At 71.7% G+C, this 111,468-nt stretch carries 101 protein-coding genes, 2 tRNA genes, 2 pseudogenes and 1 riboswitch (1 of these 106 only partly in view); of the genes and pseudogenes, 45 read left to right on the forward strand and 60 right to left on the reverse strand.

Annotated elements, in window-relative coordinates:
• Positions 1-72 precede the first annotated feature (72 nt).
• The 4 genes from trmD to ACXYMW_RS02980 all read left to right on the forward strand — a co-directional run bounded on the left by trmD (position 73) and on the right by ACXYMW_RS02980 (position 3,232).
• Positions 73-894, forward strand: coding sequence for a tRNA (guanosine(37)-N1)-methyltransferase TrmD (gene trmD, locus ACXYMW_RS02965; protein WP_459033804.1), 822 nt, complete (start codon positions 73-75; stop codon positions 892-894).
• Positions 895-1,181: 287 nt separating this feature from the next.
• Positions 1,182-1,583 (forward strand): 50S ribosomal protein L19, encoded by a 402-nt coding sequence (gene rplS, locus ACXYMW_RS02970; RefSeq protein ID WP_459033805.1) that lies wholly within the window; start codon positions 1,182-1,184, stop codon positions 1,581-1,583.
• Positions 1,580-1,801 carry a 50S ribosomal protein L31 gene (rpmE, locus tag ACXYMW_RS02975; RefSeq protein ID WP_459033806.1) on the forward strand — a complete coding sequence of 74 codons (222 nt, stop codon included), beginning with the start codon at positions 1,580-1,582 and terminating at the stop codon, positions 1,799-1,801. The genes rplS and rpmE overlap by 4 nt, the downstream gene beginning before the upstream one ends.
• Positions 1,802-2,422: 621 nt before the next feature.
• Entirely contained in the window at positions 2,423-3,232 is an 810-nt protein-coding gene (locus tag ACXYMW_RS02980) for a division plane positioning ATPase MipZ (protein ID WP_459033807.1), read from the forward strand.
• Positions 3,233-3,235: 3 nt separating this feature from the next.
• On the opposite strand, the gene ACXYMW_RS02985 is transcribed toward ACXYMW_RS02980, so the two are convergent.
• The 3 genes from ACXYMW_RS02985 to ACXYMW_RS02995 all read right to left on the reverse strand — a co-directional run bounded on the left by ACXYMW_RS02985 (position 3,236) and on the right by ACXYMW_RS02995 (position 5,726).
• Positions 3,236-4,333 carry a CaiB/BaiF CoA transferase family protein gene (locus ACXYMW_RS02985; protein ID WP_459033808.1) on the reverse strand — a complete coding sequence of 366 codons (1,098 nt, stop codon included), beginning with the start codon at positions 4,331-4,333 and terminating at the stop codon, positions 3,236-3,238.
• Entirely contained in the window at positions 4,330-5,139 is an 810-nt protein-coding gene (locus tag ACXYMW_RS02990; RefSeq protein WP_459033809.1) for a DsbA family protein, read from the reverse strand. Before ACXYMW_RS02990 ends, ACXYMW_RS02985 begins: the two co-directional genes overlap by 4 nt.
• 71 nt (positions 5,140-5,210) lie before the next feature.
• On the reverse strand, positions 5,211-5,726 hold the full coding sequence (locus tag ACXYMW_RS02995) for a DUF721 domain-containing protein (RefSeq protein ID WP_459033810.1): 516 nt from the start codon (positions 5,724-5,726) through the stop codon (positions 5,211-5,213).
• A gap of 151 nt (positions 5,727-5,877) precedes the next feature.
• Here ACXYMW_RS02995 and mutY point away from each other — a divergent pair, with 151 nt between their 5' ends.
• Both mutY and ACXYMW_RS03005 read left to right on the forward strand, forming a co-directional pair.
• Complete coding sequence (gene mutY / locus ACXYMW_RS03000; RefSeq protein ID WP_459033811.1) at positions 5,878-6,951, forward strand: A/G-specific adenine glycosylase; 1,074 nt, start codon at positions 5,878-5,880, stop codon at positions 6,949-6,951.
• A 134-nt stretch (positions 6,952-7,085) separates the two neighbouring features.
• Positions 7,086-8,192, forward strand: a complete 1,107-nt coding sequence (locus ACXYMW_RS03005) for an alkane 1-monooxygenase (protein ID WP_459033963.1) — start codon at positions 7,086-7,088, stop codon at positions 8,190-8,192.
• 24 nt (positions 8,193-8,216) lie between these two features.
• On the opposite strand, the gene ACXYMW_RS03010 is transcribed toward ACXYMW_RS03005, so the two are convergent.
• Genes ACXYMW_RS03010 through ACXYMW_RS03025 form a run of 4 tightly spaced genes read right to left on the reverse strand, consistent with a single transcriptional unit; the run spans position 8,217 to position 10,635 of the window.
• Positions 8,217-8,864, reverse strand: coding sequence for an RluA family pseudouridine synthase (locus tag ACXYMW_RS03010; protein ID WP_459033812.1), 648 nt, complete (start codon positions 8,862-8,864; stop codon positions 8,217-8,219).
• Positions 8,865-8,919: 55 nt separating this feature from the next.
• On the reverse strand, positions 8,920-9,543 hold the full coding sequence (locus ACXYMW_RS03015) for a LysE family translocator (RefSeq protein WP_459033813.1): 624 nt from the start codon (positions 9,541-9,543) through the stop codon (positions 8,920-8,922).
• A gap of 16 nt (positions 9,544-9,559) precedes the next feature.
• Positions 9,560-10,180 (reverse strand): LysE family translocator, encoded by a 621-nt coding sequence (locus tag ACXYMW_RS03020; RefSeq protein WP_459033814.1) that lies wholly within the window; start codon positions 10,178-10,180, stop codon positions 9,560-9,562.
• The gene (locus tag ACXYMW_RS03025) at positions 10,177-10,635 is read right to left on the reverse strand and encodes a GAF domain-containing protein (RefSeq protein ID WP_459033815.1); all 459 of its coding nucleotides are present in this window, start codon (positions 10,633-10,635) and stop codon (positions 10,177-10,179) included. Before ACXYMW_RS03025 ends, ACXYMW_RS03020 begins: the two co-directional genes overlap by 4 nt.
• A 142-nt stretch (positions 10,636-10,777) precedes the next feature.
• Here ACXYMW_RS03025 and ACXYMW_RS03030 point away from each other — a divergent pair, with 142 nt between their 5' ends.
• Positions 10,778-12,208 (forward strand): FAD-binding oxidoreductase, encoded by a 1,431-nt coding sequence (locus ACXYMW_RS03030; RefSeq protein WP_459033816.1) that lies wholly within the window; start codon positions 10,778-10,780, stop codon positions 12,206-12,208.
• Here ACXYMW_RS03030 and ACXYMW_RS03035 read toward each other — a convergent pair.
• The gene (locus ACXYMW_RS03035; RefSeq protein ID WP_459033817.1) at positions 12,192-13,058 is read right to left on the reverse strand and encodes a lytic transglycosylase domain-containing protein; all 867 of its coding nucleotides are present in this window, start codon (positions 13,056-13,058) and stop codon (positions 12,192-12,194) included. The two genes, ACXYMW_RS03030 and ACXYMW_RS03035, sit on opposite strands and share 17 nt — an antisense overlap.
• A 347-nt stretch (positions 13,059-13,405) precedes the next feature.
• Between ACXYMW_RS03035 and ACXYMW_RS03040 the strand changes: the two genes are divergently transcribed.
• The 12 genes from ACXYMW_RS03040 to ACXYMW_RS03095 all read left to right on the forward strand — a co-directional run bounded on the left by ACXYMW_RS03040 (position 13,406) and on the right by ACXYMW_RS03095 (position 23,942).
• A complete protein-coding gene (locus tag ACXYMW_RS03040) occupies positions 13,406-13,633 on the forward strand; it encodes a Flp family type IVb pilin (protein WP_459033818.1) in 228 nt (75 codons plus the stop codon).
• 170 nt (positions 13,634-13,803) lie between these two features.
• The gene (locus ACXYMW_RS03045; RefSeq protein WP_459033819.1) at positions 13,804-13,968 is read left to right on the forward strand and encodes a hypothetical protein; all 165 of its coding nucleotides are present in this window, start codon (positions 13,804-13,806) and stop codon (positions 13,966-13,968) included.
• A 49-nt stretch (positions 13,969-14,017) separates the two neighbouring features.
• Positions 14,018-14,875 carry a Flp pilus assembly protein CpaB gene (gene cpaB, locus ACXYMW_RS03050; RefSeq protein ID WP_459033820.1) on the forward strand — a complete coding sequence of 286 codons (858 nt, stop codon included), beginning with the start codon at positions 14,018-14,020 and terminating at the stop codon, positions 14,873-14,875.
• Positions 14,876-15,044: 169 nt separating this feature from the next.
• Positions 15,045-16,451 carry a type II and III secretion system protein family protein gene (locus ACXYMW_RS03055; protein WP_459033821.1) on the forward strand — a complete coding sequence of 469 codons (1,407 nt, stop codon included), beginning with the start codon at positions 15,045-15,047 and terminating at the stop codon, positions 16,449-16,451.
• A complete protein-coding gene (locus tag ACXYMW_RS03060; protein WP_459033822.1) occupies positions 16,451-17,140 on the forward strand; it encodes an OmpA family protein in 690 nt (229 codons plus the stop codon). The genes ACXYMW_RS03055 and ACXYMW_RS03060 overlap by 1 nt, the downstream gene beginning before the upstream one ends.
• 181 nt (positions 17,141-17,321) lie before the next feature.
• Positions 17,322-18,548 (forward strand): AAA family ATPase, encoded by a 1,227-nt coding sequence (locus ACXYMW_RS03065; protein ID WP_459033823.1) that lies wholly within the window; start codon positions 17,322-17,324, stop codon positions 18,546-18,548.
• Positions 18,549-18,559: 11 nt separating this feature from the next.
• Positions 18,560-20,002 carry a CpaF family protein gene (locus ACXYMW_RS03070; protein ID WP_459033824.1) on the forward strand — a complete coding sequence of 481 codons (1,443 nt, stop codon included), beginning with the start codon at positions 18,560-18,562 and terminating at the stop codon, positions 20,000-20,002.
• A gap of 3 nt (positions 20,003-20,005) precedes the next feature.
• Positions 20,006-20,968 (forward strand): type II secretion system F family protein, encoded by a 963-nt coding sequence (locus tag ACXYMW_RS03075; protein WP_459033825.1) that lies wholly within the window; start codon positions 20,006-20,008, stop codon positions 20,966-20,968.
• 9 nt (positions 20,969-20,977) lie between these two features.
• A complete protein-coding gene (locus ACXYMW_RS03080) occupies positions 20,978-21,952 on the forward strand; it encodes a type II secretion system F family protein (protein ID WP_459033826.1) in 975 nt (324 codons plus the stop codon).
• Between the two features lie 10 nt (positions 21,953-21,962).
• Complete coding sequence (locus ACXYMW_RS03085) at positions 21,963-22,517, forward strand: tetratricopeptide repeat protein (protein WP_459033827.1); 555 nt, start codon at positions 21,963-21,965, stop codon at positions 22,515-22,517.
• Positions 22,518-22,579: 62 nt separating this feature from the next.
• Complete coding sequence (locus ACXYMW_RS03090) at positions 22,580-23,434, forward strand: tetratricopeptide repeat protein (RefSeq protein ID WP_459033828.1); 855 nt, start codon at positions 22,580-22,582, stop codon at positions 23,432-23,434.
• Between the two features lie 13 nt (positions 23,435-23,447).
• Positions 23,448-23,942: a prepilin peptidase gene (locus ACXYMW_RS03095; RefSeq protein WP_459033829.1), complete on the forward strand. Its 495-nt coding sequence runs from the start codon at positions 23,448-23,450 to the stop codon at positions 23,940-23,942.
• A gap of 85 nt (positions 23,943-24,027) precedes the next feature.
• Here the strand turns inward: ACXYMW_RS03095 and hisG are convergent, their stop codons facing one another.
• Genes hisG through hisS form a run of 3 tightly spaced genes read right to left on the reverse strand, consistent with a single transcriptional unit; the run spans position 24,028 to position 27,304 of the window.
• Entirely contained in the window at positions 24,028-24,720 is a 693-nt protein-coding gene (gene hisG / locus ACXYMW_RS03100) for an ATP phosphoribosyltransferase (protein WP_459033830.1), read from the reverse strand.
• Entirely contained in the window at positions 24,717-25,826 is a 1,110-nt protein-coding gene (locus ACXYMW_RS03105; RefSeq protein ID WP_459033831.1) for an ATP phosphoribosyltransferase regulatory subunit, read from the reverse strand. The genes hisG and ACXYMW_RS03105 overlap by 4 nt, the downstream gene beginning before the upstream one ends.
• Positions 25,823-27,304 (reverse strand): histidine--tRNA ligase, encoded by a 1,482-nt coding sequence (hisS, locus tag ACXYMW_RS03110; RefSeq protein ID WP_459033832.1) that lies wholly within the window; start codon positions 27,302-27,304, stop codon positions 25,823-25,825. The genes ACXYMW_RS03105 and hisS overlap by 4 nt, the downstream gene beginning before the upstream one ends.
• A gap of 93 nt (positions 27,305-27,397) precedes the next feature.
• Here hisS and ACXYMW_RS03115 point away from each other — a divergent pair, with 93 nt between their 5' ends.
• A complete protein-coding gene (locus ACXYMW_RS03115; RefSeq protein ID WP_459033833.1) occupies positions 27,398-27,610 on the forward strand; it encodes a SlyX family protein in 213 nt (70 codons plus the stop codon).
• A gap of 81 nt (positions 27,611-27,691) precedes the next feature.
• Here the strand turns inward: ACXYMW_RS03115 and ACXYMW_RS03120 are convergent, their stop codons facing one another.
• The 3 genes from ACXYMW_RS03120 to ACXYMW_RS03130 all read right to left on the reverse strand — a co-directional run bounded on the left by ACXYMW_RS03120 (position 27,692) and on the right by ACXYMW_RS03130 (position 30,807).
• Complete coding sequence (locus tag ACXYMW_RS03120) at positions 27,692-29,266, reverse strand: gamma-glutamyltransferase family protein (protein ID WP_459033834.1); 1,575 nt, start codon at positions 29,264-29,266, stop codon at positions 27,692-27,694.
• Between the two features lie 637 nt (positions 29,267-29,903).
• Entirely contained in the window at positions 29,904-30,479 is a 576-nt protein-coding gene (locus ACXYMW_RS03125; protein WP_459033835.1) for an ATP-binding protein, read from the reverse strand.
• Positions 30,469-30,807, reverse strand: a complete 339-nt coding sequence (locus ACXYMW_RS03130) for an STAS domain-containing protein (protein ID WP_459033836.1) — start codon at positions 30,805-30,807, stop codon at positions 30,469-30,471. Before ACXYMW_RS03130 ends, ACXYMW_RS03125 begins: the two co-directional genes overlap by 11 nt.
• Positions 30,808-30,900: 93 nt before the next feature.
• Here ACXYMW_RS03130 and ACXYMW_RS03135 point away from each other — a divergent pair, with 93 nt between their 5' ends.
• The 4 genes from ACXYMW_RS03135 (at position 30,901) to ACXYMW_RS03150 (ending at position 36,700) form a co-directional block, all read left to right on the forward strand.
• The gene (locus ACXYMW_RS03135; RefSeq protein WP_459033837.1) at positions 30,901-32,073 is read left to right on the forward strand and encodes a thiolase family protein; all 1,173 of its coding nucleotides are present in this window, start codon (positions 30,901-30,903) and stop codon (positions 32,071-32,073) included.
• A gap of 239 nt (positions 32,074-32,312) precedes the next feature.
• Positions 32,313-35,762: a pyruvate carboxylase gene (locus tag ACXYMW_RS03140; RefSeq protein WP_459033838.1), complete on the forward strand. Its 3,450-nt coding sequence runs from the start codon at positions 32,313-32,315 to the stop codon at positions 35,760-35,762.
• Positions 35,763-36,518: 756 nt separating this feature from the next.
• Positions 36,519-36,593 (forward strand) — tRNA-Gly (locus tag ACXYMW_RS03145).
• A 32-nt stretch (positions 36,594-36,625) separates the two neighbouring features.
• Positions 36,626-36,700: transfer RNA gene (locus tag ACXYMW_RS03150), tRNA-Gly, on the forward strand.
• A 324-nt stretch (positions 36,701-37,024) separates the two neighbouring features.
• Here the strand turns inward: ACXYMW_RS03150 and rpsD are convergent.
• Positions 37,025-37,645 carry a 30S ribosomal protein S4 gene (gene rpsD / locus ACXYMW_RS03155; protein WP_459033839.1) on the reverse strand — a complete coding sequence of 207 codons (621 nt, stop codon included), beginning with the start codon at positions 37,643-37,645 and terminating at the stop codon, positions 37,025-37,027.
• Positions 37,646-37,895: 250 nt separating this feature from the next.
• Here rpsD and ACXYMW_RS03160 point away from each other — a divergent pair, with 250 nt between their 5' ends.
• The 7 genes from ACXYMW_RS03160 to ACXYMW_RS03190 all read left to right on the forward strand — a co-directional run bounded on the left by ACXYMW_RS03160 (position 37,896) and on the right by ACXYMW_RS03190 (position 44,694).
• Entirely contained in the window at positions 37,896-38,711 is an 816-nt protein-coding gene (locus ACXYMW_RS03160; RefSeq protein ID WP_459033840.1) for an EAL domain-containing protein, read from the forward strand.
• Positions 38,712-38,859: 148 nt separating this feature from the next.
• Entirely contained in the window at positions 38,860-40,035 is a 1,176-nt protein-coding gene (locus tag ACXYMW_RS03165) for an acetyl-CoA C-acetyltransferase (protein ID WP_459033964.1), read from the forward strand.
• Between the two features lie 74 nt (positions 40,036-40,109).
• Positions 40,110-40,949 carry a patatin-like phospholipase family protein gene (locus tag ACXYMW_RS03170; protein WP_459033841.1) on the forward strand — a complete coding sequence of 280 codons (840 nt, stop codon included), beginning with the start codon at positions 40,110-40,112 and terminating at the stop codon, positions 40,947-40,949.
• Between the two features lie 81 nt (positions 40,950-41,030).
• The gene (gene phbB, locus ACXYMW_RS03175; protein WP_459033842.1) at positions 41,031-41,753 is read left to right on the forward strand and encodes an acetoacetyl-CoA reductase; all 723 of its coding nucleotides are present in this window, start codon (positions 41,031-41,033) and stop codon (positions 41,751-41,753) included.
• Positions 41,754-41,945: 192 nt separating this feature from the next.
• Positions 41,946-42,878 (forward strand): VOC family protein, encoded by a 933-nt coding sequence (locus ACXYMW_RS03180; protein WP_459033843.1) that lies wholly within the window; start codon positions 41,946-41,948, stop codon positions 42,876-42,878.
• A 104-nt stretch (positions 42,879-42,982) separates the two neighbouring features.
• On the forward strand, positions 42,983-43,849 hold the full coding sequence (yghU, locus tag ACXYMW_RS03185) for a glutathione-dependent disulfide-bond oxidoreductase (protein ID WP_459033844.1): 867 nt from the start codon (positions 42,983-42,985) through the stop codon (positions 43,847-43,849).
• The gene (locus ACXYMW_RS03190) at positions 43,846-44,694 is read left to right on the forward strand and encodes a class I SAM-dependent methyltransferase (protein WP_459033845.1); all 849 of its coding nucleotides are present in this window, start codon (positions 43,846-43,848) and stop codon (positions 44,692-44,694) included. Before yghU ends, ACXYMW_RS03190 begins: the two co-directional genes overlap by 4 nt.
• A 51-nt stretch (positions 44,695-44,745) precedes the next feature.
• On the opposite strand, the gene choX is transcribed toward ACXYMW_RS03190, so the two are convergent.
• The 10 genes and pseudogenes from choX to ACXYMW_RS03240 all read right to left on the reverse strand — a co-directional run bounded on the left by choX (position 44,746) and on the right by ACXYMW_RS03240 (position 53,041).
• Positions 44,746-45,672, reverse strand: a complete 927-nt coding sequence (gene choX, locus ACXYMW_RS03195; protein WP_459033846.1) for a choline ABC transporter substrate-binding protein — start codon at positions 45,670-45,672, stop codon at positions 44,746-44,748.
• Between the two features lie 148 nt (positions 45,673-45,820).
• A complete protein-coding gene (locus ACXYMW_RS03200) occupies positions 45,821-47,737 on the reverse strand; it encodes a phage tail protein (protein ID WP_459033847.1) in 1,917 nt (638 codons plus the stop codon).
• Positions 47,718-48,107, reverse strand: a pseudogene (locus ACXYMW_RS03205) (phage distal tail protein, Rcc01695 family); the annotation flags it as partial. The gene ACXYMW_RS03200 and the pseudogene ACXYMW_RS03205, both read right to left, overlap by 20 nt.
• A 14-nt stretch (positions 48,108-48,121) precedes the next feature.
• Positions 48,122-48,784 (reverse strand): phage tail tape measure protein, encoded by a 663-nt coding sequence (locus ACXYMW_RS03210; protein WP_459033848.1) that lies wholly within the window; start codon positions 48,782-48,784, stop codon positions 48,122-48,124.
• Positions 48,781-48,981 (reverse strand): rcc01693 family protein, encoded by a 201-nt coding sequence (locus ACXYMW_RS03215; RefSeq protein ID WP_459033849.1) that lies wholly within the window; start codon positions 48,979-48,981, stop codon positions 48,781-48,783. The genes ACXYMW_RS03210 and ACXYMW_RS03215 overlap by 4 nt, the downstream gene beginning before the upstream one ends.
• Before the next feature lie 4 nt (positions 48,982-48,985).
• A complete protein-coding gene (locus tag ACXYMW_RS03220; RefSeq protein ID WP_459033965.1) occupies positions 48,986-49,243 on the reverse strand; it encodes a GTA-gp10 family protein in 258 nt (85 codons plus the stop codon).
• A 47-nt stretch (positions 49,244-49,290) separates the two neighbouring features.
• Positions 49,291-49,914, reverse strand: a pseudogene (locus ACXYMW_RS03225) (terminase large subunit domain-containing protein); the annotation flags it as partial.
• A complete protein-coding gene (locus ACXYMW_RS03230; protein ID WP_459033850.1) occupies positions 49,832-50,158 on the reverse strand; it encodes a hypothetical protein in 327 nt (108 codons plus the stop codon). The gene ACXYMW_RS03230 and the pseudogene ACXYMW_RS03225, both read right to left, overlap by 83 nt.
• A gap of 178 nt (positions 50,159-50,336) precedes the next feature.
• Positions 50,337-52,058, reverse strand: coding sequence for an SLC13 family permease (locus ACXYMW_RS03235; RefSeq protein WP_459033966.1), 1,722 nt, complete (start codon positions 52,056-52,058; stop codon positions 50,337-50,339).
• Positions 52,059-52,228: 170 nt separating this feature from the next.
• Positions 52,229-53,041, reverse strand: coding sequence for a TIGR00282 family metallophosphoesterase (locus tag ACXYMW_RS03240; protein ID WP_459033851.1), 813 nt, complete (start codon positions 53,039-53,041; stop codon positions 52,229-52,231).
• A gap of 129 nt (positions 53,042-53,170) precedes the next feature.
• On the opposite strand from ACXYMW_RS03240, the gene cobT reads away from it, so the two are divergent.
• From cobT to ACXYMW_RS03255, 3 genes are all read left to right on the forward strand, one after another.
• Complete coding sequence (cobT, locus tag ACXYMW_RS03245; protein ID WP_459033852.1) at positions 53,171-55,048, forward strand: cobaltochelatase subunit CobT; 1,878 nt, start codon at positions 53,171-53,173, stop codon at positions 55,046-55,048.
• Between the two features lie 122 nt (positions 55,049-55,170).
• The gene (locus ACXYMW_RS03250; protein WP_459033853.1) at positions 55,171-56,973 is read left to right on the forward strand and encodes an aminopeptidase P family protein; all 1,803 of its coding nucleotides are present in this window, start codon (positions 55,171-55,173) and stop codon (positions 56,971-56,973) included.
• Between the two features lie 56 nt (positions 56,974-57,029).
• Complete coding sequence (locus tag ACXYMW_RS03255; protein WP_459033854.1) at positions 57,030-57,374, forward strand: DUF427 domain-containing protein; 345 nt, start codon at positions 57,030-57,032, stop codon at positions 57,372-57,374.
• A 10-nt stretch (positions 57,375-57,384) separates the two neighbouring features.
• On the opposite strand, the gene ACXYMW_RS03260 is transcribed toward ACXYMW_RS03255, so the two are convergent.
• From ACXYMW_RS03260 to ACXYMW_RS03340, 17 genes are all read right to left on the reverse strand, one after another.
• Positions 57,385-59,067 (reverse strand): chloride channel protein, encoded by a 1,683-nt coding sequence (locus ACXYMW_RS03260; protein ID WP_459033855.1) that lies wholly within the window; start codon positions 59,065-59,067, stop codon positions 57,385-57,387.
• A gap of 148 nt (positions 59,068-59,215) precedes the next feature.
• Positions 59,216-60,862: a DNA repair protein RecN gene (gene recN / locus ACXYMW_RS03265; protein ID WP_459033856.1), complete on the reverse strand. Its 1,647-nt coding sequence runs from the start codon at positions 60,860-60,862 to the stop codon at positions 59,216-59,218.
• Positions 60,863-60,901: 39 nt separating this feature from the next.
• A complete protein-coding gene (locus ACXYMW_RS03270) occupies positions 60,902-61,756 on the reverse strand; it encodes an outer membrane protein assembly factor BamD (protein WP_459033857.1) in 855 nt (284 codons plus the stop codon).
• Positions 61,757-61,889: 133 nt separating this feature from the next.
• The gene (gene lpxC, locus ACXYMW_RS03275) at positions 61,890-62,810 is read right to left on the reverse strand and encodes a UDP-3-O-acyl-N-acetylglucosamine deacetylase (protein ID WP_459033858.1); all 921 of its coding nucleotides are present in this window, start codon (positions 62,808-62,810) and stop codon (positions 61,890-61,892) included.
• 214 nt (positions 62,811-63,024) lie between these two features.
• Complete coding sequence (gene ftsZ / locus ACXYMW_RS03280) at positions 63,025-64,680, reverse strand: cell division protein FtsZ (RefSeq protein ID WP_459033859.1); 1,656 nt, start codon at positions 64,678-64,680, stop codon at positions 63,025-63,027.
• Positions 64,681-64,855: 175 nt separating this feature from the next.
• Positions 64,856-66,190 (reverse strand): cell division protein FtsA, encoded by a 1,335-nt coding sequence (gene ftsA / locus ACXYMW_RS03285; protein ID WP_459033860.1) that lies wholly within the window; start codon positions 66,188-66,190, stop codon positions 64,856-64,858.
• Positions 66,191-67,060 carry a cell division protein FtsQ/DivIB gene (locus ACXYMW_RS03290; protein WP_459033861.1) on the reverse strand — a complete coding sequence of 290 codons (870 nt, stop codon included), beginning with the start codon at positions 67,058-67,060 and terminating at the stop codon, positions 66,191-66,193. It lies immediately after the preceding gene.
• Positions 67,048-67,968 (reverse strand): D-alanine--D-alanine ligase, encoded by a 921-nt coding sequence (locus tag ACXYMW_RS03295; protein WP_459033862.1) that lies wholly within the window; start codon positions 67,966-67,968, stop codon positions 67,048-67,050. Before ACXYMW_RS03295 ends, ACXYMW_RS03290 begins: the two co-directional genes overlap by 13 nt.
• Before the next feature lie 99 nt (positions 67,969-68,067).
• Positions 68,068-68,994 carry a UDP-N-acetylmuramate dehydrogenase gene (gene murB / locus ACXYMW_RS03300; protein ID WP_459033967.1) on the reverse strand — a complete coding sequence of 309 codons (927 nt, stop codon included), beginning with the start codon at positions 68,992-68,994 and terminating at the stop codon, positions 68,068-68,070.
• Between the two features lies 1 nt (position 68,995).
• On the reverse strand, positions 68,996-69,280 hold the full coding sequence (locus ACXYMW_RS03305) for a hypothetical protein (RefSeq protein WP_459033863.1): 285 nt from the start codon (positions 69,278-69,280) through the stop codon (positions 68,996-68,998).
• A 50-nt stretch (positions 69,281-69,330) separates the two neighbouring features.
• Positions 69,331-70,734, reverse strand: coding sequence for a UDP-N-acetylmuramate--L-alanine ligase (murC, locus tag ACXYMW_RS03310; protein ID WP_459033864.1), 1,404 nt, complete (start codon positions 70,732-70,734; stop codon positions 69,331-69,333).
• Complete coding sequence (locus ACXYMW_RS03315; RefSeq protein WP_459033865.1) at positions 70,731-71,855, reverse strand: UDP-N-acetylglucosamine--N-acetylmuramyl-(pentapeptide) pyrophosphoryl-undecaprenol N-acetylglucosamine transferase; 1,125 nt, start codon at positions 71,853-71,855, stop codon at positions 70,731-70,733. Before ACXYMW_RS03315 ends, murC begins: the two co-directional genes overlap by 4 nt.
• 54 nt (positions 71,856-71,909) lie before the next feature.
• Complete coding sequence (gene ftsW / locus ACXYMW_RS03320) at positions 71,910-73,076, reverse strand: putative lipid II flippase FtsW (protein WP_459033866.1); 1,167 nt, start codon at positions 73,074-73,076, stop codon at positions 71,910-71,912.
• Between the two features lie 150 nt (positions 73,077-73,226).
• Positions 73,227-73,754, reverse strand: coding sequence for a redoxin domain-containing protein (locus ACXYMW_RS03325; protein WP_459033867.1), 528 nt, complete (start codon positions 73,752-73,754; stop codon positions 73,227-73,229).
• A 70-nt stretch (positions 73,755-73,824) separates the two neighbouring features.
• Positions 73,825-74,814 (reverse strand): alpha/beta hydrolase, encoded by a 990-nt coding sequence (locus tag ACXYMW_RS03330; protein ID WP_459033868.1) that lies wholly within the window; start codon positions 74,812-74,814, stop codon positions 73,825-73,827.
• Positions 74,815-74,822: 8 nt separating this feature from the next.
• Positions 74,823-75,569 carry an alpha/beta fold hydrolase gene (locus tag ACXYMW_RS03335; protein WP_459033869.1) on the reverse strand — a complete coding sequence of 249 codons (747 nt, stop codon included), beginning with the start codon at positions 75,567-75,569 and terminating at the stop codon, positions 74,823-74,825.
• Positions 75,570-75,649: 80 nt separating this feature from the next.
• The gene (locus tag ACXYMW_RS03340) at positions 75,650-76,909 is read right to left on the reverse strand and encodes an MFS transporter (RefSeq protein WP_459033870.1); all 1,260 of its coding nucleotides are present in this window, start codon (positions 76,907-76,909) and stop codon (positions 75,650-75,652) included.
• Positions 76,910-77,047: 138 nt separating this feature from the next.
• On the opposite strand from ACXYMW_RS03340, the gene thrS reads away from it, so the two are divergent.
• Positions 77,048-78,994 carry a threonine--tRNA ligase gene (gene thrS / locus ACXYMW_RS03345; RefSeq protein WP_459033871.1) on the forward strand — a complete coding sequence of 649 codons (1,947 nt, stop codon included), beginning with the start codon at positions 77,048-77,050 and terminating at the stop codon, positions 78,992-78,994.
• A 57-nt stretch (positions 78,995-79,051) separates the two neighbouring features.
• Here thrS and ACXYMW_RS03350 read toward each other — a convergent pair whose 3' ends face one another.
• Complete coding sequence (locus ACXYMW_RS03350; protein ID WP_459033872.1) at positions 79,052-79,366, reverse strand: arsenate reductase family protein; 315 nt, start codon at positions 79,364-79,366, stop codon at positions 79,052-79,054.
• Positions 79,367-79,598: 232 nt separating this feature from the next.
• Between ACXYMW_RS03350 and ACXYMW_RS03355 the strand changes: the two genes are divergently transcribed.
• Positions 79,599-79,805, forward strand: a complete 207-nt coding sequence (locus tag ACXYMW_RS03355) for a cold-shock protein (RefSeq protein ID WP_459033873.1) — start codon at positions 79,599-79,601, stop codon at positions 79,803-79,805.
• Positions 79,806-79,820: 15 nt separating this feature from the next.
• On the opposite strand, the gene ACXYMW_RS03360 is transcribed toward ACXYMW_RS03355, so the two are convergent.
• Positions 79,821-80,726 (reverse strand): LysR family transcriptional regulator, encoded by a 906-nt coding sequence (locus ACXYMW_RS03360; RefSeq protein WP_459033874.1) that lies wholly within the window; start codon positions 80,724-80,726, stop codon positions 79,821-79,823.
• A 95-nt stretch (positions 80,727-80,821) separates the two neighbouring features.
• Between ACXYMW_RS03360 and metF the strand changes: the two genes are divergently transcribed.
• Both metF and ACXYMW_RS03370 read left to right on the forward strand, forming a co-directional pair.
• A complete protein-coding gene (gene metF / locus ACXYMW_RS03365; RefSeq protein ID WP_459033875.1) occupies positions 80,822-81,688 on the forward strand; it encodes a methylenetetrahydrofolate reductase [NAD(P)H] in 867 nt (288 codons plus the stop codon).
• Positions 81,689-81,806: 118 nt separating this feature from the next.
• A complete protein-coding gene (locus ACXYMW_RS03370; protein ID WP_459033876.1) occupies positions 81,807-82,799 on the forward strand; it encodes a type I glyceraldehyde-3-phosphate dehydrogenase in 993 nt (330 codons plus the stop codon).
• On the opposite strand, the gene ACXYMW_RS03375 is transcribed toward ACXYMW_RS03370, so the two are convergent.
• The 14 genes from ACXYMW_RS03375 to ACXYMW_RS03440 form a co-directional block, all read right to left on the reverse strand.
• Entirely contained in the window at positions 82,796-84,079 is a 1,284-nt protein-coding gene (locus ACXYMW_RS03375) for a GNAT family N-acetyltransferase (protein ID WP_459033877.1), read from the reverse strand. The genes ACXYMW_RS03370 and ACXYMW_RS03375 overlap by 4 nt on opposite strands.
• A gap of 119 nt (positions 84,080-84,198) precedes the next feature.
• Positions 84,199-84,630, reverse strand: a complete 432-nt coding sequence (locus ACXYMW_RS03380) for a universal stress protein (protein WP_459033878.1) — start codon at positions 84,628-84,630, stop codon at positions 84,199-84,201.
• 3 nt (positions 84,631-84,633) lie between these two features.
• On the reverse strand, positions 84,634-87,423 hold the full coding sequence (locus tag ACXYMW_RS03385) for a TRAP transporter permease (protein WP_459033879.1): 2,790 nt from the start codon (positions 87,421-87,423) through the stop codon (positions 84,634-84,636).
• Between the two features lie 113 nt (positions 87,424-87,536).
• Complete coding sequence (locus tag ACXYMW_RS03390) at positions 87,537-88,499, reverse strand: TAXI family TRAP transporter solute-binding subunit (protein WP_459033880.1); 963 nt, start codon at positions 88,497-88,499, stop codon at positions 87,537-87,539.
• Between the two features lie 280 nt (positions 88,500-88,779).
• Positions 88,780-89,394, reverse strand: coding sequence for an ABC-type transport auxiliary lipoprotein family protein (locus tag ACXYMW_RS03395; RefSeq protein ID WP_459033881.1), 615 nt, complete (start codon positions 89,392-89,394; stop codon positions 88,780-88,782).
• Positions 89,395-89,402: 8 nt separating this feature from the next.
• On the reverse strand, positions 89,403-91,382 hold the full coding sequence (locus ACXYMW_RS03400) for an MlaD family protein (protein WP_459033882.1): 1,980 nt from the start codon (positions 91,380-91,382) through the stop codon (positions 89,403-89,405).
• A gap of 3 nt (positions 91,383-91,385) precedes the next feature.
• A complete protein-coding gene (locus ACXYMW_RS03405; RefSeq protein WP_459033883.1) occupies positions 91,386-92,162 on the reverse strand; it encodes an ABC transporter ATP-binding protein in 777 nt (258 codons plus the stop codon).
• Entirely contained in the window at positions 92,162-93,304 is a 1,143-nt protein-coding gene (locus ACXYMW_RS03410) for an MlaE family ABC transporter permease (protein WP_459033884.1), read from the reverse strand. Before ACXYMW_RS03410 ends, ACXYMW_RS03405 begins: the two co-directional genes overlap by 1 nt.
• A gap of 92 nt (positions 93,305-93,396) precedes the next feature.
• Entirely contained in the window at positions 93,397-94,845 is a 1,449-nt protein-coding gene (locus ACXYMW_RS03415; protein ID WP_459033885.1) for a TrkH family potassium uptake protein, read from the reverse strand.
• 142 nt (positions 94,846-94,987) lie between these two features.
• Positions 94,988-96,100: a GTP cyclohydrolase FolE2 gene (folE2, locus tag ACXYMW_RS03420; RefSeq protein ID WP_459033886.1), complete on the reverse strand. Its 1,113-nt coding sequence runs from the start codon at positions 96,098-96,100 to the stop codon at positions 94,988-94,990.
• Between the two features lie 98 nt (positions 96,101-96,198).
• A complete protein-coding gene (gene metZ / locus ACXYMW_RS03425; protein ID WP_459033887.1) occupies positions 96,199-97,377 on the reverse strand; it encodes an O-succinylhomoserine sulfhydrylase in 1,179 nt (392 codons plus the stop codon).
• 82 nt (positions 97,378-97,459) lie between these two features.
• A riboswitch (SAM riboswitch) is annotated at positions 97,460-97,537 on the reverse strand.
• A gap of 250 nt (positions 97,538-97,787) precedes the next feature.
• Complete coding sequence (locus tag ACXYMW_RS03430; protein WP_459033888.1) at positions 97,788-100,169, reverse strand: ATP-dependent helicase; 2,382 nt, start codon at positions 100,167-100,169, stop codon at positions 97,788-97,790.
• Between the two features lie 105 nt (positions 100,170-100,274).
• A complete protein-coding gene (locus tag ACXYMW_RS03435; RefSeq protein ID WP_459033889.1) occupies positions 100,275-101,330 on the reverse strand; it encodes a LacI family DNA-binding transcriptional regulator in 1,056 nt (351 codons plus the stop codon).
• Positions 101,331-101,487: 157 nt separating this feature from the next.
• A complete protein-coding gene (locus tag ACXYMW_RS03440) occupies positions 101,488-102,675 on the reverse strand; it encodes an amidohydrolase family protein (protein WP_459033890.1) in 1,188 nt (395 codons plus the stop codon).
• A 301-nt stretch (positions 102,676-102,976) separates the two neighbouring features.
• Between ACXYMW_RS03440 and ACXYMW_RS03445 the strand changes: the two genes are divergently transcribed.
• From ACXYMW_RS03445 to ACXYMW_RS03470, 6 genes are read left to right on the forward strand one after another with little or no spacing between them, the layout of a single operon-like run.
• Entirely contained in the window at positions 102,977-103,810 is an 834-nt protein-coding gene (locus ACXYMW_RS03445; protein ID WP_459033891.1) for an FAD binding domain-containing protein, read from the forward strand.
• Entirely contained in the window at positions 103,810-106,557 is a 2,748-nt protein-coding gene (locus ACXYMW_RS03450) for a molybdopterin-dependent oxidoreductase (RefSeq protein WP_459033892.1), read from the forward strand. Before ACXYMW_RS03445 ends, ACXYMW_RS03450 begins: the two co-directional genes overlap by 1 nt.
• Entirely contained in the window at positions 106,550-108,010 is a 1,461-nt protein-coding gene (locus ACXYMW_RS03455; RefSeq protein WP_459033893.1) for a 6-hydroxynicotinate reductase, read from the forward strand. Before ACXYMW_RS03450 ends, ACXYMW_RS03455 begins: the two co-directional genes overlap by 8 nt.
• Positions 108,007-108,870: a UPF0280 family protein gene (locus ACXYMW_RS03460; protein WP_459033894.1), complete on the forward strand. Its 864-nt coding sequence runs from the start codon at positions 108,007-108,009 to the stop codon at positions 108,868-108,870. The genes ACXYMW_RS03455 and ACXYMW_RS03460 overlap by 4 nt, the downstream gene beginning before the upstream one ends.
• Positions 108,863-109,447: an amino acid synthesis family protein gene (locus tag ACXYMW_RS03465; protein WP_459033895.1), complete on the forward strand. Its 585-nt coding sequence runs from the start codon at positions 108,863-108,865 to the stop codon at positions 109,445-109,447. Before ACXYMW_RS03460 ends, ACXYMW_RS03465 begins: the two co-directional genes overlap by 8 nt.
• Positions 109,444-110,028: an amino acid synthesis family protein gene (locus ACXYMW_RS03470; protein ID WP_459033896.1), complete on the forward strand. Its 585-nt coding sequence runs from the start codon at positions 109,444-109,446 to the stop codon at positions 110,026-110,028. The genes ACXYMW_RS03465 and ACXYMW_RS03470 overlap by 4 nt, the downstream gene beginning before the upstream one ends.
• Before the next feature lie 31 nt (positions 110,029-110,059).
• On the opposite strand, the gene ACXYMW_RS03475 is transcribed toward ACXYMW_RS03470, so the two are convergent.
• Positions 110,060-110,593: a pseudouridine synthase gene (locus ACXYMW_RS03475; RefSeq protein WP_459033968.1), complete on the reverse strand. Its 534-nt coding sequence runs from the start codon at positions 110,591-110,593 to the stop codon at positions 110,060-110,062.
• Between the two features lie 116 nt (positions 110,594-110,709).
• Positions 110,710-111,174, reverse strand: coding sequence for a nucleoside deaminase (locus tag ACXYMW_RS03480; protein WP_459033897.1), 465 nt, complete (start codon positions 111,172-111,174; stop codon positions 110,710-110,712).
• A 90-nt stretch (positions 111,175-111,264) separates the two neighbouring features.
• Between ACXYMW_RS03480 and ACXYMW_RS03485 the strand changes: the two genes are divergently transcribed.
• A protein-coding gene (locus tag ACXYMW_RS03485; RefSeq protein ID WP_459033898.1) for a pseudouridine synthase crosses the window boundary here: on the forward strand, positions 111,265-111,468 show its 5' portion. The gene runs 615 nt beyond the window's last position; 204 of the gene's 819 nt are visible here — the first part of the coding sequence; the start codon lies at positions 111,265-111,267; the stop codon falls past the right edge of the window.

A 111,468-nucleotide genomic window follows, 5' to 3' on the forward strand; every position in this document is an offset into this window, starting at 1 on the left:
GCGGCGGTCCGGGGCTTTGCCATCCGCCGCGGCGCGCGCTAGGAGGCCCGTCGAACCCTCGCCGGAGGCCGCATGTCCGATCCCACCGATCCCCCGCCGCGCTCGCATGGCCGCAAGAGCATCGCCGCGACCCTGAAGCCGCGCGACCTGATGGCGCCGGGCGCCGATCTGCACGGCGTGTGGAAGGCGCAGGCGGTGACGCTGCTGCCCGATGCCTTTCCCGGCATCCTCGGCCAGTCGTTGACCGGCAAGGCGCTCTCCGAAGGCCGCTGGCAGCTCGATGTCGAGGATCTGCGCCCGCATGGCGAGGGCCGGCACCGCAACGTCGACGACACGCCGGCCGGCGGCGGCGCCGGCATGGTGCTGCGCGCCGATGTCATGGCCCGGGCGCTCGACGCTGCGCGGCCGCGCATCGCTCCGGCCGCGCCGATCCTCTATCTGTCGCCGCGCGGCCGCCGCTTCGACCAGGCGATGGCCCGCGGCCTCGCCCGCGGCCCCGGCGTGACGCTGGTCTGCGGCCGCTTCGAGGGGCTCGACCAGCGGGTGATCGACGAATACGGCATGGCCGAGGTCTCGCTCGGCGATTTCGTCCTGAGCGGCGGCGACATCGCCGCGCAGGCGCTGATCGACGCCTGCGTGCGGCTTTTGCCCGGGGTGCTGGGCAATGCCGCCTCGGTCGAGGAGGAGAGCTTCTCCGACGGGCTGCTCGAGCACCCGCACTATACCCGCCCCGCGAACTGGCGCGGCCGCGAGATCCCCGCGGTGCTGATGTCGGGCCATCACGGCGAGATCGCCGCCTGGCGCCGCGCCCAGTCCGAGGCGCTGACCCGCGCCCGCCGCCCCGATCTCTGGCACGCCCGGGAGGCCGGTTCGGCGCGCCACGACGAGGGCTGAATCCGCCGCCCGCCCCTTGTCAAACCCCGCTCCGGACGCTAAAGCCCCCGGCAACCTGACGGGCGCGGCCCGGCCAGGCCGGTCTGCATGGCGCCTCCGGGCGGCCGGATGCGGGGAGCTTCGCCCCGCGTTCCCGGCGCCCCGGTCGAGGCGCGGTCCGGACCGAAGGAAAGGCGATGCGATCTCTGGCGGGCGCCCGGCGGGCGGACCCGGACGAAGACCGAGAGCTCTCGCGGCGCAAGACATCTCTGCGGAACAACCGCGGGCAATTCTGAGGAGAAGGTCAGATGGATCTGATCGCACAGCTGGAGGCGGAACAGATCGCCTCCCTCGGGAAGGACATTCCCGATTTCAAGGCCGGCGACACCATTCGCGTCGGCTACAAGGTGACCGAAGGCACCCGGACCCGTGTGCAGGCCTATGAGGGCGTCTGCATCAGCCGCAAGAACGGCCACGGCATCGCGGGCTCGTTCACCGTTCGCAAGATTTCCTTCGGCGAGGGCGTCGAGCGCGTCTTCCCGCTCTACTCCACCAACATCGAATCGATCGAGGTGGTGCGCCGCGGCCGCGTCCGTCGCGCCAAGCTCTACTACCTCCGTTCGCGCCGCGGCAAATCGGCCCGGATCGCCGAGGACACCACCTACAAGGCACCCAAGGCCAAGGCCGCGAAAGAGGGAGCGTCGGCATGAAAAAGGGCATTCACCCCGATTACCACGTCGTCACCGTGAAGATGACCGACGGCACCGAGTTCCAGACCCGCACGGTCTGGGGCAAGGAAGGCGACACGCTGACCCTCGACGTCGATCCCACCGTGCACCCCGCCTGGACCGGCGGCTCGTCGCGCCTGATGGATACCGGCGGCCGGGTCTCGCGCTTCAAAAAGAAATACGAGGGCCTGGGCTTCTGAAGCCCCGCCCCCGCCATTGCCGCGCCGCCCCGTCCCGGGGCGGCGTTTTTCGTTGCGCAGCACGCCCTCGGCGATACCCCCTGCCCGGCGCGGGGCCACCGGCCTAGGCGCGCACGCCGCTCCGGCGCCGCCTGTCCTCGGCGCGTCCGGATCCCCGGCCCGCGCCTGGCCCGGCCTGACACGCGCTGACGCCGGGGACGCGCGCGCCAGCCATGGCGCGCTCCCGCGAAACCGTCCGGAAGGTGAGCCGACCAGCGCGGCGCGGGAAAGGTCCCGCCGCCCCGACCGCGGCCCGCCCTGGCGGCGGGTGTGAGGGGCGCCGCGGCCGCCACAGCCCCGGCCGAAGCATCGCGGGGACAACTGCCGCCGACCGCTGCTAACGCCCCGGCCCCGGACGCCGCGCGGCCAGCGCGGCCAAACGCCGATTGCCCGGAGGGGACGGAGAACCCCGGTCCGGCCGGCCCTGCGCCCCTGCCGGCACTGCGGTCCCGGAGGCCGGGCCGACGGCCAGCGCGGCGCGTCCGGGCCACAGCCGCCCGCCCCGGGGCGGTGCGGGGCTTCCCTCGCGGCCTGCGAAGGCCTAACCCTCGGCAGCGGGGCGAAGCGCAAGGAGGACGCGCCGTGGCGCATGTCATCGTGGTCGGCAACGAGAAGGGCGGCGCGGGCAAGTCCACCGTCTCCATGCATGTCGCCACCGCCCTCGCCCGCTCCGGCCACCGGGTCGGCGTGATCGACCTCGACCTGCGCCAACGCACCACCGGGCGCTACATCGAGAACCGCATGGCCCACATGGCCGAGGCCGGGCTCGACCTCGCCAGCCCGCGCTACCTGCCGCTTCCCGAGATCGACCCCGGCGCGCTCGCCCCGGGCGAGACCGCGAGCGACCGGCGCCTGGCCCGCGCGGTGGAAATCCTCACCGCCGAGAACGATTTCCTGCTGATCGACTGCCCGGGCTCGCATACCCGGCTGGCGCAGGCCGCGCATGCCATGGCCGACACGCTGATCACCCCGCTCAACGACAGTTTCGTGGATTTCGACCTCTTGGCCCGCATCGCGCCCGACGGCGAGCGCATCCAGGGCCCCTCGGTCTATTCCGAGATGGTCTGGGCGGCGCGGCAGATGCGCGCCCGCAACGGCGCCAAGCCGATCGACTGGATCGTGCTGCGCAACCGGCTGGGCAGCCAGGCCATGGTCAACAAGGCCAAGATGGAGCGCGCGCTCGACCGGCTGGCGCGGCGCATCGGCTTCCGCGTCGGGCCGGGCTTCTCGGAGCGCGTGGTGTTCCGCGAGCTGTTCCCGCGCGGCCTGACGCTGCTCGACCTCGGCGATGTCGGCGTGCGCCAGCTCAACATGTCCAACATCGCCGCCCGGCAGGAGCTGCGCGACCTGGTGCGCGCGCTCGACCTGCCGGGCGTCGAGGTCGGGTTCTGAGCCTCAGCCCTCGCCGAGCCGCGGCGAGGCGCGACGGGTCACCAGCTCGGCATCGGAGAAGCGGAACGGCGCCCGCAGCCCCGGCACGCCGTCCGGCGCGATGCGCAGGCCGCGCGCGGCGATCTGCGGGTCGGCCATCACCTCGGACATGTCGTTGATCGGCCCCGCCGGCACGCCCTCGGCCTCGCAGGCGGCGAGCAGCGCCGCCTTGTCGAAGCGCCGCGTGGCGGCGTTGAGCGCCGCGGTCAGCTCGGCCCGGCGCGCGATGCGGTCGGCATTGCTGGCGTAATCCGGCGCCTCGGCCAGCCCCGGCAGGCCCAGGAGGCCGCAAAGCCGGCGGTACTGCGCATCGTTGCCGGTGGCGATGATGATGTAGCCGTCGGAGCAGTCGAAGACCTGGTAGGGCATCAGGTTCGGGTGGTAATTGCCGGTGCGCGTGGGCGGCGTGCCGGTGGCGAGGTAGTTCATCGCCTGGTTCGCGGTCACCGCCACGCCGACATCGAACAGCGCCATGTCGACATGCTGGCCACGCCCGGTGCGGTCGCGCTGGTGGATGGCGGCGAGAATCCCCGAGACCGCGTAGAGCCCGGTGAAGATGTCGGTGATCGCCACCCCGGCGCGCTGCGGCTGGCCGTCGGGATCGCCGGTGATCGACATCAGCCCCGACATGCCCTGGATGATGTAGTCGTAGCCGGCGCGGTGGGCGTAAGGGCCGTCCTGGCCGAAACCGGTGATCGAGCAATAGACCAGCCGCGGATTGACCTCGGCCAGGCTGGCATAGTCGAGCCCGTATTTCGCCAGCCCGCCGACCTTGAAGTTCTCGATCAGGATGTCGGCCTCGCGCACCAGCTCGATCACCCGGGCGCGGTCCTCGGGCTTGCGCAGATCGGCGGTGATCGAGCGCTTGCCGCGGTTGCAGGAGTGGAAATAGGCGGCGCTGCGGTCGCCCTCGCGGTCGATGAAGGGCGGCCCCCAGCGGCGCGTGTCGTCGCCCTCCGGCGCCTCGACCTTGATCACCTCGGCGCCGAGATCGGCCAGGATCCGCGCAAGCTCGACGACGCGCAGCCCCTCGAGGGGCCCGTTCGGAGCCGCGACGCTCATTCCGCCTCGGCCAGCTTCTCGTCGAGGATCGCAGCGAAGTCGTCATAGGCCATGTTGGAATACTTCTCGCCGGCGATCAGGAAGGACGGGGTGGAGGTGATCTCGTCGGCCTCGGCGTTCTCCTGGTACCACTCGACCAGCGCGCGCAGCTTGTCGCCGTCGGTCAGGCAGGTCTCGAGCTCGGTGCCGTCGATGCCGGCCATGCGGCCGATCTTGCGCAGCTCGTCGGCGATCGCGGCGTCGGAACCGGCGCGCACCCATTCCTCCTGGGTGTCGTAGATCAGGTCGGTGATGCCGAAGAACTTCTCCTCCCCGCCGCAGCGCGCGATCAGCGAGGCCCACATGCCGTACTTGTCGAAATAGACCTCGCGGTAGACGAAGCGCACCTTGCCGGTATCGACGTAGTTCTTCTTCACTTCGTCGAAGACGTTCTCGTGGAAGGACCGGCAATGCGGGCAGGTATAGGAGGCGTATTCGATGACCTCGACCGGCGCGTCCTCGGCGCCGAGCACCATCTCGACGATGCCGCCCTCGGCGGGGGCGTCCGCGGCGGTCTCCGCGCTCCCCTCGGCCCCGTCGGTCGCCTCGGCCTCCGCTTCCTCCTCGGCGGCATCATCGGCGGTTTCAGTCTCCGCCGCCGCGCCGGTCTCGGCCTGCGCGTCGGCCGCGCCGGTCTCGGCCTCGCTCTCCGGCTCGGCCTCGGCGGCACCGGTCTGCTGGGCCGCGGCGAGGCCCGGCCAGGCGGCGAGCCAGCCGCCGGTGGCGAGGCCGGCGGCGAGAATGGTCGAGGTGATCAGGCGTGTCATGGGCAATCCTTTCCTGCGGGCCGTGGCGGCCAAAGTTTGCTGTCTGGTCCCTGGGGGATCGGGTCGGTCGGTCAGTCGCGGCCTTTCTGCTTCGAAAGCACGTTGACCGCCAGCCGTTCGAGGGCGTCGCGCAGGCCGCTGTCGCCGACGCCCTCGGCGCGGGCCCGGGCATGCTGCACGGTTTTGGGGTCGGGCGGTGGCGCGGCGCGCCGGGTCTCCGGCCGGGTGAAATCCGCCCGGCCCTCGGCGAAGCCGCGCGCCGCGGTCTGGGTGATGCGGATGCGGGCGATGGCGTTGTAGCCGTAGACCGCGTTCACCGCCTCGCGCAGCCGCTCCTTCTGCATTTCCAGCATCGGGGCGTTGGCGCCGGTGGTCAGCAGGGTCAGCGTCGCCCCCATGCCGCCGCGGCCGTAGCCGACCTCGACGGGGCGGCTGATCGCGGCGATCTGCGGCCCGGCGATTTCGGCCCAGTGGGTGAGCAGGCGGGACTGCGCGAAGCCGCGGCTTTCCGACGCCGCCCGGATCCGCGCCTGCACCAGGCTGCCGGTCTGGGCGAACCCGTAGGTGGTGGTGCTGCGCCGCGCCATCGTCCTGGCGTCCTCCTGCCCTGTCGCGCCGGCCTGCTGCCGGTCTTCGGTCGCGCGCCGGCTTGCATTGCCGCGCGCCAGCCTATTCTAGTGGCCCCCGCGCCGGGGGCGCCAGCCCCGCCGACGCTGCGCGCTGCTCAAAGGATCGTCAATGCCCCGTGACCCGGAACTGTCCCGGATTCTGCTCGACTGGTACGACCGCCATGCCCGCACCCTGCCCTGGCGGGTGGCGCCTTCGGCGCGTGCCGCCGGGTGCCGCCCCGATCCCTACCGCATCTGGCTGTCGGAGATCATGCTGCAGCAGACCACCGTGGCGGCGGTGAAAAGTTACTACGAGGCCTTCACCGCGCGCTGGCCGACGGTCGCCGACCTCGCCGCCGCCGAGGATGCCGAGGTGATGGCCGCCTGGGCCGGGCTCGGCTACTACGCCCGCGCCCGCAACCTGCTGAAATGCGCCCGCGCCGTGGTGGCCGAGCATGGCGGCGTGTTCCCGGCCGATCACGCGGCGCTCTTGGCGCTGCCGGGGATCGGCCCCTACACCGCCGCCGCGGTGGCGGCGATCGCCTTCGACATCCCCGCCGTGGTGGTCGACGGCAATGTCGAGCGGGTGATGGCGCGGCTGCACGACGAGCACATGCCGCTGCCCGCCGCCAAGCCGGTCCTGACCGCCCATGCCGCGGCGCTGACGCCCGAGCGGCGGCCCGGCGATCACGCCCAGGCGGTGATGGATCTGGGCGCCACGATCTGCACCCCGAAGAACCCGGCCTGCGGGCTCTGCCCGTGGCGGCCGGCCTGCCGGGCCTGGGCCCAGGGCACCATGGCCGAGCTGCCGCGCAAGACACCCAAGGCCCGCAAGCCCACCCGCCACGGCATCGCCTGGCTGGCGCGCCGCGTCGACGGCGCCTGGCTGCTCGAGGAGCGCCCGGCGCGCGGCCTGCTTGGCGGCATGCTGGGCTGGCCCACCAGCGACTGGGTCGACCTCGCCCAGCCGCTGCCCGAGCCGGCGCCGCCGATCCGCGCCAAATGGTACAGCCTCGCCGGCGAGGCGCGCCACACCTTCACCCATTTCCACCTGCGGCTGGAGCTGCGCACCGCCCTGGTGCCGATGGACCGCATGCCGGCGCAGGGCGCCTTCGTGCCGCCCGAGGCGTTCCGCCCGGGCGACCTGCCGACCCTGATGCGCAAGGCCTTCGACCTCGCGCGACCCGACGTCAGCCGCGTCTGAAGGCTTGGCGGAACCCGCGTCCGGGGCATAAGAATGGGACTCGTCGCCCGCCGGAGGAACCGCCCGTGACGCTCGACAGCGATCTGCCCGAATCGCGGGCGCGGCCCGCCGCCGTCAGGACGCCCGGCGCCGGGCTGCGCGGCGCGCTGCCGTTCTGGCTGTCGCTGCTGCTGGTCCCCGCGGTCTGGACCGGGGCGCTGCTCGGCGGGCTCTGGGTGCTCCTGCCGCCGCTCCTGACCTGGCACCTGTTCAGCGCCCTCGACGCCGCGCTCGGCCTCGACGAGGCCAATCTCGACCCCGGCACCGCCGAGACGCAGCTGCGCTGGCACCGCGCGGTGACGCTGATCTGGGCGCCGGTGCAGCTACTGACGCTGGCGGGCCTCCTGGCCTACGTGCCGGCGGCCGCGCATCTCGGCGGCTGGGAGCGCGCCGGGGTGTTCCTCGGCATGGGCGTGATGAGCGGCACCATCGGCATCACCTATGCCCACGAGCTGATGCACCAGCGCAACCGCTGGGAACGCCGGCTCGGCGACCTGCTGCTGGCCATGGTGCTCTACTCGCATTTCCGCTCCGAGCACCTGCTGGTCCATCACCGCTATGTCGGCACGCCGCGCGACCCGGTGACGGCGCGCTACAACGAGGGCTTCCACCGCTTCTATCCGCGGGTGCTGCGGCAATGCCTGGCCTCGGCCTTCCGCGCCGAGCGCGACCTGCTGGCGCGCCGCGACCTGCCCTGGACCCATCACCGCAACCCGTTCTGGATCTACTGGGCCCTGCAGGGCGCGCTGCTGGCCCTGGCCTGGGGGCTGGGCGGCGGCGCCGGCGTGGCGCTGTTCCTGCTGCAGGCCGGCATCGCGATCTGGCAGCTCGAACTGGTCAATTACGTCGAGCATTACGGCCTGACCCGCAAGCATCTCGGCCACGGCAAGTACGAACCGGTGCGGCCGCGGCATTCCTGGAACGCCGCGCACCGCGCCTCGAACTGGCTGCTGATCAACCTGCAGCGCCATTCCGACCACCATTACAAGCCCGACCGGCGCTTCCCGCTGCTGCAGACCTACAGCGCCGACGAGGCGCCGCAACTGCCCTACGGCTATCCGGTGATGACCCTGGCGGCGATGGTGCCGCCGCTCTGGCGGCGGATCATGAACCCGCGGGTGCGGGCCTGGCGGCGGCAGTTCTACCCCGAGATCGAGGACTGGACCGAGTACAACCGCGGCCGCCTGCCGCTGCCGCGCTGAGGCGCGGCGCGGGCTCGCCCGGGATCAGAAGGGCGGCTTGGCCCGGAACCGCACCCCGGCGCCGCCATCGGGGTGGCGCAGGCGCAGCTCCTCGGCATGCAGCATCATCCGGTCGACCTCGCCCAGCGTCTCCGGCGCGTAGAGCGGGTCGCCGAGGATCGGATGGCCAATCTCCAGCAGATGCACCCGCAGCTGGTGGCTGCGGCCGGTTTCCGGGAACAGCCGCAGCCGGCTTTCGCGGTCGCCGGCGCGGGCCAGCCGCCAGCGCGTCAGCGCCGGGCGCCCGGCCTCGCGGTCGACCTTTTGGCGCGGCCGGTTCGGCCAGTCGACGATGAGCGGCGCGTCGATCTCGCCGGATTTCTCCAGCACCCGGCCGCGCACCCGGGCGACGTAGCTCTTCTTGGTCTGGCGCTTCTCGAATTGCAGTCCGAGATGGCGCTGCGCGTGCGGCGTCAGCGCGAAGACCATGACGCCCGACGTGTCGCGGTCGAGCCGGTGCACCAGCAGCACCTGCGGGAACGCCTCGGTCAGCCGCGAGATCAGGCAATCGGCGAGTTCCGGCCCCTTGCCGGGCACCGAGAGGAGGCCTGCGGGCTTGTCGACCACGAGGATCTCGTGATCGGCATGCAGAACCTGGATGTCGCCCTTGGGCGGATCGTAGCGCGCGTCCATGCACGGGCTCTGCCAGCGCCGGGCCGGGCGCGCAAGCCCCCGGGGACCCCGCGCCCTAGCCCGCCGCCACCCGCAGCGCCAGCGCCGCGTAGACCCCGGCGGCGATCCGGCCGAGCCAGGTGCCGTGGCGGCGCAGCCGGGCCTGGGCGAGCCCCGCCAGCCCGCCATAGAGTGCGGTGACGCCGAAGGCGGTGGCCGAGAACAGCAGCCCCAGCACCAGGATCTGGCTCCAGACCGCGCCGCGGGCGGGGTCGGCGAATTGCGGCAGGAAGGCCAGCACGAAGAGCGCCACCTTGGGGTTCAGCACGTTGGTCATAAGCCCGCGCATCACCGCCCGGCGCGGATCGACCACGCCGCCCTGCCCGCCGGCAAAGGGCGGCGCGCGCCACGCCGACACCGCCAGCCAGAGCAGGTAGGCCGCGCCGGCCCAGCGCAGCGCGTCGAGCCCCCAGGGCACCGCCGCGAGCGCCGCCGCCGCGCCCAGCGCGGTCAGCACCGCATGGACCAGGCAGCCGAGGCTGATCCCGGCCGCCGCGGCGATGCCGGCCCGGCGCCCGCCCTGGATGCCCGAGGCCAGCGCGAACATCACGTCCGCCCCGGGCGCGAGGTTGAGCGCCAGTCCGGCCAGCAGCGAGGTCGCCAGCGCCTCGGCCGCCGGCATCGCGATCTCGAATGTCATCCGCGGGCCTCCCGTCTCAGCTCAGGCCGGGCAGCGCCGTGGCGCCCAGCGCCAGACCGTAGAGCACGAAACAGGCGGCAAGGCCACGCCGCACCAGGCGGTTGCCGATGGCGCCCAGCGCCCGCCCGCCGAGCCAGGCGCCGAGCGCGGTATAGCCGGCATAGCTCGCCGCGGTCAGGGTCAGCGCGGTCGGGACGATGACCACCATCTGGCGCAGGATCGGCACGCCCGGCTCGACGAATTGCGAGAATGCCGCGAGGTAGCCGGCGACGCTCTTCGGGTTGATCGCGGCGATCAGGAAGGCGCGCATCCAGATCGCCCCCGGCGGCGCCTCGGACAGCGCCAGCGGCCGCGACGCCAGCCGCCAGCCGCGGATGCCGAGCCACAGCAGCACCCCGGCCCCGGCCAGCTTGGCCAGCAGGAAGCCGGTCGGCGAGGCGGCGATCAGCGCGGTGATCCCGGCCGCCGAGAGCAGCAGGAAGAGCAGCGCCTGGGCGAGGATCGCCGAGACCCCGACCAGCGCCCGCAAAAAGCCCAAGCCCATGCCGTTCTGGATGCAGTTCACCGCGTTGGGCCCGGGCGAGGTCACGAAGACCACCCAGAACGTGGCGAAGACCGCCCAGCCTTCGAGGCTCATGCCGGGCGGCCGAAGGCGAGGTCGAGAAGCCGCGCCAGGCCCCGGGCATCGGCGGCGTCGAAGGCCCCGGGGCGGTCACTGTCGATGTCGAGCACCCCGAGCAGCCGGCCGGTGGCGTCGCGCACCGGCAGCACGATCTCCGACCGCGTCGAGGAGGAACAGGCGATGTGGCCCGGGAAGGCGTCGACATCGTCCACGATCTGCACCTCGCCGGTGCGCGCGGCGGCGCCGCAGACGCCGCGCTCGAAGGGGATGACGAGGCAGCCATGGCCGCCCTGGTAGGGCCCGATCTTCAGCAGGCCGGGGGCCACCACGCGGTAGAAGCCGGTCCAGTCGAAGCGGTCGTCGGCATGGTGGATCTCGCAGGCCAGCGTCGCCATCAGCGCCACCGCGTCGGTCTCGCCCTCGGTCAGCGCCGCGATGGTGCGGGCCAGGTCGTCGTAATCTGCGCGCATGCCGTTCCTCCTGCCAGAACCCCGCGCCTAGCGCCGCGCCGCGCCGCTGGCAACCGCAAGGCGGGGCTTGTAGGCCGGCGATGCGCCCCTTGGCCCCGGCTGCCCCGCCGCGCTAGCCTCCGGGCGACTTCAGGAGACCGCGATGCCGCTCGCCCCCGCCGATTCCGCCTTTCTCGACCGCCTCGCCGCGGCACTGCCCGACGACACGATCCGCACGGCCGAGCCGCGCCACCTCGAGGAGCCGCGCGGGCGCTGGCGCGGCGCCCCGGGCCCGGTGGCCCTGCCGCGCAGCGCCGAGGAGGCCGCGACCATCGTGCGCCTCGCCGCCGAGGCCGGGGTCGGCCTTGTCCCCTATGGCGGCGGCACCGGCCTGGTCGGCGGCCAGGTGATGCCGGAGGGCGGGGCGCTGCCGCTCCTCGTGTCGCTGGAGCGGATGACGGCGATCCGCGCCGTCCACCCCGAGGAAAACGCCCTGGTGGCCGAGGCCGGGGCAATCCTCGTCGACGTCCAGGCGGCGGCGGCGGAGGCCGGGCGGCTCTTCCCGCTGTCGCTGGCCTCGGAGGGCTCGGCCCGGCTGGGCGGGCTTCTGGCCACCAATGCCGGCGGTCTTAACGTGCTGCGCTACGGAAATGCCCGCGACCTCGTGCTCGGGCTCGAGGCGGTGCTGCCCAACGGCGAGATCTGGCACGGGCTGAAGCGCCTGCGGAAGGACAATACCGGCTACGACCTGCGCCACCTGCTGATCGGCGCCGAGGGCACGCTGGGGCTGATCACCGCCGCCAGCCTGCGGCTCTTCGCGCGTCCGACGGCGACCGGCACGGCGCTGCTCGTGGTGCGTGACCCGCGGGCCGCGCTGGAGCTGCTGGCGCGGGCCCGCGACCAACTGGGAGAGACGGTCTCGGCCTTCGAGCTGATCCACCGCACCGGCTACGACTTCCTGGCCGAGGCGCTGCCCGAGCTGCGCCAGCCCTTCGCCGAGGCGCCGGAATGGAGCGTGCTGGTCGAGGTCGGCCTGCCGCGCGGGCTCGACCCCGACGCCGCGCTCGAGGCTCTGTTCGCCGAGGGCCACGAGGCCGGGCTGGTCAGCGACGGGCTGGTGGCGCAATCGGCGGCCCAGGCGGCGGAGTTCTGGCAGATCCGCGAACGCATTCCCGAGGCCAACCGGATGATCGGCGCGGTGTCCTCGCACGACATCTCGCTGCCGCTCTCGGCGGTGCCGGACTTCATCCCCGAGGGCCGCGCGAGGCTCGCCCGGCTCGGGCCCCTCAGGGTCAACTGCTTCGGCCATCTGGGCGACGGCAACCTGCATTACAACGTCTTCCCGCCGGCCGGCGGGGCGCGCGAGGACTGGACCGCGCAGCGCGACGAGATCAAGCGCGTCATCCACGACCTCGTGGCCGAGATGGACGGCTCGGTCTCTGCCGAGCACGGCGTCGGCCGACTCAAGGTCGGCGATCTCGAACGCTACCAGGACCCGGCCAAGCTCGCCGCGATGCGCCGCATCAAGGCGGCGCTCGACCCCGCCGGGATCATGAACCCGGGCGCCGTGCTGCGGCTCACGGAGACACCGTGAAGACGCAGCCGTCGGAGAGGAACATCGGCGGCGTGCGGCAGAGCCCGCGGGCGGTCTCGAAGGCGGCGAGGACCTTCGGCACGTAATCGCGGGTCTCGGCATAGGGCGGCACGCCGCCATGCGGCGCGATCGCGTTCTCGCCGGCATTGTAGCCCGCCAGGACCAGCATCGGGTCGCCGTCGAACTTCTCCATCAGGAAGTCGAGAAAGGCGATGCCGCCCTTGATGTTGTCCTCGGGATCGAAGGAATCCGACACCCCGAACCGCGCCGCGGTGGCCGGCATGAGCTGCATCAGCCCCTGCGCGCCGGCGCCGCTCACGGCGGCTTCCCGCCCCCCCGATTCGACCGCCATCACCGCCAGCGCCAGCGCCGGCGAGACCCGGGTGCCGACGCTGTGGGCGAGAATGTGGCGGCCGTGCCGCGCCGCCATGTCCTGCAGCCGCTGCAGGCGCGGCGCCGCCACGCCCTGCCCGGCCGGCGCCGCGCGCAGGCTGGCCAGGGCGGGTTCCAGCCGGCCCGCCCCGGCGCCGTCGAGCCCGCTGCCGACGCTGTCCCAGAACCAGGCATGGCGGCCGATCCCGCCCGGGCGCCGCGGCGCCGCCGCCTGGGCGGCCGCGGTGCGCAGCGGGGCCGCGGCGGGCTTCTCGGGCGGGGGCAGCACCGCGGGATTGGCCCGCGGCGCGATCTGCACGGTGATGCGGCGGGTGGTGCCGGGGGCCGGCGGCTTGACCCGGCGGGCGCCGAAATCGCCCGGCGCCGCGCTCTCGGCCGCGGCCGGCGGCCCGAATCCGGGCGCCGGCACGAGGCTGAGCGCGGCGAGAATCGCCGCCACGGTCCAGTTGCGCGTCATCTGAGGGTCGAGCCTGCTCTGCCGTTTTCGCCAGAGTGCCACGGCGAGCGGCCGCGCACGAAGCCCCTGTCGCGCGGCAGGGCGGCGAGGCTGGCACAAAGGCCACAGAGGCCACGGAGGCCACAACCGCCGCGCGATCCCCGTGCAGTTCTGCAATCGCGCAGTTCGAGTGCCGCAAAAACGGTGCAGGTCCCACCGCAAAACGGTCCAATCCCGACAAACTGCTGCCCCAATCGGACCCTCTTATGGAGGCCATACCGCAACCGGGCCAGACGCCTCAGGATCCCTGCACAGGTCGCTCGGGGCGGTTTGGACGCAAGTGCAATCCTGCTCCCAAGGAGACCAGCATGATCAAATTCCTCAAGACCTTCCGCAAGGACGAAGACGGCGCCGTCACCGTCGACTGGGTGGTTCTGACCGCCGCCGTCGTGGGCCTCGCCATCGCCGCCTACGGCACCATCTCGGAAAATGCCGTGACCCTGATCGGCACCGCCGCGACGGCCGTGTCCGGCGAGAACGACACCTTCGGCCAGTTCGGCGCCGGCGGCGGCGGCGAGGCCCCGGCCGGCGGCTGATCCGACCGACGCACGGCATTCCTGACGCTCAGACGGGCGCGGCGAGCCTCTCGTCGCGCCTGCCGTTCCTGCCCCGCCCGCCTTGCCGCCGGGCTTCCCGCGTCGCACGGCCGGGGCACAGCCGCGCCCGCCCCACCCCCGGGGGGCGGCGCCAGCAACAAGGTGACGCAATGCAGCGCTTCCTGAACGACGAAAGCGGCGCCGTGACCGTAGATTGGGTGGTCCTGACCGCCGGCGTCATCGGCCTGTGCATCTTCGCCTTCGCCACCATCGAGGCCGCGACCTCGGACATCACCACCACCACCGCCACGGCGATCGCCACGCCGTTGAACTGACCGGCGCCCGCACCGGGTGCCCTGAGACCGCAGCAAAGGGAGACGACGGATGCGCATGCTGTTCGCGCTGGTCCTGATTGCCGGGGTCGGGCTTGCCGGGCTCGCCGTCTACATGGCCAGCACCTATATCGGCGCCTACGAGACCGCGCTGCAGAAGGAGCGCGCACGCCAGGCCGAGGCCGTCCCGACCCGCGAGATCTTCGTCGCCGCCCGGACCCTGGCCTATGGCGAGGAACTGGCCGGCGACGCCGTGAAGCTCGTCGCCTGGCCCGAGGCGGCGCTGCCGGAAACCTATTTCGACGCCGCCACGCCGCCGGTCGTCCAGGGCCAGCCGCCGCGCCGCGTGCTCCGCGCCATCGAGACCCACGAGCCGCTGATGCAGGTCAAGCTGAGCGCGCCGGGCGGCGATGCCGGCCTGACCTCGCGGCTCGAGAAGGGGCAGCGCGCCTTTGCCATCAAGGTCGACGTGGCCAGCGGGGTCTCGGGCTTCCTGCGCCCGGGCGACCGCGTCGACGTCTACTGGACCGGGCGGGTCCGCCTGAACGATCCCGAGGCGCCCGACGGCGACGTCACCAAGCTGATCCAGACCGGGGTCGAGCTGATCGCCATCGACCAGACCGCCAACGCCCAGAGCACCAGCGCCATCATCGCCCGCACCGTCACCGTGGCGGCAAGCCCGCAGCAGGTCGCGGCGCTGGCCCAGGCGCAGGCCACCGGCCGGCTGTCGCTGTCGCTGATGGGCGCCACCGACGAGACCATCGCCGAGGCCATCGAGGTCGACCAGCTGTCGCTGCTCGGTCTCGAGAAACGCGTCGCCGCGCCGCGCGCCCCGGAGGTCGAGAGCTGCTCGATCCGCACCCGGCGGGGCTCCGAGGTGGTGGAAATCCCGATCCCGTGCACCAATTGAGCCGCCGCCGCGCCGCGCCCCGACGGGCGCGGCTTGTTGCCGGTTCTCCACAACGCCCGGCGCTGCTGCCGGCGCGGCGTTGCAAGGCGGGCGAGGCTGGCGCAGGCTCGCAGCGCGGCACGGGCGCCAAGACCCGGCGGCTCGGGGCGTGGTCATAGGGGCGGTAGTCATGCGGATCGGCACGACAGCGAAGGCGGCGGCCCTGGGGCTCGCCTGCTCTCTGGCCATGCTGGGCCCGGACCTCTCGGCCCGCGCCGACACGCTGCGCATCCTGCAGGGCATGTCCGGCCGGGCGCTGAGCGTGCCGATGAACCGCGCCGTGGTGGTGGAAAGCGACGTGCCCTTCGCGGAGCTGTCGATCGCCAACCCCGCCATCGCCGACATCTCCTCGCTTTCCGACCGCACCATCTACGTGCTGGGCAAGGCGCCGGGGACCACCACCCTGACCATTCTCGACGCCAATGGCCGGCTGATCTCGAATGTCGACGTGCGGGTCTCGGCCGATATCAGCGAATTCAAGGAGCGGCTGGGCCAGATCCTGCCCAACGAGCGCATCGAGGTGCGCACCGCCAATGACGGCATCGTGCTGTCGGGCACGGTGTCCTCGGCGCAGGCGCTCGACCGGGCGCTCGACCTGGCGCAACGCTACGCCCCGGAACGGGTGTCGAACCTGATGTCGGTGGGCGGCGTGCAGCAGGTCATGCTGAAGGTGCGCTTTGCCGAGATGCAGCGCTCGGTCTCCAAGGCGCTGCGCGCCGGCCTTGCGCTCGAAGGCCCCGGCGACCAGCTCGCGACCGGCCGCTTCCTGGAGACCGGCAACTCGATCGGCGGCCCGATCTCGGTGCCGATCGACACCCAGGGCGCGATGCTGCTGGGCTTCGATGTCGGCGGGCTCGAGGCCGGCATCCTGATCGAGGCGCTGGAATCGAAGGGTGTGGTGCGGATGCTCGCGGAGCCCAACCTCACCGCCCTGTCGGGCCAGGAGGCCAAGTTCCTCGCCGGCGGTGAATACCCGGTCCCGGTGGCGGCCGGCGAGAACGACACCGTCACCATCGAGTTCAAGCCCTTCGGCATCGAGCTCGCCTTCATTCCCCGGGTGGTCGATGGCGATCTGATCAACCTCGAGCTCAAGACCGCGGTCTCGTCGATCGATTCCACCGTCGGCATCGACATGAACACGGTGCGGATCAACGGCTTCAAGCGCCGCGAGGCCGAGACCACGGTGGAGCTGCGCGACGGCGAGAGCTTCGCCATCGCCGGCCTCCTGCAGGACGATTTCCGCGACCTGAACGGCCAGGTGCCGTGGCTCGGCGACATCCCGATCCTCGGCGCGCTGTTCCGCAGCGCCGAATACGAACGCGAGCAGTCCGAGCTGGTGATCATCGTCACCCCGCACCTGGTCACCCCGACCCGCGGCGAGGCGCTGGCCCTGCCCACCGACCGCATCCGCCCGCCGACCGAACGCGACCTGTTCCTCTACGGCCGGGTCCAGGACGGCACCCGGCGGCCCGCCGGCGCCGCCGGCGAGGTCGCCCGGCAGGACTTCAACGGCTCCTATGGCTACGTGATGGATTGATGGCAGAGCACCGCACCGCATATGCCAGGGCGACCGGCGCCGCCCTCGCTCTGGCCACCCTCGCCGCCTGCGGCGAGGCCGGCCGCGACCCGGTCTTCACCGCCTTCCACCGCGAGGCGGGATCGGTCATCGACCCGAGCGATCTGGGCCAGGCGACGCGCACCAACATGGCCGCGATGAAGGCCCGCGACGGCCACGCGGTGAACCTCGCCCGGCGCTTCGCCGCCGAGGTCGACAGCACCGTGACCTTCGACTTCAACTCCGCCGCGCTGACCCCCGAGGCGCGCGCGGTGCTGCTTCGCCAGGCCGATTTCATCCGCCAGTTCCCGGAGCTGCGCTTCCGGGTCTACGGCCATACCGACCTGGTGGGCTCGGACGCCTACAACCGCGCGCTGGGCGAGCACCGGGCGCAGGCGGTGGTGGCCTTCCTCGGCAGCCAGGGCATCGCCCTGTCGCGGCTCGAGGCGCTGGTCTCGTTCGGCGAGACGCGGCCGCTGATCGTCACCGAGGGGCGCGAGCGGCGCAACCGCCGCACCGTCACCGAGGTCTCGGGCTTCGTCGACGGCCATCCCAACGTGCTGGACGGCAAATACGCCCAGATCGTCTACCGCGAATACGTCGCCAGCGCCGTGCCGGCCTCCGGCCTGAGCGGCGATCCGGGCGGCTCCGGGGCCGGCGGGACGCCCTGATCCGCGCCGCGGCGTCGGCGGCGCGAGACCGTCGCCCGATACCGTACAATTGGGGTTTTTTCGTCCAAATGTCGCCCCGTTTGCCTGCCAGATCCTGAGCCTTGACGGGACCGCCGCGCGGCCCCGCCCCGCCGTCCGGGGCCGCATCCGCGGTCCGCGGGCGCTGAAAGGACGCAGTGCAATGCCGCCAGAGGCCACCGAGCAGACCGCCCATCATCCCGCCGTCCGCGCCTGCACGATCAGCCGGGACGTGCAGCTCTTCGACCTGCTGATCGAGGACATGGAGACGCTTCTCGGCGAGGCGTGGGGCGATCTCGGCTTTGCCGAGGCGCTGGCCTTCCTGAACCAGCCCGAGGCCGGCGCGCTGGAATTCGTCGCCCTGGCCATCGACGACACCGACGAGGACGATCTCGACCGCCTGCTGGCGATCATCGCCGCCGCCGGCCGGCGCGGCCTGCGCATCGTGCTGATCGCCGAGGACGTCTCCCCGGCGGCGCTGCACCGGCTGCTGAAATCCGGGGCGGCGGAGTTCGTGCCCTATCCCCTGCCCGAAGGCGAACTGGCGGCGGCGGTGGCGCGGCTTTCGGGCGATCCGGCGGCGCTCGGCACGCCGGCGCAGCCGCTCGCCACCGGGCGCGACGGCGTCCTGATTGCGGTGCAGGGCCTGGCCGGTGGCGCCGGCGCGACCACCCTCGCCGTCAACCTGGCCTGGGAGCTGGCAAACGTCGCCAAGACCGGGTCGCCGCGGGTCTGCGTGCTCGATCTGGGGCTGCAATTCGGCTCCGTCTGCACCTATCTCGACCTGCCCTGCAAGGATGCCGTGCTCGAGCTGCTGACCGATACCGGGGCGCTCGACGGCGAAAGCTTCGGGCAGGCCCTGGCCGAGGTCGACGAGCGGCTCAGCGTCTTCACCGCGCCGCCCGACCTGCTGCCGCTCGACATGCTGGGCCCCGACGACATCGGCAAGCTCATCGCGCTGGCCTGCGAGCATTTCGACTTCGTCGTCGTGGACCTGCCGCAGACCGTCACGCACTGGTCCGAGACGGTGCTGACCGCGGCGCAGATCTACTTCGCCGTGCTCACCCTCGACATGCGTTCGGCGCAGAACACGCTGCGCCTCAAGCGCGCCCTGCAGGGCGAGGACCTGCCCTTCGAGAAGCTGCGCTTCGTGCTGAACCGCGCCCCGGGCTTCACCGACCTGCAGGGCAAGGCGCGGGTGCGGCGGATGGCCGAGAGCCTGGGCATCGCGCTCGAGCTGCAGCTGCCCGATGGCGGCCGCGCGGTGGCGCAGGCCGGCGATCACGGCCTGCCGCTGGCCCGGCACGCCGCCAAGAACCCGCTGCGCCGCGAGATCGCCAAGCTCGCCCGGTCGCTGCACCAGCTCGGCCTGGCCGCCGACGCCGCCTGAGGGAGACCGCCATGTTCTCGCGCTACAAGAAGCAGGCCGCCGCCCAGGCAGCACCGGTCGCCGCCCCGGCCCCCGCCGCCCCCACCCCCGCGGCGCCCGGGGCCGCGCCGCCGGCCGCGCGCCGGCCGATGCCGGTCCGCGACGCCCAGGCGGCCGGACAGGACAAGGAGAAGCGGCGCAAGGAACGGCTGCAGGAGATCAAGCTCGAACTGCACCGGGCGCTGCTCGAGAACCTCAACCTCGCGGCGCTCGACCAGGCCAGCGAGGCCGACCTGAAGGCCGAGATCCAGTCGATCTCGCAGGAGACCCTGGAAGAGAAGTCCATCGTCCTGAACCGCGACGAGCGCCAGAACCTCACCCAGGAGCTCTACGACGAGGTCAAGGGGCTCGGCCCGCTGGAGCCGCTGCTGAAGGATGACAGCGTCTCCGACATCCTGGTCAATGGCCCGCATCAGGTCTTCATCGAGCAGAACGGCAAGCTGTCGCTCTCCGACGTGCAGTTCAAGGACGAGCGCCACCTGCTCCGGATCATCGACAAGATCGTCTCCGCGGTGGGAAGGCGGGTGGACGAATCGAACCCCTATGTCGATGCCCGCCTCGCCGACGGCTCGCGCTTCAACGCCATGGTGCCGCCGATCGCCGTTGACGGCTCCCTGGTCTCGATCCGCAAGTTCAAGAAGGACAAGCTCGGCATCGACGACCTCGTGCGCTTCGGCGCCTTCACCGAGGAGATGGCGATCTACCTGCAGGCCGCGGTGGCGACCCGGCTCAACGTCATCGTCTCCGGCGGCACCGGCTCGGGCAAGACCACGACGCTGAACGCCCTGTCGTCCTTCATCGACGACAGCGAGCGCATCCTGACCATCGAGGACACCGCCGAATTGCAGCTCCAGCAGACCCATGTGGGCCGCATGGAGAGCCGGCCGCCCAACGTCGAGGGCAAGGGCGCGGTGACCCCGCGCGACTGCCTGAAGAACGCGCTCCGCATGCGCCCCGACCGGATCATCGTCGGCGAGACCCGCGGCGAGGAGGTCATCGACATGCTGCAGGCGATGAACACCGGCCATGACGGCTCGATGACCACGATCCACGCCAACTCCGCCCGCGACGGCATCTCGCGGCTCGAGAACATGATCGCCATGGCCGGGGTCGAGATGCCGCTGAAGGCAATGCGCAGCCAGATCTCCTCGGCCGTCAACCTGATCGTCCAGGCCAGCCGCCTGCAGGACGGCTCGCGCCGCATGACCTCGATCACCGAGATCACCGGCATGGAGGGCGAGGTCATCTCGATGCAGGAGATCTTCCGCTTCCAGCGCGTCGGCCTGACCCCGGACAACAAGATCATCGGCCATTTCACCGCCACCGGCGTGCGCAGCGCCTTCTCCGAACGCTTCAAGATGTGGGGCTACGACCTGCCGCCTTCGATCTACGAACCCTTCCGGGGAGACCTCTGAGCCATGAGCGCCGCGTTCATCGTCTACGGCCTGATCTTCCTCGGCGTGCTCCTGCTGGTCGAGGGCCTCTATCTCGTTGCCTTCGGCAAGTCGATCCGGCTCAACGCCAAGGTCAACCGCCGCCTGCAGATGCTCGATACCGGGGCGCGGCGCGACGAGGTGCTGGCCAAGCTGCGCAAGGAGATGGACCAGCACCTCAAGAGCCGGTCGGTGCCGCTCTATTCGCTGCTCGCCGACCGCGCCCAGAAGGCCGCCATCGCCTTCACCCCAAAGCAGCTGATGGCGATCATGGCCGCGGTCAGCGTGCTGGCCTTCCTCGGCCTCAGCCTCGGCACCGAGGCGACGCTGCCGGTGCGCGTGCTGCTGGGCGTGGGCTTCGGCATCGGCGGGGTCTTCACCTGGCTCAACATGAAGGCCAAGAAGCGGCTCGCGATGATCGAGGAGCAGCTCCCCGACGCGGTCGAGCTGATGGTGCGCAGCCTGCGCGTCGGCCACCCCTTCTCCTCGGCGATCTCCATCGTCTCCAAGGAGATCAAGGATCCGCTGGCCACCGAATTCGGCGTCATCGCCGACGAATCCGCCTATGGCCGCGACATCGGCGAGGCGCTCAAGCACATGGCCGAACGGCTCGACATGCAGGATCTGCGCTTTCTCGCCGTGGCGGTGTCGATCCAGCAGCAATCGGGCGGCAACCTGGCCGAGATCCTCGACGGCCTGGCCAAGGTGATCCGCGCCCGCTTCCGGCTGTTCCGGCGGGTCAAGGCGATCACCGCCGAGGCGCAGTGGTCGGGCAAGTTCCTGTCCGGCTTCCCGGTGGGCTGCCTGATCTTCATCCAGATCACCGACCCCAACTACTACGACCCGGTGCTCGACCATCCCTGGTTCGTGCCGGCCTGTTTCGTCGTCGGCATCTTCCTCGTGGCGAACCTCATCGTCATGCGCATGCTGGTCAACATCAAGGTCTGAGGTCCGCCCATGACGCTGCTCGACACCCTGAACGCCATGCTGGTCGACCTTCTGGGGCCGGCCGGGCCGCTCTTCGCGGTGGCCGGCCTCGCCTTCCTGCTGGTCCTGGCCGCGATCCCGCTGATGCTGGGCACCCGCCCCGACCCGATGGACAAGCTGGCCAAGACCGCGCGCGAGCGCATGGAGGCCGAGACCCGGACGGTGCTGCGCGACCGTAAGTCTTCGGACAAGCTGAACCGCTATGCGCAGTTCCTCGAACCGCAGGACGCGCAGGAGCTGTCGCAGATCCGCATGAAGCTGCTGCAGGCCGGCTACCGCAGCCGCGAGGCGGTGCAGTACTATTACTTCGCCCAGTTCGTCCTCGGCCTCGGGCTGCTGGGGCTCGGCCTGCTCTATTACATGCTGGCCATTCCCAAGGACCAGGCCACCACCAAGACCATGGTGATGTACGTGCTGGGCCCCGGCGTGGTGGGTTACATGGCGCCGAAATACTGGGTGACCAAGCGCGCCCAGGAGCGCGCCCAGCAGATCCAGGACGGCTTTCCCGACGCGCTCGACATGATGCTGGTCTGCGTCGAGGCCGGGCAGTCCATGGACCAGTCCATCGTGCGCATCTCCCGCGAGCTGCGCGCCTCCTACCCGCATCTCGCCGACGAGTTTCAGATCGTCAGCTACGAGATGAAGGCCGGCAAGGACAAGACCGCGGTGCTCAACGACATGAGCGAGCGCTGCGGCGTGCAGGACGTGTCGAGCTTCGTCACCGTGCTGAACCAGTCCGCCACCTTCGGCACCTCGATCGCCGACGCGCTCCGGGTCTATGCCGCGGAGATGCGCGACAAGCGGGTGATGCGGGCCGAGGAGAAGGCGAACAAGTTGCCGACCAAGATGACATTGACCACAATGATGCTGACGGTGCCGCCGCTGCTGATCATCCTCGTGGGTCCGTCGGCGGTGGGCATCACGCAGATGGGCAGCTTGAACTAGGACATTGCCGATGGCTCCGCTTCGCCGCATCGCGCCGCTGGTCCTGCTGGCGGCGCTGGCCGGCTGCCAGGAGGGCGGCCGCCCGGACCGGGTCTTCGCCCCCGGCACCGACCCCGCCGGCGGCGCCGTGGACGGGCTCTTGGTGGGCCACCGGCTGATGGATGCCGGCGAGCCCGAGCTGGCACTCGAGGCGTTCCAGCGCGCCGCCTTCGACCGCGGGCTCGATGCCGAGACGCTGAGCGCCATCGGCTCGGCCAACCTGGCGCTCGGGCGGCTCAATCAGGCCGAGACGCTGCTGCGCCGGGCGGTCGCCTCCGACGCCGCGGCGCCGGCGGCCTGGAACAATCTCGGCGTGGTGCTGATCGAGCGCGGCAAGACCGCCGAGGCGGCGGAGATCTTCCGCCGCGCCTATGCGCTCGACAATGGCGAAAGTGACGCAATCCGCGACAATCTGCGGCTGGCGCTCGCCAGGATGGCCGATCCCGGATATGCTGCCGGCGAGGCAGAACCCTATCGCATCGTGCGGCGCGGCCTGCGCGATTACCTGATCGAGACCGGGCGCTGAGACCCGGGCGCCGGCGCCGCCGGCAGGGCGGTGGGGACACGAGCAGCAAGAGGACGCAGCAGATGCGCCATCCCAACGCCATGATCCTCTGCATCGCGGGGGCGCTCGCGCTCGCCGCCTGCGGCGGCCCGTCGGGCGAGGAGGTCGACCGCGCCTTCGAGGGCGTCAACGCCATCGACGGCAGCGATCTCAACCACGTCATGCTGACCGCCGCCGATCCCGGCGAGGCGGTGAACTATTTCCAGCGCTCGGCCAAGTCCGACCCGGACCGCATGGAGTTCCGCCGCGGGCTCGCCGTGTCGCTGGTGCGGGCGCGCCGGATCACCGAGGCGGTGCCGGCCTGGGCCCGGGTGGTGGAACACGAAGAGGCCGAGCACGCCGACCACGTAGCCTTTGCCGACGCGCTGATCCGCCACGGCGAATGGGACCGCGCGCAGGCCGTGCTGAACGCCGTGCCGCCCACCGTGGAGACCTTCGAGCGCTACAAGCTCGAGGCGATGATCGCCGATTACCGCAAGGACTGGACCAAGGCGGACAGCTTCTACGAGACCGCCATCGGGCTCACCACGACGCCCGCCGGGGTGCTCAACAACTGGGGCTATTCGAAGCTCACCCGCGGGGCCCATGGCGAGGCCGAGCGCCTGTTCACCCAGGCGGTGCAGCACGACCGCACGCTGTTCACCGCCAAGAACAACCTGATGCTGGCCCGCGGCGCCCAGGGCGACTACACGCTGCCGCTGATCCCGATGACCCAGACCGAGCGCGCCGAGCTCCTGCACACGCTGGGGCTCGCCGCGGTCAAGCGCGGCGACGTGGCGATCGGTCGCGGCCTGCTCGAGGACGCGCTGGAGACCCATCCGCAGCATTTCGAGGCCGCCGCGCGCAGCCTCGACGCGCTCGGCACCCGGACGAACTGACCGGGCCCGGGCCGTGGAGATCCCCGCCCCGGCCGCGCTCGGCCTGTTCCTGGCGACGTTGCCTGTCTGCTTCTGGGTGGCCTGGAGCGACCTGGCGCGGATGAAGATCCCCAACGCCGCGGTGCTGGCGCTGGTCGCCCTCTACGCACTGGCAGGTCCGCTGCTGCTGCCGCCCGGGCCCTGGAGCTGGGGCTGGCTGCAGCTCGCTTTGCTGCTCGCCGCCGGCATCGCGCTGAACGCCGCGGGCGCCCTCGGTGCCGGCGACGCCAAGTTCGCCGCTGCCGCCGCGGCCTATGTCCAGCCGGGCGATCTCGGGCTCGTCATGGCGCTCTTCGCCGCGACGCTGCTGGCGGCCTATCTGGCGCATCGCGGCGCCCGCGCCACGCCGCTGCGCCGCCTGGCGCCGCATTGGGAGAGCTGGCACAGCGGCCGGCGCTTTCCCATGGGCCTGCCGCTGGCCGGCACCCTGGCGCTCTACCTCGCCCTCGGCGCGCGCCTCGGCGCCTGACGCGCCCGGACGGGAGGGCGGGCGGGGCGACGGCGCAGCCGAGCGCCGTGCCGCCCGCCCCGACCCCTTCAGGACCGCGCCCGTCTCAGAGCCCGAGCCGCTCCTGCAGCCGCGCCAGGATCGCCCGCTCGCCATCGTCGCGGCAGGCCCGGCGGCTGCGGAACAGCGTCGCCTGGCTCTTCAGCACCGGCGGCTCGGACAGCACCTTGAGATGGTTGGCGCGCAGCGTCTCGCCGGTCGAGGTGATGTCTGCGATGGCCTCGGCGGTGCGGTTCTTCACCGTGCCCTCGGTGGCGCCCTGGCTGTCGACCAGCCGGTAATCCGCCACCCCGCCGGCGCGCAGGTAGTCGCGCACCAGGCGGTGATACTTGGTGGCGATGCGCAGGCGGTGGCCGTGCCGGGCGCGGAACGCCGCCGCGGCGCCGTCGAGATCGTCGAGCGTGTCGACATCGACCCAAGCCGCGGGCACCGCCACCACCAGATCGGCATGGCCGAAGCCGAGCTCGGCCAGCTCCTCGACCTTCTGGTCCCAGGCCACCAGCTTCTCGCGCACGAGATCGGTGCCGGTGACGCCCAGATGCAGCCGCCCGGCGGCCAGCTCGCGCGGGATCTCGCCCGCCGAGAGCAGCACCAGGTCGACGCCCTCGATGCCGTCGACGCGGCCGGAATATTCCCGCTCCGACCCGGTGCGGGCCAGCGCGATGCCGCGCGCCCCGAACCAGTCGAAGGTCTTCTCCATCAGCCGGCCCTTGGAGGGCACGCCGAGCTTCACGTTCATGCCCGGTCCCTCCTGAGCGCGATCAGCACGTCGGGCCGGATCACCCCGCCCACGGCCGGGATCGACCCGCCGCGCCCGAGCCGCGCGGTCAGCGCGTCGTAGCGCCCGCCGGCCGCCGCCGGCGGCAGGTCGGGGCGGCCCCGCGCGGCGAAGCCGAAGACGAAGCCGTCGTAATATTCCATCGAGGCGCGCCCGTAGGAGGCCTCGAAATCCAGCGCCGCGACATCGACGCCGCGCGCCGCCAGCCGCTCGCAGCGCCGCGCGAAGCGCTCCACCGCGCCCTGCAGCCCCGGCAGGTCGAGCGCCAGGTCGCGCAGCCGTTCGAGCGCGTAGGGGCAGGTCTCGGAGACCCGGAGCACCGCGTCGACGAGGTCGCATTGCTCCTGCGACAGCGGCGGCTCCGCGGCATCGGCCTTCAGCGCCACGATGCGCTCGGCGATCTCGGCGCGGCTGCGCAGCCCGATCGCCGGGCCGGCCTTGGCCAGCGGGTCGGAGGCGGCCAGCAGCGCCCGCCGCGTCGCCGGCGGCGGGCTGCGCCCGGCGAAGCGGTCGAGCAGCGCCCGGAAGCGCCGCGGCCGCCAGATGTGGCGCAACAGCGCCCGGCGCCGCGCCTCGGAGATCTGCAGCGCCGCGACCGCCGCGGTCAGGATGCCGATATCGCCGGTGCAGGGCGCCACGTCCTCGCCGGCCAGCAGCTCCGAGAAGATCGCGAAGACCTCGGCATCGGCGTCTTCGGGGTCGCTGCCGTCGAACAGCTCGAACCCCGCCTGGATGTATTCCGAGGCGCGTTCGGGGCGGTCCTCCTGGCGCCGGAAGACCTCGCCGCAATAGGTGTAGCGGGCCGGCTCGGCGCCCTCGGCCATGTGCATCTCGACCACCGGCACGGTGAAGTCGGGGCGCAGCATGCGCTCCCCCAGCCCCGGATCCTGGGTGACGTAGGCGCGGGCGCGGATGTCCTCGCCGTAGAGGTCGAGCAGCGTCTCGGCCGATTGCAGCACGCCGCAATCCACCGGCAGGGCGCCCGCCGCCTCGAAGGCGGCGCGCAGCCGCATCGCCTCGGCCCGGGCCTCGGCGCGCGCGGCGGCGGCGCTCGGCACCGGGCTCATTGCCCGAGGATCTCGCGGATCTTGGCGACCAGGTCGCGCCGCGGCACCTCGAATTGCGACGGCCGCTCCTTCCATTCCTCGAGCGTGGCGTTGCGGGCGATCTCGGCCCCTAGCACCAGGTCCTTGACCTGCACCACGCCGCGCTCGAATTCCTCGCTGCCGGCGATCACCGCCGCCGGCGAGCCGCGGCGGTCGGCATATTTGAGCTGGTTGCCGAAATTCTTCGGGTTGCCGAGATAGACCTCGGCGCGGATCCCGGCCTGGCGCAGCTCCGCCACCATCGCCTGGTACTCTTCCATGCGCGCCTTCTCCATCACCGTAACCACCACCGGGCCGGGCTCGGCGCCGCCGACGCGGCCGGTCTCGCGCAGCGCGGCGAGCAGCCGGTCGACGCCGATCGAGACGCCGGTGGCCGGCACTGCCTGCCCGGTGAAGCGCTTGACGAGGTCGTCGTAGCGCCCGCCGCCGGCCACCGAGCCGAACTGCCGCAGCCGGCCCTTGTCGTCGCGGATCTCGAAGGTCAGCTCGGCCTCGAAGACCGGCCCGGTATAATAGCCCAGGCCGCGCACCACCGAGGGGTCGATGACGACCCGGTCCGGCCCGTAGCCGCCGGCCTCGAGCAGCCGGGCGATCTCGGCCAGCTCGTCCACGCCCTCGGCGCCCGCCGCCGAGCCGCCCACCGCGGCGCGCAGGTTGGCCAGCGTCGCGGCGTTGTCGGCGCCCTTCGAGGTCAGGAAGGCCACCACCGGGTCGGCCTGCGCCGGCGCCAGGCCGACGCCGTCGATATAGGCCCCCGAGGCGTCCTCGCGCCCGGCCCCGAGCAGGTCGCGGACGCCCTGCTCGCCGACCTTGTCGAACTTGTCGATGGTGCGCAGCACGGCGTCGCGCTGGGCGTCGTCGGAGAGCCCCATGGTCTCCAGCACGCCGTTCAGGACCTTGCGGTTGTTGATCCGCACCACGTAATCGCCGCGGGCGATGCCGACCGCCTCCAGCGTGTCGGCCAGCATGGCGCAGATCTCGGCATCGGCGGCGACGCTGGCGGCGCCCACCGTGTCGGCGTCGCATTGATAGAATTGCCGGAACCGCCCCGGCCCCGGCTTCTCGTTGCGCCAGACCGGCCCCATGGCGAAGCGCCGGTAGGGCGTCGGCAGGTCGTTGCGGTGCTGGGCATAGACCCGGGCCAGCGGCGCTGTCAGGTCGTAGCGCAGCGCCAGCCAATCGCCGGGCTTCTCGCCCTCGGCATCCTCCTGCCAGGCGAAGACGCCCTCGTTCGGGCGGTCGACATCGGGGAGGAACTTGCCCAGCGCCTCGACGGTCTCGACGGCGGAGCTTTCCAGCGCCTCGAAGCCGTAGCGGTGGTAGACTTGCCGGATCGTGTCGAGCATCGCCAGACGCTCGGTGACGTCGGCGCCGAAATAGTCGCGGAAGCCCTTGGGCGTCTCGGCCTTGGGGCGGGGCTGTTTCTTGACCTTGGCCATGCGGTTCCCGGGGCTGGCATCCTTCGCGCGCACCCTCTATCCGCTCGCACCCATGGGGGCAAGGCGCGGCCCCGCAGCCGGAGGTCCGAGGACATGAGCGACGGTGATCGCACCGACAGACTGGAAGAGCGCGTGGCGCATCTGATGGCGCAGGTCGACGACCTGTCGGAGATGGTGGCCGGCCAGGCCCGCGCCATCGACCTGCTGGAACGCCGGGTGGCGCTGCTGCTGGAGCGCGAGGCGGCGCGCCAGGACGAGGGCGGCGGCGGCGTGGTGCTGGGCGACGAGCGGCCGCCGCATTACTGAGCCCGCCAAGGGCGCCCGTGCGCCGGCCCCGGCGCGGGGCCCGGACGCCCGGCGCCGGCAGGCCGGGCCGGGACGCGCCGTTCAGTATCCCAGCGCGATGCCGTCCTTGCGCGGATCCGAGGCGCCTTCGAGCATGCCGCCGGGCAGCATGCGGATGGCCTGGGCGCCGCCCAGCGGCGCGTCGGGGCGCACCACCCGGTGGCCCTTCTCGGCCAGCGCCGCGCGCACCGCCTCGGGATAGCCGCGCTCCAGCCTGAGCTCGCCCTCGGTGGCGAAGGCGCGCGGCGCGTCGAGCGCGGTCTGCAGCTCGCGGCCGTAGCAGCGCAGGTCGGTGACCAGCCGGGCATGGCCCGTGGCCTGGTACGGCCCGCCCATCACCCCGAACGGCATGGTCACCGCGCCGTCCTCGGCGATCATGCCGGGAATGATCGTGTGCATGGGGCGCTTGCCGGGACGCATCTCGTTGGGATGGCCCTCGGCGAGGCAGAAGCCGGAGCCGCGATTCTGGAACAGGATGCCGAACCGGTCCGAGGCGAGCCCGGTCCCGAAGCCGTGGAAGATCGAGTAGATCAGCGACACCGCCATGCGGTCGCGGTCGACCACGGTGATCAGCACGGTGTCGCGATGCACCTCGGCGCTCAGCCGGTGCGGGTCGGGCATGGCGCGGCGCGGGTCGATCATCGCCGCCAGCCGGTCGGCGGTCTCCGGCGCCAGCATGTGCTCGAGCCGGGCCGTGGCGTCGGGATCGGCCAGGAAGCGGTCGCGCGCGTCATAGGCCAGCTTGGTCGCCTCGGCCTCGAGATGCACGCGCTCGGCGCCGTCCGGATCGAGGCCCGCAAGGTCGAAGCGCGACAGGATGTTAAGCAGCAGCAGCGCCGTCGCGCCCTGCCCGTTGGGCGGATGCTCGAGCACGTCGATGCCGCCGAAGGCGGTGTGCACCGGGCGGCCGAAGCGGGTCTCGACGCGGGCGAAATCCTCGGCGCTGTGGCTGCCGCCCAGCGCCTGCAGCGCGGTCAGCATGTCCTCGGCCACCTCGCCGGCATAGAAGCCGTCGCGGCCCTCGCGCGCCACCCGGCGCAGCACCTCGGCCTGGCCCGGCAGGGCGAAGCGGGTGCCGATGGCCGGGGCCTGGTCCTGCACCAGGAAATGGCTGCGCGCCGCGCCCTGCAGGATCGGCTCGAGCCCGGCCCAGTCGCGGGCGACGCGCGGCGCCACCGGCACGCCGGTCTCGAAATAGGCGATCGCCGGGTCGAGGCTGCGCGCCAGGCCCAGCGCGCCCCAGCGCTCGGACATGCGGCAGAAGGCGTCGATGGCGCCCGGCAGGGTGACCGCCTCGACGCCGCGCAGCGGCACCCGGTCGAGCCCGCGGGCGCGCAGAGCCGCGGCCTCGGCGCCGGCCGGGGCGCCGCCCGAGCCGTTGACCGCCACGACCTCCTCGCCGGGGCGCGAGACCAGCGCGAAGGCGTCGCCGCCGATGCCGGTCATGTGCGGCTCGCAGACCCCGAGCAGCACCGCCCCGGCGATCGCCGCGTCGACGGCATTGCCGCCCTCCTGCAGCAAGCGCAGCGCCGCCTGCGCCGCCAGCGGGTGGGAGGTCGCGACCATGCCGTTCTCGGCATAGACCGCGGAGCGTCCGGGATGATGAAAATCGCGCATGAGGCCTCTCGCAGGGAACCCGGCGACCATGCGCAGCCCCGGCGGCAAGGTCAACGTGCCGTGCCGCGGCCGGTCCGGACCGGCGCCCGCCCGGGCGCCGCGCGCCGGCTGCAACTGTCATGCAGGGTGCGGGAGGTGCGGGAGGTGCGGGAGAAGTCCTCGGCGCCGCACACTGGGTGGGGGCTGTTGACGCGCGGCGCCGAGGGAAGCCATTCAGCTACAGGACCGTTATGGAGGCGGATTCCGCCGGCATTGCGCTGGGAATCGGGCCATTTCGGGGAGTTGGCGCCGCGCCGCAACCCCCGGTTGCCGGGGACCGCCCCAACCGCGGCCGCCGGCCGCGTGGAGGCGTCCCACGCGGGTCCGACAGGCGTCCCCCCGCGCCTCGGCCCGAAGCCTCCGCCGTGCACGCATCGCTGAAAGGCCCCGCGCCCCGGGCGGCCCGCTCAAGCCTTGCGCTGCCGTGACACCAAACGCGCGCCACCGGCGCGGCAGCGCCCGCAGAGGCGCGGCTTCGGCGGCGGCGGGCCGGCGGCGCGGCTGTGCGCGCGGCGGTCTTCGGCGCGCCGGGCGGCGCCTCGCGGCGTCCGGCGCTGCTCCGCCCGGGCGCGCTGACGCTCATGAGCGCCGGGCGCCGTCAGGCCAGGGCGTCGAGATCGAGGGTGAATTCCAGGATGTTGAACCCGGCGCGCCGGCGATAGCCGAGATCGGCGGTCAGGGCGTGGATCAGGAACCAACCGAACCCGCCCTCGGGCAGGTCGTCGGGCGCCGCGGCAAGGTCCGGGGCGGCGCCGGCGGGCAGCGCCAGGCCCGGCATGGCGCGGCCGGTGTCGCGCAGTTGCACCCGCATGCGGCCCTGCAGCTGCGAGCAGCGCAGGCCGATCCGCCCGGCCGGCAGGCCGCGGCCCGCAAGGTCCCCGGCAGAGCTCTGCGGCCCGGCCGGCGCCGCGGCTTCGGCAAAGGCGTGTTCGACGATGTTGTTGAGCGCCTCGGCCACCACCAGCGCCGCCTGTCCGGCCGCCGGACCGGCGCTGCCGGCCGCGGCCAGCGCCGCCTCGAGCGCGGTGACGGCGCCGCGCACCTCGAACGGGTCGGGGCTCAGGTCGCGCCGGAAGGCCGGGCGCAGCCACCACGGCGCCGCCGCACGCCGGCTGCGGGGCCGGCCGGACGCCCCCGGGGCCAGGCGTCCGTGGCGGGCGAAATCATGCGGCATGGCTTTGCAGGGCCGCCGCGAGGTCGGGATGGATGGCGAAGATCGAATCCATCCGCGTCAGGCGGAACACCTTGTCCACGTTGGGCTGCAGCGCCACCAGGTCGAGCCGGGCCGGCGGCGGCAGCTGTTTCATCGCCGCGACGATGGCGCCGAGGCCGCTGGAATCGATGAAGCCCACGCGGGCCAGATCGAGCAGCACCGGTCCCTCCGCCGCGGCGGTGCGCAGCCGCATCGCGTCCTTGAACTGGATCGCCACCGCGGCATCGATGCGCGCCGCCGCGACCCGCACGATGCGCACCGCGCCCCTGTCCTCGATGTCGAGCTCCATGCCGGCCGCCTCCGATCGTCCCGTACGGTGACGGTAGACGGCAAACCTTTCCATTCGGTATGCAGGCGGCCGAGGCAACGGGAGGAGCCCGGCATGGACGAGGTTGTGATCACCGGCGCGCGGCGCACGCCGATGGGGGGATTCCAGGGCGCGCTGCGCGACGTGCCGGCGGCCGATCTGGGCGGCGCGGCGATTCGCGCGGCGCTGGGCGAGGCGCCGGGCGCGGCGCCCGAGGAGGTGCTGATGGGCTGCGTGCTGCCGGCCGGCCAGGGCCAGGCGCCGGCGCGCCAGGCCGGCTTTGCCGCCGGGCTCGGCGAGGAGGTGCCGGCGACCACGCTGAACAAGATGTGCGGCTCGGGCATGAAGGCGGCGATGATGGCCTTCGACCGGCTGGCGCTGGGCCAGGCCGAGTGCATCGTCGCCGGCGGCATGGAGAGCATGACCCAGGCCCCCTACCTGCTGCCCAAGATGCGCGGCGGCGCGCGGCTCGGCCACGGCCAGGTGGTCGACCACATGTTCCTCGACGGGCTCGAGGACGCCTATGACAAGGGCCGGCTGATGGGCACCTTCGCGGAGGATTGCGCCGAGGCCTACCAGTTCACCCGCGAGGCCCAGGACGACTACGCGCTGCGCTCGCTGTCGAACGCGCTGGCGGCGCAGAAGGACGGCGCCTTCGCGGCCGAGATCGTCGCGGTCTCGGCCCCGGCCCGCGGCGGCGCGGTCGAGATCGGCGAGGACGAGCAGCCGGGCACCGCGCGGCCCGAGAAGATCCCGCAGCTGAAGCCCGCCTTCCGCAACGACGGCACGGTGACGCCGGCCAATTCCTCGTCGATCTCCGACGGCGCCGCGGCGCTTGTGCTGGAGCGCCGCAGCGCCGCCGAGGCCGCCGGACGCATGCCCCGGGCGCGCATCCTGGGGCATGCCAGCCATGCCCAGGCGCCGGGGCTCTTCACCACGGCGCCGGTGCCGGCGGCGCGGAAGCTGCTCGAGCGCATCGGCTGGCGCCGCGAGGATGTCGATCTCTGGGAGGTCAACGAGGCCTTCGCGGTGGTGCCGATGGCCTTCATGCGCGAGATGGGGCTCGACCGCGAGGTGGTGAACGTGCATGGCGGCGCCTGCGCGCTGGGCCACCCGATCGGCGCCTCGGGGGCGCGGATCATGGTGACCCTGCTGAACGCGCTGGAGCGGCGCGGGCTGCGGCGCGGCGTGGCGGCGATCTGCATCGGCGGCGGCGAAGGCACGGCGATCGCCATCGAGCGGGTCTGAGGCGGCCGCCCGGTTCGGCGGCGCAGGCTTAGACGTGACCGGCGCGCCGCGGGGGCGCTGCCCCCGCCCCCCCGGGATACTTGTGCTCAGAAGAAGCAGGACGGGGCCGGGGCGGCGCCCGAACGGGCAGGCCCGGCCTATCCGACCGGCATCCCCGTACCGCCCTTATACCCGAGTTGAGGTCGCGGCGGTTCCGTCATAACAAAGCGGCGACCGAACGTTGCAGGACATTGCCCACCATGCCCGATTTTCAGAAGATTCTGATCGCCAACCGCGGCGAGATCGCCATCCGTGTCATGCGCGCTGCCAACGAGATGGGCAAGCGCACCGTCGCGGTCTTCGCGGAAGAGGACAAGCTGGGGCTGCACCGCTTCAAGGCCGACGAGGCCTACCGCATCGGCGAGGGGCTGGGCCCGGTCCAGGCCTACCTGTCGATCCCCGAGATCATCCGGGTGGCCAAGTCCTCGGGCGCCGACGCCATCCATCCCGGCTACGGCCTGCTGTCGGAGAACCCGGAATTCGTCGATGCCTGCGACAAGGCCGGCATCACCTTCATCGGCCCCCGCGCCGAGACCATGCGCGCGCTCGGCGACAAGGCCAGCGCCCGGCGCGTGGCGATCGAGGCCGGGGTGCCGGTGATCCCCGCCACCGAGGTGCTGGGCGACGACATGGAGGCGATCCGCCGCGAGGCCGCCGAGATCGGCTACCCGCTGATGCTCAAGGCCTCCTGGGGCGGCGGCGGCCGCGGCATGCGGCCGATCCTCGCCGAGAAGGAGCTCGAGGAGAAGGTCCGCGAGGGCCGGCGCGAGGCCGAGGCGGCCTTCGGCAACGGCGAGGGCTATCTCGAGAAGATGATCGAGCGCGCCCGCCATGTCGAGGTGCAGATCCTCGGCGACAAGATGGGCCAGATCTACCACCTCTACGAGCGCGACTGCTCGGTCCAGCGGCGCAACCAGAAGGTCGTGGAGCGCGCCCCGGCGCCCTATCTCAGCGCCGAGCAGCGCGAGCGGCTCTGCGATCTCGGCCGCCGCATCTGCGCCCATGTGAACTACGAATGCGCCGGCACCGTCGAGTTCCTGATGGATATGGATTCCGAGGAATTCTACTTCATCGAGGTCAATCCGCGGGTCCAGGTCGAGCACACCGTCACCGAGGAGGTGACCGGCATCGACATCGTCCAGGCGCAGATCCTGATCGCCGAGGGCAAAAGCCTCGAGGAGGCCACCGGCAAGGCCAGCCAGGCCGAGGTCAGCCTCAACGGCCACGCCCTGCAGACCCGGATCACCACCGAGGATCCGACCAACAACTTCATCCCCGATTACGGCCGCATCACCGCCTACCGCTCGGCCACCGGCATGGGCATCCGGCTCGATGGCGGCACCGCCTATGCCGGCGGCGTGATCACCCGGTTCTACGATTCGCTGCTGACCAAGGTCACCGCTTGGGCGCCGACGCCGGAGAAGGCGATCGCGCGGATGGACCGGGCGCTGCGCGAATTCCGCATCCGCGGCGTCAGCACCAACATCGACTTCGTGCAGAACCTCTTGAAGCACGAGACCTTCCTGTCGAACCGCTACACCACCAAGTTCATCGACACGACGCCCGAGCTCTTCGACTTCAAGCCGCGCCAGGACCGCGGCACCAAGGTGCTGACCTACATCGCCGACATCACCGTCAACGGCCATCCCGAGACCGAGGGGCGGCAGCGCCCGCCGGCCGAGGCGCGGACGCCGAAGGCGCCGGTGGTGCCGCTCGAGGCCCCGCCGCCGGGCACCCGCACGCTGCTCGACGAGAAGGGGCCGCAGGCGGTGGCCGACTGGATGGCGGCCGAGAAGCGGGTGCTGATCACCGACACCACGATGCGCGACGGCCACCAGTCGCTCCTGGCGACGCGGATGCGCTCGATCGACATGATCCGGGTGGCGCCGGCCTATGCCCAGAACCTGCCCGGCCTGTTCTCGGTCGAGTGCTGGGGCGGCGCGACCTTCGACGTGGCCTACCGCTTCCTGCAGGAATGCCCCTGGCAACGCCTGCGCGACATCCGCGCCAAGATGCCCAACATCATGACGCAGATGCTGCTGCGCGCCTCCAACGGCGTGGGCTACACCAATTATCCCGACAACGTCGTCGAGGCCTTCGTCAAGCGCGCCGCGGCGTCGGGCGTCGACGTCTTCCGGGTCTTCGATTCGCTGAACTGGGTGGAGAACATGCGCGTCGCCATGGACGCGGTGCTCGAGACCGGCAAGGTCTGCGAGGGCACGGTCTGCTATACCGGCGACATCAACGATCCCGACCGGGCCAAGTACAACCTCAAATACTATGTCGACATGGGCAAGGAGCTGAAGGCCGCCGGCGCCCATGTGCTCGGCCTGAAGGACATGGCGGGGCTCCTGAAGCCCGCCGCCGCCGGGCCGCTGATCCGGGCGCTGAAGGAGGAGGTCGGCCTGCCGGTCCACTTCCACACCCATGACACGTCGGGCGCCGCCATCGCCTCGATCATGGCCGCCGCCGAGGCCGGGGTCGACGCCGTCGACGCGGCGATGGATGCGCTGTCGGGCAATACCTCGCAGCCGACCCTGGGCTCGATCGTCGAGGCGCTGCGCTTCACCGACCGCGAGACCGGGCTCGACATCGCGAAAATCCGCGAGATCTCGAATTACTGGGAACAGGTGCGGATGCATTACGCGGCCTTCGAGAGCGCCATGCAATCGCCGGCCTCCGAGGTCTACCTGCACGAAATGCCGGGCGGGCAGTTCACCAATCTGCGCGCCCAGGCGCGCTCCATGGGGCTCGAGGAGCGCTGGCCCGAGGTCGCGCGCACCTATGCCGACGTCAACCAGATGTTTGGCGACATCGTGAAGGTGACGCCGTCCTCCAAGGTGGTGGGCGACATGGCGCTGATGATGGTCTCCCAGGGCCTGAGCCGCGCCGAGGTCGAGGATCCCTCCCGCGACATCTCCTTCCCCGATTCGGTCATCGACATGATGAAGGGCAATCTCGGCCAGCCGCCGGGCGGCTTCCCCACCGGCATCCAGCAGAAGGTGCTGAAGGGCGAGGCGCCGCTCACCGACCGGCCCGGCAAGCACCTCGCGCCGGTCGATCTGGAGGAGAAGCGGGCCGAGCTGGCGGCGAAGTTCGAGGATGTCGAGTTCGACGACGAGGATCTCAACGGCTACCTGATGTATCCCAAGGTCTTCACCGACTACATCGCGCGGCACGAAATTTACGGCCCGGTCCGCACTCTGCCGACCCGGACCTTCTTCTACGGCATGGCGCCCGGCGAGGAGATCACCGCCGAGATCGACCCCGGCAAGACGCTGGAGATCCGCCTCGTCACCGTCGGCGACACCCAGGATGACGGCGAGGTGCGGGTGTTCTTCGAGCTCAACGGCCAGCCCCGCACGGTGCGGGTGCCCGACCGCAAGGCCTCGGGCGGCAAGGCGGTGCGGGCCAAGGCCGAGGCCGGCAATGCCGATCATGTCGGCGCGCCGATGCCGGGCGTGGTCTCCCAGGTCGCGGTCGAGGCCGGCAAAGCGGTCAAGGAGGGCGACCTGCTCCTGGTGATCGAGGCGATGAAGATGGAGACCGGGCTCTACGCCGACCGCGACGCCAAGGTGAAGGCGGTGCATGTCCAGCCCGGCGGCCAGATCGACGCCAAGGACCTGCTGGTGGAGTTCGAGAGCGCCTGACGGCTGTCTCAGCGGGTTATCGCGACCGCCCCCTGGCCCGCCGGCCGGGGGCGGTTTTCGTTTGCGCGGTGGCGTGCGGTTCGGCGGCGGGCTGGAAACGCCGGTGCGGTCGTGCACGCGGGGACGCCGGGATGCCGGCGCGCTTCGGGCGCCCCGCCCTGCCCGCCGGGCGCGGAGCCGCGCATTGAGGGGCCGCGGCGCGGCGGTCCTGACCGCGGAATCCCGCGTTTCATCCACGCCACATCCGAAGTAGTTCGAAGCTGTGCGCCCAGCCCCACCAGATCGCCGGGCCGGGGGGCGGCCCGGCGATGCGCGGCGGCCTGCTGCCTTGATCCCGCGCAGGCGATTGTAGCGATGGATCGTAGGTGACCTGCGGCGTTCCGAGAGTGCCCCCTCCAATTGGCCAATGGCGACGCGCCGTCCGGGTGGCGGTCCCCGCCCGGCACTTACCCAGAGGGCGGAGCCGCGCAGCGTCGGGCCGTGGCGCGGCGATTCGCGCTGCGCGCGGCGCGCTTTATCTCGACCACGCGCGGACGACCTCGGAGCGCGGCGCCCAGCCCCACCGGATCGCCGCGCCCGGGACGGCCCGGCGATGCGCGGCGGCCTGCGGCCTTGGCTCCGCGCCGGGGCTCGGAACCGGCCCAAGGCTCTTCACCCACCCCCCGCGCGGGGGCCTGAAACTCTCTGCCCAAGGGGGCGAAATTTCCGCTTGCAGGCCCCGGCGGGAGACTTTAAACGCCCCCATACCCAAGGAACGCGGGCGTAGCTCAGGGGTAGAGCATTACCTTGCCAAGGTAAGGGTCGTGAGTTCGAATCTCATCGCCCGCTCCATTGGGACCCCAGGCCGGAGAGGCCAAACGGATGCGGGCGTAGCTCAGGGGTAGAGCATTACCTTGCCAAGGTAAGGGTCGTGAGTTCGAATCTCATCGCCCGCTCCAAACTTCTCCACCACGATGACATCGGCGCCGCGGCGCGACGCAGGCGCGGCGCAATGCCCGGCAGCCGCCGCGCGCCGTCGCGTCCCCTGCCGGCCGCGAACCCGCTTGAGGCCGCCTTCGGGGACCATCTCCCGGCCTGCCTCCCCTGCCCGCGGCTGCGGGCCCGCAGGGCGGGTCCCGGCGCCTCTGAGCGCGCCCCGGGACGCGCCGGCGTGGCGACGGCCGGTGCTCCGCATCCGCCCATCCCCTGAGACGAAAAAACCGCGCCTCCCGGGGAGGCGCGGCTCGCTGTGTTCGGTGGCCCGAGGACCGATCCTGAAGGGATCAGTTCTGGGCGTAGAATTCGATGACCAGGTTCGGCTCCATGACGACCGGGTACGGCACGTCGGACAGGCCGGGCTGGCGGGTGAAGGTCGCGGTCATCTTGGAATGGTCGACCTCGAGATAGTCGGGCACGTCGCGCTCCGGGCTCTGGATGGCCTCGAGCACCGAGACGAGCTGCTTGGACTTCTCGCGGACCTCGACGACGTCGCCTTCCTTGACCCGGTAGGACGGGATGTTGACGCGGCGGCCGTTGACTAGGACGTGGCCGTGGTTGACGAACTGGCGCGCAGCGAAGACGGTCGGCACGAACTTGGCGCGGTAGACCACGGCGTCGAGACGGCGCTCGAGCAGGCCGATCAGGATCTCGCCGGTGTCGCCGCGGCGGCGCTCGGCCTCGGCGAAGATGCGGCGGAACTGCTTCTCGGTCATGTCGCCGTAATAGCCCTTGAGCTTCTGCTTGGCGCGCAGCTGGATGCCGAAGTCGCTGAGCTTGCCCTTGCGGCGCTGGCCGTGCTGGCCGGGGCCGTATTCGCGGCGGTTGACCGGGGATTTCGCGCGGCCCCAGATGTTCTCGCCCATGCGGCGGTCGAGCTTGTACTTGGCAGAGGTGCGTTTGGTCACCGTCTGATCTCCTTCATGTGGACGCGGCCGGTCCGGTGGTCGAACCCGCCGCCTGCGAAGGGCGTTGTCCTCTGGGCCGGAACCCTGACAGGCATCCCCTTGCGGGGGCCACCAACACCAATGAAGGCGCGCTTATAGCCGCGGCGGCGGCCATGTCAACGGGCCCGGCGCCCGGGACGGCGGTAAACCCGGCCTTAAACCGGCCGCGGGCAGGCTGGCCGCGAAGCCCGCCCCCGGGCCGGAGCATGCCATGACCTTCGACCGCGACACCGACCGCAGCGTGACGCCGCTCGCCCGGGCCCTGGCGGGGCGCGACCGCAGCCTCATCGCCCGGGTCGAGGAGGCGGTGCGCCACCGTCAGGTCAGGATGGCATTCCAGCCGGTGCTGCGGGCCGGCGCCGCCCCCGCCCCGGTCTATCACGAGGGCCTGGCCCGGGTGCTCGACGCCACCGGGCGAATCATCCCCGCCGGCGAGTTCATGGCGGCGATCGAGGATCGCGAGACCGGGCGGCGGCTCGACTGCCTGGCGCTCGAGACCTGCCTCGCCCACCTGATGCGGCATCCCGGCCTGCGGCTCGCGGTGAACCTCTCGGCGCGCTCCATCGGCTACCCGGCCTGGCGCAACCTGCTCGATCAGGGACTGCGCCGCGACGGCAGCCTCGGGAAGCGGCTGATCCTCGAGATCACCGAAGCCTCTTCGATGCTGGTGCCGGAACTGACGCTGGCCTTCATGCGCGACGGCCAGCGCGCCGGCCTCGCCTTCGCGCTCGACAATTTCGGCGCCGGGGCGACGCGATTCCGGTTCCTCAAGCGGTTTCCCTTCGACCTGGTGAAGATCGACGGCGGCTACGTCCAGGACCTGGCCGGCGATCCCGACAACCAGGTGGCGCTGCGGGCCTTCTGCGCCATGGCCCGCGAATTCGACATGCTCACCGTGGCCGAGCAGGTCGAGCGCGCCGAGGACGCGCCGCTCCTGACGGCGATCGGGCTCGACTGCCTGCAGGGCTTTGCCTTTGGCGCCCCCACCCTGCGACCGCCCTGGCTCGCGCCCGACGACCCTGCCTGACCGGGCGGGCCCGGGCCGGCCCGGGCGGGCTGTGACACCGCCCGTGTTGCCCAGGTTCCGGCTTTCCTCTACGTCTTCTGTCCAAGCGTGCGGACGCCCCCGGCGGCCCGCGGCGTTCGTGACGCAGGACAACAGTGGAGACCACACCATGACCAACATCGTGATCGCCTCGGCGGCCCGGACCGCGGTCGGCAGCTTCAACGGCGCCTTCGCCAACACCCCGGCCCACGACCTCGGCTCGGCGGTGCTCGAGGCGCTGGTGGCGCGCGCCGGCATCGACAAGTCGGAGGTCTCCGAAACCATCCTCGGCCAGGTCCTGACCGCGGCCCAGGGCCAGAACCCGGCGCGCCAGGCGCATATCAATGCCGGCCTGCCGCAGGAATCCGCCGCCTGGTCGATCAACCAGGTCTGCGGCTCGGGCCTGCGCGCCGTGGCGCTCGGCGCCCAGCACATCATGCTCGGCGATGCCGACATCATCTGCGCCGGCGGCCAGGAGAACATGTCGCTCTCCCCGCATGCCGCGCATCTGCGCGCCGGCCACAAGATGGGCGACGTGAAATACATCGACACGATGATCCGCGACGGGCTCTGGGATGCCTTCAACGGTTACCACATGGGCCAGACCGCCGAGAACGTCGCCGAGAAGTGGCAGATCAGCCGCGAGCAGCAGGACCAGTTCGCGCTGGCCAGCCAGAACAAGGCGGAAGCTGCCCAGAAGGCCGGCCGGTTCGACGACGAGGTGATCGCCTTCACCGTCAAGACCCGCAAGGGCGACATTGTCGTCGACAAGGACGAGTACATCCGCCACGGCGCCACCATCGACAACATGCAGAAGCTGCGCCCGGCCTTCGCCAAGGACGGCTCGGTCACCGCGGGCAACGCCTCGGGGATCAATGACGGCGCCGCCGGCGTGCTGCTGATGTCGGCCGAGAATGCCGAGAAGCGCGGCATCGAGCCGCTGGCGCGCATCGTCTCCTACGCCACCGCGGGGCTCGACCCGGCGATCATGGGCGTGGGCCCGATCCATGCCTCGCGCAAGGCGCTGGAGAAGGCCGGCTGGAAGCCCGAGGATCTGGACCTCGTGGAGGCCAACGAGGCCTTCGCGGCGCAGGCCTGCGCGGTCAACAAGGACATGGGCTGGGATCCGGAGAAGGTGAACGTCAATGGCGGCGCCATCGCCATCGGCCACCCGATCGGCGCGTCGGGGGCGCGGGTGCTCAACACCCTGCTCTTCGAGATGAAGCGCCGCGACGCCAAGAAGGGCCTCGCCACGCTCTGCATCGGCGGCGGCATGGGCGTGGCGCTCTGCATCGAGCGCCCGTAAGGACCCTGCCCGGGCGCCCGGCTGCGCGGAGTCCCGTCGGGGAGTCGCGGCCGGCCGCCCGGCGCCCGGCACCGATGGCGCAGCTTCCCGACAATCCCCCGCAGATCGTCTTTTCCGGCGGTGGCCTGCGCTGCTTCTGGCAGGGCGGGTTCATGACCACGCTCTGCGCCGCGCGGCCCTGCCGGCCCGAGCGCGTCACCGGCGTTTCCGGGGGCGCGCTGGCCGGCGCCGCGTTCCTGTCGGGGACCGAGCGGCGCCTGCTCGAGGAGATGTGCGCGGCCTTCGAGAAGCAGGACAGCAATCTCGACCTGCTGAACCCGGACGAGGACGGCATCACGCCGCATCAGAAGCTCTATTGCGACGTCGTCACCCGGGTCATCGACGCCGAGGCCGAGGCGCGGGTCGCGGACGGGCCGGGCTTCCAGATCCTGCTCGCCCACCCGCCCGAGACGCCGCTGCCGACGATGACCGGGATGGCGATGGCGGCGGCCTACGAGGCCGAGCTGCACACCGTCAACTCGCCGCATTTCAACTGGGCCGAGAAGATGGGCCTAACCTCGCAGCTGGTCGATGCCAACCAGGCGGCGCGCGAGGGCCGGCTGGTGGAGCTGATCTGCGCCGCGGCGGTGATCCCGCCGGTCTTCGAGCCGCCGCTCTGGGAGGATCGCCGGGTGGTCGATGGCGGCATGGCCGACCAGGCGCCGCTGCCGCAGCCCGATGCGGGCGAGACGATGATCCTGCTCACCCGCGACTACAAGCGCCTGCCGGATGTCGCCGGCCGCCACTACATCGCGCCGTCGGCGGAGACTCCGGCCGACAAGATCGACTTCACCGCTCCTGAGAAGCTGCGCGCGACCTGGGCGCAGGGCGAGCGCGACGCGAGACGGTGGCTTGACGCAGCCGGGGAAACCTGATTTCACATCGTTGAAATATTATTGCGCGAAAGCGCCAAGCATATGTAACTTTTTTAGAATTCAAAGCGGAGGAACGACAGAATGGCACGCGTAGCACTGGTCACCGGCGGCAGCCGCGGCATCGGCGAAGCGATCTCCAAGGCCCTGAAAGAGGCCGGATACCAGGTCGCCGCAACCTATGCCGGCAACGACGAGAAGGCCCGCGCCTTCACCGACGAGACCGGCATCAAGACCTACAAGTGGAACGTGGCCGATTACGAGAGCTCGAAAGCCGGGATCGAACAGGTCGAGGCCGATCTCGGCCCGATCGACATCGTGGTGGCCAATGCCGGCATCACCCGCGACGCTCCGTTCCACAAGATGAAGCCGGAGCAGTGGAAGGAGGTCATCGACACCAACCTCACCGGCGTCTTCAACACCATCCACCCGGTCTGGCCGAGCATGCGCGAGCGCGGCTTCGGCCGGATCATCGTGATCTCCTCGATCAACGGCCAGAAGGGCCAGTTCGCCCAGGTCAACTACGCCGCCACCAAGGCCGGCGACCTCGGCATCGTGAAGAGCCTCGCCCAGGAAGGCGCCTCCAAGGGCATCACCGCCAACGCCATCTGCCCGGGCTACATCGCCACCGAGATGGTCATGGCGGTGCCCGAGAAGGTGCGCGACTCGATCATCGCGCAGATCCCCGCCGGCCGGCTCGGCGAGCCCGAGGAGATCGCCCGCTGCGTGGCCTTCCTGGCCTCCGACGATGCGTCCTTCATCAACGGGTCGACGATCTCGGCCAATGGCGGCCAGTTCTTCGTCTGACCGCGACGCCACCGGCGCGAGATACGGCCCCCGGCAGCGCGCCGGGGGCCGTTTCGCATCCGGCGCCTCGGGGGGCGCCGCGCCCGGGCGCCTCGGCGCGATTCGTGCGCAGGCGCACCGGCGAAATGCGGAGGTGGCGGTATTCCTGCATCCCGGCACGCCCTATATCCGCTGGGAGACAGGAGGATCGCCATGCTCACCGACATCCGCGGCCTGCACCACGTCACCGCCCTGGCCTCCGACGCCCAGGCCAACAACGCCTTCTTCACCCGGGTGCTCGGTCTGCGCCGGGTCAAGAAGACGGTGAATTTCGACGCCCCCGAGATCTACCACCTCTATTACGGCGACGAGACCGGGCAGCCGGGCACCGTGATGACGCATTTCCCCTTCCGGCATGCCAAGCGCGGCAGCCGCGGCAGCGGCGAGGTCGCGACCACGCTCTTCGCCGTTCCCGAGGGCGCCCTGCCCTATTGGCGCCGACGCCTCGAGAGCTTCGGCGCCGAGGGGCTCGCCGAGGACAGCCGCTTCGGCGAGAGCGTCCTGCGCTTCGCCGGTCCCGACGGCGAGGGCCTGGCGCTGGTCGAGGCGCCGGGCGACGACCGGCCGGGCTGGACCGGCGCCGAGGTGCCGGCGGAGGCGGCGATCCGCGGCTTCCGCGGCGCCGAGCTGGCGCTGTCGGAGACCGCCGGCACCGCCGAGCTGCTGCGCTTCATGGGCTACGAGGAGGCCGGGCAGGACGGCGCCACGACCCGGTTCCGGGTGGCGGGCGGCAACCCCGCCGACATCGTCGACCTGACCCTGACCGACGCCGCCCCGGCCGTCCAAGGCGCCGGCTCGGTGCATCACCTGGCCTTCTCGGTGCCGGACCGGACGCGGCAGGCCGCGGTGCGGCAGGCGCTGTCGGAGACCGGCTGCCAGGTCACGCCGCAGATCGACCGGGACTATTTCTGGGCGATCTATTTCCGCAGCCCGGGCGGCGTGCTCTTCGAGATCGCCACCGACGAGCCCGGCTTTGCCCGCGACGAGGATCCGGCCCATCTCGGCGAGGCCCTGAAGCTGCCGGCGCAGCACGCGCATCTGCGCCCGGTGCTCGAATCGCGCTACCTGCAGCCGATCCACGATTGACGCCCGGGCGCGCGCCGCGCCCGGAGTTCGGCCCGCAAGCGGCTGGCACTCCCCGCCCGACGCGTTAGCTTGCCCGGAAACCGCAGATGCCAACGGAGACCCTGATGGCCTACACGCCCCCGAAAGTCTGGACCTGGGACGCCGAGAATGGCGGACAGTTCGCCAAGACCAACCGCCCGATCGCCGGCGCCACCCACGACAAGGAGATGCCGCAGGGCGAGCACCCCTTCCAGCTCTATTCCATGGGCACGCCGAACGGCGTCAAGGCGACCGTGATGTTCGAGGAACTGCTGGAGGCGGGGCATACCGGCGCCGAATACGATGCCTGGCTGATCCGCATTGGCGAGGGCGACCAGTTCGCCTCCGGCTTCGTCGAGATCAATCCCAACTCGAAGATCCCGGCGCTGCTCGACAAGTCCGGCGCGGCCCCGGTCCGGGTGTTCGAATCCGGCGCCATCCTGCTGCACCTGGCGGAGAAGTTCGATGCCTTCCTGGGCGCCCCGGCGGACCGCGCCGAGATGCTGTCCTGGCTGTTCTGGCAGATGGGCTCGGCGCCCTATCTGGGCGGCGGGTTCGGGCATTTCTACGCCTATGCGCCGGAGTTCATGGAATACCCGATCAACCGCTACGCCATGGAGGTGAAGCGCCAGCTCGACGTGCTCGACCGGCTGCTGGCCGACCGCCAGTTCCTTGCCGGGAAGCATTACACCATTGCCGACATCGCCAACTTCTCCTGGTACGGCCAGCTGGCGCTCGGGCGGCTCTACAGCGCGGCGGAATTCCTCGACGTGGAAAGCTACGAGAATGTCCGGCGCTGGGCCGGCGAGATCGACGCCCGCCCCGCGGTGAAGCGCGGCCGCATGGTCAACCGCACCTTCGGCGAGCCCAAGACGCAGCTCCACGAGCGCCATTCGGCAGAGGATTTCGAAACCCGGACGCAGGACAAGATCGCCGAGCCGGCGGACGGATGAGCGCCCGCAACGAGGCGCAGGCCGCGTTCTGGAACGGCGATCCCGGCCGCCGCTGGGTGACGCTCAACGATGATCTGGAGACCCTGCATGGCGGGGTCAGCGAGCTGATCCTCGAGGCCGCGGCGCCGCTGTCCGGGGCGCGCATCCTCGACATCGGCTGCGGCACCGGCGCGCGGACGCACACGGCACGCCACGCCGCCGGCCCGGGCGGCGCGGCGCTCGGGCTCGACCTGTCCGAGCCGCTGCTCGACCTGGCCCGGCAGGTGGCCGTCGACACGGATCTGGACGCGCTGCGGTTCGAGACCGGCGACGCCCAGACCCATGCCCTGCCCGAGGCCGGCTTCGACCGGCTGCTGTCGCGCTTCGGGGTGATGTTCTTCGACGATTTCGCCGCGGCCTTTGCCAACCTGCGCCGGACGCTGGCGCCGGGCGGCCGGGCGGTCTTTGCGACCTGGGCCGGGCCGGAGGCCAATCCGTGGTTCCGCGACACCAAGGCCGCCGCGGTGGCGCGGCTCGGGCCCGGCGCACCGGGCGACCCGGATGCGCCGGGCCCGATGGCGCTGCGCGATCCCGACCGGGTGCTGCCGCTGCTCGACGCGGCGGGCTTCGCGTCGCCCGAGGCGCGCGCCGCCGAGGTCACGCTGCACCATCCCGGCGGCTGGGAGGCGGCGCAGCGCTTCCTGCCGCAGATCGGCCCGATCGCCGCAATGCTGCGCGAAGAGAACGGCACCGAGGCCGACCGCGACGCCATCCTGGCCGACATGCGCGACCGCTGGGCGCGCTACCTCGACGCCGAGGGGCTGCACCTGCCGGCGCGGGTGATGCTCTACACCGCCGGCGCCTGACCAGGCGAGACCTGGCCGGGGCCGGCAGACGCCGCCCCCGGCTGGCATGGCTTACTGCAGCGCGGCCATCACCGCCTCGGCGGCGTCGCCGCCATCGACCGTGGTCACGCCGTCCAGCCAGCCCTTTACCGTGTCCGGGTTGGCCGCCAGCCAGGTGCGCGCCGCCTCGTCGGCATCCTGCCCGTCATCGAGGATGGCGGCCATGATCTGGTTCTCCATCTCCAGCGTGAAGGTCAGGTTGTCGAGCAGCGCCGCGACGTTCGGGCATTCCTCCATGAAGCCCGCGCGCACGTTGGTGTGCACCGTGGCGCCGCCGAGATTGGGGCCGAAATAGTCATCGCCGCCCTCGAGATAGGTCAGTTCGTAATTGGCGTTCATCGGGTGCGGCTCCCAGCCCAGGAAGACGATGGGCTCGCCGCGCTCGGTGGCGCGGCCGACCTGCGCCAGCATGCCCTGCTCGGAGCTTTCGCGGATGTCGAACTCGCCGAGGCCGAAGGCGTCCTCTTCGATCATCGACAGGATCAGGCGGTTGCCGTCATTGCCCGGCTCGATGCCGTAGATGTAGCCCTCGAGCGCGTCCTGGTGCTCGGCGATGTCGGCGAAGGAGGCGATGCCGAGATCGGCGCCGGCCTTGTTGGTGGCGAGCGTGTATTTCGCCCCCTCGAGGTTGACCTTCACGTCCTCGACCGTGCCGTCCTCGAGATAGGGCCGGATGTCGGCCTCCATGGTCGGCATCCAGTTGCCCAGGAAGACGTCGATGTCGCCGTTCGACAGCGAGGTGTAGGTGACCGGCACCGACAGCACCTTGGTCTCGGTGTCGTAGCCCAGCGCCTCGAGAATCTCGGTGGTGGCCGCGGTGGTGGCGGTGATGTCGGTCCAGCCGACATCGGCGAAGGTCACCTCGTCGCATTGCGCCTGCGCGCTGGCGGCGCCGGCGGCCAGGACCATCGCCGATGCGGTGAAAATCGTCTTGTGCATGTCCGTCTCCCTTTCGGATTGCCCGGATTCGGGTTGGTGGACCGCATGATGGCGTTTTTGACTCGCGAATCAACCAATACCCCGGAGCCCCGGGCAAGTCCTTGTATGGGTAAGACATTCACCTCCAAGAACGGCGCCGGGCCCGGCCCTATGGCAGGGTCAGGACGGATGCGGGGCCGGGCCCGAAGCGCGCCGAGACCTGCGCCACCCGGACCTCCACCGCGCCCGATGCGGTGTCGGCGGACAGCGCAGCGGCCGGATAGAGCCACTCCGCCGCCGCCACGCTCGTCTCGCGCAGCACGGTGGCGCCGCGCTGCACCCGGACGAGGTAGCGCTCGCTTTCCTCGCCCAGGGGCACCTCGGGCAGGTCCCAGTCATTGCCGTCGATGCGGGTGCGGCGCACCCAGCGCAGGCGCTGACCGCCGGGCTCGGCGCGAGCGGTGAGATGGACCGGCGCATAGGGCCGCAGGCCGAGCCCCTCGAAGGCCCAGACCCGGTCGACATAGGAGGGATCGTCGTAGGGCCTGCGGGCTGGGCCGACCCGGTAATGGCGCAGATGACGCCGCGCCTCCTGCGCCAGCGCGATCTGCCGCGGCGCCCCGTCGAGCCGCACCACGTAGCTGCCCGCGGGCCAGACCTCCGGCATCGCGGCATCGGTGCCGAACCGGCCGCGCAGACGGTGGCCGAGCCACCAGAGCCCCTGTTCGACAAGTTGCGCGTCGCGGAATTGCAGGATCTCCCAGCCGCCCGGGCTGCCGTCGCCGATCGCCAGCAGGTTGCCCCCGGCCAGCAGCTCGCCGTCCGAGATCGAGGCGAAGGCGCCGGCGATCAGCCGCACCGCGAGCGGCGCGCCGCGGTCGATCAGCCCCGGCCGGGCGAAGGGCAGCGGGGTCTCGGTCAGGCCGATCACCGAACGTGCGCCGATCACCGTGTTGAGCGCGTAATCCGCGCCCTCCGCGCTGTCATAGACCGCGGCGCTGCCGGGCCAGGGCTCGGCGCTGAGGGCGATATGGGGGGCGTGCGGCACCTCGTCGCCGGTGATCAGCGGCAGGTCGAGAAACAGCGGTAGCACCGGCAGCGGCGGCGCGAAGCGTTTCAGGGGCGCGGGATCGTCGGGGAACTGCGCCGGGGTGTAGACCGAGGGTTCGATCCGCACCGCCTCGATCAGCTGCCGGTCGGTGATCTCGACCCGGTCGATGCGCGCCCGCAGCCGGCCGGCGCCGTCGGGGAATTCGACGACGTCGCCCGGCCCGAGATCGAGCCGCGACGGCGGCAGCGCGAGGCGCAGGGTTTCCCGCGCCACCTCGGCCTCGGCCAGCCAGCGTTCGAGGATGCGGCGGGCCTCGGCGCGGCTGAACGACAGGGCGATCTCGCTCTCGGCGACGGCGTGGGTGGCGTCCTCGGCGGCCACGGTCTCCTCGGCCGCGGGTTCGTGATCGGCGTCGGCCTCGTAGAAGCGCAGCCGCAGCCGCCCGGCCATCGCCGCCTCGGCCTCGCGGGTGACCTGGAAGGCCGCCTCCAGCCCCTCGGCTTCGGCGAACTCGCCCGGGTCCAGCGGCGCGGCATCGGTACCGTCGCGCATCCGGAAGACCAGCAGCCCGTCGCGCTCGATGGCGTCGAAGCCGTAGGCCAGCATCAGCGGCTGCAGGGCGCGCCGGGCATCGCCGGTCTCGGTCACCGCGTAGCCGCGCACGAAGCCGTGCAGCGCGCTTGTGTCGATGGCGGTGAGCCCCGCCCCGGCGCAGATCTCGGCCACCACCGAGGCCAGCGTGCGCCCGGAGACCCGGCCGGTGATCCAGTGGCCGCGCTGCCAGTTGGCGCCGTCGGACCAGAGATCGGAGCGGCCCGGGAACCACGGATAGGGCCGTGCGTCCCAGGCCCAGACGAAGGCCCGGTCCATGTCCACCATCGGCCCGCCATAATGCTCCGAGACCGGGTTGCGCGCCGGGTCGCGCCAGTAGAGGTGCATGGCGCGCAGATACTGGTGCTGGATCAGGTCGTCCCGGTCGCCGCTGGAATGGTGCGGCAGCGCGCTTTCCGAGGATTTCGGTTCGTGGACGGTCATAGGCGTCGCTGCCGGAGCGGTAGACCTTGACCAGCTGGAAGCTCCGCCGGGCGCCGTCGCCGGTGGCGATCACCTGGTCGGTGGGCTGCGGCGCGTCCGAGGGTAGGCAGGATTTATGGTCGGCCCAGTCCTTCCAGCGAAAGCCGTGCAGCTGCCCGCGGCGGGCCTCGAAGAAGGCGGTGACCTCGGCCAGGTCGTCGAGCGAGCGCAGCCTGATCCCGGCATCGTAGCGGCGCCGGGAATGCGCCCAAGGGGTGTTGCGCTCCTCCCGGCCATTGGCCAGCGCGACGATCTCGGTGCGGCGCTCGGGCCCGCCCAGGGCGCCGAAGCTCAGCCGTTCGGGGAAGCGCACGTCGTGGAAGGCCGGCATGGCGGGAACTCCTCTCAGCGGTTGCGGTGGCCCTGGGCGATGGCCCGGCCCATGGCGGCGGCGATCTGGCTCTGGCTGCGGCGGAAGCCGGCCACGTCGGGGGTCGAGACGTGGATCGTCACCTGCACCGGCGCCCGCGCGGCGCCCCCGGCCGCCACCCCGAGCCGGCCGTCGGCGCCGCGCCTCAGCGGCAGGATCGCCTCCGGCCCGGCCTCGCCCATCAGCCCGGTGCGGCCGCCGCGCATCGGAAAGGCGGTGGGCGCCGAGACGATGCCGCCCGAGGCGAAGGGCATGACCCGGCCCTGCGCGAAGCCGGCGCCGGAAGCGAAGGGCGCGACCTGCCCGAACAGCGCCCCCACGCCTTGCGTCAGCAGCCCGCCGACATGGTCCGAGACCGGCTTCACCGCGCCGCGCCAGGCGGCGTCGATCATGCTCTGCGCCACCGTGCGCAGCGCGTCCGAGAGCTTCATGCCGTCGAGCACCACGCCGTCGATGGCGCGTCCGACGCCGCGGCTCAGCGTCGCCTCGAAGCGGCGGGCGCCGCCGCTCGTGGTCTCGAACCCGGCGGTAATCCGGCCAAGCTCGGCATTGCAGGCGGCGGCCATCCCCGCCGCCCCGGCCAGCGCCGTCTCCAGCGCGTCGATGCTGTCCTCCAGCCGCTCGATGTCGTCGCTCATCGCCCGCCCTCCTCGGTCGCGTCATCGGGATAGGCCGCCATCAGGGCCTCGAGCCCGGCGCGGTCCATCGGCTGCGGCCCGCCCTGCGGCCCGATCAGCAGCGCCAGCTCCGCCGGGGTCAGCGCCCAGAACGCCTCGGGCGGCAGACCGAGGCGGCCGATCCCCGCCCGCATCAGCACCGGCCAGTCGACGCGCATCGCCTCAGCCCTCCGGCAACGCGAAGGCGCGCGCCAGGAGCTCGGCCGCCGCCCGCGCCGCCGCCATCGGCCCGCCGGCGATCTCGGCCGCGGCCGGGTCCGGCAGCGCCGCGCCGCCGCCGCCGCGCAGCCCCGCCGCCAGCACCGCGATCACGTCGCGCGACGAGAAGCCGCCGCGCTCGAAGCGCTCCGCCAGGGCCACCAGCGAGCCCGCGCCCAGCGCCTGCTCGAGTTCGGCCAGCGCGCCCAAGGTCAGCCGCATGAGGCGCGGCTCGCCGTCGATCACCAGCCGCACCTCGCCGCGCCAGGGACCTCGACATTGCGCGGCGTGGTGGTCACGCTGACCTGCGGCCGGTCGCCCAGCCGGAGCGCGAATTGCAGCATGTCCCAGGTGTCCTGGCCGCGCCGCCACTTGGCCAGCTCGTCGGCCCAGGCGGCGTCGAATTGCGGTCCGCGCAGGCCCTCGGGCTCGTGCGCCGAGAACGCCATCGCCTCGGCGCCGTTGGGCCAGACCAGGCATTTGCGGGTGGCGCTCCAGTCCGGCCGCCGGTCGGGCGGCGAACAGGCCAAGAGCCCGCTGTCGCCGAACACCATGACCTCGCGCACCTGGTCGAGGGTCTCGCCGACCAGCGCCACGCGGCGGCAGCGCCCGGGATCGCGCGGCCGCGCGCCCTCGACCACGGCGCGCACCCATTCCGCCCCCGCCCGGGTCTTGCCGGCGCCGCGCCCGCCGAGGATCAGCCAGGCCCGCCAATCGCCCGGCGGCGGCAGCTGGTGCGGATGCGCCCAGGTCTCGAAGAGATGCGGCAGCGCCAGCGTCTCGCCGGGGCCGAGCCCGGCAAGGAACGCCTCACTCCTTGCAGCAGGCGCGGAGGCGAGCCAGGCGGCAGGCGATTTCGGCCCGTGCCCGTTCGAGGTCGAGTCCGTAGCCATGGGCAATCCCCGCGCGTTCCCGGTTGATCTTGGCCAGTTCCTGTTCGGTCTCGCGCGCCGCCTTGAGCCAGTAGCGCACGTCGCCCAGCAGCCGCCCGGCTTCGGTGGGCGAGCCCAGCTCGCCCGCCTCGACGCGGTCCTGCAGGGCGTGCAGTTCGGTGCGGATGCTCTTCAGCATGCGCGCGATGGCCGCGCGGTCCGCCTCCAGCTCGGCGAGCCGGTCCTCAAGCGTGATCAGACTCATCTCTGCCCCCAGGCTGCCCCGCCGGCCGCCCGCCAAGGCGGCGGCGCTCCCGGCAAGGAGCATCGCCCCGGGGCGGTTAAGACGTGCCCCGCCGGGCGTCCGCCGGGCGATTAACCGCCGCGGCCGAGGGTCAGGACGTCGGGGGGGCAGGACGTCAGGGGGTCAGGACGTCAGGACCTCAGGGGGTCAGCGGCCAGAAGAACGGGATCAGGAGCGCCGAGAGCACACCGATCGACAGGTTGAGCGGGATGCCGACCTTCAGGAAGTCGCTGAACTGGTAGCCGCCGGGGCCGTAGATTAGGGTGTTGGTCTGGTAGCCGATGGGCGTGGCGAAGCTGCACGAGGCCGCCACCATCACCGCGACCACCAGGGGCCGCGCATCGATGCCGAGCGCCTCGGCCAGCGAAATCGCGATCGGCGTGATGACCACGGCAACGGCGTTGTTCGACACCATCTCGGTCAGGACCGAGGTCAGCACGAACACCGCCCAGATCACGAAGACGCCGTTCAGCTCCGCCACCCAGGGCGCCACCGCGCCGACGATCAGCTCCACCGCGCCGGAACTCTCGAGCGCCGCGCCGATCGCCAGCATGGCGAAGATCAGCGCCAGGAGCTGGCCCTCGACGAAGGAGAAGGCCTCGTCGGAATCGACGCAGCGGGTCAGCAGCACCACCGCCACCGCGATGATCGCGAGCGCCAGGATCGGCGCCGCGCCGAGTGCCGAGAGCACCACGATGCCCAGCAGCGCCAGCAGCGCGATCGGCGCGTGGCCGCGCCGGAAGGCCCGTGCCGAGGGATGCGAGACGTCGACCAGCGCCATTTCCTCGGCCAGCCGCTTGATGTCGGCGGGTGCGCCCTCGAGCAGCAGCGTATCGCCGACCCGGACCACGAGGTCGTCGAGCTGGCGGCCTATGTTCTGGTTCCGCCGGTGCACCGCCAGCGGGTAGACGCCGTAGCGCCGCCGCAGCCGCAGCGCGCCGAGGCTGCGCCCGACCATCTTGCAGCCCGGGGTGATCAGCACCTCGACGGTGGTGGTCTCCACCGTGGAGACCTGATCGACGCGGCGCAGCGACTTGTTGCGCTGCAGGCTCAGAAGCTCGGTCATCTGGGTGCGCAGCACCACGCGGTCGCCGACCTGCAGCGTCACGCCCTCGAGGGCGCGGCGCAGCGACTGGTCGCCGCGCACCACGTCGATCAGACGCACGCCCTCGCGCTTGAACAGCTGCACCCCGAGCACCTCGCGGCCGATCAGGTTCGAATCGGGCGGGATCACCGCCTCGGTGAAGAACTTCATGCGGCTGCGGTCCGACAGCATCCCGGCCATGCTGGCGCGGTCGGGCAGCAGCCAGGGCCCGACGAAGCGCAGATAGGCCATGCCCCAGATCACCAGAACCAGCGCCAGCGGCGTCACCTCGAAGATGCCGAACGGGGCCAGCCCCTGGCTGCGCGCGACCCCGTCCACCAGCAGGTTGGTCGAGGTGCCGATCAGCGTCGTGGTGCCGCCGAGGATGGCGGCGTAGCTCAGCGGGATCAGCAGCTTCGACGGCGCCACCTTCAGCACCCCGGCGAGCTGCACGAAGACCGGCAGCATCACCACCACCACCGGCGTGTTGTTCATGAAGGCCGAGGCCACCACCACCAGCGCCACGATCCCCACCATGGCGGTGCGCGGCCGCTTGCTGGCGCCGCTCTGGGCGTAGCGCGTCACCGCGTCGAGCGCCCCGGTGCGCACCAATGCCCCCATCACCAGGAACATCGCCGCGATGGTCCAGGGCGCCGGGTTGGCCAGCACCTCGAGCGCCGCGTCATAGGGCAGCACGCCCAGCGCCAGCAGCACCGCGACGCCCGACAGCGCCACCACCTCGGTCGGGTAGAGCTCGCTCACGAAGAGCGCGAACATCACCGCGATCACCGCAAGCGTCCAATAGGCGTCCGCATGCGGCGCGAAGTTCAATAATTCAAACAATTGCCCGTTACCCTGCCTCGCAGCCGGCGCCATACTGGCGCGCGGGCGGCGGCGGCACAAGCGCGGAGCCGTCGCGCCCGCCTGTCGGTCGCGGTCGCTGCGGGCTATAGCCCGGCAGGCTGCAGCCGCCCGCCCTGCCGCACCATCTGCACCGACACGGCCCGCCCGGTGCGGTCGTCGCTCTCGACCAGCACGCCCGACAGCGTCGCCTCGCCGAGCGCCGGCTGGAAGCGCGCCTTGGGCATGCCGGTGATGAAGCGGCGCAGCGGCTCGGTCTTTTCCATGCCGATCACCGAATCGTAGTCGCCGCACATCCCGGCATCGGTCAGGTATCCGGTGCCGCCGGGCAGGATCTGCGCATCGGCGGTGGGGATGTGGGTATGGGTGCCCACGACCAAGCTGGCGCGGCCGTCGCAGTAATGGCCCATGGCCATCTTCTCGCTGGTGGCCTCGCAATGCATGTCGACGAGGATGGCCTGCGCCTGCCCGCCCAGCGGATGCGCCTTCAGCACCGGCTCCACCGCCGAGAACGGGTCGTCGAAGGGCCGCTTCATGAAGACCTGGCCCAGCACCTGGAGCACCAGAATCTTGCGGCCGCGGGCATCGGTGAAGACCCGGTGGCCACGGCCCGGCGCGCCCTTGGCGAAGTTCAGCGGCCGGATGATCCGCGGCTCGCTCTCGACGAAGGACAGCATGTCCTTCTGGTCGAAGGCATGGTCGCCCAGCGTCAGGCAGTCGGCCCCGGCCTCCAGCAGGAAGCGGGCATGATCGGCGGTCAGCCCCATGCCGTTCGAGGCGTTCTCGCCGTTGACCACGGCGAAATCGACCTTCCATTCGGATTTCAGGCGCGGCAAATGCGCCGCCACGGCCTCGCGCCCGGCGCGTCCCATGACGTCGCCCAGAAATAGCGTTCTCATGGCCGCAAGCCGTAGCCAGACCGGCGCCGAAAGCAAAGGGCAAATGCAGGGCCGCGGCGTCGCGGCGACCGCCCCGGCGCGGCCTGCCCCGCCCTTGCCTTTTCCCCGCCGCGGCACCAAAACTTCGGCATGTCCCAGCGTTCCGACAATCCCGCCGATCCCTTCAAGAAGGCCCTCGCCGAGGCCACCAAGGTGATGGCGCATGACCGCGACCTCACGGTGTCCTATTCGGTCGACCCGGCGGGCGTCTCGGGCGATGCGATGCGGCTGCCCCAGGTCAGCCGCCGGCTCACCCCCGAGGAGGTGCTGCTGGCCCGCGGCACCGCCGACGCGCTGGCGCTGCACCGCCGCTACCACGATGCCGGCACCCATGCCCGCTACGCCCCGCAGGGCGACATGGCGCGCGAGATCTACGAGGCGATGGAAACCGCCCGCTGCGAGGCGATGGGCGCCCGCGACATGCCCGGCACCGCCGGCAATATCGACGCCAAGATCGGCCACGACGCCGCCCGCAAGGGCTATGCCGAGGTGCGCGACGCCGCCGACGTGCCGCTCTCGACCGCCGCGGGCTACTACGTGCGCCATCTCGCCACCGGGCGCGACCTGCCGGAGGGCGCGCAGCGGGTCATGGATCTGTGGCGCGGGCATCTCGACACCCAGGCCGGGGGCAATCTCGGCGGCATCAACGCGGCGCTGTCCGACCAGACCGAGTTCGCCCGCCTCGCCCGCCGGGTGATCACCGATCTCGGCTACGGCGACCAGCTCGGTGACGATCCCGACGACAGCGACGACGAGGCCCAGGACCAGGCCGAGGACGGCGCCGAGGAGGAGCAGGAGCCCGACTCGACCGGCGACGACGACCAGGGCGAGGAGGAGCCCGACGCCAATCCCGATCAGAGCCAGGAGGACAGCCAGGACGCCAGCCAGGCCCAGGTCTCGGCCGACGACATGGCCGACCAGGAGATGGGCGAGGAGACCGAGCTGCCCGAGGGCGAGGCGCCGATGGAGCCGCCGCCGCCGCCCTCGGCCTCCGAGGCCGACCCGTCCTACCGGGTCTTCGACACCGCCCATGACGAGGAGATCCGCGCCGAGGAGCTGGCCGAGCCGGCCGAGCTCGAACGCCTGCGCGCCTATCTCGACCAGCAGCTCGAGCCGCTCAAGGGCGCCGTGTCGCGGCTCGCCAACAAGCTGCAGCGCCGGCTCCAGGCGCAGCAGAACCGGTCCTGGGAGTTCGACCGCGAGGAGGGCATCCTCGATGCCGGCCGGCTGGCCCGGGTGGTGGCCAACCCGACGACGCCGCTCAGCTTCAAGGTCGAGAAGGACATGGAGTTCCGCGACACCGTGGTGACGCTGCTCTTGGACAATTCCGGCTCGATGCGCGGACGGCCGATCTCGATCGCGGCGATCTGCGCCGACGTGCTGGCGCGCACGCTGGAGCGCTGCAACGTCAAGGTCGAGATCCTGGGCTTCACCACGCGGGCCTGGAAGGGCGGCCAGGCGCGCGAGAAATGGCTCAACGAGGGCCGCGAGCAGCAGCCCGGCCGGCTCAACGACCTGCGCCACATCGTCTACAAGAACGCCGACGCGCCGTGGCGCCGGGCGCGACCCAATCTCGGGCTGATGATGAAGGAAGGCCTGCTGAAGGAGAACATCGACGGCGAGGCTCTGGAATGGGCGCATCGCCGGCTGGCCGGCCGGCCCGAGGCGCGCAAGATCCTCATGGTGATCTCGGACGGCGCCCCGGTGGACGATTCGACCCTGTCGGTGAACCCGGCCAACTTCCTCGAGAAGCATCTGCGCGACGTCATCGCCATGGTCGAGCGCAAGAAGCAGGTCGAGCTCTTGGCCATCGGCATCGGCCACGACGTGACGCGCTATTACGACCGTGCGGTGACGATCACCGATGTCGAGCAGCTGGCCGGGGCGATGACCGAACAGCTGGCCTCGCTGTTCGACAGCGACCCGCGCGCCCGGGCCCGTGTCATGGGCATGAGAAAGGCGTCGTGACCGGGGGGCGGTCCGCCTGCCGCGGACCCCCCCCCCCCCCCCCCCCCCCCCCGCCGCCGGGGGGCGCTGCCCCCCGGACCCCCCGGGATATTTACACTCAGAAGAACAGGCGGGAGACGGCGGTGACAGGCAAGGCGGCCGAGTTCCAGACATTCGAGGAAAGTGCCCGGCCGGAGCAGGGACCGCCGCGGCTGGCGGCGCTGCGGGCCGAGATGGCGCGGGCCGGGCTCGACGGCTTCCTGGTGCCGCGCGCCGACGTCCATCAGGGCGAATACGTGGCGCCGCGCGATGCCCGGCTGGCCTGGCTCACCGGCTTCACCGGCTCGGCCGGGCATTGCGTGGTGCTGGCCGAGCGCGCCGCGGTCTTCGCCGACGGCCGCTACCGGGTGCAGGTGCGCCAGCAGGTGGCCGACGTCTTCGAGAAGGTCGACTGGCCCGAGACCACGCTGGCCGACTGGATCGCCGGCGCCCTGCCCGAGGGCGGCACGCTGGGCTTCGATCCCTGGCTGGTGACCCTGGCGCAGCTGCGCCAGCTCGAGGAGCGGCTGCCGGGCCGCCGGCTGAGCCGCAGCGAGAACCTCGTGGACCGGTGCTGGGACGACCAGCCGGCGCCGCCCGCCGGCGCGGTCAGCGCCCAGCCCGAAGCCCTCGCCGGCCGCGGCCGCGACGACAAGATCGCGGCGCTCGCCGGCGATCTGGGCCAGGCCGGGACGGCGGTGATCACCCAGCCCGACTCGATCGCCTGGCTGCTCAACATCCGCGGCAGCGACATCCCGCGCAACCCGGTGCCGCACGGCTTCGCGCTGCTGCACGCCGATGCCACGGTCACCCTGTTCATCGATGCGGGCAAGCTGGACGGGCTCGCCGGCGGGCTCGGCGACCGCGTGACCTGCCGGGCGCCGGAGGCGTTCGGCGCGGCGCTGGGGCAGCTGTCGGGCAGCGTCCGCATCGATCCGGCGACCTGCCCGGTGGCGGTCGTCGACATCCTGCAGGGCGCCGGCTGCGACCTCGTCGAGGCCGACGATCCCTGCCTGCTGCCCAAGGCCTGCAAGACCGAGACCGAGATCGCCGGGGCCCGCGCCGCGCATCAGCGCGACGCCGCCGCCATGGTGCGCTTCCTGGCCTGGCTCGACGCCCAGGAGCCGGGCACGCTGAGCGAGATCGACGTGGTGCGCCGGCTGGAGGCGGAGCGTCGCGCCACCGGCGCACTTCTCGACATCAGCTTCGAGACCATCGCCGGGGCCGGCCCGCACGGCGCCATCGTGCATTACCGCGTCACCGAGGCCAGCGATGCCCGCGTCGAGGCCGGCCAGCTCCTGCTGGTCGATTCCGGCGGCCAGTACCGCGACGGCACCACCGACATCACCCGCACGATCGCCGTGGGCCCGCCCGGGGAGGAGGAGCGCGCCAATTACACCCGGGTGCTGCGCGGCATGATCGCGGTCAGCCGGCTGCGCTGGCCGGCCGGGCTCAGCGGCGCCGATCTCGAGGCGGTGGCCCGGGTGCCGCTCTGGGAGGCCGGGCTGGACTACGCCCACGGCACCGGCCACGGCGTCGGCAGCTACCTGTCGGTGCATGAGGGCCCGCAGCGGCTGGCCCGGACCGGGCGGGTGGCGCTGCGCCCCGGCATGATCCTGTCGAACGAGCCGGGCTTCTACCGCGAGGGCGCCTACGGCATCCGCATCGAGAACCTCGTCGCGGTGCAGCCGGCGCCGGACCTGCCGGGCGCGACGGTGGCGGAGATGCTGACCTTCGAGACCCTGACCTACGTGCCGCTCGACCGGCGGCTGATCGTGCCGGAGATGCTCACCGCGGCCGAGCGCGACTGGATCGACGCCTATCACGCCACCTGCCGGGCACGGCTGGCGCCGGTGGTCGAGGGCGATGCGGCGCTGTGGCTGGACGCCGCCACGGCGCCTTTGTGACCTATCTCCGTGACCCGACCGGGCCACGATTTCGCAGATACGAGGGAGAGACGCGAATGAGCGACGATATCAGGATCCGTCCGGCCGAAGGCACCTGGGTGGTGCGCGCCGGCGGCGCGGTGCTGGGCGAATCGACCCGGGCGCTGGAACTCAGCGAGGCCGGCCACCCGGACGTCATCTACTTCCCGCGGTCCGACATCGCCATGGCGCTGCTCGACCGCAGCGACAAGACCACCGAATGCCCGAAGAAGGGCACCGCGGCCTATTACTCGATCATGTCGAAGAGCCGGACCTATATCAACGCCGCCTGGACCTACGAGGAGCCGCGCGAGGGCGTGGCGCGGATCAAGGACCACCTCGCCTTCGAGGTGCAGGACGGGGTGACGGTGGAGCAGCTCTGAGGCCCCCGCCTCAGCTGTGCTCCTCCTCCGCGGTGGCCGCGAGCGCGCGGTTGTAGGCCTTCAGCGCATCGACCTGGAAGAGCGCCCCCTGCAGCTCCAGCGCGCCGCCCTCGGCGGCCCGCTGCACCACCGGCAGGAAGGCCACGCCGGTCTCCTCGAAGCGGGGCATGGCCTGTTCCAGCGTCGCCGTCATGTTGATCGAGATCCCCCTCTCGATCATCTCGAGGCAGATCTCGCTGTCGGCGGCGCCCAGATCGGTGGGCTTGCGCATCAGCCCCGCCACCCGGAACATCGACAGCAGGTAGGCCTGCGGGCCGGCGGCGAGATGCACGTTGCGCCGCTCGATCTGGGTCAGGAAGAACGACCGGTCGACCAGCCGCGAGGCCAGCGCCGTCGACATCGATACCGAGACCATCACCGCCAGCCCGGTCTGCCAGTCGCCCGTGAGCTCGAAGACGATCAGCGTGGTCGAGATCGGCGCCCCCAGCACCGCCGCCGCCACCGCGCCCATCCCGGCCAGCGCGTAGAGCGTGTGCGAGCCCGACTGGTTCGGGAACACCCCGGTGGCGATCAGCCCGAAGGCCAGCCCGGCCAGCGCCCCGATCATCAGCGAGGGCGAGAAGATTCCGCCGCCCATGCGCCCGGCCAGGGTGATCGTCACCGCCACCACCTTGAGCGCCGCGAAGACCATGGCGTCGTGCAGCCCGAGCGCCCCGGTCAGCGCCAGCGAGGTGGTCTCGTAGCCCACTCCGATGATGTGCGGGTACCAGATCGCCAGCGCCCCCAGCATCACCCCGGCCAGCGCCGGGCGCAGGAAATGCGGCAGGCCGAGCCGGGCCTGCAGCCCGCTGGCCAGGTCGTCGGACCAGAAGACCGAGCGCATCAGCACCACCGCCAGCCCGCCGCAGATCATGCCGAGCAGGAAGAAGGCCGGCAGTTCGAGGTAGAACTCCACCGTCGTGGTGCCCGGCAGGCGGAACTCGGTGACGTCGCCGAAGGCCAGCCGGTTGATCACCGTGCCGGCGGCCGAGGCCACCACGATGGGCGCGAAGGCGTGTAGCGCGAAGTGCCGCAGGATCACCTCGAGCGCGAAGAGCGCGCCGGCGATCGGCGCGTTGAAGCTGGCCGAGACCGCCGCCGCCACGGCGCAGCCCAGCAGGTCGCGCCCGGTGATGCCGTCGGCCCGGATCAGGTTCGCCACCCAGGACGAGATCATCGCGCCGATATGCACGACCGGGCCCTCGCGCCCCGAGGAGCCGCCGGTGGACAGCGTGATCCAGGAGCAGATCGCCGAGGAGATGCCGGCCTTGCGCTCCACCCGCCCGTCATTGAGCGCCGCGCCCTCAATCACGTCGGCCACCGAGCGGATGCGCCCGTCGGGGGTGAAGGCATGTACGATGAGGCCGACCACGACGCCGCCCAACGTCGGAATGGCGATCACCCAGTACCACGGCAGGGTGGCGGCGAAGCTGTGCAGGAGGTTGACGTCGTCGGTGCCGTAGACGCTGCGCTGCAGCCATTCGATGGCGAGCCGGAAGATCACCGCCATGACGCCGGCGGCGATGCCGACCAGAAGCGCGATGAACCAGAACTGCACCTGTCCCGGGCCGCGATGCCGGAGCAGGTCCCAGCCGGCGCGCATCCGCTCCCGCGCGTCGGTGACCTGCCGGGTCAGATGTTGCGCTGCGTTCATCGCTCTCCGTCCGCCGCGGCCGGCCGCCGCCTGATCCGGGCTTAGGCCATGCCCGGCCCGAGGCCAAGCCGGACCGGGCCGCGCCGCCTGCCGCCGCGTCCCCCGGGCCACGCCGGCCGCGGCGCTCCGCCGGCGGCCCCTGCGCCCCCTACCCCGCGAGCAGCGCGCGCGCCGCCGCCCGGGCCTCGTCGGTCACCGTGTCGCCGGCCAGCATGCGCGCGATCTCGCCCTCGCGCGCCGCCGGATCGAGCGCCACCACCGTCGAGGTCGTGACCTCGCCGGTGACCCGCTTCTCGACCCGCCAGTGATGCGCGCCGAGCGCCGCGACCTGCGGCGAATGGGTGACGACGAGCACCTGCCCGCCCTCGGCGAGCTGCGCCAGGCGCCGCCCCACCGCGTCGGCGGTGGCGCCGCCGACGCCGCGATCGATCTCGTCGAAGATCATCGTCACCCCGGCATCGGTGCCCGACAGGCAGACCTTGAGCGCCAGCAGGAAGCGCGACAGCTCGCCGCCCGAGGCGATGCGGTTCAGCGGCCCGGCCGGGGCGCCGGGATTGGTGGCCACGCTGAAGGACACCGCATCGGCGCCCTCGGGGCCCGGCGGGCCGGGCTCGATCACCGTGGCGAAGACCGCGCGCTCCATCTTCAGCGGCGCCAGCTCGGTGGTCACCGCGCGGTCGAGCCGCCCGGCCGCCGCGCGCCGCCCCGCGCTCAGCGCCTCGGCGGCCGCGGCATAGGCCGTCTCGGCGGCGTCGCGCTCGGCCCGGGCGGCGGCGATCTCCTCCTCGCCGCGGTCGAGCGCGGCGAGCCGCCGGCCGAGATCGGCGGCGAGGTCGGCGAGGTCGTCGGGCGCCACCTGGTGCTTGCGCGCCAGCCCGCGGATGGCGAAGAGCCGCGCCTCGGTCTCCTCCAGCGCGCGGGCGTCGAAGACCAGCCCGTCGAGGCAGGCCTCGACCCCGGACACGGCCTCGCCGAGCTCGTTCATCGCCCGGTCGAGCGCCGCCAAGGGATCGTCGAGCGCGCCCTCGGCGCGGTCCGACACCGCTTCGAGCCAGCGCGCGGCATCGCCCATCGCCTGCTCGGCGCCGTCGGACAGGGCGGCATGGGCGCGCGCGATGTCCTCGCGGATGCGCTCGGCGGCCTGCATGCGCCGCCGCTCGGTGTCGAGCCGCTCCTCCTCGCCGGCCTCCGGCGCCAGGGCGTCCAGCTCCTGGACCGAGAAGCGCAGGAACTCCTCCTCGGCGCGGGCCGCGGCGAGCGCGGTCTCGAGCTCGCCCAGCGCGCGCTCGGCGGCCTGCCGACGGCTCCAGGCGGCGCGCACCGCGGCGCGCTCGGCCTCGTTGCCGGCGAAGGCGTCGAGCAGGGCGCGGTGGCCGCGCGGGTTCAGCAGGCCGCGGTCGTCGTGCTGGCCGTGCAGCTCGACCAGCAGGTCCGACAGCCGGCGCAACACCTCGCCCGAGGCCCGCCGGTCGTTGACCCAAGCGGTCTTGCGGCCCTCGCGGGTGTTGACCCGGCGCAGGATCAGCTCGTCGCCGCCGGGCAGCCCGGCCTCGTCGAGCACCGCCCGCGCCGGATGGTCGGGGGCCAGCTCGAAGACCGCCGTGACCTCGCCTTGCTCGGCCCCCTGGCGCACCAGCTCGGCGCGGCCGCGCCAGCCCAGCACGAAGCCCAGAGCGTCGAGCAGGATGGACTTGCCGGCGCCGGTCTCCCCGGTCAGCACGTTGAGCCCGGGCCGGAACCCGAGGTCGAGCCGGTCGATGATCAGCAGATCGCGGATTTCTAGCGCGCGCAGCATGCCGCGATCACCTTACCGGGGCCTGCGCCCCGCCCGCGATCACAGCCATTCGCCGCGCACCGTCTGCCGGTAGATCGCCGCGAGCCAGTTGTCGCCGCGCGCTTCGGGCTTCAGCCCGCGCCCGGTCAACAGCCGGTAGCTGTCGCGGTACCAGTCGCTGGAGCGGTAATTGTAACCGAGGATCGCCGCGGCGCTCTGCGCTTCGTCAACGAGCCCGAGCGACAGGTAGGCCTCGACCAGCCGGTGCAGCGCTTCGGGCGTGTGGGTGGTGGTCTGGAAATCCTCCACCACCACGCGGAAGCGGTTCACCGCCGCGGCGTAATGCTGCCGCTTCAGGTAATAGCGCCCGACCTCCATCTCCTTGGCCGCCAGGTGGTCGAAGGCCAGGTCGAACTTGAGGATCGCGGAGCGCGCGTATTCGCTGTCGGGATAGCGCTCGATGACCGCGCGCAGCGCCTGCAGGGCTTGGAAGGTCAGGCCCTGGTCCCGGCCGACCTCCTCGATCTGGTCGTAATAGCTCAGCGCCAGGAGATACTGAGCATAGGCGGCGTCGTCCTCGAGCGGGTAGAAGTCGATGTAGCGTTGCGCGGCGGCGCGGCTGTTCTCGTAGTCGCGGTCCTGATGATAGGCGAAGGCCTGCATGATCAGCGCCCGCTTGGCCCATTCCGAATAGGGGTAGAGCCGCTCGATCTCGCCGAAATAGAACGCCGCGTCGTCGGGCGAGGAGCGGTCGAGCTCGAACTCGCCGCGCTCGTAGATCTGCTCCGCGGTGAACTGTTCGAGGGGGACGCCGCCCGGGCCGGTGCCCTCGCGCGTGCCGTCTCCGCACGCCGACAGGAGGAGCGCGAAAAGCCCTGCGCCGATCAGCGAAAACCGTGCCCGTCCGCCCGTCATGCCCGCTCGTCCTCAGCTCTTTCCGGGGTCTGGGCCCCGCCGTTCCAAGGCTCTAGCACAGAAAAAATCCGGTGCAAAACGCCTTTGGGCGGTTTCGCGGCGGCGCCGACGGGGTCGCCGGGCGGGCGCCGGATCACGCGACCGCCGGGACTTCCTCGGCGGTGAGCCCGGTGCCGGGCAGGCGCGCCCGGGTCACCGGGTCGCACAGCACGATACGGTAGCATTCGGGATGCGCCATCAGCTCGTGCAGCAGCAGGTTGGTCATCGAATGGCCGGCGCGGAATCCGGTATAGCGGGCCAGGAGCGGCGCCCCGGCCAGCGCCAGGTCGCCCAGCGCATCGAGCATCTTGTGGCGCACCGCCTCGTCGGCATGGCGCAGGCCGCCGGGCGACAGGACCCGGGCGCCCTCCACCACCACCGCGTTCTCCAGCGTGCCGCCAAGCGCCAGGCCCTGGGCGCGCATCGCCGCCACGTCGGAATTGCGGCAGAAGGTGCGGCTGTCGGACAGCTCGCGCACGAAGGCGCCGTTGCTCAGATCGAGGCTCTTGTCCTGGCTGCCGATCGCGGCGTCGGGAAAGTCGATGTGGAAATCCATCACCAGCCGGTCGGCCGGGCTCAGCCGCGCCCAGCCGCTTTCGGTCCGCACCTCGACCGGGGCCAGCACTTCGATGGCGCTGACCGGCGCGGCGAGCTGGCGCAGGCCGCGCGCCACGATGGCGCGCACGAAGGGCGCCGCCGAGCCGTCGAGGATCGGCACTTCCGGGCCGTCGATCTCGACCAGGGCGTTGTGCACGCCGCAGCCCGCGAGCGCCGCCATGACGTGCTCCACGGTGCTTACCGAGACGCCGGCCGCATTCACCAGCCGGGTGCAGAGCGGCGAGCGCTCCACCAGGTCCCAGCGCGCCGGGATCGTCGCGTCGCCAAGGCGGATGTCGGTGCGGCGGAAGACGATGCCGTGACCGGCCAAGGCAGGGCGGATCGTCAGGCCGGCGGGACGGCCCGAATGCAGGCCGTGACCGGCCAGGGTGATCGGCGCTCTGAGGGTGGTCTGCACGGTCTGCCTCGCAATCTTCCCCTCTGCGGCGCGCAGGGGCGCCCGGGATTGCTCAGGAGATAGACACCGGGGGGCCGCGCCTCAAATCAAAGATTGCAACCGGATGAAACATGGGGGCCTGCCGGCAACACATCTGCAAGCGCCTTGTTCCGCAACGGAAAACGCCCCCTCCGAAGAGGGGGCGTCGCCGCGGGTTCGAAAAGCTCTCGAGGCGTCAGTTGGCCTGCCGACGCAGGAAGGCGGGGATCTCGATGCGGTCCTCGTCGCGCTCGGCATCCTCGTTGACGACCGGGTCCGGGCGGTGGGTCTTGACCACCGGCTGGCGCCGCGCCGCCGCGGCCTGGCCGCCGCCGCTGGCCTCGGCATGGCCGGTCATGCGGTTGATCAGCGAGTTGATCCCGAAGCGCGGGCGCTCGGTCTCGGAGGCCGGCGCCGGGGCGCGGGCGGCCGCCTGGGGCGCCTCGCCGCGGGCCCGTCCGGCGGCGGCCTGCAGCCGTGCCAGGGCTTCCGGGCTGGGCGTGCCGGGGGCCGCGCGGGGGGCCGGCTGCGGCTCCGGCGCGTCCTCGGCCTCGATGCTGGCGGCACGCGGCTCGAACTCGGCGACCTGGGGACGGTAGGCCGGCGGCGGCAGGCCGTCATCGCCCTCGTCCTCGAAGAGCTGGTCGCGCGGCGATTGCGGCTGGCCCATGCTCTCGAAGAGCGACGGCTCCTCGTCCTCGTAGACCTCGTGCTGGCGGGCCACCGGGGCCGGCTGGGGCGCGGCGCGGCGGGCCGGGGCCTGCGCGACGGCCGGGCGGCTCTCGACCGGCGGCGGGGCGGCGTGGGCCACGTCCTCGGCCTCGACCGACTGGCGCAGCGGCTCGCGCAGCGACCGGCGCGGCACCGGGATCTCGGAGTTCACGTCGGTGGCGTCGATTCCGGTGGCGACCACCGAGACGCGCATCCGGCCTTCCATGCTCTCGTCGAGGGTCGAGCCGACGATGATGTTGGCATCGGCATCGACCTTCTCGCGGATCACGTTGGCCGCCTCGTCGAGCTCGAACAGGGTCAGGTCATGGCCGCCGGTGATGTTGATCAGCACGCCCTTGGCGCCGTTCAGGCTGATCTCGTCGAGCAGCGGGTTGGCGATAGCCTTCTCGGCGGCCTGCAGGGCGCGGTCCTCGCCCTCGGCCTCGCCGGTGCCCATCATCGCCTTGCCCATCTCGTCCATCACCGCGCGGACGTCGGCGAAGTCGAGGTTGATCAGGCCCGGACGCACCATCAGGTCGGTCACGCCCTTGACGCCCTGGTAGAGCACGTCGTCGGCCAGCGCGAAGGCCTCGGTGAAGGTGGTCTTCTCGTTGGCCAGGCGGAACAGGTTCTGGTTCGGGATGATGATCAGCGTGTCGACGACCTTCTGCAGGTTCTCGACACCGGCCTCGGCCTGCCGCATCCGCTTGCCGCCCTCGAACTGGAACGGCTTGGTCACCACGCCGACGGTCAGCACGCCAAGCTCGCGCGCGGCCTGGGCGATGATCGGGGCGGCGCCGGTGCCGGTGCCGCCGCCCATGCCGGCGGTGATGAAGCACATATGCGCCCCGGCCAGGTGATCGACGATCTGCTCGATCGATTCCTCGGCCGCGGCGGCGCCGACGGAGGCGCGGGCGCCCGCTCCCAGACCCTCGGTGACCTTGACCCCGAGCTGCACGCGGTTCTCGGCCATCGATTGCTGCAGCGCCTGGGCATCGGTGTTCGCCACGACGAAATCGACGCCGTCGAGGCGCTTCTCGATCATGTTGTTCACGGCATTGCCGCCGGCGCCGCCGACGCCGAAGACCGTGATTCGCGGCTTGAGTTCCTCGTGCCCGGGCACCGATAGGTTCAATGTCATCGCTTTGTCCGCCTGCTGCTTATCGGGCCGTTCGCGACCCCGCTTTCCGCCTGTTTAAGCCAGTATTAACGCCGGAAACAGGCTCCGTCACGAAAAATTCGCGAGAATCCCACCAAATATGGCCGGATTCGGGCGGTTTTCTCCCCGGTATCCGCGAGTCCCGTACATCTAGCGATTACCAGTTGTCCCTGAACCATTTCACCGCGCGCTGGATCGACCGCGCCGGCAGCCGCTCCACCGGAATCTCGAAGTCCCACCATTCGTCCTGCGGATGCGCGGCGAAGAGGCAAAGCCCCACGGCGCTGGCAAAGCCCGGCCCGGTGGCGGCCTGCGGCAGGCCGTGGACGCGCAGCGGACGGCCCAGACGCACCTGCTGGCCGAGGATCTTGGAGGCCAGCCCGTCGAGTCCGGGGATCTGGCTGCCGCCGCCGGTCAGCACGATCTGCTGGCTCGGCAGGTACTCGAAGCCGGCGGCATCCAGCCGTGCCCGCACCTCCTCGAGGATCTCCTCGACCCGGGGGCGCATAATACCGATCAGCTCGGCCCGGCTGACGGTGCGGCGGTCGTGGTGCCAGTCGCCGGTATCGCCGCCGATCTCGATCATCTCGCGGTCGTCCATGCCGGTGGCCACGACGCCGCCGTAGAAGGTCTTGATGCGCTCGGCCGTGGCCATCGGCACCTGCAGGCCCATGGAGATGTCGCCGGTGACGTGATCGCCGCCCATCTTCACCGCGTCGGCATAGATCATGTGCTTCTTCATGAAGATCGACACGCCGGTGGCGCCGCCGCCCAGATCGATGCAGGCCGCGCCGAGCTCCTGCTCGTCCTCGACCAGCGCCGAGATGCCGCTGGCATAGGAGGAGGAGGCGATGCCGGCGAGCTCGAGGTCGCAGCGCTTGACGCAATGCGCGAGGTTGCGCACCGCCAGCCCGTCGACGGTCAGCATGTGCATGTCGGTGGCCAATTCGTGGCCGATCTGGCCGCGCGGATCGCTGAGCCCGGAGCGGTGGTCGAGCGCGAAGTTCACCGGCTGGGCGTGCAGCACCTCGCGGTCATCGCCGAAATCCGGCACGTCGCAGGCCGACAGCACGCGCGCCACGTCCTGCTCGCTGACCGTGGTGCCCTGCAGCGTGACCTGCCCGCTCAGCCCGTAGCTGCGCGGCTCGGCGCCGGAGAAGCAGGCGATGACGTGGTCGACGCGGATCTGGGCCATCTTCTGCGCCGCCTGCACCGCGGTTCGGATCGCGCGCTCGGTCTCGCCCATGGCGCTAATCTCGCCGAAGCGCACGCCCCGCGACCGCGTCGTGGCGGCCCCGATGACCCGGAACCCGGACTGCCCGGCAAGGCTGCCGATGCCCTCGTGCTCGCCGAACTTCTCGGTGCCGTCGAAGCGCAGCACCAGGCAGGCGATCTTGGAGGTGCCGACATCGAGGATGGCGATGACACCGCGCTGCATCGCCGCCCGGCGCATGTTGCGCATGGCCCGCTGGGATTCGTAGAGTTCGATCATCTATTCTTTGTCCCCTGCCTCAATCGCCTTGATGCGCCAGAGTTCTTCCTGCGCATGCTGTGTCATTCTGAGCGTCGGCCGCTCCGCGAGGCGCAGATCGACGACCATCAGGTCGCGCGCCAGCATGTCGACGGCCTCGTGCATGGCGATGGCGCGCTCCAGCGCGCGCACCGCGCCCGTTTCGGGCAGCAGGATGCGCTGGTCGCGGTCCAGCACCACGTCCCAGCGGCGCTCGCCGCGCCGTTCGAGCCCGCGCATGCGGTCCGACAGCGGGCCCGACACGGCGTAGAGATCCAGCGCCTCGGCGACCGCGCGGTCGGCGCCGGTGCCGGCGATCACCGGCAGGTCGGGACGCTCGGCGCGGCTGGCCACCGGCCCCACCCGGACGCCCTCGCGGTCGAGCATCTCCAGCCCGTCGGCGCCGCGCCACAGCAGCGCCGGCACCCGTTCGTCGACATCGACCTGCAGCACCCCGCCCTGGCGGATGCGCAGCCGCGCCCCGCGCACCGCGTCGAGGCCGACGATGGTCTCGCGCATCTGGTCGAGATCGAGGTCGAAGGAGCTGATCGGGTAATCGATCGCCAGCACCTCGCGGATGTCCTGCCCGACCGAATCCGAGGCGCCGTGGATCGCCATCAGCTTGACCATGAATTCCGGCCGCTCCTCGACCATGGCGCGGAGATCGGCGACGGTCTGCGCGAAGGCGTCGCGGCGGCCGGCATCGGCGAACCAGGCGCCCGCCGTTCCGGCCACCAGCAGCACCGGCAGGCCGAAGCGCAGCAGGCCGCGATAGAGCGGCGTCAGCATCATGCGCTGCAGCCGGTAGCGCAGCTTCGACGGGGCCGGATCGCTGCGCGTCACCTGTGGCACGAGGCGTCCTCCACCAGCCAGCGGCACATCGCGCCGAAGCTCATGCCCACCGCCTGGCCCTGCTCGGGGGTGAGCGAGGTCGGCGTCATCCCGGGCTGGGTGTTGGTCTCGAGCAGGATCAGCCCCTCGAGCCCGCGGCGCTCGTCCCAGCGGAAATCGGTGCGGCTGATGCCGCGGCAGCCGAGCGCCCGGTGCGCGCGGAGCGCATAGTCGAGGCAGGCCTCGAAGACCGGCGCCGGGACCTCCGCCGGGACCACGTGGCGCGACCCGCCGGGGCGGTACTTGGCGTCGTAATCATACCAGCCGTCGGTCAGGATGTCGGTCACCGTCAGCGCCCGGTCGCCCATCACCGTGGTGGTGAGCTCGCGGCCCGGCGCGTAGGTCTCGACCATCACCGTCTCGGGCATCTCCGCGCCCAGCACCGGCGGGCCGTTGGCCGCCTCGTCGACCAGGTAGACCCCGACCGAGGAGCCCTCGTTGTTGGGCTTCACGACGTAGGGCGGCACCAGGACGTGCCCGGCCATGACCTCGGCCTTGGCGGCGAGGCGGCTCTCGACCACCGGCAGGCCGGCGGCGCGGAACGCCGCCTTGGAGCGCTGCTTGTCCATCGCCAGCGCCGAGGCCAGCACGCCGGAATGGGTGTAGGGCAGGCGCATCCATTCCAGCAGGCCCTGCACGCAGCCATCCTCGCCCCAGCGGCCGTGCAGGGCGTTGAAGACGACGTCGGGGGAGATCTCGGCGAGACGCGCAGCGAGGTCGGGGCCGGCATCGACCTCGACCACCTCGTATCCCTCTTCCCGCAAAGCGGCGGCACATCCGCGACCGGACGACAGCGACACCTCGCGTTCCGCCGAGGGGCCGCCCATCAATACCGCCACTTTCGGGTGTGTCCTGCTCGACATCCCCAAAGCCTCGTTGATCGGATTCTCGCGCAGCGCGCGGAACCCTTGTTTTTATGGTGCAACCTGCCTGCGGTCGCTTGTCGTGCCGGGGCGGTTGGCCCGCCCTCAGCCCGGAGTCGGTTCGCCGACCCGCATGATTTCCCAATCTAGCCGTATTCCGCTGGATTGAAAAACCTTTTTTCTGACATCCTCGCCCAGCAATTCGAGATCCGCGGCGCTGGCATTGTCGGCATTCACCAGAAAGTTGGAATGCTTTTCGCTCATCACGGCGCCGCCGCGGCGGGCGCCGCGCATGCCGGCCTCGTCGATCACCTTCCAGGCCTTGAGGTCGTGCACGTCGTCGTCGCGCCCGGTCGAGGAGAAGCCGGCCGGGTTGCGGAAGGTCGAGCCGGCGGTGCGCTCCTTGGTGGGCTGGCTGGCGTCGCGCCGGGCCAGCTGCTCCGCCATCCGCGCCTCGAGCGTCGCGGGATCGCCCGCCGGGCCCTCGAAGGTCGCCTCGACCAGCACCCAGCCCTCGGGCAGGTCGGTCTGGCGGTAGCGGAAGTTCAGGTCCGCGGCGCTCAGCGTGACCAGTTCGCCCGCCCGGGTCACCGCCCGGGCCGAGACGAAGGCGTCGGCGACATAGGTGCCGTAGCAGCCGGCATTCATCCGCACCGCGCCGCCGACCGCGCCGGGGATGGTGCGCAGGAAGGTCAGGTCGGTCCCCGCGGCGGCCGCCTTGCGCGCCACATGCGCGTCGAGCGCCGCCGCCCCCGCGGTGACCCGGCCGCCGTCGATCTCGATGCCGTTGAAGCCGCGCCCGAGCCGGATCACCACGGCGCGCAGCCCGCCGTCGCGGACGATCAGGTTGGAGCCGACGCCCATCGGGAAGACCTCGACCCCTGCGGGCAGCGCGGCCAGGAAGTCCTGCAGGTCCGCGAGGTCGGCGGGCTGGAACAGCCAGTCCGCCGGCCCCCCGACCCGGAGCCAGGTCAGGTCGCTCAGCGGCTTGTCGCGGCTCAGCCGGCCGCGCACCTCGGGCATCTCGATCATCTCAGTCATGGCGTCCCTTCTGCCTGTCCTGCCGGCCGGCCCGGCCTCCGCGATGGCCGGCCAGCGCGCCCAAAGCCGTGCCGATCAGCGCCGGCAGCAGCACCAGATAGACCAGCACCGCGCCGCCCGGCCCCTCAGCCCCGTCGCCGGTCGCCAGCGTCACGGCCAGCGCCAGAACCAGCGCCGCGCTCCAGATCATGGCGGCGCGGCGATGTCCGGCGAGGAGCGCCGCCCGACCGGCGAGGCCCGCGACCACGAGGCAGATCAGCGGCAAGAGATAAAGCATCGCGGCGCTCCCGCCACCCTCCGGACCCCGGGCAATGCCCGGGGCGCGGGTCAGGCGGCCTCCTTCAGGCGCTCCGGCAGGGCGTTGGCCCAATGGCTGATCGTGCCGGCGCCGAGACAGACCACCATGTCGCCGGGCCGCGCCTGTTCGCGCACCAGCCGTTCGAGATCGGCCTCGTCGTGCAGGGCGCGGGCATGGCGGTGGCCGTGGCGGATCAGTCCGGAGACCAGATCGTCGCGGCTGGCGCCCTCGATCGGGTCCTCGCCGGCGGAATAGACATCGGCGATGGCCACCACGTCGGCCTCGTTGAAGGCGCCGCAGAAATCCTCGAAGAGGCTCGCCAGGCGGGTGTAGCGGTGCGGCTGGTGGACCGCGATGACGCGGCCCTCGCAGGCCTGCCGCGCCGCCTTGAGCACCGCGGCGATCTCCACCGGGTGGTGGCCGTAATCGTCGATGATGGTGACGCCGCCGACCTCGCCGACCCGGGTGAAGCGCCGGTTGACGCCGCCGAACTTGGCCAGCGCCGCGCGGATCTCGGCCTTCTTCATGCCGAGATGGCGCGCCACCGCCACCGCCGAGAGCGCGTTCGAGACGTTGTGGTCGCCCGGCATCGGCAGCGAGCAATCCTCGATCGTCTCGCCCTCGGCCTGCAGCGCGACGTCGAAGCGCGCCACGCCCTTCTCGTAGCGCAGGTTCACCGCCCGCACGTCGGCCTGGGCGTTGAAGCCGTAGGTGACGACCCGGCGGTCGCTGACCCGGCCGACCAGCCGCCGCACCTCCTCGTGGTCGGTGCAGCAGACCGCGATGCCGTAGAACGGGATGTTCGAGACGAAATCGTGGAAGCCCTGGCGCAGCTTCTCGAAATCGCCCCAATGGTCGAGGTGCTCGGGGTCGATATTGGTGACGATGGCCACGGTGGCGGGCAGGCGGTTGAAGGTGCCGTCGCTCTCGTCGGCCTCGACCACCATCCATTCGCCCTGCCCCATCCGGGCATTCGAGCCGTAGGCGTGGATGATGCCGCCGTTGATCACCGTCGGGTCGATGCCGCCGGCATCGAGCAGCGTCGCCACCATCGTCGTCGTGGTGGTCTTGCCGTGGGTGCCGGCCACCGCGACGTTGGATTTCAGCCGCATCAGCTCGGCCAGCATCTCGGCCCGGCGCACCACCGGCAGGCCCGCGGCGCGCGCCGCGTCGAGCTCGGGGTTGCCCGGCTTGATCGCCGAGGAGATCACCACCACCGCGGCGCCGTCGAGGTTCTCGGCCGCCTGGCCGATGAACACCCGCGCGCCGAGCGCTTCCAGCCGCTCGGTGATCTTGGACCCTTTCAGATCCGATCCCTGCACCGTGTAGCCGAGGTTCAGCAGTACCTCGGCGATGCCCGACATGCCGATGCCGCCGATGCCGGTGAAATGGATGGGGCCCACATCGGTGGGCAGCTTGGTCGCCGCGTTCATCGCTTCTTGTCCCCGCCTCTTGGTCTGTCCGCCAGTTCGCCGACCAGATCGGCCAGCGTCTCCGCCGCGTCCGGCCGCCCGACGCCGAGCGCCGCCCGGTGCATCTGGAGCGCGCCGTCCGAGTCGGCAAGGACCGCATGCAGCGCATCGGTCATCGACTCGACGCTGAGCCGCGCCTCGGGCATGCGGATCGCCGCCCCGGCCTCGACCAGCGCGCGGGCATTGGCGCTCTGGTGATCGTTGGCCGCGGCCGCGAAGGGCACCAGGATCGACGGCCGGCCGATCGCCGCGATGTCGGCCACGCTCGACGCGCCCGAGCGCGAGATCACCAGCTGCGCCTCGCTCATCCGCGCCGGGATGTCGTCGAAGAACGGCCGCACCTCGGCGTCGATGGCCTGCTCGGCGTAGAACTTGGCCACCCGCCCGGTGTCCTCGTCGCGCGCCTGGTGGCTGATCCGCAGGTGCCGCAGGATGTCCATGGGCAGCGCCGCGATGGCCGGCGGAACCACGTCGGAGAGGATGCGCGCGCCCTGGCTGCCGCCGATCACCAGGATCGACATCGGGTACTGGCCGGGCACGATGTAGGGCGCGCCGGCGCGTTCGCGCACCGCGGCGCGCACCGGGTTGCCGGTATGCACCGCCTCGACGCCCTCGGGCAGCCGGGTCGGCCAGATGCCGCAGGCCACCGCGTCGACGCGGCGGGCGAAGATCTCGTTGACCCGGCCGGGCACGCCGTTCTGTTCGTGGATCATCCGCGGCAGCTTCAGCAGCGTCGCCGCCGCCAGGGCCGGGATCGAGGGATAGCCGCCGAAACCCACCACCACGTCGGGCGGGTCGCGGCGCATCCGCGCGGCGGCGCTCAGCGTGCCGCCGGCGATCCGGAACGGCACCGCGGCGCGGCTGAAGACATTGCCGCGGGCGAAGGTGGCGCTGGCCACCTCCTCGATCTCCACCGCCTCGGGAAAGGCCTTGGTGTAGCGCGCGCCACGGGCGTCGGTGGACAGCTTCACCCGCCAGCCGCGGCGCAGCAGCACCTCGGCCAGGGCCTGGGCAGGAAACATGTGGCCGCCGGTGCCTCCGGCGGCCATCACGATCAACGGCGGGCGCAATCTCTCGACCATCTGCATCCTTCGGCCCGGCGGCATCCGCGGGGCCCGCTCGTGTCCTTCGGTCTCCTAGCGCAGGCGTCCGCGCAGGATGTCGCCTATCTCGCCCTGCGGGCGGGTACGTGTAAAGGCCAGCAGCATGCCGACCGCAAGCCCCCCCGCGATCAGCGAGGAACCGCCGTAACTGACGAAGGGCAGGGTCATGCCCTTGGCCGGCAGGAGCCGCACCGCCACCCCCATGTTAATCATCGCCTGCACGCCGAACATGCAGGCCAGCCCGGTGCCGGCGAGGCGGATGAACGGGTCGCGCTCGCGCATCAGCCGGATCAGCGAGCGCACCACGATGGCGGCGTAGAGCGCAATGATGCAGAGCACCAGAATGAGCCCGTATTCCTCGGCCGCGACGGCGATGATGAAGTCGGTATGGGCATCGGGCAGCGACCATTTCACCTGTCCCTCGCCGACCCCGACGCCGAAGAACCCGCCCTCCTGGATGGCGTTGGTGGCATAGCCCAGCTGGGTGTTGGGGTCGATATCGGCGGACAGGAAGCCGTCGATGCGGCGGGCGAAATGCTCGGAATTGTCGTAGGCGAAGGTGCCGGCCAGAACCACCAGCCCGGCCATGCCGAGAAGCAGCGTCATCGGCGCGCCCGCGACGAAGTACATCACCCCCCAGCCGAAGAGCACGAGGCAGGCCTGGCCGAAATCCGGTTGCATCGCCAGCATCGCCACGATCGCCACCGCGAGGAGGAAGGACCAGAGCTTGCCCGGCGGACCGCCGATCTCCTGGCTCGCCGCCATCATCCAGGCCGTGACGATGACGAAGGCCGGCTTGAGGAATTCCGAGGGCTGCACGCTGGCGAAGCCCAGCGAATACCAGCGCACCGCGCCCTTGCCGAAATCGGTGCCGAGAAACGGCAGCAGCGCCAGCGCCACGAAGGCGCCGAGAAAGCCGATCACCGCCATGCGGCGCACCGGCACCGGCGACATCATCGAGGTGACGATCATCGCCGCCAGCGCCAGCCCGCCGAAGAAGGCCTGACGCTGGACGTAGTGGAACGGGTGCAGGCCGTTGCGCTCGGCCAGCGGCGGCGAGGCCGCCAGCGCCAGCAGAAGCCCGATGCCGAAGAGGATCAGGATGAAGGACAAGGACCACTTGTCGACGGTCCGCCACCATTTCGGCAGGACCGGTTCGCTGTCGCGCACGGGGACCGTGCCATACACCATTTCCGTCATGGAACTGCGCCTGTGTGAATGCTGCTCGCGCCCGGTTGTCCGGATCTGGGGGCACGGTAGCAAAACCCCCGCCCTCTCGCCAGCGCTTAAGCGCGGGCGGAAGGACGGGGGACAGCGCGGGTCGCGCGTCGGCCGCGCGGGCGGCGCGCCTCAGGCGGCGAACTTGGTGCCGCGCACCGGGTAGTCGTTCTCGCGGATGAAGGCGATGCCCTTGGCCACGAGCTCGAGATCGGGGCGCACGAAGGGCGCGTTCGAGGCCTCGGCGATCTGCAGGTTGCCCTCTGCATTGACCACGAAGAGCCCGGGCTCGGCGAAGGGCCGGTCGGTTTCCTGCGGCGACCGCGGCTCGGAGACGTAGAGGCCGAGCCGGCGCATGTCGTCGATGCCGAGCCCGTAGGCCACCGGCAGCTTGACCCCGATCTCCTCGGCGAAGGCGCGGGCCTTGTCCTCGGGATCGCCGGACACCGCGACGACGTCGACGCCCTGCTCGCGGAAGCGGTCGACCATGCTGTCGAGTTCCGTGATGTACTTCTTGCAGATCGGGCAATGCAGGCCGCGATACACCACGATCATCTGCCAGTCGCAGCCGTTTTCGGCGCGGCCGAACACGGTCTTGCCGCCGTCGAGCCGGTCGAGGGTGATCTCGGGGAGCGGGGCGCCGGGGGTGATGTCGGTCATCGGAACGGTCTCCTGTCTCGCTATTGCGTTGGGGGCGGAACGCGCGCGCCGCCCCCTGCCGTTCCCGCGGTCACCGGGTCGTGACCTCGGCGCCGAGCCGCCCGGTCCAGTCGACGATCCTCTCGGCCAGCGGAGCGGTCATGTCGGGGGCCACGATGTCGCCGGCGATGACGTGTCGCGCCGGGGCATTGCCCGGCGGCACCTCGACCTCCACGAACTCGGCCGGACCGCCCCAGCGCGCCGCCATCGCGCGCGCCGCTTCGGGGTCCACCACGGTGTCGCCCGGCGCGGCGAGAAAGAGCGTCGGCACCGCCATCCGGCCCGGGTCGAGGCGCCTCGCCGCCGCCACCGCCTCGGCCATCGGGATGGTCGCCACCACCGGGTAGCGCGTCGTCCAGTAGCGCGCCTGGGCGGCGTTGACGGGCGCGAACCCGCGCTCCCGCCCGGCCAGGAGCGGCACCCAGTGCCGCGCCAGCGGCCAGTTCAAAAGCCGCGCCGCCCGGGCCCGCGGCCGGTAGTTCGGCGACAGCAGCACCATCCCGGCGACGTCCCGCGACAGGGCCGGGTCGGCCGCCGCCAGCGTGGCCAGGGTGGCGCCGGTCGAGGTCGCCATGACCAGCACCCGCTCGCCCACGCGGCGCCCAACCGCCAGCGCCTCGGCCACGTCCGCCATCCAGGCCTCGAGCGTCGCTTCGGCCATCGCCGCGCCGCCGCGGCCATGGCCCGCCAGCCGGGTGAAGACGAGGTTCGCGCCCAGCGCCGCGGCCACCCGGTCCGGAAGCGGCCGCACCTCCTCGGAACTGGCGGAGAAGCCGTGCAGGTAGACCACCGCCCAGGGCGCCCGCGCCTCGGGCGCGCCGGCCCAGATGACCCGCTTCTCGGTGCCGGGCACGATGTCGTCGAACCGGGCCTCCCGCGCCTCCAGATAGGCCGCGACCCCGCCCTCCAGCCGGGCCGCGTCGAAGCGCGGCGCGGGGACCGGCGCGGGGCGTCCCAGAAGCGCCCAGAGAGCGGCCGCGAGCGCCGCCAGCAGCAGCAGGCCAAGCAACGCGCGCAGCACCACGGCGTTCAGGCCCGATCGGCGATCTCGGCCACGGCGGCCTCGATCAGCGACAGGCAGTCGGGCTCGGAAAACCGGTGATCGGCCCCCTTCACCAGCGTCAGGCGGGCATCGTCGCCGTCGATATGCGCCAGCAGCCGCAACGGCACGTCGCCCGCCACCGCCTCGTCCTCGGTGCCCTGCATGAGCCGCACCGGGTAGGGCATCGGCAGCGGCCCGCGCAGCACCAGATGGTCGCGGCCGTCCTCGATCAGCGCCCGGGTGACGATGTAGGGCTCGCCGTAATCCGAGGGCAGCGCGATCTGCCCGTCCTCCATCACGGCGCGGCGCTGCGCGGCGTCGAAGCCGGCCCAGAAGCTGTCCTCGGTGAAGTCGGGCGCGGCGGCGATACCGACGAACCCGGCGATGCGCTCGGGTCCGAGCCGGCGGGTCAGCAGGCAGCCGATCCAGCCCCCCATCGAGGAGCCGACGAGCACCACCTTGCCGCGCGCCGTAGCCTCGATCACCGCGGCGGCATCCGCGGCCCATTGTCCGATCGTGCCCTCCTCGAAGGCGCCCGAGGACTTGCCGTGGCCGGAATAGTCGAAGCGCAGGAAGGCCCGTCCCCCGGCGCGCGCCCAGCTCTCCAGGTGCACGGCCTTGGTGCCCTCCATGTCGGACTTGTAGCCGGGCAGGAAGACGATGAGCGGTCCGCGCCCCTCGGTCACCTCGTAGGCCAGCCGCCGCCCGTCGGACGTCTCGAGATAGGATACCATGCCGTGCCTCTTTGCCGTTCGCTGTCGCGGCGACCATGCCGCGTCGCGGCGGCGGGGACCAGCCCGCGCGTGGCCGGCGCTCAGCCCGTCTCGACCTCGTCGAGACCCAGCGCCAGCACCCCGCCGCAGACCGACAGCCCGGCCAGCCCGGCCAGCGCCCAGAGCGGGCCGATCGCGGCCAGCGCGCCGCTCAGGGCGCCGACCGCGAGCAGCAGAACCCCGATGGCCGTGTTGGCGAGCGCCGCGTAGCGCGCCCGCTGATCCTCGGGCGCCATGTCGACGAGATAGGTCGAGCGACCGACCCGCACGCCGCGATAGGCGATCTGGAGCCCGAAGAGGATCGCCGGGATGACCCAGACCGCGGCGTCGAGCCCGGTGAGCCCCGCCGCGACCGCCGCCGCCATCGCGACCGCGCCGGCAAAGCCGGCGAGCGCCAGCACCCGCCGCGACGACGTATCCGACAGCCGCCCCCAGACATAGGAGGAGACGAAGCCCGCCGCCGCCGAGGCGAGGAGCAGCGCCCCGAGCGTCTGCAACGCGCCCTCCCGGCCCTCGAGCAGGACCAGGTAGGGCGGTGCCAGCGCGGTCGCGGTCAGCGCCCCCCGGGCGGCGATGAAGCGGCGGAAATTGCCGTCCTCGCGCAGCGGCGACCAGTCCAGCGCGGAACGCTCGGCGGGCTCCGAGGCCGCCTCCTCCAGCGTCCCGAAAAGCGCCGCCGCGGCCAGCCACAGCCCCGCCGCCAGCGCCACCGCGGCGGCCAGCGGCGCCACGCCCTCGAGCCAGCCGGTCAGGAGCAGGGCGGCGAAGACGATCACCGCCGCCGAGGCGGCCGAGGCGGCGACCCCCTTCACGGCGCCGCGGCGGGTCTTCTCCACGGTCTTGCCCAAGAGATCCTTGTAGCTCACCGAGCAGGCGGCGCGGGAGACCGCCAGCGCGGCCAGCAGCGCGCAGATCGCCAGACCCGCGGCCCAGCCCTCGAGCGTCAGCGCCGCGACGGCGATGCCGGCCGCGGCGACCCCCTGCCCGAGCGCGCCGGCCACCCAGATGCCGCGCCGCCGGCGCCGCCGCTCGACCATCCCGGCCAGCAGGATCTGCGGCAGCAGCGCGCCGGCCTCGCGGATCGGCACCAGCAGGCCCACCAGCATCGCCGGGGCGCCCGCCGCCTGCATCAGCCAGGCCAGAACCAGCTTGGGCGAGAGCAGCCCGTCGGCCACCTTGGTCAGCGACAGCGATGCCATGTGGCGCAGCCCGTTGCGGGCCTCGCGGGCATCGGCGGCGCCCTCATCGTCGGTCAGGCCACCATAGAGCCGCTGCACCCGATTCGCACTCGCATCCGTCATACCCATCACTCCCGGCGGCCCGGACGGGTGATCCGTCCGGCCGGCTTGACACCCCGATTACCGGCGGTCACATAGCCCGACCGACATAACCCGCAACCGGGCGTTCCGTGGGCGCCAAACCGACGAGGAGCCAAGGCCTTGGCCCAGATTTCCCTGACCTTCCCCGATGGCAATGCACGCGACTACCCGGCCGGCACGACCCCGGCCGAGGTCGCGGAATCGATCTCCAAGTCGCTGGCCAAGAAGGCGATCTCGGCCTCCGTCGACGACGCCCACTGGGACCTGCAATGGCCGATCGAGCGGGATGCCCGGATCGCCATCCACACCCTGCAGGACGAGGCCCCGGCGCTGGAGCTGATCCGCCACGACTTCGCCCATGTCATGGCGCGCGCGGTGCAGGAGATCTGGCCCGACACCAAGGTCACGATCGGCCCCGTCACCGAGCGCGGCTGGTTCTACGACTTCGACCGCGCCGAGCCCTTCACGCCCGAGGATCTGGGCCGCATCGAGGCGCGGATGAAGGAGATCATCGCCGCCCGCGACCCGGTCCGCACCGAGATCTGGGACCGTGCCCGCGCCATCGCGCATTACGAGGAGACCGGCGAGCCCTACAAGGTCGACCTGATCGGGCGCATTCCCGAGGACGCGCCGATCCGCATGTACTGGCACGGCGAGTGGCAGGATCTGTGCCGCGGCCCGCATCTGCAGCATACCGGCCAGCTGCCTGCCGACGCCTTCAAGCTGATGGGCGTCTCGGCGGCGCACTGGTTCGGCGACACGTCGCGGCCGATGCTGCAGCGGATCACCGGGGTCGGCTTCAAGAACCGCGAGGCGCTGAAGGCGCACCTGACCTTCCTCGAGGAGGCCGCCAAGCGCGACCACCGCCGGCTCGGCCGCGAGATGAACCTCTTCCACATGCAGGAGGAGGCCCCGGGCCAGGTCTTCTGGCATCCCAACGGCTGGTCGATCTACACCAGCCTGCAGGATTACATGCGCCGCCAGCAGCGCCGCGGCGGCTATGTCGAGGTCAACACCCCGCAGGTCGTCGACCGCAAGCTCTGGGAGGCCTCGGGCCACTGGGAGAAATACCAGGAAAACATGTTCATCGTCGAGGTCGACGAGGAACATGCGCGCGAGAAGGCGGTTAACGCGCTGAAGCCGATGAACTGCCCGTGCCACGTTCAGATCTTCAACCAGGGCCTGAAATCCTACCGCGACCTGCCGCTGCGCATGGCCGAGTTCGGCTCCTGCAACAGATACGAGCCCTCGGGCGCGCTGCACGGCATCATGCGGGTCCGCGGCTTCACCCAGGACGACGCCCACATTTTCTGCAGAGAGGATCAGATCGAGGATGAAACACGTCGGTTCATCGACTTTCTCGCGGGAATCTATCGCGATCTCGGATTCGAAGGCTTCAAGGTCAAGTTCTCCGACCGCCCCGAAACCCGGGCCGGCAGCGATGCCGTCTGGGACAAGTCCGAAGCCGCTCTCAAGAGCGCCACGATTGCCGCGGGTTGCGAGTTCGAGCTGAATCCCGGCGAGGGTGCGTTCTACGGGCCCAAGCTTGAATTCGTGCTGACCGACGCGATCGGCCGCGACTGGCAATGCGGCACGCTGCAGGTCGATTTCGTCCTGCCCGAGCGGCTCGACGCCACCTATATCGGCTCCGACGGCGCCAAACACCGCCCGGTCATGCTGCACCGGGCGGTGCTCGGCTCGTTCGAGCGCTTCATCGGCATCCTGATCGAGGAGCATTCCGGCAAGCTGCCGTTCTGGCTGGCGCCGCGGCAGGTGGTGGTGGCCTCCATCGTGTCGGAGGCCGACGACTACATCCGCGAGGTGGTGGCCGAGCTGACCCGCGCCGGCATCCGCGCCGAGGCCGACCTGCGCAACGAGAAGATCAACTACAAGGTACGCGAGCATTCGGTCGGCAAGGTGCCGGTGATTCTCGCCGTCGGCCACCGCGAGGTCGAGGAGCGCACGGTCACGGTGCGCCGTCTCGGCGAAAAGCAGACCGAGGTGGCGGGCCTCGCCGAGATCACCGAACGGCTCGCCGCGGAGGCCACGCCGCCCGACCTGCGCTGAGGCTGCGGGGCGGCCGCGCCGCCCCGGCCCGCCTCCCCCGGATGCCGGCGCCCGGGCTCAGGCGCCGAAGCGCGCCCGGGTCTCCGGGCCCCAGCCCAGCGCCATCTCGTCCCCCGCAACGATCAGCGGCCGTTTCATCAGCGCCGGATGCGCCTCCAGCAGCTCGGCCGGGTCCTGCGCCCGCTCCGCCTCGGAGAGCCCGCGCCAGGTCGTCGAGCGCGTATTGACGAGATCCCGGCCGAAGCGCTCAAGCGCCGCGGCCAGCACCTCGGCGGGCACGCCGTCGCTGCGCACGCAGCGGAACTCCGCCTCCGGCAGCGCCTTCAACGCCTTGCGGCAGGTGTCGCAGGTCTTCAATCCGTAAAGCTGCATGGTCCCTCCTTTTGGGCATGCAGCTGCGATAGCCCGGTCGCGCGGCGACCGCACGCTCGTTTCGCTTGATTTTTACAAGCTCCGTGCAATTCTCGGAGGGCGACTTTCGTTCCTGCCGGCCCGGCCCGCGGCGCGCCGCCCGCCGAACCGTCTTTCGCGGCACGATTGGCCCGCACCGGCCCGGAATAGGTTCCGGGTTCACGACACGACGACGGAAAGGAGACACGGGAACATGCCGACGGGCACCGTGAAATGGTTCAACACCACCAAAGGCTACGGTTTCATTGCCCCCGAAGACGGCGGCAAGGACGTTTTCGTTCACATCTCGGCGGTCGAGCGCTCGGGCCTGACCGGTCTCGCCGACAACCAGAAGGTCAGCTTCGAGCTGCGCGAGGGCCGCGACGGACGCATGATGGCCTCCGACCTGCAGCCTCTCTAGACCGTCGGGTCCGGCTCACGCCGCCTGCAGCTTCACGGCTTCCGTGCGCGCGATCTGGAGCAGCTCGGACAGGTAGGGTTTGCCGACATCCTGCTCGCGCGTGGCGGCATAGAGCCGGCGCGTGATGCCGGTGCGCGTCAACGGCCGGGTGACGTAGTCCGAGCTGTACTTGACATCGCGCACCACCCAGTCGGGCAGCACCGCGACGCCGCGGTTGGAGGCGACGAGCAGCAGGATCACCGCGGTCAGCTCGACCTGGCGGATCAGCGCCGGCTCGACCTTGGCCGGCATCAAGAGCTGCGAGAAGACGTCGAGCCGGTTGCGCTCCACCGGGTAGGTGATGAGCGTCTCGCCGCGGAAATCCTCGGCCTCGACATAGGGCTTGGCCGCCAGCGGGTGCTGCGCCGAGGCGACGAAGACCGGGTTGTAGTCGAAGAGCGGGTTGAAGGTCACCCCGGAGAGCTCCTCGGGGTCGGACGAGACCACCAGGTCCACCTCCTCCTTCATCAGAGCCGGCAGCGCGTCGAAGGCGAGCCCGGGACGGATGTCGACATCGACATCGGGCCACGACTTGCGGAACTGCTCGAGCACCGGGAACAGCCATTCGAAGCAGGCATGACACTCGATGGCGATGTGCATGCGCCCCGACGAGCCCTTGCGCAGGCCTTCGAATTCCGCCGCCAGCGCCTCGACCTGCGGCAGCACCTGTTCCGCCAGGCGCAGCAGCCGCATGCCCGCGGGCGACAGCCGCATCGGCTTCGAGCGGCGGATGAACAGCTCCACCCCGGCCTGGTCTTCCAGCCCCTTGATCTGATGGCTGAGCGCGCTCTGGGTGATGTTGAGCTGCTCCGCCGCGCGGGCGACCCCGCCGGCCTCGTGGATGGCCTTGATCGTGCGCAGATGGCGAAACTCGATGTGCATACCGCAATCCGCCTCATGTCGGACTTGAATTATATGAATTTGTCTCACAGCCGCCACTCTGGCACAAGCGGGGCAACAGCAGACGAGGAGTCGTCATGACCCGCCCCGAAATCTCTCTTGAATTCTTCCCGCCGAAATCGCTGGAAGCCTCCTTCCGGCTCTGGGACACGGTGCAGCGGCTGTCGCCCCTCGGGCCCCGTTTCGTTTCCGTCACCTACGGCGCCGGCGGCACCACCCGCGAACTGACCCGCGACGCCGTGAAGGCGATTCACCGCCAGTCCGGCCTGCGCACCGCGGCGCACCTGACCTGCGTCGACGCCACCCGCGAGGAGACGCTGGAGATCGCCCGCGGCTTCCACGAGGTTGGCGTGCGCGACATCGTCGCGCTTCGCGGCGACCCGCCGAAGGGCCAGGACAGCTTCGTGCCGACCGAGAACGGCTTCGCCAATTCCTGCGAGCTGATCTCGGCGCTGAAATCCGAGTTCGACTTCACCATCCGCGTCGGCGCCTATCCCGACAAGCATCCCGAGGCCGCCGACTCGCAGGCCGACGTGGCCTATCTCAAGCGCAAGTTCGAGGCCGGAGCCGACGAGGCGATCACCCAGTTCTTCTTCGAGCCCGAGACCTTTTTCCGGTTCCGCGACGCCTGCGCCAAGGCCGGCATCGACAAGCCGATCGTGCCCGGCATCTTCCCGGTGGAGAACTGGAAGGGCGCGCGGCGCTTCGCCGAGAGCTGCGGCACGGTGATCCCCGACTGGGTGATCGAGGCCTTCGAGACGGCCGAGGCCGAGGGCCGGACCGAGGCGCTGGCCGAACGGCTCTGCATCGAGATGTGCGAGCAGCTGATCGCCGGCGGCGTCGACAAGCTGCACTTCTACACCCTCAACAAGCCCGACCTGACGCGCGACGTCTGCCTCGCCATCGGCGTCACGCCCGAGGGCAAGCTCGAAGCGGTGGCCTGACGCCGCCCCGGCCCGGCCGTCCTCCCCGCGCCGGGCCGCCCGCGACCTCCCGACCCCTTGCGCCCGCCGCCGGTCTCGGCAAAGCCTCGGCGGCGGGACGGACGGAGGGATCTGGCACATGCGCATCGCGATCAACGGGTTCGGGCGGATCGGGCGCACCGTGCTGCGGCAGATCCTGACCCGGGCCGATACCGGCGACATCGAGATTGCGGCGGTCAACGACATCGCCGCGCCCGAGACCTGCGCCTACCTCTTCAAATATGACAGCGTGTTCGGCCCCTACCCCGAACCGGTGAGCGCCGAGGACGGCCATCTGGTGGTGGGCGGGCGCCGCCTGCCGCTCACCCGGCGCAACGATCTCGGCGCGCTCGACCTCGCCGGCGTCGATCTGGTGATGGAATGCACCGGCACCATCGCCACCCGTGCGCAGGCCGCGCGCGGTCTCGCCGCGGGGGCCGCCAACGTGCTGATCTCGGGGCCCTGCGACGATGCCGAGGAGACGCTCGTGCTCGGCGCCAACGAGGAGCGCCTGGGCGCCGCGCGCATCGTCTCCAACGCCTCCTGCACCACCAACGCGCTGGCGCCGCTGCTGCGCGAACTGCACGCCGCGCAGGGCATCGCGCATGGCCACGTGACCACCATCCACTGCTATACCGGCAGCCAGCCCATGGTCGACGCGCCGCGCGGCGATCTGGCCCGCAGCCGCGCCGGCGCCGTCTCCATGGTGCCGACCACCACCAGCGCGACCCGGCTGGTGGGGCGCATCCTGCCCGACCTCGCCGGGCGCGTCAGCGGCGCCGCGGTGCGGGTGCCGGTGATCAGCGTGTCGGCGATCGACGCGGTGCTGACGCTGGAGCGCCCGGTCGCGGGCGACCCTGCCGACCTGCTCGCCCGGCTGGCCGAAGGCTCGCCGGTCCTGGGCTGCGTCACCGACGCGGCGGTCTCCACCGACCTGCGCGGGCGCCCCGAAAGCCTCGTCCTGGCGCTGCCCGAGACCCTGATGCAGAACGCCCGCCAGATCCGGGTCTTCGGCTGGTACGACAACGAATGGGGCTTTTCCGCCCGGATGATCGACATGGCCCGGCGCATGGTGGCCCGGCCCGTGCGCTAGCGCAGCAGCCGCTCGATCTGGGCCAGCGCCGTCTCGGCGGCGGCGGCGTCGCCGTCCTGCAGCAGCGTCTGCGCGCGCCGCAGCGCCGCCGCCGCGTCCCGCCGGTCGAGCGCGTCGACGCCCGGCCGCGCCACCTCCAGCACCGTGGCGCCCAGCAGGCGCCCGCCGAACCCGGCCCGCGCCGCGGCCGGGCCCGGGGCGAAATCGTAGCTGTCGAAGCCGTCGGCGATGGCGCGCCGGATGGCATCGGCGTGGAGCAGCGTGCCGACACCAGCCCCGGCCTCGGGCGCGGCACGGCCGCCCTGCACGGCGCGGATGCGCCCGGCCCTGAGATCGATGAGATGCGCCACCGCGCCCAGCGGCCGCGCCCCGTCCCAGAGCACCGAGAGCATCAGGGCGTCACAGCGCAGGGCATTGCCGAGGAGGGCGCGCTGGCCCTTCTCGAAGGCCGCGGCCGTCGCCTCGCCGCGCGCCGCGGCGATCTCGGCACGCCGCTGCGCCAGCAGGATGGCGCAATCGCGCTCGAAGCTCTCCGCCCGGGTCAGCGTGACGCGCCAGCCCCCGCCCGGGGCGAGACGGCGCAGCAGGCGCCGCAGCCGCGCCCGGGTCTCGGCCTCGGGGCCGGTCTCGAGCCAGGTCTCGAAGCGGTCCGGCAGGGGCAGGCGGCGGCGCGGCGCGCTCTCGGCCGTGCCGGGCCCCGTCGTCAGCCGCGCCGCGCAGCCGGCCCGGCGCAGCGCCGCGGCGAGGCGGCCGAGCGGCCCCGCGGCCCCCGGCACGCGCAGGGTGAGCCGGGCCCAGCGCTGCGCCGTCAGCGCCCGGGCCAGCGCCGGCAGCGCCACCTCGGCGCGCTCCGGGTCGCAAAGCAGGCCCGCGCTCTCCGACAGGATCAGCCGCCCGGCGCCGTCCAGCACGGTCTCCAGCCGCCCGGCCTCGGCGTTCCACACCGCCTCCCGGCGCAGCGGCAACAGCGCCACCGGGGCGCCGCCGCGGGCCGCATCCTGCACCGAGACGATCTGCCAGCGCCCGGGATTGGCGGCCAGCGGCGCCTCCAGCCAGCGCCAATCGTGCCACAGCGCCGCCCGGGGATCGCGCGCCGCCAGCGCCTCCCAGCCCGGGCGGAGCTGCGCGAAGCCGTCGCGGCTGTCGCAGAAATGCAGGCGCAGGCCCTCGAGCCCGGCAGGCGGCGGCGCGGCCGCCACGCCGCGGGCCGCGCCGCGGTCGGGCGGATCCGCGGCGGCGGGGGGCTCCGGCAGAGCGGCGGGCTGGGCTGGGGCGGACATCGCGGCCTCGTCTCGGGTCCGGGACGGCGTGTCCCGGCGCCACAAGCGGTCGCGCATCAATGCGGCGAATCTGGGCAGATTGATCGACATTCCCGCGCCACCTCCCGCCCGCTTTCGCCCTATTCGCGGACCACCAGCACCGAGCACGGCGCCCGCCGCACCACCCGGTCGGCGTTCGAACCGATGAGGAAATCGCGGGTGGTGTCGGGGTCGTGGCTGGCCATCACCACCAGATCGGCGCCCACGGCATCGATCTCGCCGCGGATGTTGCGCCAGATATGGCCAAGCCGGATATGCTGCTCGTGGCGCACCTCGTCGGACACCTCGCGGCGGGCCAGCTCGTCGAGCCGGGTCTTCGCCGCCTGCAGCGCCTGGCGTTCGAAATCCTTCGGGAAGTATCCCTCGACCAGCGGCATGCCGACATCGGGCACCACGCTCATCAGATGCAGCGTGCCGCCGGACAGCCGCGCGAGTTCGACCGCCTGCGGCAGCGCCCGGCGCCAGGAGGCCTCGGAGCCGAGGTCGATGGGGACGAGGATGGTGTGGAACATGGCTCAGGCCTCCCGCTGCCGGGCGGCCCCGGCCGGCGCCGCCTTCTGCGCGCGGCCGCGCTGCATCCAGACCACCAGCGCGAGCAGCAGGAGCGCCGGGATGAACATCCAGTATTTCGACGGCTGCGGCTGCGGCTGCATGACCCGCAGCACCTCCTGGTCCCAGTCCAGCCCGGCCTCCTGCGCGGGCGAATCGAACATCACGTCGTCGATGATCAGGCTGTCGCCCTCCTCGCGGAACAGGAGCCCCGCCGCCTCCAGCCGTTCGGCGCCGGTCGCGCCGGGTTCGAGCGGCAGCAGCGCGGTGAATTCCAGCGGCTCGCCGATCTCGTTCACGCCCGCCACCCGCAGGCGCAGCGGCTCGCCCGGCGGGGTGCCTTCGGCCGCGGCCTGGATCTCGGTCGGGGGCACCGGCTGGTAGGGCGGATAGACCATGTCCATCCAGAAGCCCGGCCGGAACAGTGTGAAGGCGATGAGCAGCAGCAGCACGGTTTCGTAGATACGGTTCTTGGTCAGGAACCAGCCCTGCGTCGCCGCCGCGAAGAGCAGCATCGCGATGGTGGCGATGACGAAGACGAAGATGCCCTGAACCCAGCCCACGTCGATCAGCAGGAGCTGGGTGTTGAAGATGAACAGGAAGGGCAGCGCCGCGGTCCGCAGGGAGTAGAAGAAGGCCACCGCGCCGGTCTTGATCGGGTCGCCCCCCGACACCGCCGCGGCGGCGAAGGAGGCGAGCCCCACCGGCGGCGTCACGTCGGCCATGATACCGAAGTAGAAGACGAAGAGATGCACCGCGATCAGCGGCACGATCAGCCCGTTCTGCTGGCCCAGCGTGACGATCACCGGGGCCAAGAGCGCCGAGACGACAATGTAGTTGGCCGTGGTGGGCAGGCCCATGCCGAGGATCAGCGACAGGATCGCGGTCAGGAACAGGATGGCGAGGATGTTGCCGCCCGACAGCACCTCGACCACGTCGGCCAGCGCCGAGCCGACGCCGGTCTGGCTCACCGCGCCGACGATGATGCCGGCGGTCGCGGTGGCAATGCCGATGCCGATCATGTTGCGCGCGCCGGTCACCAGCCCGTCGAGCAGGTCGGTGAAGCCGCGCAGCGTCTCGCCGCGATAGCCATGGGTGCCGCGCCCGCCGCGGAACAGCGCCAGGAGGGGCCGCTGGGTGATCAGGATGAAGATCATGTAGGCCGCCGCCCAGAAGGCCGAGAGGCCGGGCGACAGCCGGTCGACCATCAGCGCCCAGACCAGCACCACCACCGGCAGGATGAAATGCAGCCCCGAGCGCACCGTCGGCCCCGGCAGCGGCAGGACCTGCGGCCCCTCGCCCTCGGTGTCGAGCTTCGGGATCTCCTCCTTCGAGGCGATGTAGACGAGGCCGACATAGACCGCGGTCAGCAGCACGAAGAGGATCCAGCCGGCGGTGTCGGGGAACACGGTGCGGATCCAGCCCATGCCGTAATAGACCGCGAACGACAGCGCGCAGATGCCCGCGACGATGAAGGCGATGCCGATCAGCCGCTGCACGATGGGCTTCGGCGTATAAGCCCGCGGCAGCCCCTCCATGCCCTGCTTCATCGCTTCCAGATGCACGATGTAGACCAGCGCGATGTAGGAGATCACCGCTGGCAGGAAGGCGTGTTTGACCACGTCGAAATAGGGAATGCCGACATATTCGACCATCAGGAAGGCCGCGGCGCCCATCACCGGCGGCATGATCTGGCCGTTGACCGAGGAGGCCACCTCGACCGCGCCGGCCTTCTCGGAATTGAAGCCGACCTTCTTCATCAGCGGGATGGTGAAGGTGCCGGTGGTCACCACGTTGGCGATCGATGAGCCCGAGATCAGGCCGGTCATCGCCGAGGACACCACCGCCGCCTTGGCCGGGCCGCCCTTCAGGTGGCCCATCAGCGAGAAGGCGACCTGGATGAAGTAATTGCCCGCCCCGGCCTTATCGAGGAGAGAGCCGAACAGCACGAAGAGGAAGACGAAGGAGGTCGAGACTCCCAGCGCGATGCCGAAGACGCCCTCGGTGGTGATCCACTGGTGGTTGATGACCACGCCCAGCGACTTGTAGCTGTGGGCGATGAGCTGCGGCATGTAGGGGCCGAGGAAGGTGTAGCTGAGGAACACCGTGGCGACGATCATCAGCGCCGGGCCGAGCGAGCGGCGGGTCGCCTCCAGCAGCACCATCAGGCCGATCACCCCGATCACCAGATCCTGCCGGATCGGCGCGCCGACACGCCCGGCGATGCCCTCATAGGCGAAATAGATGTAGAGCGCCGAGACCGCGCCGGCGCCGGCCAGCAGCCATTCCCAGGGCGGCACACGGTCCTTGGGCGAGCCCAGCAGCACGCAGGCGATCATCACCACGCCGACGATGGGAATCCACCAGCGGTCCTCGGGCGCGGCGCCGAGCCAGAACAGCGCCGTCAGGATGGCCGGCACCGCGACGCCGAGCCCCAGCTGCACCGGCGTGCGGGCGGCGGGAAAGGCCATGAAGCCCAAGAACAGCGCGAAGGCCAAGTGGAAGGCCCGCGCCTCGGTGTCGTTGAACACCCCGAAGCCCAGCATGAAGGGGATCGGCGAGGCGATCCAGAGCTGGTAGAGCGACCAGCCCAGCGCCACCAGCATGATCAGGATGCCGACCCAGCCGCGCGGCGAACGCCCGCCGGCATCGGTCGAGGCGACGAGTTCGTCCAGTTCCTGCTGGCTGAGACCGGGCTTGTGCGTGGCCCCCTGCTCGACCGCCGCGGCCTGGAACTGGTCCTTGTCGTCGCTCATCGCCCTAAACCCCACCTGTCGTCCCATCCGGTGCGGGACCGCTTATGTGATTGATCAAAAGGATGCAAAGCGGCGGCCCCGCGCGCTGCGGGGCCGCCGGATCGTCGCGAGGATCAGGAGCCGCCGTCGAGCCAGCCCTGCTCCTGGTAGTACTTCTCGGCGCCGGCATGGAGCGGCGCCGAGAGACCGGCCGAGACCATCTCTTCCGGGCTCAGGTTGCCGAAGGCCGGGTGCAGCCGCTTGAAGCGGTCGAAATTGTCGAACACCGCCTTCACGACCTGGTAGACGGTGTCCTCGGGCACGTCCTCGGAGGTCACGAAGGTGGCGCGCACGCCGAAGGTCGCGGTGTCGTCCTCGACGCCCTCGTAGAGCGCCGACGGGATCGTCGCCTCGGCATAGAAGTCGTTGTCGGCGATCAGCTGGTCGATGTAGTCGCCCTCGACGTCGACGAAGGTCGCCTCGCAGGACGAGAACGCCTCCTGGATCGAACCGTTGGGATGGCCGACCTGATAGACGAAGGCGTCGATCTTGTTGTCGCAAAGCGCCTGCGCCTGCTCGGTCGCCTTGAGCTCGGAGGCGAGCGAGAAGTCCGACGGCGACATGCCGGCGGCTTCCATCACCACGTCCATGGTGGCGCGCTGGCCGGAGCCCGGGTTGCCGATGTTGACGCGCTTGCCCTTGAGATCGTCGAAGGTCTCGATGCCGCTGTCGGCGCGCGCCACCACGGTGAAGGGCTCGGGATGCACCGAGAACACCGCGCGCAGCTTCTCGAAGGGTTCGTCGAAGCTCTGTTCGCCGTTGAAGCCGTAATATTGCTGGTCGGACTGGGCCACGCCCATGGTCTGGTCGCCCGACTTGATGGCGTTGATGTTGGCCACCGAGCCGCCGGTCGAGGGCGCGGTGCATTGCAGGTTGTGCTCTTCGGTGCCCCGGTTGACGAGACGGCAGATGGACTGGCCCACCACGTAATAGACGCCGGTCTGGCCGCCGGTCCCGATGGTGATGAAGTCCTGCGCCGCAGCGGATGTGCCGGCCATCAGCCCCGCAATCAAAGCTGCCGTTCGGTAATGATACATCGATGTCTCCCAGATCAGGTTGTCCCGGCCCGCCCGGGCCGACCCTGCCCCGCAAGCGGGCGCAATGCCGGGATCCGCAACCCGCCGGCGCGCCACTGGCACGCCCGGCGATCGCTCGGGGCTCCCGTCGGGTCGGTCGCATCGCGGACCATCCTGGGGGTCGTTGCCCCCGCGCCTGTAGCTAGAGCGTAGACGGCACAGGGAAACCGATCAAGCGACGGGTTTGCCCGCTTTCGGAACGGCAATTGCCTGAGGTTTCAAGCGGATGGCGCAGAGCGCCTCAGCGCAGCACCGTCACCGCCCAGCCGGCGATCTCGCCCAGGAGACGCTGCGCCGCCGCGTCGAAGGCCGCCATCAGCTCCGGCGTGGAGGTGCCGCGCGCCGGCGCGGTGGCCTGGAACAGGCGGCTGCCGAGGATCGCCACGTCGGCCTCGCGCACCGCCTCGACGCGCAGCGCCAGCCGCACCTCCGCCGCCTCGCCCCGGCTCTCGGCCTGGAAATCCAGCACGTCGGTGACCAGCGCCACGTCGCCCGCCACGCCGAGCGGCGTGCGGCCGACATAGGCGAAGGCGCCGGTGCGCTGCAGGCTGCGCAGCATCAGCGATTGCACCATGATCGGTACGTCCTCGCTCCAGCGCGCATCGTCGAGATACTGCGCCGCCAGGGGCCCCGGGCGGACCATCACCCGGTCGGTCTCCAGCGCCCCGGTGGTGGTGGGCAGCTCCACCGTGACCTGCAGGTTGCGCCGCGGCGCGGTGGGCAGCTCCGCCGGGGCGCGCAGCTCGTAGACGTCGAGCGGCGTCGCCGCGCCCTCCAGCGCCGACAGCGCCGAACAGGCCGAGAGCAGCGCCGCGGCGGCGAGGCCGGCGGTGAGGCGGAGGGCGGAGCGCAGCATGGAGAACCTCATCGTCTGAAGGCCGGGGGATCGTTGCCGAGCAGGAAGCGCGCCGGATCGCGGGCGATGCGCTGGGTCAGCTTCTCGAGATTGGCGATCAGGTCGCGCGCCTCGGCGGCCAGGGCGGTGAATTGCGGCAGCCCGCCGGAGGCGAAGGCGCCGAGCGGTCCGCCGGTCTCGGCCACCAGTCCACGCAGGTCGCCGAACAGCGCCCCGGCCTCGCGCGCCGCGGCGCGCAGATCGCCGGTCACCGCCGGCAGGTCGTCGGAGACCTGCGCCAGCGCGGCGTCGAGATTGCCCAAAGCCGCGCGGAGGTCGCCGGTGATCGCCGCGACATCCTCGTTGATCACCCGGTCGGCCCCCTCGACGGCGCGCGCCGCCCCGTCGAGCACCGGACCGGCCTTGTCGAAGACGGTCTCCGCCGCCTCAAGCGTCCGCTCGCCGGTGGCCAGCGCCGAATTGATCGCGGCGAGGGTGAAATTGGCGTTGGCGAAGGTGCCGGTGGCGACCCGCAGCATGGTCTCGACCTCGCCCTGGAGCTCCGCCACCGCGCCCTCGGCGCTGCCAGTGAGCCGGCCGAGCGAGGCGTCGAGATCGGCCTCCACCGCCGCCACCGAGGCGGTGACCTGGCCCGTGACCGCGTCCACCGCCTGGCCGATCCGGGCGTTCAGGTCATCGACCGCGCGCCCGGCGCGGCCGCTCAGATCGTCGATCGCCCCGCCGGCGCGCTCGGTCAGCCCGGCCAGCCCGGCGGTGGCCTCGGTCACGTCGCGCGAGACCTCTTCCATGGTCCGGCTGGCCATCTCGGTCACCGCGCGGATATCGGCGATGATCGCCGGCAGGTCCTCCTCGGCGACCTCGGCGATTGCGGCCAGCGCCACCGCGGCGTCCTGCATCACCGCCCGGGTCTCGACCACCAGCGCCGTGCCCTCGCCCTCGACCAGGAAGTCGAAATCCTCCGCCGCATCCTGCACCACCGCGGTCATCCGGTCGATGTCGTCGATCAGCGCCAGGGTCTCGGCGATCACCGGCTCGGCCTCCTCGAAGCGCGCCAGCGCCGCCGCCCCGGCGCCGTCGAAGGTGTCGAGCACGCCCTCGGCCTGCCGCGTCAGCGTCGTCATCTCGCGCGACAGCCGCGCGACGCTGCGCTGCATGTCCGAGGTCAGCGCCGGCAGATCCTCCTCGAGATAGCGCCCGGCGCTGGCCATCGCGGTGTCGGTCAGGTCGAGCGTGCGGCCGCTGCGCCGGACCAGCCCCTGCCCGTCCTCGGCCAGGTCGCGGATCGCCACCAGCGCCTCGTCGGCGCGCACCAGCGCGACCGAGAAATCCTCGGTCAGGCTTTCCAGCGTGGTGTTGAAGCGGTCGATCTGGCGCGCGAAGCTCGACACCTCGTCGGTGATCGCCGAGAAATCCGACAGCACCGCCGAGAAGTCGCCCGAAGCCGCCTCGACGTTGCGCAGGATGGTGCCGATGCGGTCGCGGTTCTCGGGCGTCACGATCTGGTTGATGCCGCGCACCGTGTCGAGCGTCTCCGCGAGCAGCGTCGGCGCATCCTCGGACAAGGCCTGCAGCACCGAGCGGCCGGAGGGGATCTCCGGCACCGGCTCGGCCGCGACCTCGGCCAGCAGCGGCGCACCGGGATCGCCCGCCGAGATGCCGACATAGGAGACCCCGGTCACGCCCTGGGCCTCGATCGTGGCCTCGCTGCCGACCCGCACCGGGGTCGCGGCGTCGACCTCGACGCGCACCAGCACCGTGCCGTCGCGTTCGGGCGCCAGCCGGACCTCGGCCACCTGCCCGACCGGCAGCCCGGCAAAGCGCACGTCCGAGGCGTTGGAAAGCCCCGAGACGCTGTCGAAGCGGATGTCGTAATAGGCGAACTGGCGGTCCAGCTCGACCCGCGCGAACCACAGGAACAGCCCCAGGATGCCGAGCAGCCCGGCAAGCGCGAAGGCGCCGATCAGAACGTGGTTCGCCCGCGTCTCCACGGCTCAGCCCTGCCCGGGCGCGGCCTGCGCCGCGCGCGCACGGGGGCCGTGGAAATAATCGTGCACCCAGGGGTGATCCACCGAAAGCATCTCCTGCATGGTGCCGGTGACCAGCACGTGGCGATCGGCCAGCACGGCGATCCTGTCGCAGACCGCATGCAGCGTGTCGAGGTCGTGCGTGACCAGGAACACGGTTAGCCCCAGCGCCCGGCCAAGTCCATGAATGAGCCGGTCGAAATCGGCCGCGCCGATCGGGTCGAGCCCGGCGGTGGGCTCGTCGAGCAGCAGCACTTCGGGGTCGAGCGCCAGCGCCCGGGCGAGCCCGGCGCGCTTGCGCATGCCGCCCGAGAGCTCCGCGGGATACTTGTCGCCGGCCGATGGCGGCAGGCCGGCGAGCGCGATCTTCAGATCGGCCAGCGCCGCGCGGATGGCCGGGGAAAGGTCGCGCACGCGGCGGAGCGGCACCTCGACATTCTCGCGCACGGTGAGCGAGGAGAACAGCGCGCCGTCCTGGAACATCACCCCGACCCGGCCCTCGAGCGCGGCGCGTGCCGCGACGCCGTCGCCGGTGACCTCGGCGCCCAGCACCTCGATGCGCCCGGCCTGGGGGCGGTTGAGCGCGCAGATGGTGCGCAGCAGCACCGACTTGCCGGTGCCCGAGCCGCCCACCACGCCGAGGATCTCGCCGCGATAGACGTCGAGGTCGAGGTCGTGATGCACGACCTGGTCGCCGAACTGGGTGTGCAGCCCGCGCACCTGGATCACCGCCTCGCGCGCCATCAGATCCCCAGCTCGGCGAAGAAGATCGAGAACAGCGCGTCGGCGACGATCACCGCGAAGATCGCCGTCACCACCGCGGCTGAGGTCTGCCGGCCGAGGCTCTCGGCATTGCCGCGCACCCGCATGCCGGCATCGCAGCCCACCACGCCGATGATGATCGCGAAGACCGGCGCCTTGGCGAAGCCGGCGATCAGGTGGCCGAGATCGGTGCCCTCCTGCAGCCGCGTCAAAAACATCGCCGGGGAGATGCCGAGCTCCAGCCAGGACATCAGCCCGCCGCCCAGGAGCCCCGCCAGGTTGGCGATCAGCGCCAGGATCGGCAGCGTCACCAGCAGCGCCAGCACCCGCGGCACGAAGAGCAGCGCCGCGGGGTCCAGCCCCAGCGTGCGCATGGCATCGATCTCCTCGCGCATCTTCATCGACCCGATCGCCGCGCAATAGGCCGAGGCGGTGCGCCCGGCGACGATGATCGAGGTCAGCAGCACGCCGAGCTCACGCAGGATCGACACCGCGATCAGGTCGACGACGAAGACCTCGGCGCCGAACTGGCGCAGCTGCGTGGCGCCCTGGAAGGCCAGCACCACGCCGATCAGGAAGGCCAGCAGCGCGACGATCGGCACCGCCTGCAGACCCACTGCCTCGCAGTGATGGACCAGCGCGGTCAGGCGGAACTCGCGCGGGCGGACCAGCGCCCGGGCGAGCCGCGCGAGGATGAGGCCGAGCATCGCCAGGAGCTCCGCGCCGAAGCGCCCGGCGGCGGCGATCAAACCCCAAAAGGCCGCCATCCAAGCGGTCCCGCGGGCGCGCCGCGGCGGCCCGGCGCCGGCATCCGCCGCGGCGACCGGACGGGCCCGCCGCACCGTCTCGAGCAGCTGTGCCATGCCCGGCGCGGCCCCGGTCAGGGCCGGCCCGGTCCCGGCTCCGGCCGGCGGCTCGGCGAGCCGCAGCAGCGCCCAGGCCCCCGCCGTGTCGAGCCGCTCCAGCCCGGCGAGATCGAGCGCCGCTGCCTGCCCCGCGCCCGCGGCCGCCAGCGCCGCCTCGGCCCGGGCCAGCTCGGCCACGGTGAGCCGCCCCGCGAGCCGCAGGGTGAGGCCGCCCGTCTCGTCGGCGCGGTGGATCTGGAATGCGGCGGGCTCGGACATCTCGGCCTAAAAAGCGGCCAATCCGCGCCGCGTGCAAGGGCGCCGCCGCCCGCGCGCCGCGGCGCGGCGCGGAAATGCCACAAGCGGCCGGTTCAGTCGCGCCAGAACCGGACGGTGAACAGCACCAGCACCGCCATCAGCTCCAGCCGTCCCATCAGCATGGCCAGGATCAGCAGCCATTTCGCGGTGTCGTTGAGAAACTTGAAATTGCCCGCCGGGCCGATCTCCGGGCCGAGCCCGGGCCCGATATTGCCGAGCGCCGAAGCGGCGCCCGACACCGCGGTGATGAAATCCAGCCCGGTCATGCCCAGCGCCACCGCGAAGAGCCCGAGCGTGAGCACGAAGAACATGAAGAACGACATCACCGAGGACAGCACGTCGTGATCGATCGGCCGCCCGTCATAGCGCGGCGTGAAGATGCCGTGCGGGGCGCGGATGCGGCGCAGCTGGGTGCGGATCGAGGCAAAGAGGATCTGGTAGCGGAAGACCTTGACCGAGCAGGCGGTGGAGCCGGCGCAGCCGCCGATCAGGCCGATGAAGAAGAACATCGCCACCAGGACCGGCCCCCAGCCCATGTAATCGACGCTGGCATAGCCGGTGCCGGTGATGATCGAGGTGATGTTGAACAGCGCCTCGCGCACCGCCTGCTCGGGCTGGTGCGGGAAGACGGTGACGAGGATCGCCACGGCGACCGCCACCAGCACCGCGATGATCAGCAGGAAGACCCGCACCTGGCTGTCGGCGAACAATGCCCGCTGGTTGCCGTTGACGAGCTGCACGTAGCGCACGAAGGGCAGCGCGGCGAGGATCATGAAGACCGAGGCCACGTATTCCGCCGGTCCCGAGAACATGCCGAACGAGGCGTCGTAGCTCGAGAAGCCGCCGGTCGAGATGGTGGTCAGCGCGTGCACCGAGGCGTCGAAGGCATCCATCCCGGTGGCGATGTAGGCGATCGCGCAGACCAGCGTGAGGGAGATGTAGATGGTGGAGATCTGGGCCGAGATCTGCGTCGCTCGGGGCAGGATCTTGCCCATCGTGTCGAAGGCCTCGGTGCGGAAGATCTGCATGCCGCCGACCCGCAGCTCCGGCAGGAAGACCATGGCCACGACGATGATGCCGATGCCGCCCAGCCATTGCAGCAGACCGCGCCAGAGCAGGATGCCCTTGGGCAGCGCGTCGAGCCCGGTGAAGACCGTGGAGCCGGTGGTGGTCAGGCCCGACATGGCCTCGAAATAGGCGTCGACCGCGCGCGCCTCGGTGGCGCCGAGCACGAAGGGGATGGCGCCGAAGAACGGCAGCACCACCCAGACCGAGGTGGTGAGCAGGAAGGTCTGCTGCAGCGTCATGCGCTCGCGCACCGCGTTGGCGGTGGCCAGCGAGATCAGGCCGCCGGCCAGCAGGGTGATGATCGCGCTCTCGGCGAAGACCGTCCATTCGCCGCGCCCCTCGGCGATGTCGACGAGCATCGGCAGGAGCATGGTGAGCCCCAGGCAGGCCACGAGAAGGCCGATGACATAGGCGACGGGGCGCAGATCGAACATGCCGGCGAGCGTTGGCGCGCCGACGCGGCATAGTCAAGCGGCGGCCCGCCGCACACCGCACCGGCAGGCCCGGCCGCGCGGCCCGATTCGGGCCGGCGCGCGGGTCGACCGCTCCCGGGCGGCGCCCGCCGGGGCGGGCGGCTCAGCCCCGGTGGATCAGCGTGGCGAAGAGCTGCGGGTCGAGGCTGTCGGCCTCGAACAGCGCACCGCGGGTCAGCACCGAGACGGCGTCGTGCGAATGCAGGCTTTCCTGGTGGCTCGCCACCACGCGGTAATCGCCGATCCGGGCATCGCCCTCGAGCGCCTCGGCGAAGAGGCGGGCGGCGTCCTCGACGAAGATCGGATGCGCCGCGTTGAGCTCGGCGAAGGCCTGTTCGTCCTCGCGCTTGACCATCACCTGGGTCTCGGTCGGCACCGCCGCCCGGCAGAGCCCGATCAGATCCTCGAACCACAGACAGCCGCCGGCCTCGTCGAGCTCCACCGAGACCCGCGCCACCGAGCGCTGCGAATGCGGCGTCGCCAGCACGCCGCGTTCGCGCCGCGCATGTTCGGAGAGTTCCAGCGAGCACGGGCAGGTCGAGGAATAGACGTAGTCGAGATGCATGACCTTGCGGCGGGTGCCGGCCACGTCGACCAGTTCCAGCGCGATGTCGTAATACTGGTAGCCGCTCAGCCCCGAGCGCAGGCTGTCGACCGCCACCGGGAAGCGCAGCCGCATCACGATGCGCGCGTCGAAGGCCTCGAGGTCGCTCTTGTAATCGTCGAGCGCCGCCTCGATCGTCTCGAAGCTGAAGCTCTTCTCGGCATGGCGGTAGAAGGAGCGGATGATCCGGGACATGTTGATGCCCTTCTTGTCCGCCTCGAGGCTCACCGTCCCGGTCACCGAGGTCTCGAGCGTCACGTCGCCGGCATCGCGCGAGCGGTAGCGGATCGGCAGGCGGAAATTCGAGATGCCCACATGCTGGATGCGCCGCCGGGCGCCGCGGATCAGCGAGGCCGGGCCGTTCTGCAGATCCGGCAGGGTGGCGCGGTAGGGCGCATCGACCAGGAAATCCGAATCGTAGGCCCGGCTCAGCACCGGATAGGCCGCGCCGGCGCCGCTTCCGGCCCCGGGCAGGAGCCCCGCCACGGCCGGGTCGAGCGCCGCGATCTCGGCATCCTGCGCCGTCCCGGCCCAGTTGCGCAGCACCGCCAGCGCGGCGCGCGCCTCGGCCTCGCTCGGCTGCCGGTCGATCTCGGGAATGTGGACGTTCATCTCGAACCCCTCCGCGAAGTGCGCCCCTAACATATGCAGTTCGCCACGTATGCCAACTGCCACATCCGGATAAGTCGATTAGGATGCGCGGCGTCCGGTCACACCGCCGCGAGCGCGGCGAGAAGGTCGGCCGCCAGGTCCTCGGGATCCTCGAGCCCGACGGAGAGCCGGATCAGCCCGTCGCCGATGCCCAGCGCGGCGCGGCTCTCGGGGCTCAGCCGCGAATGCGTGGTGGTGGCGGGATGGGTGGCGATCGACTTGGCATCGCCCAGATTGTTGGAGATCAGCACGATCTCGAGCGCGTCCATGAACCGGAACGCCGCCGCCTTGCCGCCGGCGATGTCGAAGGCCAGCATGGTGCCGCCGGCCCCCATCTGCTGCATGACGAGGGCGTGCTGCGGGTGGTCGTCGCGGCCGGGATAGACCACCGAGGCGAGCTTCTCGTGCCCCGCCAGGCGCTCCGCCAGAAGCCCCGCCGTGGCGGTCTGGGCGCGCACCCGGAGGTCGAGCGTCTCCATCCCCTTCAGCAGCACCCAGGCGGTGAACGGGCTCATCGAGCCGCCGGTATGCTTCATGTAGGGCTCGACGGTCTTGCGGATGAAGTCCCGGCTGCCGAGGATCACCCCGCCCAGCGTCCGGCCCTGGCCGTCGATATGCTTGGTGGCGGAATAGACGATGACGTCGGCGCCGTCGTCCACGGCGCGGGAATAGACCGGGGTCGAGAAGACGTTGTCGACCACCACCAGCGCCCCCTTGGCATGGGCCAGCCGCGCCACGCCCCGGATGTCGACCAGCTCCAGCGTCGGATTGGCCATCGATTCGAAGAACACCGCCCGGGTGTCGTCGCGGATCGCCGCCTCCCAGGCGCCCAGATCGGCGCCGTCGACCAGCGTCACCTCGACGCCGAATCGCGGCAGGATCTCCTCGAGGATGTAGAGGCAGGAGCCGAACAGCGCCCGCGCCGCCACCACGTGGTCGCCGGCCTTCAGCATCGAGACCAGCGCGCCGTTCACCGCCGCCATGCCCGAGGCGGTGGCGAAGGCGTCCTCGGCGCCCTCGAGAAGCGCGATGCGCTCCTCGAACATGCGCACCGTGGGGTTGCCGTAGCGGGCATAGATGTACTCGTCGGGGCCGGCCTCGACGAACCGCGCCTCGGCCTGCGCGGCGCTGTCATAGGCGAAGCCCTGGGTCAAGAAGATCGCCTCGCTGAGCTCGCCCCATTGCGACCGCTTGCTGCCGCCATGGACCAGTTTCGTGCGCTTGCCCAGTTCCGCCATGTCTCGCCTCCAGGGGCCGTCCGGCCCGCGTCGCCCCATGCAAAAAGCCCCGTCCGCGGGACCGCCGGGGGCCAAGCGAAAGGGGCTCTTCCGTCCGACCTCTTTAGCGGAATGTTTTACGTGGCCCGCAATCCGGCAACAAAGCACCACGATGCCGCCCGGTAAGGCCAAAGCGACGCGTGGTCAAGGGGCGCGGCGGCGGCTGGGCGGGCGCCGATCGCCCCGCCCCGCCGCCCGGGGCGACGGGTTCCCCACCACAGGACCCGAGGCGCGGGGCCGCGCGGCCCGAGGCAGAGGCCGCAGGCCGGCGCCGAGACATGCTGCGCGCCGGCCCGCCCGGGCCGGCGCCCCGCCGGATCAGGCCGGCCGGATCGGGAGCGCCGGGCCGCGGCCCCGCCCCGTCGGCCCGGTCAGAACGGCACGTCGTCGGCGGCGCAGATGAAGCGCGCCACCACCTTCTTCGGCCCGGCCTTCTCGAAATCGACCTCGACCTTGTCGCCCTCGATGCCGGTCACCGCGCCGTAGCCGAACTTCTGGTGGAACACCCGCTCGCCGATGACATAGGCCGCCACCGCCTCGAGATCGATGACCTGGGCGCGGCTCTCGCGCGGCTGGCTCAGCGGGCGTTCCCCGGCCCGCGCCTGCAGCCGCTTCCAGCCCGGCGAATTGTAGACGTCGGCGCGCGCCGCGCGGTCGTGCAGGTCGCTCTGCTGGCGCGCCATGATCTCCGGCGAGGCCGACGCGGCCATGCCGGCGGCGCCGTAGCCGCCGCCATAGAGCCCGGGCGGCGTCAGCACCTCGACATGCGCCTCGGGCAACTCGTCGATGAAGCGCGAGGGCAGCTGGCTCTGCCATTGCCCGAAGACCCGGCGGTTGCCGGCAAAGGAGATCGTGCAGACCTCCTCGGCCCGGGTGATGCCGACATAGGCCAGCCGGCGCTCCTCCTCGAGCCCCTTGAGGCCGCTCTCGTCCATCGAGCGCTGCGACGGGAACAGCCCGTCCTCCCAGCCCGGCAGGAACACCGCGGGAAATTCCAGCCCCTTGGCGGCGTGCAGCGTCATGATCGACACCTTGGCGCCGCCATCGTCGCTCTCGTTGTCCATCACCAGGCTGACATGCTCGAGGAAGCCCGGCAGGTTCTCGAACCCCTCCAGCGCCTTGACCAGCTCCTTGAGGTTCTCGAGCCGCCCCGGCGCCTCCGGCGTCTTGTCGTTCTGCCACATCGCCGTGTAGCCCGATTCGTCCAGCACGATCTGCGCCAGCTCGACATGGCTGAGATCGGCATCGCCGGTCATCCGTCCCCAGCGCGCCAGATCCTCGACCAGCGTCTTCAGCGCCGCGCCGCCCTTGCCCTTGATCAGCCCTTCCGAGACGGCGATCCGGGCGCCCTCGACCAGCGGCACCCCGTGCTCGCGCGCGGCGCGCTGGAGGGTCTGCTGCGCCTTGTCGCCCAGGCCGCGCTTCGGCGTGTTGACGACGCGCTCGAAGGCCAGGTCGTCCTCGGGGCTGACCACCAGGCGGAAATAGGCCATGGCGTCGCGGATCTCCATGCGCTCGTAGAAGCGCGGCCCGCCGATCACCCGGTAGGGCAGTCCGATGGTCAGGAAACGGTCCTCGAAGGCGCGCATCTGGTGCGCCGCGCGCACCAGGATCGCCATGTCGTCGAGGCTGTAGGGCCGCATGCCGCGGGTGCCGCCCTGCATCGCCTCGATCTCCTCGCCGACCCAGCGCGCCTCCTCCTCACCGTCCCAATGGCCGATCAGGCGCACCTTCTCGCCGCTCTCGGCCTCGGTCCAAAGCGTCTTGCCCAGCCGCCCCTGATTGCCGGCGATGACCCCCGAGGCGGCGGCCAGGATATGCGGGGTGGAGCGGTAGTTCTGCTCCAGCCGCACCACCTCGGCGCCCGGAAAATCGGTCTCGAAGCGCAGGATGTTGCCGACCTCGGCGCCGCGCCAGCCGTAGATCGACTGGTCGTCGTCGCCGACGCAGCAGATGTTGCGGTGGCCGCCCGCCAGGAGCCGCAGCCAGAGATACTGCGCCACGTTGGTGTCCTGGTACTCGTCGACCAGGATGTAGCGGAAGCGGCGCCGATAGAGCTCGAGCACGTCGTCATGGCGCTGGAAGATCGTCACCATGTGCAGCAGCAGGTCGCCGAAATCGCAGGCATTGAGCTCGCGCAGCCGCGCCTGGTACTCGGCATAGAGCCGCGGGCCCTGGTGGTTGTAGGCCCCGGCATCGGCCGCCGGCACCTTGTCGGGGGTGACGGCGCGGTTCTTCCAGCCGTCGATCACCGAGGCGAGCTGGCGCGCCGGCCAGCGCTTCTCGTCGATGCCGGCGGCGGCGATCAGCTGCTTTAGGAGCCGCAGCTGGTCGTCCATGTCGAGGATGGTGAAGTTCGACTTCAGCCCGGCCAGCTCGGCATGGCGGCGCAGCAGCTTGACGCAGATGGCGTGGAAGGTGCCGAGCCAGGGCATGCCCTCGACGGTCTCGCCCAGCATGCGCCCGACCCGCAGCTTCATCTCGCGCGCCGCCTTGTTGGTGAAGGTGACGGCGAGGATCTCGTTCGGCCGGGCCCGGCCGGTACTCATCAGGTGGACGATTCGCGCGGTCAGCGCCTTGGTCTTGCCGGTGCCGGCGCCGGCCAGCATCAGCACCGGGCCGTCCAGGGTCTCGACCGCCCGCCGCTGCGCCGGGTTCAGCGCATCGAGGTAGGGCGCGGGCCGCGCCGCCATCGCCCGCGCCGACAGCGAGGCCCCCTCGAACGCGTCCATCTCGTCGTCAAATCCGCTCATGGCGCCTTGATACAGGGCGGGCGGCCGGAGATAAAGCCACGTTCCGGCATTGTTCCCCCGCGCCGCCCCGGGCGGCGGGCCGCCGCCGGCGCGGGCCGCGTCATCCTAGCGGCGCTTCAGGGTCTGGCCGTAGGCGATGGTCGGGCTGAGCTCGACGATCTTGTCGCAGGCCGCCTCGGGATCGGCGACGCGGGCGGCGACGATCTCGGCGGCCTTGCGGCCGATCTCGGCCCGGCAGGCATCCATGGTGGCGAGCCGCCGCGGCAGCCCGTCCAGAAGCTCCACCCCGTTGAACCCCGCAAGCCCGATCCGGCCGGGCACGTCCCAGCCCTGGTCGAGCAGCCACAGAAGCCCGCCGGCCCCGATCATGTCGTTGGAATAGTAGAGGAAATCGAGTTTCGGCGTGCGCTCCAGCAGCATCTGGGTGAGCTCGCGGCCCTTGGCCAGCGCCGAGCCGCCGGAATAGAATTCCTGGTCGGCGACCTCGCGGCCCTGCTTGGCCAGCTCCTCGGTGAATCCCTCGAAGCGCTTCCGGGCGCGGTGGTCGAGCGGCATCTTGGTGCCCATGAAGCCGATCTGCTCGTAGCCCGCCTTGAGGATGGCGCGGGCCATCTCGCGTCCGGCGCGGCGGTGCGAGATGCCGACCGCGGTGTCGACCGGGGTGCCGTCGGTGTCCATGATCTCGACCACCGGGATGCCGGCGGCCTTGAGCATGGCGCGGCTGGCCTCGGAATGCTCGAGCCCGGCGATGATCACCCCCGAGGGCCGCCAGGACAGCATCTCGTAGAGCACCCGCTCCTCCTTCTCGGGGAGGTAGTCGGTCACCCCCACCACCGGCTGCAGGTCGGTCTCCTCGAGCACCTGGGAGATCCCCGACATGACCTCGGGAAACACCATGTTGCGCAGCGACGGGATGATCACCGCGACCAGGTTCACCCGCTGGCTGGCCAGCGCGCCGGCGATCTTGTTGGGCACGTAGCCCAGCTCCTTGGCCGCCTCGAGCACCCGCTCGCGGGTCGCCGGGCTGACATCGCCGCGGTTGCGCAGCACCCGGCTCACGGTCATCTCCGACACCCCGGAGGCCTCGGAGACGTCGCGCAGCGTCAGCGGCCGCTGGTCATTGGCACTCACGGGCGTCCCTCCTCGAACCTCATACCCCATGTTAGCGCCAGCGCCGAACCGGACACAAGATGCTGCGCCGCGCCCCGCGCCACTCCGCCCCCTCTTCTTCTGAGCGCAAATATCCCGGGGGGAATGCGGGCCCCAGGGCCCGCAGGGGGGCAGCGCCCCCAGCCCCGGCGGGGCGCGCTCACCCGGATCAGGCGAACCCGCCCGTCACCAGCTCCGGCAGCCGCGTCGCCGGCGGCGTGTTGCGCGACCGGGCGGTGCGCGGCAGCCCGTCGATCACCGTCATGCCCACCCCCGGCAGGTTGCCCAGGGCCACCGATTCCAGCATGTCGCGCCCCGGCGCGTGCTGGGCCTGGTCGAGCAGCACGAAATCCGCCGCCCGCCCGACCTCGATCAGCCCGCAATCGAGCTCGCGCCGCCGCGCCGTGTTGCCGGTGCCGAAGCAGAAGGCGATCTCTGGGGGCACGTTGCCCAGGGCCGAGAGCATGGCGATCATCCGCAGGATGCCGAGGGGCTGCACGCCCGAGCCCGCCGGCCCGTCGGTGCCGAGGATGATCTGGTCGAGCTTCTCGAGCTCGCGGGCGGTGTTCAGCGTCAGGAGCGCGGCGCGCTCGTTGCCGTTGTGGACGATCTCCAGGGCCGCGGTGCAATTCTCGCAGAGGCAGGTGATCTGGTCGTCGGGCAGCGCCGAATGGCCGCCATTGATGTGGCCCACCACGTCGGTCCCGGTCTCCAGCACCATGTCGGCATCGATCAGCCCGGAGCCGGGGATCGACGGCCCGCCGGTATGGATGGTGGACTGGATGCCGTATTTGCGCGCCCATTCGACCATCCGGTGGGCGGTCTTGCCGTCCTTGACCGAGCCCAGCCCGACCTCGCCCAGATACTTCACCCCGGCCGCGGCAAGCTCCTGGAAATCGTGTTCCTCGAGCCCGTGCTCGATCACCGGCGCGCCGGCCAGGACCTTGACGCCGGAGGGGCGGAAATTGTCGTACCAGCGCTGCGCCGCGATCGCCATCGCCTTCAGCCCGACGACGTCCTTGGGCCGGCCCGGCATGTGCACCTCGCCGGCCGAGATCATCGTGGTGACGCCGCCATGCAGGGTCGAATCGATCCAGTGCAGCTGCTGCTGGCGCGGCGTGTAATCGCCCACCACCGGGTGGACATGGCTGTCGATGAGGCCGGGGCAGAGCGTCGTGCCACGGGCGTCGATGATATGGATCGCGCCCTCGGCGTCGAGATCGGCCTCGCGGCCCCAGCCGGCGATGCGGCCGTCCACGGCGAGCAGCGCGTCGGCCTCGAGCAGCGGCTCCTCCATGCGGCCCGAGAGCATCGAGCCGATGTTGCGGATCAGCAGTTTCTGCGGCGTCTCGGACATGGGCTCTTCCTCGATGGGCCGGGCCGGACGGGCCCGGCGGGGCGCGGTCAATTCGTTCGAACGCTAACAGGTTTGCCGGGCCGATCAAGCGTCGCGGCGGCGTCCGGCGGGGTCGGGGGCGCTGCCCCCGTCCGCCCCGGCGGGGCGGACTCCCCCGGGATATTTCGGCTCAGAAGAAGGGCCGGCGGCGGGGCCGGGGCCCGGAATTGATTTGACAGGCGGGCGGCGCGGCAGTTCTATTTGTATGCAAACAAGTGGCGGCGGCCCGGCGGCTTGCGCCGCGGCGCCAGGGAGGCCCGGGATGACATACCTCGCACCGACCCGTCTGGAAGATGCGCTGGCGGCGCTGGAGGGCGGCGCCGCGATCGTCGCCGGGGGCACCGACTGGTTCCCCGGCCGCGGCATCCGGCCGTTTCGCGGTGCGCTGCTCGACGTCACGCGGATCGAGGGTCTGCGCGGCATCGCGCGCGATGGCGACGGCTGGCGCATCGGCGCCGCAACGACCTGGACCGACATCCTTCGCGCCGACCTGCCGCCGGCCTTCGACGGGCTCAAGGCCGCGGCGCGCGAGGTCGGGTCGGTGCAGATCCAGAATGCCGGCACCGTGGCCGGCAATCTCTGCAACGCCTCGCCCGCCGCCGACGGCGTGCCGCCTCTGCTGACGCTGGACGCCGAGGTCGAACTGACCGGCCGGGGCGGCGCGCGGCGGCTGCCGCTCGAGCATTTCCTGACCGGGGTGCGGCAGACCGCGCGGGCGCCGGACGAGCTGGTCACCGCGCTCCGCCTGCCCGCCCTGCCCGCGGGCGCCGGCAGCGGCTTCGTCAAGCTCGGGGCGCGGCGCTATTTGGTGATCTCGATCTGCATGGCGGCGGCGCTGGTGCCGCTGCGCGCCGGCCGCATCCAGGGCGCGCGGATCGCCGTCGGGGCCTGCTCGCCGGTGGCGCTGCGGCTGAGCGATCTGGAGGCGGCGCTGGAGGGTGCGCGCCCCGACGAGGCCGCCGAGCGGATCACCCCGGACCTGCTGGCGCGGCTGTCCCCGATCGACGACATCCGCGGCAGCGCCGCCTATCGCCGCGAGGCCGGCGCCACCGCGATCGCCCGCGCCCTCGACCAGGCCTGCCAGGGAGCCCGCTGATGGATCACGCCGCCGCCCCCCCGCTCACCGCCTTCCTGCTCAACGGCTGCGAAGTGCAGGCCGCGCCGCCCCCGGGCGAGCGGCTCTCGGCCACCCTGCGCGAGCGGCTCGGCGCCCGCGACGTCAAGGTCGGCTGCAATGCCGGCGATTGCGGCGCCTGCACGGTGCTGGTCGACGGCGCGCCGGTCTGCGCCTGCCTGATGCCGGCGCATCAGGCCGCCGGGCGGTCGGTCGAGACGCTGGCCGGGCTGGTGGCGGAGGACCCGCAGGCCCGGGCCCTGACCGAGAGCTTCCAGCACCACCAGGCGGCGCAATGCGGCATCTGCACGCCGGGCATGATGGTCTCCGCCGTGGCGCTGCTGCGCGAGACCCCCGAGCCCTCGGAGGAGGCGGTGCAGGACGCGCTCGGCGGCGTGCTCTGCCGCTGCACCGGCTACCGCAAGATCATCGCCGCGGTCCGCGATGCCCACCGCGCCGACGGTCTGGCCGAGGCGGGCCAGGCGCTGGGCCAGTCGGCGCGCCGGCTCGACGGCGCCGCCAAGGTCGCGGGCCGCGAACGCTTCGGCGACGACGTGGCCCCCGCGGGCGCACTGGTCGCCCGGGTGATCCGCGCGCCGCATCACCGCGCCGGCTTCGCCTTCGGCGATCTCGACGCCTGGCGCGCTGCCCATCCCGGCGTGGTGGCGGTGCTGACCGCCGCCGATGTCCCCGGGGAGACCACCTTCGGCACCATCCCGGGCTTCGAGGACCAGCCGGTCTACGCCGCCGGCGAGGCGCGCTTCCGCGGCGAGGCGGTGGCCTGCGTGGTGGCCGAGGCCGAGGCCATGGCGGCGCTCGACCTCGACAGCTTCCCGGTCGACTGGGAGCCGCGCGCGGCCTGCCTCGGGATCGAGGCCGCTGCCGCCGAGGGCGCGCCGCTCCTGCACGAGAGCCGCGCTGGCAACCTGATGTGCGGCGGCCGCGTGGTGCGCGGCGAGGCCGAGGCGGCGCTTGCCGCGGCCGCGCATGTGGTCGAGACCGAGATCGCCACCAGCTTCGTCGAACACGCCTATATCGAGCCCGAGGCCGGCTATGCCGAGATGGTCGAGAACCGCCTGCATCTCCATGTCTGCACCCAGACCGCGGGGATGAACCGCGACTCGATCGCCCGCATCTGCGCCCTGCCGCTGGAGGCCGTGCGGGTGGTGCCGACGGCGGTCGGCGGCGGCTTCGGCTCCAAGCTCGATCTCAGCGTGCACCCGCATCTCGCGCTGGCGGCGATGAAGACCGGGCAGCCGGTGCGGATGTGCTACGAGCGCACCGAATCGGTTGCCTCCACCACCAAGCGGCACCCGTCGCGGATCCGCGTGCGCATCGGCGCCGATGCCGAGGGGCGGCTCGCCGGCATGACCTTCGACGGCGATTTCGACACCGGCGCCTATGCCAGCTGGGGGCCGACGGTGGCCAACCGGGTGCCGATCCACGCCTCCGGCCCCTATGCCTTCCCCGCCTACCGCGCCGAAAGCCGCGCCTATCACACCCATTCCGCGCCCTCCGGCGCCTTCCGCGGCTTCGGCGTGCCGCAATCGGCGATCGCGCAGGAGACCGCCTTCGACCGGCTGGCCGCCGCGCTCGGTCAGGATCCGCTCGACTTCCGGATCGCCAACGCGCTGCGCGACGGCGTGGCCACGGTCTGCGGCCAGGTCTTCGACCAGGGCGTCGGTATCGCCGAATGCTTCGAGGCGCTGCGCCCGGCCTGGGACCGGGCGCGCCGCGCCGCGGAGGCCTTCAACGCCGAAAACCGGGGCCACCGCCGCGGCGTCGGCGTGGCCGGCGGCTGGTACGGCTGCGGCAACACCTCGCTGCCCAACCCCTCGACGATCCGCGCCGGCATCCGGCCCGACGGCCGGCTGGTCCTGCACCAGGGCGCGGTCGATATCGGCCAGGGCGCCAACACGGTGATCGCGCAGATCTTCGCCGCGGCGCTCGGCGTGCCGGTGGGCGACGTGACGCTGGTCGGCCCCGACACCGACGTGACGCCCGATGCCGGCAAGACCTCGGCCTCGCGCCAGACCTTCGTCACCGGCAACGCCGCCAAGGCCGCGGGCGAGAGCCTGCGCGCCCGCATCCTGCGCGAGGCCAATGCCGCCGAGGGCGCCGAGATCACCCTCGGCGAGGGCCACCTGCACGTCCATGACGGCGGCCAGATGCGCAGCCTCGACCTGTCGCGTCTCGCGGCCGACGCCGCCGGCTACGTGCTGGCGGCCGAAGAGAGCTACGACCCCCCGACCCTGCCGCTCGACGAGAACGGCCAGGGCAGCCCCTATGCGCAGTTCGGCTATGCCGCGCATCTCGCCGAGGTCGAGGTCGAGATCGCCACCGGCCGGGTGCGGGTGCTGCGCATCACCGCCGCGCACGATGTCGGCCGCGCCATCAACCCGCTGCTGGTCGAGGGCCAGGTCCATGGCGGCGTGGCGCAGGGGCTCGGCATGGCGCTGATGGAGGAGTTCATCCCCGGGCGCACCGAGAACCTGCATGATTACCTGATCCCGACCATCGGTGACGTGCCCCCGATCGACACCCATGTCATCGAGGTGCCCGACGCGCACGGCCCCTACGGCGCCAAGGGCTTGGGCGAACACGCGCTGATCCCCACCGCCCCGGCGATCTTCAACGCCGTCCACCACGCCACCGGCGCCTGGCTCACCTTCGCCCCGGCGACCCCGGCGCGGGTCCGCGCCGCCCTCAAGGAGGCCGGACATGCCTGACGACCGCCGCTCCACCCCCGCCCCGGCGGAGAAGATCCGCTGCGATGCCTGCCCGGTCATGTGCTACATCGCCGACGGCAAATCCGGCGCCTGCGACCGCTACGCCAACCATGGCGGCGAACTGGTCCGGCTCGACCCGCTGACGGTGATCGAGAGCGGCCAGCCGGCGGTGCCCTTCCTCGACACCGCCATCGGCGGGCAGGACTGGGACGGCGACGTGATCAAGGGCGCGCGCACCTTCGTCACCGCGGTCGGCGCCGGCACCACCTATCCCGATTACAAGCCGGCGCCCTTCATCGTCTCCCAGGAGGTCGACGGCGCCGATATGGTTACCGTGGTGACCGAGGGGATCTTTTCCTATTGCGGGGTCAAGGTGAAGATCGACACCGACCGCCATATCGGCGACGAGCGCCAGCCGGTGCGCGTCGACGGCGAAATGATCGGCCACGTGATGACCGCCGAATACGGCTCCAAGATGCTGTCGCTGGGCGGCGTCGAGCACCTGACCGGCGGCTCCAAGAAGGAGGGCCGGGTGACCTGCGACGCGCTGCTCGCGCTCTGCAACCGCGAGGCGGTGGAAATGACCATCGACGGCGGCGCCACGCTCGTCGTGCAGGCCGGGCAGCCGCCGGTGATCAACGGTCAGGCGGAAAAGCTGATGCGGGTGGGCTGCGGCTCGGCCACCATCGGCATGTTCGCCAAGCAATGGGAGCCCCATGTCGACGAAGTGGTGGTGGTCGACGACCACATCACCGGCGTCCTGACCGAGCACGAGGCCGGCCGCGGGCTCGACATGCGGCCCTCGGGCATCAAGGTGAAGGGGCGGAAGTCGACGCCGGGCCGCTACTTCCAGGTCGCCGAGCCCGGCACCGGCTGGGGCGGCACCGATGTCGAGGATCCGCTGACCATCCTGAAGCCGGCCGATCCGAAGGTCGCCTGGCCGGGGCTCAGGCTGCTGATGATCTCCACCACCGGGGAGCAGTATTGCTACTACGTGCTCGACGACGCGCTGGCGCCGCAGCCGGCGGAGACGCCGGCGCCGCTGGTCGCGGTGGCCGAGCGCATCGCCGAGAATTGCGAACCCTCGCTCTGCTCGGTGCTGTTCATGGGCGGCGCCGGCGGCTCGCTGCGCGCCGGGGTGACCGAGAACCCGGTCAAGCTCACCCATTCGGTCAAGGACGCGCTGACCCGGGTGACCTGCGGCGGCGCCGAGACCTATGTCTGGCCCGGCGGCGGCATCACCTTCATGGTCGACGTGACGCAGATGCCCACGAATTCCTTCGGCTACGTGCCGACCCCGGCGCTGGTCGCGCCGATCGAGTTCACCTTGCGGGCCGAGGATTACCGCACCCTGGGCGGGCATGTGGACCGGGTGCAGCCGGTCGACAGCGTCATCACGCCCGAGATCCGCAAGGTGGCGCCGGTGGCGCCGGAGCGGCGGGGCCCGCGATGAGCCCGCGCGCCGCGCTGCTTCCGGGCGACCGGCTGCATCTCTCGCACGGCCCGATCGATCTGGTGATCGGCGCCGAGGGCGACCGCGCGCGGGCCTTCGCCGCCGCCGAGGCGCGCTTTGTCCCCCTGCTCGACGAGCTGGTGGCGGAACTGCCGCTGCTGCGGCGCCCCCTGCCCCCGGGCGGTGTCGGCGATGCCCCCGCGCCGCTTGGCGCCACGGCGCGGCGCATGCACCGCGCCGTGCGCCCGCATGCCGACGGCCTCACCACGCCGATGGCCGCGGTGGCCGGCGCGGTGGCCGAGACGATCCTCGCCGCGATGGTCGAGGCCGCCGAGCTCTCCCGTGCTTATGTCAACAATGGCGGCGACATCGCGCTGCACCTGCAGGGCGCGGCGCGCTTCCGCGTGGCCCTGGCCGGGCTTGACGGCACCGCGCTCGGCCGTGTCGAGATCGCCGCCGCCGACCCGGTCCGCGGCATCGCCACATCGGGGGCGCGCGGCCGCAGCCTGAGCCTCGGCATCGCCGATTCGGTGACCGTGCTGGCAGCCTCCGCCGCAGCCGCGGACGCCGCCGCCACGCGCATCGCCAACGCCGTCGACCTGCCCGGCCACCCCGCCATCGCTCGCGTGCCGGCCTGCGAGGTCCAGGACGACAGCGATCTCGGCGCCGCGCCGGTGGTGCGCCATGTCGGCGCGCTCGCGCCCGCCGAGGTCGCGGCGGCGCTCCGGCGCGGCCGGGCCGCGGCCGAGGCGATGGTCCGGGCCGGGCTGATCGCGGGCGCCGCGCTCTTTTTGCGCGGCCGCTCCGAGGTCACGGGATTGCCGCTCGCGGCGCTTCAGAAAGCAGAGGAACATGCCTGACATCGAGATTCGCAAGACCCTGGTGACGCTGGAAGAGGTCTGGCACGAGGGCGGTCCGCGGGCCGAACGCCCCTATCGCCGCGGCGCCGCGCTGGCGGTGATCACCAACCCCTATGCCGGTGGCTATGTCGCGGACATCCAGCCCTTCATGGAGGACCTGAAGCCGCTCGGGCTCGACATGGCGCGGCGCCTGCTCGACGCGCTCGGCGGCGACGCGGCGTCGATCGAGGGCTACGGCAAGGGCGCCATCGTCGGCGAGGCCGGCGAGGTCGAGCACGGCGCGCTCTGGCACGTGCCGGGCGGCTACGCGATGCGCGAGATCCTCGGCGGGGCCAAGGCCATCGTGCCCTCGACCAAGAAGGTCGGCGGGCCGGGCTGCCGGCTCGACGTGCCGGTGACGCATGTGAACGCCTCCTACGTGCGGTCGCATTTCGACGCCGTCGAGGTCGGTCTCGCCGACGCGCCGCGGGCGCGCGAGATGGCCGTGGTGCTGGTGATGACCACCGGGCCGCGGGTCCATGCCCGGGTCGGCGGGCTGGCGGCGGAGGATATCGAGGGAAAGGACGGGCTGAGATGAGCGCGGAGATTCGCAAGATCGTGGTCAGCGTCGAGGAAACCCACCGCGAGGCCGGGCGCGAAATTGCCCCGCCCACCCGCAAGGCGGTGGCGGCGGCGGTGATCGCCAACCCCTTCGCCGGGCGCTACGCCGAGGACCTCTCGGAGCTGATGGAGATCGGCGCCGAGCTGGGCGGCCTTCTGGGCGAGCGCTGCGTGCAGGCCCTGGGCATCACCCCGGCCGAGGCCGAGAGCTACGGCAAGTCGGCGATGGTGGGCGAGAACGGCGAGCTGGAACACGCCGCGGCGATCCTGCACCCGAAGCTCGGCGCACCGCTCCGCAAGGCGGTGGAGAAGGGCGCGGCGCTGGTGCCGTCGTCGAAGAAGATGGGCTCGCCCGGGCAGGTGCTCGACGTGCCGCTCGGCCACAAGGACGCGGCCTATGTGCGCAGCCATTTCGACGGCATCGAGATCCGGGTGAACGACGCGCCGCGCGCCGACGAGATCCTCGTCGCGGTGGCGGTGACCGATTCGGGCCGGCCGCTGCCGCGGGTCGGCGGGCTCACCCACGAGGAGGCCGAGGGCCGCGACGGGCTGCGCTAGGCGTCCGCGCCGGGGATACGGCGCGCCGGGGTCAGACCCGGCGCCATTCTCCCGGCGCCAGCCCGTCGAGGCTCCAGCCCGCCACCGACCAGCGCACCAGCCGCAGGCAGGGCAGGCCCACCGCGGCGGTCATCCGCCGGACCTGCCGGTTGCGCCCCTCGGTCAGGGTGATCCGCAGCCAGGCATCCGGCACCGTCTTGCGGAAGCGCACCGGCGGGTCGCGCTCCCAGAGATCGGGCGGCGCGATGCGCTCGACCCCGGGCGGCCGGGTCGGCCCGTCCTTCAGGACCGGCCCGGCGCGCAGGGCGGCCAGCTGGCCCGCGTCGGGGTCGCCCTCCACCTGCACCAGGTAGACCTTGGGCTTGCGATGGCGCGGATCGGCCAGCCGGGCCTGCAGCCGGCCGTCGCCGGTCAGCACCATCAGCCCCTCGCTGTCGCGGTCGAGCCGTCCGGCGGGATAGACCCCGGGCAGGTCGATGTAATCCGACAGCGTCGCCCGCCCCGCCCCGGCATTGCCGGCATCGGTGAACTGCGACAGCACCCCGTAGGGCTTGTTGAACAGCAGCGTCGGCCCGCCGGCCCCGCCGCCGCCGAGGCGCCGCGCCGCGCCGCCGCCGGGGCGCCGCGCCGCCTTCGCCGCGGGAGCGCCGCCGCCGCTGTCCCGGGGCCCGCGCCGCGGGCTCACCCGCCGGTCTCCGGGCGGCGGGCGGCGAAGAAGTCGCGCAGAAGTGCCCCCGCCTCGTCGCCCGCGATGCCGTCATAGACCTCCGGACGGTGGTGGCTCTGCGGATGGGCGTAGATCCGCGGCCCCTGCGCCACGCCGCCCGATTTCGGATCCGCGGCGCCGTAATAGAGCCGCCGGATCCGCGCCTGGCCGATCGCCGCGGCGCACATCGGGCAGGGCTCCAGCGTGACGTAGAGATCGTGGTCGGGCAGCCGGGCGCTGCCGGCCGCCGCGCAGGCCGCGCGCAGCACCAGGATTTCGGCATGCGCGGTCGGGTCCGAGAGCTCCAGCGTGCGGTTGCCCGCCGTCGCCGCCACCGCGCCGTCGGGCCCCACCAGCACCGCGCCCACCGGCACCTCGCCGCGGCGGGCGGCGCGGCGGGCCTCGTCGAGGGCGGCATCCATGTGGCTGCGGAACGGCATGGCGCCTTCTAGCCGCCGCCCGGCGAAAAGCACAGGGGGCACGCGCCGCGCACACTTCCCAAGCGCGCCCCGAGCGGCTAGAGCGGCGCCATGACCCAAGCCCCTCCCCCGCCCGGCGACCGCATCGCCAAGGTGATCGCCCGCGCCGGCGTGGCCTCGCGCCGCGAGGCCGAGAAGCTGATCGAGGCCGGCCGGGTCGCCGTCAACGGCAAGCGCATCGACAGCCCGGCCCTCAACGTCACGCCGGCCGATACCGTGACCGTGGACGGCAAGCCGCTGGCCGCGCCCGAGGCG

It is taken from the genome of Roseivivax sp. CAU 1761 (assembly GCF_054482755.1).

Excerpts from the sequence above, each read along its gene's own strand:
- ACXYMW_RS03370 (WP_459033876.1), top strand. The coding sequence starts at position 81,807 with ATGCGCATCGCGATCAACGGGTTCGGGCGGATCGGGCGCACCGTGCTG.
- ACXYMW_RS03060 (WP_459033822.1), top strand. The coding sequence starts at position 16,451 with ATGGCAGAGCACCGCACCGCATATGCCAGGGCGACCGGCGCCGCCCTC.
- ACXYMW_RS02985 (WP_459033808.1), bottom strand. The coding sequence starts at position 4,333 with ATGAGCGTCGCGGCTCCGAACGGGCCCCTCGAGGGGCTGCGCGTCGTC.
- ACXYMW_RS03215 (WP_459033849.1), bottom strand. The coding sequence starts at position 48,981 with ATGCGCGTCGACTGGCCGGTGCTGATGCGGGCGGGGATCGGCCGCCTC.
- ACXYMW_RS03385 (WP_459033879.1), bottom strand. The coding sequence starts at position 87,423 with ATGAGCGACGACAAGGACCAGTTCCAGGCCGCGGCGGTCGAGCAGGGG.
- choX (WP_459033846.1), bottom strand. The coding sequence starts at position 45,672 with ATGCACAAGACGATTTTCACCGCATCGGCGATGGTCCTGGCCGCCGGC.
- ACXYMW_RS03035 (WP_459033817.1), bottom strand. The coding sequence starts at position 13,058 with ATGACGCGCAACTGGACCGTGGCGGCGATTCTCGCCGCGCTCAGCCTC.
- ACXYMW_RS03105 (WP_459033831.1), bottom strand. The coding sequence starts at position 25,826 with ATGAGCCCGGTGCCGAGCGCCGCCGCCGCGCGCGCCGAGGCCCGGGCC.
- ACXYMW_RS03430 (WP_459033888.1), bottom strand. The coding sequence starts at position 100,169 with ATGAGCGGATTTGACGACGAGATGGACGCGTTCGAGGGGGCCTCGCTG.
- ACXYMW_RS03160 (WP_459033840.1), top strand. The coding sequence starts at position 37,896 with ATGACCTTCGACCGCGACACCGACCGCAGCGTGACGCCGCTCGCCCGG.
- ACXYMW_RS03380 (WP_459033878.1), bottom strand. The coding sequence starts at position 84,630 with ATGTTCCACACCATCCTCGTCCCCATCGACCTCGGCTCCGAGGCCTCC.
- ACXYMW_RS03080 (WP_459033826.1), top strand. The coding sequence starts at position 20,978 with ATGACGCTGCTCGACACCCTGAACGCCATGCTGGTCGACCTTCTGGGG.
- ACXYMW_RS03455 (WP_459033893.1), top strand. The coding sequence starts at position 106,550 with ATGCCTGACGACCGCCGCTCCACCCCCGCCCCGGCGGAGAAGATCCGC.
- ACXYMW_RS03315 (WP_459033865.1), bottom strand. The coding sequence starts at position 71,855 with ATGGTCGAGAGATTGCGCCCGCCGTTGATCGTGATGGCCGCCGGAGGC.
- recN (WP_459033856.1), bottom strand. The coding sequence starts at position 60,862 with ATGCTGCGCGCGCTAGAAATCCGCGATCTGCTGATCATCGACCGGCTC.
- ACXYMW_RS02990 (WP_459033809.1), bottom strand. The coding sequence starts at position 5,139 with ATGACACGCCTGATCACCTCGACCATTCTCGCCGCCGGCCTCGCCACC.
- ACXYMW_RS03210 (WP_459033848.1), bottom strand. The coding sequence starts at position 48,784 with ATGAGCGACGACATCGAGCGGCTGGAGGACAGCATCGACGCGCTGGAG.
- cpaB (WP_459033820.1), top strand. The coding sequence starts at position 14,018 with ATGCGCATGCTGTTCGCGCTGGTCCTGATTGCCGGGGTCGGGCTTGCC.
- ACXYMW_RS03030 (WP_459033816.1), top strand. The coding sequence starts at position 10,778 with ATGCCGCTCGCCCCCGCCGATTCCGCCTTTCTCGACCGCCTCGCCGCG.
- ACXYMW_RS03025 (WP_459033815.1), bottom strand. The coding sequence starts at position 10,635 with ATGCGCGCAGATTACGACGACCTGGCCCGCACCATCGCGGCGCTGACC.
- ACXYMW_RS03270 (WP_459033857.1), bottom strand. The coding sequence starts at position 61,756 with ATGACGGGCGGACGGGCACGGTTTTCGCTGATCGGCGCAGGGCTTTTC.
- ACXYMW_RS03220 (WP_459033965.1), bottom strand. The coding sequence starts at position 49,243 with ATGCGGCTGACCTTGGGCGCGCTGGCCGAACTCGAGCAGGCGCTGGGC.
- ftsW (WP_459033866.1), bottom strand. The coding sequence starts at position 73,076 with ATGACGGAAATGGTGTATGGCACGGTCCCCGTGCGCGACAGCGAACCG.
- ACXYMW_RS03015 (WP_459033813.1), bottom strand. The coding sequence starts at position 9,543 with ATGACATTCGAGATCGCGATGCCGGCGGCCGAGGCGCTGGCGACCTCG.
- ACXYMW_RS03190 (WP_459033845.1), top strand. The coding sequence starts at position 43,846 with ATGAGCGCCCGCAACGAGGCGCAGGCCGCGTTCTGGAACGGCGATCCC.
- ACXYMW_RS03045 (WP_459033819.1), top strand. The coding sequence starts at position 13,804 with ATGCAGCGCTTCCTGAACGACGAAAGCGGCGCCGTGACCGTAGATTGG.
- folE2 (WP_459033886.1), bottom strand. The coding sequence starts at position 96,100 with ATGAACGTCCACATTCCCGAGATCGACCGGCAGCCGAGCGAGGCCGAG.
- ACXYMW_RS03340 (WP_459033870.1), bottom strand. The coding sequence starts at position 76,909 with ATGACGGATGCGAGTGCGAATCGGGTGCAGCGGCTCTATGGTGGCCTG.
- ACXYMW_RS03440 (WP_459033890.1), bottom strand. The coding sequence starts at position 102,675 with ATGTCCGAGACGCCGCAGAAACTGCTGATCCGCAACATCGGCTCGATG.
- ftsA (WP_459033860.1), bottom strand. The coding sequence starts at position 66,190 with ATGATCGAACTCTACGAATCCCAGCGGGCCATGCGCAACATGCGCCGG.
- mutY (WP_459033811.1), top strand. The coding sequence starts at position 5,878 with ATGCCCCGTGACCCGGAACTGTCCCGGATTCTGCTCGACTGGTACGAC.
- ACXYMW_RS03230 (WP_459033850.1), bottom strand. The coding sequence starts at position 50,158 with ATGAGTCTGATCACGCTTGAGGACCGGCTCGCCGAGCTGGAGGCGGAC.
- ACXYMW_RS03070 (WP_459033824.1), top strand. The coding sequence starts at position 18,560 with ATGTTCTCGCGCTACAAGAAGCAGGCCGCCGCCCAGGCAGCACCGGTC.
- ACXYMW_RS03200 (WP_459033847.1), bottom strand. The coding sequence starts at position 47,737 with ATGACCGTCCACGAACCGAAATCCTCGGAAAGCGCGCTGCCGCACCAT.
- ACXYMW_RS03405 (WP_459033883.1), bottom strand. The coding sequence starts at position 92,162 with ATGGCGCGCGAGGCGGTGATCCAGGTGCGCGGGCTGCACACCCAGTTC.
- ACXYMW_RS03120 (WP_459033834.1), bottom strand. The coding sequence starts at position 29,266 with ATGCGCGATTTTCATCATCCCGGACGCTCCGCGGTCTATGCCGAGAAC.
- ACXYMW_RS03055 (WP_459033821.1), top strand. The coding sequence starts at position 15,045 with ATGCGGATCGGCACGACAGCGAAGGCGGCGGCCCTGGGGCTCGCCTGC.
- ACXYMW_RS03130 (WP_459033836.1), bottom strand. The coding sequence starts at position 30,807 with ATGGAGCTCGACATCGAGGACAGGGGCGCGGTGCGCATCGTGCGGGTC.
- ACXYMW_RS03040 (WP_459033818.1), top strand. The coding sequence starts at position 13,406 with ATGATCAAATTCCTCAAGACCTTCCGCAAGGACGAAGACGGCGCCGTC.
- ACXYMW_RS03435 (WP_459033889.1), bottom strand. The coding sequence starts at position 101,330 with ATGGGGTATGAGGTTCGAGGAGGGACGCCCGTGAGTGCCAATGACCAG.
- ACXYMW_RS03180 (WP_459033843.1), top strand. The coding sequence starts at position 41,946 with ATGCTCACCGACATCCGCGGCCTGCACCACGTCACCGCCCTGGCCTCC.
- ACXYMW_RS03135 (WP_459033837.1), top strand. The coding sequence starts at position 30,901 with ATGGACGAGGTTGTGATCACCGGCGCGCGGCGCACGCCGATGGGGGGA.
- ACXYMW_RS03410 (WP_459033884.1), bottom strand. The coding sequence starts at position 93,304 with ATGTCCGAGCCCGCCGCATTCCAGATCCACCGCGCCGACGAGACGGGC.
- ftsZ (WP_459033859.1), bottom strand. The coding sequence starts at position 64,680 with ATGACATTGAACCTATCGGTGCCCGGGCACGAGGAACTCAAGCCGCGA.
- ACXYMW_RS03445 (WP_459033891.1), top strand. The coding sequence starts at position 102,977 with ATGACATACCTCGCACCGACCCGTCTGGAAGATGCGCTGGCGGCGCTG.
- ACXYMW_RS03470 (WP_459033896.1), top strand. The coding sequence starts at position 109,444 with ATGAGCGCGGAGATTCGCAAGATCGTGGTCAGCGTCGAGGAAACCCAC.
- ACXYMW_RS03480 (WP_459033897.1), bottom strand. The coding sequence starts at position 111,174 with ATGCCGTTCCGCAGCCACATGGATGCCGCCCTCGACGAGGCCCGCCGC.
- ACXYMW_RS03465 (WP_459033895.1), top strand. The coding sequence starts at position 108,863 with ATGCCTGACATCGAGATTCGCAAGACCCTGGTGACGCTGGAAGAGGTC.
- ACXYMW_RS03390 (WP_459033880.1), bottom strand. The coding sequence starts at position 88,499 with ATGTATCATTACCGAACGGCAGCTTTGATTGCGGGGCTGATGGCCGGC.
- rplS (WP_459033805.1), top strand. The coding sequence starts at position 1,182 with ATGGATCTGATCGCACAGCTGGAGGCGGAACAGATCGCCTCCCTCGGG.
- ACXYMW_RS03260 (WP_459033855.1), bottom strand. The coding sequence starts at position 59,067 with ATGAACGCAGCGCAACATCTGACCCGGCAGGTCACCGACGCGCGGGAG.
- metZ (WP_459033887.1), bottom strand. The coding sequence starts at position 97,377 with ATGGCGGAACTGGGCAAGCGCACGAAACTGGTCCATGGCGGCAGCAAG.
- ACXYMW_RS03240 (WP_459033851.1), bottom strand. The coding sequence starts at position 53,041 with ATGAGAACGCTATTTCTGGGCGACGTCATGGGACGCGCCGGGCGCGAG.
- ACXYMW_RS03085 (WP_459033827.1), top strand. The coding sequence starts at position 21,963 with ATGGCTCCGCTTCGCCGCATCGCGCCGCTGGTCCTGCTGGCGGCGCTG.
- trmD (WP_459033804.1), top strand. The coding sequence starts at position 73 with ATGTCCGATCCCACCGATCCCCCGCCGCGCTCGCATGGCCGCAAGAGC.
- cobT (WP_459033852.1), top strand. The coding sequence starts at position 53,171 with ATGTCCCAGCGTTCCGACAATCCCGCCGATCCCTTCAAGAAGGCCCTC.
- murC (WP_459033864.1), bottom strand. The coding sequence starts at position 70,734 with ATGAACGCGGCGACCAAGCTGCCCACCGATGTGGGCCCCATCCATTTC.
- ACXYMW_RS03125 (WP_459033835.1), bottom strand. The coding sequence starts at position 30,479 with ATGCCGCATGATTTCGCCCGCCACGGACGCCTGGCCCCGGGGGCGTCC.
- ACXYMW_RS03165 (WP_459033964.1), top strand. The coding sequence starts at position 38,860 with ATGACCAACATCGTGATCGCCTCGGCGGCCCGGACCGCGGTCGGCAGC.
- ACXYMW_RS03335 (WP_459033869.1), bottom strand. The coding sequence starts at position 75,569 with ATGGTATCCTATCTCGAGACGTCCGACGGGCGGCGGCTGGCCTACGAG.
- hisS (WP_459033832.1), bottom strand. The coding sequence starts at position 27,304 with ATGGCCAAGGTCAAGAAACAGCCCCGCCCCAAGGCCGAGACGCCCAAG.
- ACXYMW_RS03170 (WP_459033841.1), top strand. The coding sequence starts at position 40,110 with ATGGCGCAGCTTCCCGACAATCCCCCGCAGATCGTCTTTTCCGGCGGT.
- ACXYMW_RS03255 (WP_459033854.1), top strand. The coding sequence starts at position 57,030 with ATGAGCGACGATATCAGGATCCGTCCGGCCGAAGGCACCTGGGTGGTG.
- ACXYMW_RS03355 (WP_459033873.1), top strand. The coding sequence starts at position 79,599 with ATGCCGACGGGCACCGTGAAATGGTTCAACACCACCAAAGGCTACGGT.
- ACXYMW_RS03450 (WP_459033892.1), top strand. The coding sequence starts at position 103,810 with ATGGATCACGCCGCCGCCCCCCCGCTCACCGCCTTCCTGCTCAACGGC.
- ACXYMW_RS03375 (WP_459033877.1), bottom strand. The coding sequence starts at position 84,079 with ATGTCCGCCCCAGCCCAGCCCGCCGCTCTGCCGGAGCCCCCCGCCGCC.
- ACXYMW_RS03075 (WP_459033825.1), top strand. The coding sequence starts at position 20,006 with ATGAGCGCCGCGTTCATCGTCTACGGCCTGATCTTCCTCGGCGTGCTC.
- ACXYMW_RS03090 (WP_459033828.1), top strand. The coding sequence starts at position 22,580 with ATGCGCCATCCCAACGCCATGATCCTCTGCATCGCGGGGGCGCTCGCG.
- ACXYMW_RS03140 (WP_459033838.1), top strand. The coding sequence starts at position 32,313 with ATGCCCGATTTTCAGAAGATTCTGATCGCCAACCGCGGCGAGATCGCC.
- yghU (WP_459033844.1), top strand. The coding sequence starts at position 42,983 with ATGGCCTACACGCCCCCGAAAGTCTGGACCTGGGACGCCGAGAATGGC.
- ACXYMW_RS03415 (WP_459033885.1), bottom strand. The coding sequence starts at position 94,845 with ATGTTCGATCTGCGCCCCGTCGCCTATGTCATCGGCCTTCTCGTGGCC.
- murB (WP_459033967.1), bottom strand. The coding sequence starts at position 68,994 with ATGATCGAGATGCCCGAGGTGCGCGGCCGGCTGAGCCGCGACAAGCCG.
- hisG (WP_459033830.1), bottom strand. The coding sequence starts at position 24,720 with ATGAACGTGAAGCTCGGCGTGCCCTCCAAGGGCCGGCTGATGGAGAAG.
- ACXYMW_RS03460 (WP_459033894.1), top strand. The coding sequence starts at position 108,007 with ATGAGCCCGCGCGCCGCGCTGCTTCCGGGCGACCGGCTGCATCTCTCG.
- phbB (WP_459033842.1), top strand. The coding sequence starts at position 41,031 with ATGGCACGCGTAGCACTGGTCACCGGCGGCAGCCGCGGCATCGGCGAA.
- ACXYMW_RS03065 (WP_459033823.1), top strand. The coding sequence starts at position 17,322 with ATGCCGCCAGAGGCCACCGAGCAGACCGCCCATCATCCCGCCGTCCGC.
- ACXYMW_RS03395 (WP_459033881.1), bottom strand. The coding sequence starts at position 89,394 with ATGCTGCGCTCCGCCCTCCGCCTCACCGCCGGCCTCGCCGCCGCGGCG.
- ACXYMW_RS02995 (WP_459033810.1), bottom strand. The coding sequence starts at position 5,726 with ATGGCGCGGCGCAGCACCACCACCTACGGGTTCGCCCAGACCGGCAGC.
- ACXYMW_RS03325 (WP_459033867.1), bottom strand. The coding sequence starts at position 73,754 with ATGACCGACATCACCCCCGGCGCCCCGCTCCCCGAGATCACCCTCGAC.
- ACXYMW_RS03010 (WP_459033812.1), bottom strand. The coding sequence starts at position 8,864 with ATGGACGCGCGCTACGATCCGCCCAAGGGCGACATCCAGGTTCTGCAT.
- ACXYMW_RS03305 (WP_459033863.1), bottom strand. The coding sequence starts at position 69,280 with ATGCTTTATCTCTTGCCGCTGATCTGCCTCGTGGTCGCGGGCCTCGCC.
- ACXYMW_RS03235 (WP_459033966.1), bottom strand. The coding sequence starts at position 52,058 with ATGTTCGCGCTCTTCGTGAGCGAGCTCTACCCGACCGAGGTGGTGGCG.
- ACXYMW_RS03115 (WP_459033833.1), top strand. The coding sequence starts at position 27,398 with ATGAGCGACGGTGATCGCACCGACAGACTGGAAGAGCGCGTGGCGCAT.
- metF (WP_459033875.1), top strand. The coding sequence starts at position 80,822 with ATGACCCGCCCCGAAATCTCTCTTGAATTCTTCCCGCCGAAATCGCTG.
- ACXYMW_RS03360 (WP_459033874.1), bottom strand. The coding sequence starts at position 80,726 with ATGCACATCGAGTTTCGCCATCTGCGCACGATCAAGGCCATCCACGAG.
- ACXYMW_RS03350 (WP_459033872.1), bottom strand. The coding sequence starts at position 79,366 with ATGCAGCTTTACGGATTGAAGACCTGCGACACCTGCCGCAAGGCGTTG.
- rpmE (WP_459033806.1), top strand. The coding sequence starts at position 1,580 with ATGAAAAAGGGCATTCACCCCGATTACCACGTCGTCACCGTGAAGATG.
- ACXYMW_RS03020 (WP_459033814.1), bottom strand. The coding sequence starts at position 10,180 with ATGAGCCTCGAAGGCTGGGCGGTCTTCGCCACGTTCTGGGTGGTCTTC.